General features: G+C 63.2%; 106 protein-coding genes and 2 pseudogenes (2 of these 108 only partly in view). 47 read left to right on the top strand and 61 right to left on the bottom strand.

Translation table 11 applies throughout. The features are described 5' to 3' along the window. Together ATC00_RS11180 and ATC00_RS11185 are read left to right on the top strand one after the other, a co-directional pair. Window positions 1-271, top strand: partial view of a response regulator gene (locus ATC00_RS11180; RefSeq protein WP_064252794.1) — the final stretch only. It extends 467 nt beyond the left edge of the window; the window shows 271 of its 738 coding nt (coding positions 468-738); its start codon lies beyond the left edge, outside the window; its stop codon occupies window positions 269-271. Next, complete coding sequence (locus ATC00_RS11185; RefSeq protein WP_082912238.1) at window positions 271-1590, top strand: sensor histidine kinase; 1320 nt, start codon at window positions 271-273, stop codon at window positions 1588-1590. The genes ATC00_RS11180 and ATC00_RS11185 overlap by 1 nt, the downstream gene beginning before the upstream one ends. A 77-nt stretch (window positions 1591-1667) precedes the next feature. Here the strand turns inward: ATC00_RS11185 and ATC00_RS11190 are convergent, their stop codons facing one another. The 9 genes from ATC00_RS11190 to ATC00_RS11225 all read right to left on the bottom strand — a co-directional run bounded on the left by ATC00_RS11190 (window position 1668) and on the right by ATC00_RS11225 (window position 10813). Beyond that, the gene (locus ATC00_RS11190; protein ID WP_064252796.1) at window positions 1668-2333 is read right to left on the bottom strand and encodes a VOC family protein; all 666 of its coding nucleotides are present in this window, start codon (window positions 2331-2333) and stop codon (window positions 1668-1670) included. A 139-nt stretch (window positions 2334-2472) separates the two neighbouring features. Continuing rightward, window positions 2473-2889 carry an organic hydroperoxide resistance protein gene (locus ATC00_RS11195; RefSeq protein WP_064252797.1) on the bottom strand — a complete coding sequence of 139 codons (417 nt, stop codon included), beginning with the start codon at window positions 2887-2889 and terminating at the stop codon, window positions 2473-2475. 357 nt (window positions 2890-3246) lie between these two features. After that, complete coding sequence (locus ATC00_RS11200) at window positions 3247-4293, bottom strand: alpha/beta fold hydrolase (RefSeq protein ID WP_064252798.1); 1047 nt, start codon at window positions 4291-4293, stop codon at window positions 3247-3249. A gap of 144 nt (window positions 4294-4437) precedes the next feature. Continuing rightward, a complete protein-coding gene (locus ATC00_RS11205) occupies window positions 4438-5382 on the bottom strand; it encodes a GlxA family transcriptional regulator (RefSeq protein ID WP_064252799.1) in 945 nt (314 codons plus the stop codon). A gap of 62 nt (window positions 5383-5444) precedes the next feature. Then, entirely contained in the window at window positions 5445-6989 is a 1545-nt protein-coding gene (locus tag ATC00_RS11210) for an MFS transporter (protein ID WP_064252800.1), read from the bottom strand. A gap of 67 nt (window positions 6990-7056) precedes the next feature. Then, on the bottom strand, window positions 7057-7860 hold the full coding sequence (locus tag ATC00_RS11215; protein WP_064252801.1) for an SDR family NAD(P)-dependent oxidoreductase: 804 nt from the start codon (window positions 7858-7860) through the stop codon (window positions 7057-7059). Window positions 7861-7988: 128 nt separating this feature from the next. Next, the gene (locus tag ATC00_RS32530) at window positions 7989-8162 is read right to left on the bottom strand and encodes a hypothetical protein (protein ID WP_156878008.1); all 174 of its coding nucleotides are present in this window, start codon (window positions 8160-8162) and stop codon (window positions 7989-7991) included. Window positions 8163-8204: 42 nt separating this feature from the next. Continuing rightward, complete coding sequence (locus ATC00_RS11220) at window positions 8205-9965, bottom strand: cytochrome c biogenesis protein DipZ (protein WP_064252802.1); 1761 nt, start codon at window positions 9963-9965, stop codon at window positions 8205-8207. Window positions 9966-10138: 173 nt separating this feature from the next. Beyond that, window positions 10139-10813 (bottom strand): type 1 glutamine amidotransferase domain-containing protein, encoded by a 675-nt coding sequence (locus ATC00_RS11225; RefSeq protein ID WP_064253055.1) that lies wholly within the window; start codon window positions 10811-10813, stop codon window positions 10139-10141. A 161-nt stretch (window positions 10814-10974) separates the two neighbouring features. Here ATC00_RS11225 and ATC00_RS11230 point away from each other — a divergent pair. Both ATC00_RS11230 and ATC00_RS11235 read left to right on the top strand, forming a co-directional pair. After that, window positions 10975-11905: pseudogene (locus ATC00_RS11230) on the top strand (LysR family transcriptional regulator). A gap of 177 nt (window positions 11906-12082) precedes the next feature. Beyond that, entirely contained in the window at window positions 12083-13084 is a 1002-nt protein-coding gene (locus ATC00_RS11235; RefSeq protein ID WP_064252803.1) for a DMT family transporter, read from the top strand. A 52-nt stretch (window positions 13085-13136) separates the two neighbouring features. On the opposite strand, the gene ATC00_RS11240 is transcribed toward ATC00_RS11235, so the two are convergent. The 11 genes from ATC00_RS11240 to ehuR form a co-directional block, all read right to left on the bottom strand. Next, window positions 13137-14120: a patatin-like phospholipase family protein gene (locus ATC00_RS11240; RefSeq protein WP_234782278.1), complete on the bottom strand. Its 984-nt coding sequence runs from the start codon at window positions 14118-14120 to the stop codon at window positions 13137-13139. Window positions 14121-14256: 136 nt separating this feature from the next. Further along, window positions 14257-15261, bottom strand: a complete 1005-nt coding sequence (gene doeB, locus ATC00_RS11245) for a N(2)-acetyl-L-2,4-diaminobutanoate deacetylase DoeB (RefSeq protein WP_064252805.1) — start codon at window positions 15259-15261, stop codon at window positions 14257-14259. 4 nt (window positions 15262-15265) lie between these two features. Next, the gene (gene doeA, locus ATC00_RS11250) at window positions 15266-16447 is read right to left on the bottom strand and encodes an ectoine hydrolase DoeA (RefSeq protein ID WP_064252806.1); all 1182 of its coding nucleotides are present in this window, start codon (window positions 16445-16447) and stop codon (window positions 15266-15268) included. 32 nt (window positions 16448-16479) lie between these two features. Continuing rightward, entirely contained in the window at window positions 16480-17469 is a 990-nt protein-coding gene (gene eutC, locus ATC00_RS11255) for an ectoine utilization protein EutC (RefSeq protein ID WP_064252807.1), read from the bottom strand. After that, window positions 17466-18473 (bottom strand): hydroxyectoine utilization dehydratase EutB, encoded by a 1008-nt coding sequence (gene eutB / locus ATC00_RS11260; protein ID WP_064253056.1) that lies wholly within the window; start codon window positions 18471-18473, stop codon window positions 17466-17468. Before eutB ends, eutC begins: the two co-directional genes overlap by 4 nt. Continuing rightward, window positions 18470-19255 (bottom strand): ectoine utilization protein EutA, encoded by a 786-nt coding sequence (gene eutA / locus ATC00_RS11265; protein WP_064252808.1) that lies wholly within the window; start codon window positions 19253-19255, stop codon window positions 18470-18472. The genes eutB and eutA overlap by 4 nt, the downstream gene beginning before the upstream one ends. Then, entirely contained in the window at window positions 19255-19917 is a 663-nt protein-coding gene (ehuD, locus tag ATC00_RS11270; protein ID WP_037382386.1) for an ectoine/hydroxyectoine ABC transporter permease subunit EhuD, read from the bottom strand. Before ehuD ends, eutA begins: the two co-directional genes overlap by 1 nt. Window positions 19918-19919: 2 nt before the next feature. Further along, window positions 19920-20579, bottom strand: a complete 660-nt coding sequence (gene ehuC, locus ATC00_RS11275; protein WP_064252809.1) for an ectoine/hydroxyectoine ABC transporter permease subunit EhuC — start codon at window positions 20577-20579, stop codon at window positions 19920-19922. A 108-nt stretch (window positions 20580-20687) separates the two neighbouring features. Continuing rightward, a complete protein-coding gene (gene ehuB, locus ATC00_RS11280) occupies window positions 20688-21539 on the bottom strand; it encodes an ectoine/hydroxyectoine ABC transporter substrate-binding protein EhuB (protein ID WP_064252810.1) in 852 nt (283 codons plus the stop codon). 62 nt (window positions 21540-21601) lie between these two features. Beyond that, on the bottom strand, window positions 21602-22387 hold the full coding sequence (gene ehuA / locus ATC00_RS11285; protein WP_064252811.1) for an ectoine/hydroxyectoine ABC transporter ATP-binding protein EhuA: 786 nt from the start codon (window positions 22385-22387) through the stop codon (window positions 21602-21604). Between the two features lie 174 nt (window positions 22388-22561). Further along, the gene (ehuR, locus tag ATC00_RS11290; RefSeq protein ID WP_052035452.1) at window positions 22562-23947 is read right to left on the bottom strand and encodes a MocR-like ectoine utilization transcription factor EhuR; all 1386 of its coding nucleotides are present in this window, start codon (window positions 23945-23947) and stop codon (window positions 22562-22564) included. Between the two features lie 95 nt (window positions 23948-24042). Between ehuR and ATC00_RS11295 the strand changes: the two genes are divergently transcribed. Beyond that, window positions 24043-24525 (top strand): Lrp/AsnC family transcriptional regulator, encoded by a 483-nt coding sequence (locus ATC00_RS11295; RefSeq protein WP_037382378.1) that lies wholly within the window; start codon window positions 24043-24045, stop codon window positions 24523-24525. Between the two features lie 27 nt (window positions 24526-24552). Here the strand turns inward: ATC00_RS11295 and ATC00_RS11300 are convergent, their stop codons facing one another. After that, on the bottom strand, window positions 24553-24774 hold the full coding sequence (locus ATC00_RS11300) for a hypothetical protein (protein WP_064252812.1): 222 nt from the start codon (window positions 24772-24774) through the stop codon (window positions 24553-24555). 281 nt (window positions 24775-25055) lie between these two features. Between ATC00_RS11300 and ATC00_RS11305 the strand changes: the two genes are divergently transcribed. The 10 genes from ATC00_RS11305 (at window position 25056) to ATC00_RS11350 (ending at window position 34176) form a co-directional block, all read left to right on the top strand. Further along, window positions 25056-26552: an NAD-dependent succinate-semialdehyde dehydrogenase gene (locus ATC00_RS11305; RefSeq protein WP_064252813.1), complete on the top strand. Its 1497-nt coding sequence runs from the start codon at window positions 25056-25058 to the stop codon at window positions 26550-26552. A 26-nt stretch (window positions 26553-26578) separates the two neighbouring features. Continuing rightward, the gene (locus ATC00_RS11310) at window positions 26579-27955 is read left to right on the top strand and encodes an aspartate aminotransferase family protein (protein WP_064252814.1); all 1377 of its coding nucleotides are present in this window, start codon (window positions 26579-26581) and stop codon (window positions 27953-27955) included. A 12-nt stretch (window positions 27956-27967) separates the two neighbouring features. Beyond that, complete coding sequence (locus ATC00_RS11315; RefSeq protein ID WP_064252815.1) at window positions 27968-29041, top strand: alcohol dehydrogenase family protein; 1074 nt, start codon at window positions 27968-27970, stop codon at window positions 29039-29041. 188 nt (window positions 29042-29229) lie between these two features. Next, the gene (locus ATC00_RS11320) at window positions 29230-30792 is read left to right on the top strand and encodes a S8 family peptidase (protein ID WP_064252816.1); all 1563 of its coding nucleotides are present in this window, start codon (window positions 29230-29232) and stop codon (window positions 30790-30792) included. Next, window positions 30785-31048: a hypothetical protein gene (locus ATC00_RS11325; protein WP_064252817.1), complete on the top strand. Its 264-nt coding sequence runs from the start codon at window positions 30785-30787 to the stop codon at window positions 31046-31048. The genes ATC00_RS11320 and ATC00_RS11325 overlap by 8 nt, the downstream gene beginning before the upstream one ends. A gap of 101 nt (window positions 31049-31149) precedes the next feature. Next, the gene (locus tag ATC00_RS11330; protein WP_064252818.1) at window positions 31150-32457 is read left to right on the top strand and encodes a hypothetical protein; all 1308 of its coding nucleotides are present in this window, start codon (window positions 31150-31152) and stop codon (window positions 32455-32457) included. Continuing rightward, complete coding sequence (locus ATC00_RS11335; RefSeq protein ID WP_064252819.1) at window positions 32444-33235, top strand: COG3904 family protein; 792 nt, start codon at window positions 32444-32446, stop codon at window positions 33233-33235. Before ATC00_RS11330 ends, ATC00_RS11335 begins: the two co-directional genes overlap by 14 nt. Window positions 33236-33314: 79 nt before the next feature. Beyond that, window positions 33315-33566 carry a type II toxin-antitoxin system ParD family antitoxin gene (locus tag ATC00_RS11340; RefSeq protein ID WP_064252820.1) on the top strand — a complete coding sequence of 84 codons (252 nt, stop codon included), beginning with the start codon at window positions 33315-33317 and terminating at the stop codon, window positions 33564-33566. Window positions 33567-33673: 107 nt separating this feature from the next. After that, entirely contained in the window at window positions 33674-33856 is a 183-nt protein-coding gene (locus ATC00_RS11345) for a hypothetical protein (RefSeq protein WP_037382362.1), read from the top strand. Between the two features lie 59 nt (window positions 33857-33915). Next, window positions 33916-34176, top strand: coding sequence for a hypothetical protein (locus ATC00_RS11350; protein ID WP_037382360.1), 261 nt, complete (start codon window positions 33916-33918; stop codon window positions 34174-34176). A gap of 240 nt (window positions 34177-34416) precedes the next feature. On the opposite strand, the gene ATC00_RS11355 is transcribed toward ATC00_RS11350, so the two are convergent. The 5 genes from ATC00_RS11355 to ATC00_RS11375 all read right to left on the bottom strand — a co-directional run bounded on the left by ATC00_RS11355 (window position 34417) and on the right by ATC00_RS11375 (window position 38937). After that, entirely contained in the window at window positions 34417-34836 is a 420-nt protein-coding gene (locus ATC00_RS11355; RefSeq protein WP_064252821.1) for a type II toxin-antitoxin system VapC family toxin, read from the bottom strand. Next, window positions 34833-35087 (bottom strand): FitA-like ribbon-helix-helix domain-containing protein, encoded by a 255-nt coding sequence (locus ATC00_RS11360; protein ID WP_037382358.1) that lies wholly within the window; start codon window positions 35085-35087, stop codon window positions 34833-34835. The genes ATC00_RS11355 and ATC00_RS11360 overlap by 4 nt, the downstream gene beginning before the upstream one ends. A 213-nt stretch (window positions 35088-35300) precedes the next feature. Further along, entirely contained in the window at window positions 35301-36782 is a 1482-nt protein-coding gene (locus tag ATC00_RS11365) for a trypsin-like peptidase domain-containing protein (RefSeq protein ID WP_064252822.1), read from the bottom strand. Between the two features lie 333 nt (window positions 36783-37115). After that, entirely contained in the window at window positions 37116-37550 is a 435-nt protein-coding gene (locus tag ATC00_RS11370; RefSeq protein WP_037382356.1) for an OsmC family protein, read from the bottom strand. Between the two features lie 163 nt (window positions 37551-37713). Next, on the bottom strand, window positions 37714-38937 hold the full coding sequence (locus tag ATC00_RS11375; protein ID WP_064252823.1) for an MFS transporter: 1224 nt from the start codon (window positions 38935-38937) through the stop codon (window positions 37714-37716). A gap of 117 nt (window positions 38938-39054) precedes the next feature. On the opposite strand from ATC00_RS11375, the gene ATC00_RS11380 reads away from it, so the two are divergent. After that, on the top strand, window positions 39055-39711 hold the full coding sequence (locus ATC00_RS11380) for a TetR/AcrR family transcriptional regulator (RefSeq protein ID WP_234782279.1): 657 nt from the start codon (window positions 39055-39057) through the stop codon (window positions 39709-39711). A 176-nt stretch (window positions 39712-39887) separates the two neighbouring features. Here the strand turns inward: ATC00_RS11380 and ATC00_RS11385 are convergent, their stop codons facing one another. The 4 genes from ATC00_RS11385 to ATC00_RS30945 form a co-directional block, all read right to left on the bottom strand. Continuing rightward, window positions 39888-40196, bottom strand: a complete 309-nt coding sequence (locus tag ATC00_RS11385) for a PilZ domain-containing protein (protein WP_064252824.1) — start codon at window positions 40194-40196, stop codon at window positions 39888-39890. A 274-nt stretch (window positions 40197-40470) separates the two neighbouring features. Next, the gene (locus tag ATC00_RS11390) at window positions 40471-41547 is read right to left on the bottom strand and encodes a diguanylate cyclase domain-containing protein (protein ID WP_064252825.1); all 1077 of its coding nucleotides are present in this window, start codon (window positions 41545-41547) and stop codon (window positions 40471-40473) included. A gap of 184 nt (window positions 41548-41731) precedes the next feature. Then, window positions 41732-42049, bottom strand: a complete 318-nt coding sequence (locus tag ATC00_RS11395) for a hypothetical protein (RefSeq protein ID WP_037382352.1) — start codon at window positions 42047-42049, stop codon at window positions 41732-41734. A 131-nt stretch (window positions 42050-42180) separates the two neighbouring features. Beyond that, window positions 42181-42537, bottom strand: a complete 357-nt coding sequence (locus ATC00_RS30945) for a hypothetical protein (protein ID WP_072642965.1) — start codon at window positions 42535-42537, stop codon at window positions 42181-42183. Window positions 42538-42830: 293 nt separating this feature from the next. Between ATC00_RS30945 and ATC00_RS11400 the strand changes: the two genes are divergently transcribed. Then, window positions 42831-43226 (top strand): Ohr family peroxiredoxin, encoded by a 396-nt coding sequence (locus ATC00_RS11400; RefSeq protein ID WP_037382351.1) that lies wholly within the window; start codon window positions 42831-42833, stop codon window positions 43224-43226. 438 nt (window positions 43227-43664) lie between these two features. On the opposite strand, the gene ATC00_RS11405 is transcribed toward ATC00_RS11400, so the two are convergent. Further along, window positions 43665-44153, bottom strand: a complete 489-nt coding sequence (locus ATC00_RS11405; protein WP_064252826.1) for a MarR family winged helix-turn-helix transcriptional regulator — start codon at window positions 44151-44153, stop codon at window positions 43665-43667. A gap of 158 nt (window positions 44154-44311) precedes the next feature. Next, the gene (locus tag ATC00_RS11410; RefSeq protein WP_064252827.1) at window positions 44312-46438 is read right to left on the bottom strand and encodes a hypothetical protein; all 2127 of its coding nucleotides are present in this window, start codon (window positions 46436-46438) and stop codon (window positions 44312-44314) included. Window positions 46439-46761: 323 nt separating this feature from the next. Between ATC00_RS11410 and kdgD the strand changes: the two genes are divergently transcribed. Further along, window positions 46762-47667, top strand: coding sequence for a 5-dehydro-4-deoxyglucarate dehydratase (gene kdgD, locus ATC00_RS11415; protein ID WP_064252828.1), 906 nt, complete (start codon window positions 46762-46764; stop codon window positions 47665-47667). 184 nt (window positions 47668-47851) lie between these two features. Here kdgD and aac(6') read toward each other — a convergent pair whose 3' ends face one another. The 6 genes from aac(6') to ATC00_RS11445 all read right to left on the bottom strand — a co-directional run bounded on the left by aac(6') (window position 47852) and on the right by ATC00_RS11445 (window position 55558). Then, a complete protein-coding gene (gene aac(6') / locus ATC00_RS11420; RefSeq protein ID WP_064252829.1) occupies window positions 47852-48304 on the bottom strand; it encodes an aminoglycoside 6'-N-acetyltransferase in 453 nt (150 codons plus the stop codon). 210 nt (window positions 48305-48514) lie between these two features. Further along, entirely contained in the window at window positions 48515-51157 is a 2643-nt protein-coding gene (gene acnA / locus ATC00_RS11425; protein ID WP_064252830.1) for an aconitate hydratase AcnA, read from the bottom strand. 412 nt (window positions 51158-51569) lie between these two features. Next, on the bottom strand, window positions 51570-52454 hold the full coding sequence (locus tag ATC00_RS11430; RefSeq protein WP_037382345.1) for a GntR family transcriptional regulator: 885 nt from the start codon (window positions 52452-52454) through the stop codon (window positions 51570-51572). Between the two features lie 98 nt (window positions 52455-52552). Beyond that, on the bottom strand, window positions 52553-54052 hold the full coding sequence (locus ATC00_RS11435; protein WP_064252831.1) for a tripartite tricarboxylate transporter permease: 1500 nt from the start codon (window positions 54050-54052) through the stop codon (window positions 52553-52555). 10 nt (window positions 54053-54062) lie between these two features. Beyond that, window positions 54063-54536 (bottom strand): tripartite tricarboxylate transporter TctB family protein, encoded by a 474-nt coding sequence (locus ATC00_RS11440; RefSeq protein ID WP_064253057.1) that lies wholly within the window; start codon window positions 54534-54536, stop codon window positions 54063-54065. A 53-nt stretch (window positions 54537-54589) separates the two neighbouring features. Then, window positions 54590-55558: a Bug family tripartite tricarboxylate transporter substrate binding protein gene (locus ATC00_RS11445; protein ID WP_064252832.1), complete on the bottom strand. Its 969-nt coding sequence runs from the start codon at window positions 55556-55558 to the stop codon at window positions 54590-54592. Window positions 55559-55955: 397 nt separating this feature from the next. Between ATC00_RS11445 and ATC00_RS11450 the strand changes: the two genes are divergently transcribed. Continuing rightward, on the top strand, window positions 55956-56678 hold the full coding sequence (locus ATC00_RS11450) for an FCD domain-containing protein (RefSeq protein WP_037382341.1): 723 nt from the start codon (window positions 55956-55958) through the stop codon (window positions 56676-56678). A gap of 11 nt (window positions 56679-56689) precedes the next feature. Here the strand turns inward: ATC00_RS11450 and ATC00_RS11455 are convergent, their stop codons facing one another. After that, window positions 56690-57625 carry a LysR family transcriptional regulator gene (locus ATC00_RS11455; protein ID WP_064252833.1) on the bottom strand — a complete coding sequence of 312 codons (936 nt, stop codon included), beginning with the start codon at window positions 57623-57625 and terminating at the stop codon, window positions 56690-56692. A 150-nt stretch (window positions 57626-57775) separates the two neighbouring features. Here ATC00_RS11455 and ATC00_RS11460 point away from each other — a divergent pair, with 150 nt between their 5' ends. Genes ATC00_RS11460 through ATC00_RS11470 form a run of 3 tightly spaced genes read left to right on the top strand, consistent with a single transcriptional unit; the run spans window position 57776 to window position 60532 of the window. Then, entirely contained in the window at window positions 57776-58957 is a 1182-nt protein-coding gene (locus ATC00_RS11460) for a cytochrome P450 (RefSeq protein WP_064252834.1), read from the top strand. 42 nt (window positions 58958-58999) lie between these two features. Beyond that, complete coding sequence (locus tag ATC00_RS11465; RefSeq protein ID WP_064252835.1) at window positions 59000-59320, top strand: 2Fe-2S iron-sulfur cluster-binding protein; 321 nt, start codon at window positions 59000-59002, stop codon at window positions 59318-59320. 21 nt (window positions 59321-59341) lie between these two features. After that, window positions 59342-60532 carry an NAD(P)/FAD-dependent oxidoreductase gene (locus tag ATC00_RS11470; RefSeq protein WP_064252836.1) on the top strand — a complete coding sequence of 397 codons (1191 nt, stop codon included), beginning with the start codon at window positions 59342-59344 and terminating at the stop codon, window positions 60530-60532. A 38-nt stretch (window positions 60533-60570) separates the two neighbouring features. On the opposite strand, the gene ATC00_RS11475 is transcribed toward ATC00_RS11470, so the two are convergent. The 3 genes from ATC00_RS11475 to ATC00_RS11485 all read right to left on the bottom strand — a co-directional run bounded on the left by ATC00_RS11475 (window position 60571) and on the right by ATC00_RS11485 (window position 62296). Continuing rightward, on the bottom strand, window positions 60571-61152 hold the full coding sequence (locus ATC00_RS11475) for an alpha-ketoglutarate-dependent dioxygenase AlkB (protein WP_064252837.1): 582 nt from the start codon (window positions 61150-61152) through the stop codon (window positions 60571-60573). 152 nt (window positions 61153-61304) lie between these two features. After that, on the bottom strand, window positions 61305-61793 hold the full coding sequence (locus tag ATC00_RS11480) for a metallophosphoesterase family protein (RefSeq protein ID WP_064252838.1): 489 nt from the start codon (window positions 61791-61793) through the stop codon (window positions 61305-61307). A gap of 29 nt (window positions 61794-61822) precedes the next feature. Next, window positions 61823-62296, bottom strand: a complete 474-nt coding sequence (locus ATC00_RS11485; RefSeq protein ID WP_037382330.1) for an Lrp/AsnC family transcriptional regulator — start codon at window positions 62294-62296, stop codon at window positions 61823-61825. 260 nt (window positions 62297-62556) lie between these two features. On the opposite strand from ATC00_RS11485, the gene ATC00_RS11490 reads away from it, so the two are divergent. From ATC00_RS11490 to ATC00_RS11515, 6 genes are all read left to right on the top strand, one after another. After that, entirely contained in the window at window positions 62557-63333 is a 777-nt protein-coding gene (locus ATC00_RS11490; RefSeq protein WP_037382327.1) for an ABC transporter ATP-binding protein, read from the top strand. A gap of 38 nt (window positions 63334-63371) precedes the next feature. Further along, complete coding sequence (locus tag ATC00_RS11495) at window positions 63372-64139, top strand: transporter substrate-binding domain-containing protein (RefSeq protein ID WP_037382325.1); 768 nt, start codon at window positions 63372-63374, stop codon at window positions 64137-64139. Window positions 64140-64209: 70 nt separating this feature from the next. Further along, on the top strand, window positions 64210-64932 hold the full coding sequence (locus tag ATC00_RS11500) for an ABC transporter permease (RefSeq protein WP_037382323.1): 723 nt from the start codon (window positions 64210-64212) through the stop codon (window positions 64930-64932). 9 nt (window positions 64933-64941) lie between these two features. Then, window positions 64942-65631 carry an ABC transporter permease gene (locus ATC00_RS11505; protein WP_064252839.1) on the top strand — a complete coding sequence of 230 codons (690 nt, stop codon included), beginning with the start codon at window positions 64942-64944 and terminating at the stop codon, window positions 65629-65631. Between the two features lie 138 nt (window positions 65632-65769). Beyond that, on the top strand, window positions 65770-67044 hold the full coding sequence (locus ATC00_RS11510) for a trans-sulfuration enzyme family protein (protein ID WP_082912242.1): 1275 nt from the start codon (window positions 65770-65772) through the stop codon (window positions 67042-67044). A 112-nt stretch (window positions 67045-67156) separates the two neighbouring features. Further along, window positions 67157-68065, top strand: coding sequence for a homocysteine S-methyltransferase family protein (locus tag ATC00_RS11515; RefSeq protein ID WP_037382317.1), 909 nt, complete (start codon window positions 67157-67159; stop codon window positions 68063-68065). A 34-nt stretch (window positions 68066-68099) separates the two neighbouring features. Here ATC00_RS11515 and ATC00_RS11520 read toward each other — a convergent pair whose 3' ends face one another. Then, window positions 68100-69530, bottom strand: coding sequence for an MFS transporter (locus ATC00_RS11520; RefSeq protein WP_064252840.1), 1431 nt, complete (start codon window positions 69528-69530; stop codon window positions 68100-68102). A gap of 123 nt (window positions 69531-69653) precedes the next feature. On the opposite strand from ATC00_RS11520, the gene ATC00_RS11525 reads away from it, so the two are divergent. After that, on the top strand, window positions 69654-70589 hold the full coding sequence (locus ATC00_RS11525) for a LysR family transcriptional regulator (RefSeq protein ID WP_064252841.1): 936 nt from the start codon (window positions 69654-69656) through the stop codon (window positions 70587-70589). 18 nt (window positions 70590-70607) lie between these two features. On the opposite strand, the gene ATC00_RS11530 is transcribed toward ATC00_RS11525, so the two are convergent. Both ATC00_RS11530 and ATC00_RS33915 read right to left on the bottom strand, forming a co-directional pair. Next, the gene (locus tag ATC00_RS11530; protein ID WP_064252842.1) at window positions 70608-71396 is read right to left on the bottom strand and encodes an EAL domain-containing protein; all 789 of its coding nucleotides are present in this window, start codon (window positions 71394-71396) and stop codon (window positions 70608-70610) included. A gap of 67 nt (window positions 71397-71463) precedes the next feature. Further along, window positions 71464-71778, bottom strand: a pseudogene (locus ATC00_RS33915) (hypothetical protein); the annotation flags it as partial. 1004 nt (window positions 71779-72782) lie between these two features. Here ATC00_RS33915 and ATC00_RS11540 point away from each other — a divergent pair. Both ATC00_RS11540 and ATC00_RS11545 read left to right on the top strand, forming a co-directional pair. Next, window positions 72783-74225 carry a sensor histidine kinase gene (locus tag ATC00_RS11540; protein ID WP_064252844.1) on the top strand — a complete coding sequence of 481 codons (1443 nt, stop codon included), beginning with the start codon at window positions 72783-72785 and terminating at the stop codon, window positions 74223-74225. Next, a complete protein-coding gene (locus tag ATC00_RS11545) occupies window positions 74222-74875 on the top strand; it encodes a response regulator (protein WP_064252845.1) in 654 nt (217 codons plus the stop codon). The genes ATC00_RS11540 and ATC00_RS11545 overlap by 4 nt, the downstream gene beginning before the upstream one ends. Here ATC00_RS11545 and ATC00_RS11550 read toward each other — a convergent pair. Continuing rightward, window positions 74865-75323, bottom strand: a complete 459-nt coding sequence (locus ATC00_RS11550; RefSeq protein ID WP_064252846.1) for a hypothetical protein — start codon at window positions 75321-75323, stop codon at window positions 74865-74867. The two genes, ATC00_RS11545 and ATC00_RS11550, sit on opposite strands and share 11 nt — an antisense overlap. Window positions 75324-75776: 453 nt before the next feature. Continuing rightward, window positions 75777-75971: a hypothetical protein gene (locus ATC00_RS11555; protein WP_064252847.1), complete on the bottom strand. Its 195-nt coding sequence runs from the start codon at window positions 75969-75971 to the stop codon at window positions 75777-75779. A gap of 454 nt (window positions 75972-76425) precedes the next feature. On the opposite strand from ATC00_RS11555, the gene ATC00_RS11560 reads away from it, so the two are divergent. Then, window positions 76426-77517: an extracellular catalytic domain type 1 short-chain-length polyhydroxyalkanoate depolymerase gene (locus tag ATC00_RS11560; RefSeq protein ID WP_064252848.1), complete on the top strand. Its 1092-nt coding sequence runs from the start codon at window positions 76426-76428 to the stop codon at window positions 77515-77517. A 33-nt stretch (window positions 77518-77550) separates the two neighbouring features. On the opposite strand, the gene ATC00_RS11565 is transcribed toward ATC00_RS11560, so the two are convergent. After that, window positions 77551-77997 (bottom strand): SRPBCC family protein, encoded by a 447-nt coding sequence (locus tag ATC00_RS11565; RefSeq protein ID WP_037382296.1) that lies wholly within the window; start codon window positions 77995-77997, stop codon window positions 77551-77553. Window positions 77998-78226: 229 nt separating this feature from the next. On the opposite strand from ATC00_RS11565, the gene ATC00_RS11570 reads away from it, so the two are divergent. Further along, window positions 78227-79285 carry an adenylate/guanylate cyclase domain-containing protein gene (locus ATC00_RS11570; protein WP_064253059.1) on the top strand — a complete coding sequence of 353 codons (1059 nt, stop codon included), beginning with the start codon at window positions 78227-78229 and terminating at the stop codon, window positions 79283-79285. Between the two features lie 355 nt (window positions 79286-79640). Here ATC00_RS11570 and ATC00_RS11575 read toward each other — a convergent pair whose 3' ends face one another. The 11 genes from ATC00_RS11575 to tssH form a co-directional block, all read right to left on the bottom strand. Beyond that, complete coding sequence (locus ATC00_RS11575) at window positions 79641-80240, bottom strand: SMI1/KNR4 family protein (RefSeq protein WP_083572147.1); 600 nt, start codon at window positions 80238-80240, stop codon at window positions 79641-79643. 53 nt (window positions 80241-80293) lie between these two features. Beyond that, window positions 80294-80500, bottom strand: coding sequence for a hypothetical protein (locus ATC00_RS11580; protein WP_064252850.1), 207 nt, complete (start codon window positions 80498-80500; stop codon window positions 80294-80296). After that, a complete protein-coding gene (locus ATC00_RS11585; protein ID WP_064252851.1) occupies window positions 80497-81525 on the bottom strand; it encodes a WD40/YVTN/BNR-like repeat-containing protein in 1029 nt (342 codons plus the stop codon). The genes ATC00_RS11580 and ATC00_RS11585 overlap by 4 nt, the downstream gene beginning before the upstream one ends. Before the next feature lie 8 nt (window positions 81526-81533). Continuing rightward, window positions 81534-82886 (bottom strand): DUF4150 domain-containing protein, encoded by a 1353-nt coding sequence (locus ATC00_RS11590; RefSeq protein WP_064252852.1) that lies wholly within the window; start codon window positions 82884-82886, stop codon window positions 81534-81536. Continuing rightward, window positions 82883-84001 (bottom strand): DUF2169 family type VI secretion system accessory protein, encoded by a 1119-nt coding sequence (locus ATC00_RS11595; RefSeq protein ID WP_064252853.1) that lies wholly within the window; start codon window positions 83999-84001, stop codon window positions 82883-82885. The genes ATC00_RS11590 and ATC00_RS11595 overlap by 4 nt, the downstream gene beginning before the upstream one ends. A gap of 12 nt (window positions 84002-84013) precedes the next feature. Next, complete coding sequence (tssI, locus tag ATC00_RS11600) at window positions 84014-86281, bottom strand: type VI secretion system tip protein TssI/VgrG (protein WP_037382449.1); 2268 nt, start codon at window positions 86279-86281, stop codon at window positions 84014-84016. 33 nt (window positions 86282-86314) lie between these two features. Then, entirely contained in the window at window positions 86315-87178 is an 864-nt protein-coding gene (locus tag ATC00_RS11605) for a hypothetical protein (RefSeq protein WP_234782280.1), read from the bottom strand. Window positions 87179-87235: 57 nt separating this feature from the next. Next, window positions 87236-88312, bottom strand: a complete 1077-nt coding sequence (locus ATC00_RS11610) for a hypothetical protein (RefSeq protein WP_234782281.1) — start codon at window positions 88310-88312, stop codon at window positions 87236-87238. Further along, complete coding sequence (locus ATC00_RS11615; protein WP_064252855.1) at window positions 88296-88757, bottom strand: Rap1a/Tai family immunity protein; 462 nt, start codon at window positions 88755-88757, stop codon at window positions 88296-88298. The genes ATC00_RS11610 and ATC00_RS11615 overlap by 17 nt, the downstream gene beginning before the upstream one ends. Window positions 88758-88849: 92 nt before the next feature. Continuing rightward, window positions 88850-89326, bottom strand: coding sequence for an Hcp family type VI secretion system effector (locus tag ATC00_RS11620; protein WP_018238724.1), 477 nt, complete (start codon window positions 89324-89326; stop codon window positions 88850-88852). 39 nt (window positions 89327-89365) lie between these two features. Further along, the gene (gene tssH, locus ATC00_RS11625; protein WP_064252856.1) at window positions 89366-92152 is read right to left on the bottom strand and encodes a type VI secretion system ATPase TssH; all 2787 of its coding nucleotides are present in this window, start codon (window positions 92150-92152) and stop codon (window positions 89366-89368) included. A 232-nt stretch (window positions 92153-92384) separates the two neighbouring features. On the opposite strand from tssH, the gene tssA reads away from it, so the two are divergent. The 14 genes from tssA (at window position 92385) to ATC00_RS11695 (ending at window position 111048) form a co-directional block, all read left to right on the top strand. Next, a complete protein-coding gene (gene tssA / locus ATC00_RS11630; protein ID WP_072642966.1) occupies window positions 92385-93422 on the top strand; it encodes a type VI secretion system protein TssA in 1038 nt (345 codons plus the stop codon). 79 nt (window positions 93423-93501) lie between these two features. Then, a complete protein-coding gene (gene tssB, locus ATC00_RS11635) occupies window positions 93502-94023 on the top strand; it encodes a type VI secretion system contractile sheath small subunit (protein WP_064252858.1) in 522 nt (173 codons plus the stop codon). A 101-nt stretch (window positions 94024-94124) separates the two neighbouring features. Next, complete coding sequence (gene tssC, locus ATC00_RS11640) at window positions 94125-95603, top strand: type VI secretion system contractile sheath large subunit (RefSeq protein WP_064253061.1); 1479 nt, start codon at window positions 94125-94127, stop codon at window positions 95601-95603. 61 nt (window positions 95604-95664) lie between these two features. Continuing rightward, the gene (tssC, locus tag ATC00_RS11645; protein ID WP_064252859.1) at window positions 95665-97056 is read left to right on the top strand and encodes a type VI secretion system contractile sheath large subunit; all 1392 of its coding nucleotides are present in this window, start codon (window positions 95665-95667) and stop codon (window positions 97054-97056) included. Further along, a complete protein-coding gene (locus ATC00_RS11650) occupies window positions 97053-97883 on the top strand; it encodes a type VI secretion system accessory protein TagJ (protein WP_064252860.1) in 831 nt (276 codons plus the stop codon). Before tssC (ATC00_RS11645) ends, ATC00_RS11650 begins: the two co-directional genes overlap by 4 nt. Beyond that, entirely contained in the window at window positions 97876-98388 is a 513-nt protein-coding gene (gene tssE, locus ATC00_RS11655) for a type VI secretion system baseplate subunit TssE (protein ID WP_037382271.1), read from the top strand. The genes ATC00_RS11650 and tssE overlap by 8 nt, the downstream gene beginning before the upstream one ends. After that, entirely contained in the window at window positions 98381-100162 is a 1782-nt protein-coding gene (gene tssF / locus ATC00_RS11660; protein ID WP_064252861.1) for a type VI secretion system baseplate subunit TssF, read from the top strand. Before tssE ends, tssF begins: the two co-directional genes overlap by 8 nt. Before the next feature lie 8 nt (window positions 100163-100170). After that, window positions 100171-101190: a type VI secretion system baseplate subunit TssG gene (tssG, locus tag ATC00_RS11665; RefSeq protein WP_064252862.1), complete on the top strand. Its 1020-nt coding sequence runs from the start codon at window positions 100171-100173 to the stop codon at window positions 101188-101190. Next, on the top strand, window positions 101180-102379 hold the full coding sequence (locus tag ATC00_RS11670; protein ID WP_064252863.1) for an FHA domain-containing protein: 1200 nt from the start codon (window positions 101180-101182) through the stop codon (window positions 102377-102379). The genes tssG and ATC00_RS11670 overlap by 11 nt, the downstream gene beginning before the upstream one ends. Continuing rightward, the gene (gene tssK, locus ATC00_RS11675; protein WP_037382263.1) at window positions 102376-103716 is read left to right on the top strand and encodes a type VI secretion system baseplate subunit TssK; all 1341 of its coding nucleotides are present in this window, start codon (window positions 102376-102378) and stop codon (window positions 103714-103716) included. The genes ATC00_RS11670 and tssK overlap by 4 nt, the downstream gene beginning before the upstream one ends. After that, window positions 103713-105248: a type VI secretion system protein TssL, long form gene (gene tssL / locus ATC00_RS11680; protein WP_064252864.1), complete on the top strand. Its 1536-nt coding sequence runs from the start codon at window positions 103713-103715 to the stop codon at window positions 105246-105248. Before tssK ends, tssL begins: the two co-directional genes overlap by 4 nt. Further along, window positions 105245-108724: a type VI secretion system membrane subunit TssM gene (gene tssM, locus ATC00_RS11685; RefSeq protein ID WP_064252865.1), complete on the top strand. Its 3480-nt coding sequence runs from the start codon at window positions 105245-105247 to the stop codon at window positions 108722-108724. The genes tssL and tssM overlap by 4 nt, the downstream gene beginning before the upstream one ends. A 12-nt stretch (window positions 108725-108736) precedes the next feature. After that, a complete protein-coding gene (gene tagF, locus ATC00_RS11690) occupies window positions 108737-110155 on the top strand; it encodes a type VI secretion system-associated protein TagF (RefSeq protein WP_064252866.1) in 1419 nt (472 codons plus the stop codon). Beyond that, window positions 110152-111048, top strand: coding sequence for a serine/threonine-protein kinase (locus ATC00_RS11695; protein WP_064252867.1), 897 nt, complete (start codon window positions 110152-110154; stop codon window positions 111046-111048). Before tagF ends, ATC00_RS11695 begins: the two co-directional genes overlap by 4 nt. Window positions 111049-111059: 11 nt before the next feature. Here the strand turns inward: ATC00_RS11695 and ATC00_RS11700 are convergent, their stop codons facing one another. Further along, window positions 111060-112193 (bottom strand): polysaccharide biosynthesis/export family protein, encoded by a 1134-nt coding sequence (locus ATC00_RS11700; RefSeq protein WP_064252868.1) that lies wholly within the window; start codon window positions 112191-112193, stop codon window positions 111060-111062. A gap of 281 nt (window positions 112194-112474) precedes the next feature. Next, window positions 112475-112936, bottom strand: the 3' portion of a protein-coding gene (locus ATC00_RS11705; RefSeq protein ID WP_064252869.1) for a hypothetical protein. 45 nt of this gene lie beyond the right edge of the window; 462 of the gene's 507 nt are visible here — the last part of the coding sequence; its start codon lies beyond the right edge, outside the window; its stop codon occupies window positions 112475-112477.

Genomic DNA, 112936 nt, shown 5'->3' on the forward strand with positions numbered 1-112936 from the left:
TGCGGACGGCACGGTGATTGCGCTCAGCGGAGCCGAATACCGGCTGCTGCGCGTCTTCGTCGACCATCCCCAGCGCGTCCTCAACCGAGACCAATTGCTCAATCTGACGCAGGGACGCGACGCCGAACTCTTTGACCGCTCCATCGATCTCCTGGTCAGCCGGGTTCGCCAGCGCCTCGGCGACGATGCCCGCGAGCCGACCTACATCAAGACGGTCCGCAGCGAAGGCTATGTTTTCTCGATGCCGGTCGAAATCGTGGAACCGCGCTGATGGCGACGGCCGCCCTCAAAGGAATTCGTCTATGGCCGCGCACACTCAGGGCGCGACTGTTCATTATCCTTCTTGCCGGTCTGGCGATCGCTCACGCCATGTCATTTGCGGTGCTGTTTTCAGAACGCTATGTCGCCGCCAGGTCGGTGATGTTCAATACGCTCGAAAACGACGTTGCGACCTCGATCGCCATCCTCGACCGGCTGCCTGCGGCCGAACGCGCCGCCTGGCTCGATCAACTTGCTCGCGGCTCCTACCGGTTCGTTCTGGGGCCGGGCATTTCCGGCGATACTGTACTTGAGCCCAACGACGCCGAGGTCGCCGCCAAGATCCAGGCTGCAATAGGCGCGAAATACCCGACCAAGGTCGAATCGATCCCCGGACCGACGCGCCATCTTCAGGCGCATCTTCGCTTGAGCGACGGCGAGCCACTGACGATAGACGTCACGCCAAGGGGCGTCATGCCCGTTGCCGACTGGCTGCCTTACGTGCTCGTTGCGCAGCTTTCGCTGTTGCTATTGTGCAGCTGGTTCGCGGTGCGACAGGCGATCCGTCCTCTCGCCAATCTGGCGAGAGCCGCCGACACGCTGGACCCGAACAGCAGCACGCCGCGCCTCGCCGAGACCGGACCGACGGAAGTGGCCTACGCGGCAACAGCCTTCAATGCGATGCGGGATCGCATCGCGCAGTATCTGGAGGAGCGCGTGCAGATCCTTGCTGCGATCTCACATGATCTGCAGACGCCGATCACCCGCATGAAGCTGCGCGCCGAAATGGCCGACGGATCCGCCGAGCGGGACAAGCTGCTCCAGGACCTTGGCGAAGTCGAGCGCCTCGTCAAGGAAGGGGTCGCCTATGCACGCAGCGCCCACGGCAAGGAGGAGAAAGCCTCACGCATCGATCTCGCCTCGTTCATCGAGAGCCTTGCCTATGACTATCAGGATACCGGCAAGGCGGTCACGATCGGGGAATTGGCAGGCGGCGCGATTGTGACCCGGCCTCACGCCTTGCGGCGGATCCTCACCAACCTGATCGACAATGCGCTCAAGTTCGCCGGCAGTGCGGAAATCGAGGCTCAGCGCCAGGACGGCACCGTCTTCATCAAAGTGCTCGATCGCGGTCCCGGCATTCCGGACGACCAGTTGGAAGCAGTCCTGAAACCCTTCTTCCGCCTGGAGCAGTCGCGTAACCGCGACACCGGGGGCACGGGACTTGGCCTTGCAATCGCCCATCAGCTCGCAACCGCGATTGGTGCCACGCTCACCTTGCGCAACCGCGACGGCGGCGGTCTGCTGGCCGAAATCAGTCTCCGACAATAGGCCCTCAGCCCCTCGATAATAATACATCAGGGCGGCCCCGGCCGCCCTGATGTGGCATCATTCATGCAGCAGCCCATTCAGGCGCGCTGCGGCTCGCCCGTCTGCTCCCGCACGATGTATTCGGCGTACCAGTTCGGCCAATCCTCGTCGCGGTGACCGAGCTGCTTCTCGTATTCGCCGTGGGCGGCCTCGGCGCGGCGGAACGCGCCCGCAAGATCGGTGGCCGAGGCGAATGTCGTGGTGCTCGCGTCGATCCGCCCGGGCAACCGCGTGGTGACCTCCTGGAAAAGCCAGCCGTTGCCATCCGGATCGCGGAACGAGGCATAAGAGCGGTAGCTGCGGCGATCGGGATCCGCACCGCCAACCCTATGCCGCCCAAACAGATAGGGCTCGTCGTTGCCCGCCTGCACGTCGCCGGCATGAAACACTTCGCTGATATCGATGCCGCGGCGACGCAAGTCCTCGCGGGCGGCCTCTATGTCGGAAACGACGAGGTACAGGCCTTGGGCGGAGCCCGGTCGCGCGTCAGTGACATTTTTTCCGAAGATGACCGAGGCGCCGGATCCCGGCGGTGTGAACTGGATCACCCGGTAGCCGTCATCCCCGGCAAAATCAGCATCGAGGCGCCAGCCGAGGCTCGCGTAGAATGCTTTGGCGCGCTCGACATCCGAGACGGGGACGACGATGACCTCGAGCTTCATGTCGATCGGCTGCGCTGTTTCGCTGTTGATTGCAGTGCTCATGATTTTCTCCTTGTGTTTGAGAGGCGCATCGCGCCGGTGCAAATTGGCGTGCCGCGATCTGAACGCTGCCGTGGGCTGGCGCGAAAATCGCCGGCTCTCCCCGACCGAAACGCGTCCGGTCGGGGCATCTCCTTCAGTGTCAGACGATGTTGATCGCGACGTCGATATTGCCGCGTGTCGCCTTGGAGTAGGGGCAGGTCTGATGCGCCCGCTCGACCAGCGCCTCTGCCGTGTCACGGTCGATGCCCGGCAGGCTCACATTGAGCCGGGCCTGCAACGAATAGGAGCCTGCGCCATGGCGAAGATCCACTTCCGCATCGACCGCCAGATCGGCCGGAAGCGTTACCTTCCGCTCGCTGGCCGCCTTTCCGATTGCTCCGATGAAGCAGGCCGACCAGCCGGCCGCAAAGAGCTGCTCCGGATTGGTCCCCTGCCCCGAACTGCCGGGTGAGGAAAGCTTGATGTCGAGGCGCCCGTCAGAACTGCGGGATGCGCCTTCACGGCCACCGGTGGTGTGCGTCTTGCCGGTGTAAAGTACCTTCTCGATCTCGGTCATGGTGTCCTTCCTTCGACGGAGTTGATGACGCCGAGCCAATTTGGATTGTCCGACTGTCGAGGCACACATGCCGCTCCGCACGTGTATGGAATGTTTCGTCGCCGGGCGGAAAAGTAAGCGAATGCCGGCAGAATGCGGAACGACACACTACGATACGAACGCGCTGTCAGAGGCGACGCGTAAGAGGGTGGAGCAATTCGCCCCTGTCGCGCGAAGGGTGCGCCACGGTTGAACGCGAGATGCATGAAGACAATACCCAAAGCGCGTCCGCATTCGTTGAATGCGGACGCGCTTTGGAAGTGTACAGCGATCTCGGAGAGCCCAAAAGGATGCGGCCGGGCTGCGGGGCAAAAGTGATCAGAAATGATCGACGTCGATGATGGCCTGCGCAAAGGCTTGAGGCGCTTCCTGCGGCAGGTTGTGACCAATGCCGCCGGTGATCAGCCGATGCTCGTACGTGCCGGAAAACTTCTTGGCGTAGGATGCGGGCTCCGGATGCGGTGCACCATTGGCATCGCCCTCCAGGGTGATGGTCGGCACGCCGATCAACGGGAATTGGGCGAGCCTTTCTTCGAGAGCATCGTATTTTTGCTCGCCGTCTGCCAGGCTGATCCGCCAACGGTAATTGTGGATCGTGATATCGACATGATCCGGGTTCTCGAAAGCGGCCGCGCTGCGGTTGAAGGTGGCGTCGTCGAATGTCCATTTCGGTGATGCGAGCTGCCAGATAAGCCTCGCGAATTCCGTTCGGTTTCGCTCGTAGCCGGCGCGCCCGCGGTCTGTGGCAAAGTAGAACTGGTACCACCAGGCATGCTCGGCGCCGGGCGGCAGTGGCATCTTGTTGGCTTCACGGCTTGCTATGAGGTAGCCGCTCACGGATACAAGGGCCTTGCACCGCTCCGGCCAGAGAGCGGCGATAATGTTGGCTGTGCGCGCGCCCCAATCGCATCCGCCGATGACCGCCCTTTCGATCCCAAGCGCGTCCATCAAGGCGATGATGTCGGCGGCGATTGCCGCCTGCTGGCCATTGCGAGGCGTCTCCGGCGCAAGAAAGCGCGTCGTCCCATAGCCGCGCAGATAGGGAATAATCACCCGGTAGCCGGCCTCCGCCAGCAAGGGCGCCACGTCGACATAGGTGTGGATGTCATAGGGCCAGCCGTGCAGAAGGATAACCACAGGCGCATCACCAGAGCCGAGTTCGGCGTAGCCGACATCAAGAACGCCCGCAACGATCTGCTTCAGCGAGGCGAAGGATGTGTTCGTCCCTGCCGTGATCGCCGGAATGCCGGCTTCAGAGGCTGATTTTGCCGCGGCAACGCCGCTGATGCCCAATTGCGCGGCGGCGAGCGTCAACGCCGCCGCTCCCATGAAGCGCCGCCTCTGCAGATTGATTTCCCCTGTCATAGATCGTCTCCGGACTGTGTGAACTACAGTCTCGGAATGCTGTTTGTATGTATCTCCGTTGTGACTTCGCGAGACCGCGATTGAAAGCTCGTGTAGTTCACCCGAGCCAAGATACAGTGGGTTACATTTCCACGGGCGGCTGCACTATGCGGACGCGCTTTCACGCGCATTCCGCCGGATCGTTTGCGGTGGCTGCCCAAGCGTGCGAAGAAAGGCGCGGCGCATGCGATCCGGATCGGCGAAACCGACCTCCACCGCGATCACGTCCATGGAGTGCCGGCCCTGCTCCATCATCAGCCGCGCCGCCTCGACGCGGAGATTCTCCACTGCCTTGGCGGGAGATTGTCCCGTCTCTGCCCGAAACGCCCGGCTGAACTGGCGCGGACTCAGCCCCGCCGCATCCGCCAACTCTTCCACCGACAACACGCCGCGGAGATTCGCCTTGGCGTAGTCAATCGATTTCTGGACCCGGTCGGACTTCGGCTCGAGCTCGAGCAAGGCCGAAAATTGCGATTGGCCCCCGGCGCGCCGGTGATAGACGACAAGCTTGCGGGCGACGTTGCGCGCAACGTCCTGGCCATGGTCCTCCTCGATCATCGCAAGCGCAAGATCGATGCTCGCCGTCATTCCTGCCGACGTCCACACGCTTCCGTCAACGATGAAGATGCGATCGTCCTCGACCTTGACCGCGGGGAAGCGCTCCTGGAGCTGGCGGGCGAAGGCCCAATGGGTGGTCGCGCGGCGTCCGTCGAGCAGACCAGCTTCGGCAAGAACGAAGGCGCCGGTGCAGGGCGCGGCCACCCGGCGCGACGTTTCAACCGCGCGGCGCGAAAATGCAATCAGCGCGGGCGTCATTGGCTCGATCGTCGTGCCGGCGCCAAACATGACGGTCTCATAAGGCGTTTCGTCGAAGGCTTTCGTGAGGACGCCGAAGCCGGCCGACGACTTTACCTCGCCGCCCGCTTCCGAGAGCAGCTCTATCTCATATGCCGGCTCCCCCAGCGCGGAGTTCGCCATCTCGAAGGCGGTTACCGCCGCGAAGCCCATGAGCTGGAATCTTGGAAAGACGACAAAGCCGATCCTATGCATGGGCAACATCCTTGCTGGAAATATGCGAGGGTACGATATTCCCGCTGGAGACAAACCGCCACTCAGTCTCGAGCGGCTTCTTCCTGAGAAATCCGGACCGGACGCGACAATGGCGGCGAACGGCCTATAGCCACAACCGCGACAAAGCCGAGCACCAACATGACGGCAATGGCGAGAAAGCCGTCGCCGAACGCGAGCGCCCAGGCCTGCCGCCGAGCCGCTGACCCAATCTGCACTGCCGCCCGCACCGTGGCGCCGGCGTCGCTCGCAACCCGGCCCGCAACAGCGCCGGCGAGGCTGTAAATCCGCTCGGCGTCGGCGAGTGCGTCCGAATGAACCTTCTGACGCTCGGTAACGATGCTGGAGAGAACCCCGACGCCGAACGTCGTTCCCGCCAGGTTGCTGATATTGAATGTCAGCGACGCTGTCGGAAGGTCCGCGGGCTTCAAACTGCCCGTGCCGACGACCATGGCGGGCGTCAACAGCACCAATTGACCGGCCGAATAAAGGGCGAGCCCATAGTGGAAAAGGTCCCCCGCGGACGTTCTGGCTTCGCTGCCCATGAGCACGGTGCCCAACACCAGGAGGACAAGGCCGGTTCCCATCGCGATGCGCAGATCGAATAGATGCAGAAACCGCCACACCAAGGGGAGAGCGAACAATTGCCCAGCCGCGGCCCAAAGCATGAGTGCGGAGACATCGAGCGGCCGATGACCCTCTACGGTGGCGAGGAATTGCGGCACAAGGTATGAGCTCACGGCGAGGCCGGCGCGGAGGAGGAAATTCAACCCAATCGGAAGGCCGAACTTCTGTGTGAGGAGGAGCCGCGGTGCCAAAAGCGGCAGAGCGGACGAGCGGGACACGAAAATGAAACCCGCCCACGCGGCAACGGACAGGGCCGTGCCCCAGACGATCAACTCGCTTGCGAACCAGAAGCGACGCGCTCCCTGGGCGAGAACCAGCATTAGGCTCGCAAGCGCGAGCGACAACAGGAGGATGGACGTCCAATGGCCCTTGAGCGCCGACCAGTTCAGGGTCTTGTGCGGAACCCAAAGACGGGCGGCAAGAGCCAGAGCCGCGCCGATCGCTGCCTGAACGGCGAAAAGCGCGCGCCAACCGAAACTGTCCGAGAGATAGCCGGCAATGGCAGCCCCTGCCGTCCCGGAAAAGAGAAGGGCAAATGCCAGTATCACCACCACATAGGCGAGACGCGGTCCGCCGGCGACCATGAAGACGGCGACGAATGCCGCCGGCCCGAACCCGCCGGCTGCAAAGCCTTGCAGCGATCGGAGTGCGACCATGGCGCCAAGGTCGCTCGTCAGGGCACCGGCGAGCGCCGCAGCCGCAAACAGGATGGAGCTCGCAACCAGGTAACGGCCGATGCTCAAGGCCCCGATCAGCAGGCCTGAGGTGACAATGCCGGCGCAACTTCCCATCGTATAGGCGGTCAGTATCCAGGAGCCCTCGTCGGCACTGGACAAGAGCCCGTCCTGGATGTCGGTGATGTTTGCCGAGGCAAATTGGGCCGACAGGTTCACCAGGAATGAGCCTGCCAGCCCGGTCGCGAGGAATAGCAGATTTTCACGTGTCAGGGTGGGCGTGCTCATTTGAACCCTCCTCGGCGGTCGAGTAAGTGCCGGTGTTCACGGCGTGGTTTGGGCGATCGTTCGCGCCTTACACGGCCGCAGTGCGGTAGCGAGCGGCCGGCGACCGGAGAGAAAGGTTCGGCATCAGTTTCTGCCGCGCCGCCTCATAGGTTTCCCAATCGGCAACGTCCGGCAGCGCCGGAATGGTCACTTGTTCGCCGAAATCGAAGCCGGCGAGCGCGGCGTCCACCATGTCTTCGGCGCCCATGACGATCTCGCTCGGGACATGCTCCAGAGGAGTTCCGGCAATGCCCCAGAAGTCGGTGGCCGTCGCCCCCGGGAGGACCGCCTGAATGCGGATGTTCTTTTCGGAGAGTTCCTTCTGAAGCGACTGGGTAAAGGCGAGCACATAGGCCTTGCTGCCGCCATAGACGCCGTTCAACAGCTCCGGCGCGATAGCGACGATCGAAGCAATGTTGATGATCGCACCGGTCCGACGGGCGACGAAGCCGGGAACCGCTGCATAGGTTAACCGCGTCAGCGCGTTGACGTTCAGCGTGATCATCTCTTCCATCTTGTCGACGTCGGAGGCGAGCAGCGGGCCGGTTGCACCGACGCCGGCATTGTTGACCAGCAAGGCAATGCTGGCATCGTTCCGAAGTATTTGCTCGACGCGGCCGAGATCGTCCCCGTTGCCGAGATCTGCCGCAACGGCCTCGATGGCGCGGCCGGTCTCGTCGGTCAGGCGCCTGGCGAGATCGTTGAGGCGGGCCTGGTTGCGTGCGACGAGGATCAGATCATATCCCCTGCGCGCCAGGCGATCAGCATAGATCGCCCCGATGCCGGAGGAAGCGCCGGTAATCAGCGCGGTACCTTTCGAATGCTGGGTCATGACGGGCTCCATTGGTTGGCTTGGAGCCTTGATAGTAGGGCGAGACCGCCATGTCTCAAATGTCGTATATCCGGCAATTTAGGACATGCTGCCCTCGTTCGGCCAGTACCCTCGTTCCATCACGCCCTTCAGCGCGACCGGAGTGACAGGCTCGGCGTCGCCTGCATCGGACCCTGATCAGGCGAAGACGTCGGCCCGCCCACGAGCGCCGCGATCGCCGATGTCTCTCGCGGATCGGTGTCCCATGCACAGGGCGCGACCGCGAGCGCCGTGATGGCCATTGCCACCGCAAAAATCCGCATTGGCACTCTCCTTTTCTGGGTCTGCCCTATGGATCGCGTTGCTCATCCAAACGTGAAAACGAAGGCCTCGACGCCCGGATCAAGGAAGCGGATCTCGAACGTCCGCTCCCGCACTTCTCCCGACTGGCGCACGAGCTGATAGAGGCGCGTCTCACTCACCGTTCCGTTTCCCTTGGGATTGATGTCTGAACCGTGATCCGGCCCCGGTACAGCGCCATCGACCATCACTTGGAAGCGCACTTTCCTGCCGCTCGCCCCTGGTCCGAGGACGAGGTGCAGGTCGCGCGCGCTGAACCTGTAGGAGATCGCGCCTCCGGCGCGATTGAGCGTTGCCTGCTCGGCACCGACGGTCCAGTTACCGGCGAGGCCCCACTGATTGAGGCGCGGCTTTCCGACCGTGTAGTCGCGCGCCTCGTCGGCAGCCACTGCCTCGGGGGACGCGAAATTGGCGGCACGCATATAGCCGACATAGTCCTCGCCGGACTGAAGATTGGCGAGATCGGCCGCGACTTCGGCGCCCTTTGTCTCGGGCTGCACAAGACCGCTGCCAGTTCGGCGGCTACCCGCCGCTTCCGCCAGCAGCTCCTGGATGACTCGTTCCGACTGCGCGTAATCACCCTCGCCGAAGTGATGATGCCTGATCCTTCCCTCGGCATCGATGAGATAGTGGGCCGGCCAGTAGCTGTTGCCGAAGGCGCGCCAGATCGCGAAGTCGTTGTCGACCGCAACCGGATAACCGATGTTGAAATCCGTGACCGCCTGCTTGACGTTGTCGATGCGCCGCTCGAAGGCGAATTCGGGTGCATGTACGCCGATAACCACCAGGCCCTGTTCCCGGTACTTCTCCGCCCAGGCGCGTATATAGGGGATCGTCCGGATGCAATTGATGCAGGAATAGGTCCAGAAGTCGACGAGCACCACCTTGCCGCGCAGCTCTTCCACCGTCAGCGGCTTGGAATTCAGCCACTCCACTGCGCCGTCGAGCGGTGGAAAGACACCCTCCACCGGCAGATTGCTTCGATAGCCCCGGACCTGACCGTTCACGGCTGGTGTGGCACGATGGTTCGCCGCCGTCTGGGCGGGTTCGCTATGCAGCCGATCGAGGAGCGACTGCTCGATGCTCGTGGTGCCCGCAAAGGAGAGGCGCGCCAGCAGCCCGGTATCGAGGCCGAGCGCAATTGCCGCGACACCCGCCAGCACGGCAATGCCGAGGCCCTGCCGGAGACGCTCGCCGAGACCGAGCGACCGCTTCATGGCCGCAAACACTCTTCCGCCGGCGAGCACAGCCAGCGCCAGCGAGGTCGCCGCGCCGGCCGCATAGGCCGTCAGCAGAAGCGTTGTACCCACATTGGCGCCATGGAGGGCGGCGCCGGTCAGAACCAGCCCGAGGACCGGGCCGGCGCAAGGGGCCCAGAGAAGCCCGGTTGCGACACCAAGGAGCAATGATGCTCCGACGCTCGCCTTCTGCCCGGCCGTTCGTTGTGAGAGGCGATTGCCCAGCCCGACTACCGGACGGGTGACCATGGCCGCAACTTGCGGCGACACCAGCATCACGCCGAGGACCGCGAGCACTGCGATTGCTGCAAATCGGCCGGCCTCGTTTGCATGCACCGCCCAGTCGCCGCCGACCGCGGCAAGCGTTGCTACGCCCGCGAATGTCGCGACCTTGCCGATGAGCATCGGAAGAATGCTCCTGGCAAATGGCTGACCGGCTCGTGAAAACACGAAGGGCAAGACAGGGAGAATGCAGGGGCTGACGATGGTCAGCACACCGGCGAGATAAGCTATCGTGAAAAGGATCATCGTCGTCCCTCTGCATTGGACCGGCGCACTTGCATCGGTCGCGCTGTTACGCGCTGCAGGGGATCAGCGTGACGTATCTCGGTTGTGTCCTCGCTCCAGGGGATCTGTATCAAAGTGCAAGAGGCCGCTTGGGCCTTCTGTTGTCCCCAAAAAGCCGGGAAGCAGCCGCTTCGTTACGGAAGTAGCTTGAGCAGTTCCTTCGCTGCCGAGGTGGACGAAGACGGGTTCTGTCCGGTGACCAAACGACCATCCACGACCGTGAAATCGGCCCAGTCGGCAGCCCTTTCAAAGCGGCCGCCGAGGCGCTTCAGCTCGTCTTCGACGAGGAACGGCACGACCTCGGTCAGTTGTACCGCCTTCTCCTCGGAATTGGTGAAGCCGGTGACGCGCTTTCCCTTGACGATGGGCTCGCCTTGATAGGTGACCTGTCGCAGGACAGCCGGGCCGTGGCAGACGGCCGCGACCGGCTTGCCGGCGTGGTAGAAATCCTCGATCAGGGCAATCGAGTTCGTGTCGCCGGCGAGGTCCCACAACGGCCCGTGACCGCCCGGATAGAATATCGCGTCGAACCCGTCCGCCGTCACGTCTGCAAGCTTCGAGGTATTCGCCAGTGCCCGCTGCGCCGCGGGGTCCGTCTTGAAACGCTCCATCGCTTCGGTCTGGTCGCCCGGCTCATCGCTCTTCGGGTCGATCGGCGGTTGACCACCTTTCGGAGACGCGAGCGTGACCTCCGCCCCGGCATCCTTGAATACGTAATAGGGCGCTGCGAACTCCTCGAGCCAGAAGCCCGTCGGCTTGCCGGTGTTCCCGAGCTGGTCATGCGAGGTCAGAACCATCAGAATTTTCATCGCCATGCTCCTTCTCTTTGAGCCGCGTCCCCAGGCGGGCCTGCCGAGGCCTGCCTTGCTCGATCATGCGCCGCTTCAGCCTGCCGCCATTCTTTACCTGACGCCGTTTTCGGGCGAATACTCGCATTCTGGCAGTCACTATACCGAAAGGCGGCAGAATATTGGATCGTATCGATGCAATGAGAGTGTTCGTGACAGCGATCGACGAAGGCAGTCTCGCCGGTGCCGCCCGGCGGCTGAAGCGCTCGCCGACGGCGGTCAGCCGGGCGCTGAGTTTACTGGAGGCGCATGTCGGCGTCGAGCTATTGCACCGGACGACCCGCACGCTGAAACTCAGCGAAGCCGGCGAGCGCTATGCCGCCGCCTGCCGGCGGGTGCTGCTCGACCTCGAGGAGGCCGACATGCTCGCCGGCGGCGAACGCTCGGCTCCGCGTGGAAGACTGACGATCTCGGCGCCGCCAATCCTTGGGGAGGAAGTGCTTCGTCCTATTCTCGACGATTTCCTCGATCTCCACCCCGCCGTTTCGACCCAGCTCCTGTTGCTCGATCGCTTCGCCAACCTGGTGGATGAAGGCATCGACATTGCCCTGCGCGTCGGGCAACTGGCGGATTCGTCACTCATCTCCACCCGGGTGGGTGGGGACGTCAGGCGCGTCGTGGTCGCTTCGCCCGGCTATCTTGCCAATCAGCCGCGCATCGAGGAGCCCGCCGACCTCGCGAAACACCAGATCGTCGCTTTCAGCAATTTTGGACTGGACTCCTGGAGCTTTACGCCGGCGAAGGGCGTCCATCCCCAGGACGGTTCAATTCTCGCCGCGGTGCATCGTCAACAGCGTGCGCGCTGCTGCCGCTTCTGCAGTCGCTGGCCATGGCATCACCAGGCTCTATTCCTACCATGTGGCTGCCCACGTAAGAGACGGTAGCCTGATGGTCCTACTCGCCGAAGCCGAGCATCCGCCCCTGTCGGCGCATCTGCTCTCACCATCAGGGCGCATGTCGGTCCCGAAGGTCCGCGCCTTCGTCGACTTCGCCGCCCCACGCCTGCGCTCTGAATTTTCGCGTTTGGCGGCAGAGGCCGGTACGCTCCGCTGATTATACCGGTTTGCGGCGGAGTGTCCGTCGCACGCCGGCAATTCTCCCGATTCTCAGATCACTGTAGTTTCGACTGCAGAAGCCGCCTCCGCACCGGGGTGAACGACTGAGCGGCAATCATTCGACCGGCCGGACCTCGTCCCGCCGTTAACGAAGCTATGCCTGGAAGGACAGGAAATGGACAAGAGATTCTCTATCGGCGTTTTCGCCGCATTGTTCGCGGCCTTTGCCTTTTCGCTCAATTTCGTCGTGCCATTCATCATCGGTGACTACTCCACCTTTGATTTTGCCCTTGTCCGCCACGTCATATCCGCTCTGGTCGGCCTTTGCATTCTGTTTTCGCGAACAGGAGTGTGGCAGCATCTCACGCTTCGAAATTGGCTTTCGACGATCTGGCTCGCCTTCATCGGCTATGTCGGCTACTTCCTGACGGTGACCGGGTCCGCCATATTTGCCGGTCCGGTGATCGCTCCCGCCTTTCTTGGGCTGGTGCCGATCGTTCTCGCAGTCATCGGCAACCAGCGGCAGGAATCGGTGCCGTGGCGATTCCTGATGATGCCGCTCATGCTGGTGCTGATCGGTCTTGTTCTCATCAACGGCGCGGCATTCACGGTCGAGGGATTGAGCTCTGTTCATTCCCTCTGGATCGGCATTCCGCTGGCACTCGCAGCCGTGGCCTTGTGGGTCTCGTTCGCCATTGCCAACGAGGCTGCAATGGCCGCCCGACCCGAAATGCCTTCGGCCGTGTGGTCGGCGCTCACGCTGGTCGGCGGAGGCGTCTTGATGCTCGCCTTCTACCCTGTCGGTGCAGCGATGGACCTCTTCCAGCTTCCGCAACTCGGTTTCGGGTGGGACGCCGCTGGCTCGCTCTATCTTTGGGGCTCATCCCTCGCATTGCTGGCGACGGTATGCGGTGTATGGGCGTGGAATGTCGCCTCACGAAACCTGCCCGTCGCCCTGACCGCGCAATTGATCGTCGCGGAAACCGCCTTCGGCGTCATTGGCGGACTCATCGTTCATGGGCGGTGGCCGACCGCAATGGAATGCGCTGGGGTTGCTATCCTGATCGCCGGAGTTGTTCTATCGATCCGGGTTTTCCACAAAAGCCGGACTCGATCGAGCAAGGCTTTGTCGCAAAAACTCAGCGGTTTACCGCGAGGCCTGACCGCCGCGTCCTGATCCAGAAACCGCTTGCGCGACGACTGTGGACCCAAACTGTGCGGTAGCCTCGTTATTTGCTGGCGGGCCACAAGGATCGGCTGTCGAAAAACCATTCTGCGCGCTCCTGGCCGGTTCGCAGCAGGGGCTCGATCGTCGCGCTGGAGCGGTCCAGTTTCGAGGCATAGTCTAAGTCAGCTTCGAGTTCGACGGCTCGGATGGTGATGGGTTTGTAGCGTGCGCCGAGTGAAGGGTATTCGACGAGAAGCTCATTTATTTTCGCAATAAAGTATAATTCCTGACTGAGCGCCAGATTGCCAGATAGCTCATTCCGGCGGTCGATAATCTCCGGCATCGCCCGCGGCTCGAGTTTACGCTGCTGCGGGTTGATCTGCACCACCCAGATTTCGTCTGGCCTCTCGGGCAACTCGGTGAATTCGCGGACAGGCGGATTGCGGCTGAAGAGCCCGTCCCAAAAGAGAGAGTCATGCGTGTGCACGGCGCGAAAGAGCGGGGGGACTGCCGCCGAGGCGACAAGCTCATCATAGATCAAGGTCTCGCCCTCAAACGCCACCCCGACGCCGCGAGTGATGTCCGTGGCCCCGATCAGAAGTTTCGGCTTGGCGCGACGATGCGGCTCGCTCGGCAGCGACGCAAGGTCGAGATGGCGACTGAGAAGGTCCCGCAACCGGGGCTCGGCCACAGGGCTATAGAGGTAAGGACTGATCTCGGCGCTGACTGGCAGCCGTGCTGACGACACCGCCCAGAAGTTTGCCACCGCATCGAGGGCGTCCTGCACCTCGACGTCGCGCCAAAAACCCATCAGGCGGCGTCCGGCCTCGTCCGCTCCACCGCGGATCAAGCCGGACCATACCAATGCCGCGCATACAGCGCCGCCCGACGTCCCACTCAAGGCAAGCAGCTGGTAGCGGTCGCGGAACTGCGGCGCCAGGAGGGCACGAAGCACACCGGCCGCGAACGCAGCATGGCTGCCTCCTCCTTGGCAGGCGATCGCAATTTTTGGCACCGGCCACATCAGAAATACAACTTCCGTCAAGTCCCTCAACGGACCTGACCGCGATAGTAGCGACCGTATGCGTCGAAGACTACTGCAAAGTGCCACAGCGACCTTTGCGCGTCTGCTAGGACGCGGCGCTGCAGGGGCACCGTGCAAGCACCAGCGATGATGTCGTCTAAACTGCCACGGCCAACACCGCGCAGCAGTCGCCGGCCTTGATCAGTCCGGGAAAGTGGCGGGCAACCAGCATCCCGGCCATGTTGGCCTGAACTTCGATCGGCTCGGCGCCGGTGCGCCCAATCGGATGGATCCGCGCGATAACGGAGCCGGATTCGACGGCCTCGCCGAGATCGACCAGGAACTCGACAAGCCCGCCATCTTCGGCAAAGGCGAAACAATCATCGCTCGGCATGTCCAGCCACTGCGTCGGTTGGGCGTCGATCGCGCCCTTGATGATCCCGGCGTGGCGCAGCACATTCATCGCGCCGCGTTTGGCAATCGCAGCGCTTTTCGCCGTCGCCGAACCGCCGCCCCCGAGTTCCGTAGTGATGAAGATCTTGCCCATCTCCTCGGCCGCCGTGTCGTACATGCCGACCGCATCGATCTCGAGCATCTTCATGGAAAACGGCGCTCCGAAGGCTCTGACAAAGTCGAAGGCGCTTGCTTCCTGCTCCTTGTCGTGAAGGATGTGGGCGGCGCAGAAGGGCAGGAAGTCGAGCGTCTTGCCCCCGGAATGGAAGTCGAGGACGATGTCTGCCAGCGGCAGAAGAACGCGCTGGAAATAATCGGCGATCTTCTCGGTCACCATACCGTCCGGCCGGCCCGGAAAGCTGCGGTTCATATTGCCCTTGTCGATCGGCGACGTCCGTGTCCCGCCGAGGAATGCCGGATAATTCATCGCCGGAACGATGATCACCCGCCCCTGAACCTCAGCGGCATCGAGCCTCCGGGCCAGATCGAAGAGCGCGATCGGCCCCTCATACTCGTCGCCGTGATTGCCGCCGGTGAAGAGGGCCGTCGGCCCTACCCCGTTCTTGACGACGGTGATCGGAATCATCACCGAACCCCAGGCGGAATCGTCGCGACTATAGGGCAGGCGCAGGAAGCCGTGCTGGACGCCGTCCGCCTCGAAGTCGACCGTGGCGCTGATCGGCGACGGCCGCAAATGCTGCTCCCTCATGTCCTCAGTCCTTGACCATCAGCTTGCGCGGCACGGAGGCGAGGCATTCGACGCCGCTCTCGGTGATCAGAATGCTCTCTGTCGTTTCGAAGCCCATGTCCTCGAGCCATAGCCCGGTCATGAAATGGAAGGTCATGCCCGGCTTCAGCTCGGTCCTGTCGCCGGGACGCAGGCTCATCGTGCGCTCGCCCCAATCCGGCGGATAGGAGAGACCGATCGGGTAGCCGGTGCGGTTGTCCTTGACGATCCCGTATTTCTTCAAGACCGCGAAGAAGGCGTTGGCGATGTCCTCGCAGGTATTGCCGGGCTTCGCCACGGCGAGGCCGGCCTCCATGCCCTCGAGCGTCGCCTTTTCGGCATCCAGAAAGGCCTGGGTCGGCTTGCCCAAAAAGACTGTACGCGACAGCGGCAGGTGATAGCGGTTGTAGCAGCCGGCGATCTCGAAGAAGGTCCCCTCGCCCCGCTTCATCGGCCGGTCGTCCCAGGTGAGATGCGGAGCGGAAGCTTCGACGCCCGAGGGAAGCAGCGGCACGATTGCCGGGTAGTCGCCGCCGATCCCGTCGACGCCGCGCGTGCCGGCATCGTAAATCTCTGCGACAAGATCGCATTTGCGCATGCCGACCTCGATCTTGTCGAAGATGCGCTGATGCATCGCCTCGACGATCCGGGCGGCGTTGCGCATGTATTTGATTTCCGTCTCGCTCTTGACGGCGCGCTGCCAGTTGACGAGCGCCGTCGCGTCGACGAAGCGGGCATTCGGCAGATGCTTCTGCAGCGAAGCGAAGGCTGCCGCCGAGAACCAGTAATTGTCCATCTCGACGCCGATCCGGAGCGACCCCCAGCCGCGATCGGCGAGGATGCCGGAGAGATGATCCATCGGGTGACGCTCGGTCGACTGAACATAGTGGTCGGGATAGCCTATGATATTCCCGTGATTGAGATAGGCGGTGAGCTTGGCGCCATTGGCGTCCTGACCGCGGCCGAACCAGATCGGCTCGCCGGCAGGCGGCACGATCACCGCCTGGTGCACATAGAAAGACCAGCCGTCATAGCCGGTAAGCCAGGCCATGTTGGACGGGTCGCTGACGATTAGGAGCTCGATGCCCTTGGCTTCCATCGCCTGACGGGTCTTATCGAGGCGCGCTTCATATTCCCCAAGGGAGAATTTGAGGTTGGGTTGGGTCATGGTTCTTCCCTCGTTTTCCGGACTTGCCGGCTTCAACTCTCGAAAGTGCTTCCGGCGTTTGCCGCGTTGGCGCGCGCGAAGGCGAGCGTAGCGATGGCGGTGTCCTGAATGCCGGTTCCGGTCAGGTCGGCGATGGTGATCTCGTTGGCGCTCGTGCGTCCCGCCCTCAGACCGGCGATCACCTGGCCGAGCTCCGCGAACTCGGCATCCGGCCCCACCACGCCGGCGGCAATCGCGTGATGCAGTTCGCCGAGACGGCGCGTCTGCTTCAGGCTGTCGGCGACATAGGTGGCGCGGGCGATCGCCCGCGGATCGAGCTCGTTCTTGTGCTCCGCATCCGAGCCCATGACGGTGACATGCTGGCCCGGCTCAAGCCAGGCGGCCTCGAGGATCGGCTTCTCCGCCGGCGTGGTCGTAACGACGATATCGGCGTCCGCGACAGCTGCCTGCGGATCGATAGATGCTTTGACCGGAAAGCCGAGCTTTACGGTCAGCGCGGTCGCCGCCGCTTCGGCCTTGGCGGCATCGCGGGCCCAGAGCCGCGCCTCGCGGATCGGGCGGACGAGGGTCAGCGCTTCGAGCTGCAGCCTTGCTTGCATGCCGGCGCCGAAGATCGCAGCGACGGAAGAATTCTCCCGTGAGAGGTGCTTTGCCGCGACTGCGCCGGCCGCGGCCGTGCGCACATCGGTGAGATAGCCATTGTCGAGCAACACGGCCTGCACGAGCCCGGTCTGGCTCGACAGCAGCACCATCATCCCATTGGTGCTCGGCAGGCCGATTTTTGGATTTTCGAAGAAGCCGGGGCTGATCTTGATGGCAAAACCGTCGAGACCGGGGACATAGGCCGTCTTGACGTCGACCTCGCCGCGATGCTCGGGAATGTCGAGCCTCAGGATCGGAGGCATCGCCACGGCCCGGGTGGCGAGCGAATGGAAGGCATTCTCGACGCAGGCGACCGCCTCGCGATCGAGCACCACGATACGGCGTAGCTCCGCCTCGGTGAGAATCGTCATCCTGGTCATGCGGCTGCCTCCTTGCGAAACGGATCCGTTTCACCGTTCATGACGCTGAGATGAAGACCCATGTGGACATTGCGGCCGGAGAGAATGACCGCGATTGGACCGTCGATGTCGTTGATCTTGCCGGCGAGAAGCGCCGCGATCCCGACGGCGCCGGCGCCCTCGACGATTTCGCGCTCCTCGGCATAGGCGTGGCGCATGCCGGCGGCGATTTCGCCCTCCGTCAGGAGGATGATGTCGTCGAGGAGCTCCCGGCACATGCGGAACGTCACGCGATTGTCGAGCCCGATGCCGCCGCCGAGCGAATCCGCAAGGCTTGGCTGTTCCTCGACGAGCACGGGCTTGCCGGCGGCAAGGCTCGCCTGCATGGCAGCGCCGCGCTCCATCGTAAGTCCGATCACCCGCGTCGCCGGCCTGCGCGCCTTGACCGCCGCCGCCACCCCGGCCGCCAGGCCGCCGCCCGAAACCGGCACGAGCACGAGGGCGACGTCCGGCATCTGCTCGACGATTTCGAGGCCAAGGGTCCCCTGCCCTGCGACGACCGCCGGATGGTCGAAGGGCGGCACCATCACGAGACCTTTTTCCGCGACCAGCCGTTCGACCTCTTCCTGCGCCTCGTCCTGCGAGCTGCCGACAATCCGCACATCCGCGCCAAGACGCCGGATTTCGGAGACCTTGTTTTCCGGCACGAGGTGCGACATGCAGATTGTCGCCAGCGAGCCTTCCGCCCTTGCCGCATGGGCGAGCGCCCGGCCATGATTGCCGGTCGAGGCCGCAACGACACCGCGCGCCCGCTCCTCGTTGGAGAGTGAAAGCACCGCATTGGTGGCGCCGCGCAGTTTGAAGCTGCCGGTCGTCTGGTGATGCTCGAGCTTGAGGCCGACAGGCACGCCGCAGCGTTTACTGAGCGATGGCGAAGCAACCAGCGGCGTCGTCAGCACGCGTCCGGAAAAACGCCGCGCGGCCGCTTCGATATCCTCGATCGTCACGGGGAGAGACGCTTTCACGGCCATTCCCCCTTAAGTGGCAGCGCCATCAGTCGTCCGAGCCGCGGACGTGCCTCCTGATCGCCGCAGAGGCGCAGGCAGGCCCAGGCGGTAGCGTAATTGCTGCTGACCACGGGCTTGCCGATCGCCGTCTCGATTTCCCCGATCACGCCGGCCGCGCGAACGGCCGTGCAGGAGATGAACAGTGCATCCGATTCCGGCGCCATGGCTTCCTTCGCAAAGGCGACGATCTCCTCGGGCGCGATCCGCGCCATCTCCCGGTCGTCGGAAAGCCCCAGGCAGGTGAAGCGGTCGATCTCGAAACCGAGTGCCGCAAAATAGTCCGCCATCGGCTGGCTGGTCTCGATCGTATAGGGAGTGAGGACGGAAATGCGCCTGGCGCCGAGCGTCCGCAGGCCTTCGACCGCCGCCGCGGTCGGCGTCACCACGGCAGCCCCGGGCTTGGCGGCCTCGATCGCTGCAGCGATCTCCTTGTCACCGATGATGACGGATGCCGAAGTGCAGGAATACATCACGACGTCGAGCGTTTCGTCGGGCAGGATCAGGCCTGCCGCGGCCGTTAGCGACGGCTGCATCGCCCGCAGGTTCTCCGGCGTCACCGGATTGGCATAGGGAATGCGCGCGACATAGACGCCAATCCGATCCGAGGCCACCAGTCGGCGAAAGTCGACTTCCGTGGTGTGGTCGGTGGCAAGGATGACGAGACCGATGCGCTTTTCCAGCGGCCGGTCGTCGAGGCGCGGTGTGCGCGCTGCCAAAGAAAGAGCGACAGGCGTTTCCATCAGCGTTCATCCACCCGTGCGTAGCGCTCTTCCAGCCAGCGCAGGAAGAAGACCGAAATCAGGCTCATGATCAGGAAGAACACGCCGACCAGCGTCATCGGCTCGATATAGCGATAATTGCTGTTGGCGATGCTTTTCGCCTGGTTCATCAATTCCAACACCGTGATTGCCGAAAGCAGCGGCGTCTCCTTGAACATGGCGATCAGGTAGTTGGCGAGCGCCGGGATCATCGGCGGGATCGCCTGCGGCAGGATCACGTGGACCCAGGTCTGCCGGGCCGTGAGGTTGGTCGCCTTGGCGGCTTCCCACTGGCCGCGCGCCACGTTCTCGATGCCGGCCCGGTAGACCTCGGCGGCGTAGGTGCCGTAATGGATGCCGAGGCCGATGACGCCGGCGAGCAGTGCCGGCAGACGGATGCCGATATCCGGCAGCACGTAGAAAATGAAATAGAGCTGCACGAGCAGTGGCGTTCCGCGGATGAACTCGACCGCGAAGCTCGTGGTGCGCGCGATCGGCGCCGGCGCCACCATGCGCAGGATCGCGAAGACGAGGCCGACGACGGCGGCGACCGCCGCGCCGAGGATGGTGGCGAGAATGGTGATCTGCAGCCCCTCGATGAGCGTCGGCATAATCTGGCGGACGAATTCCCAATCCCATTCCATGATCAAGCCCTCACGCCGTCAAGGCCGCGGGTGACGCGTCGCTCCAACCAGCGCATGCCGAGCGATATCAGCCAGGCCATGACGAAATAGAGCACCAGGATCGTGGCGAAGGGGATCAGCGTGCTGCCGGTTTGCGCCCGCACCACCTGGGCCTGGAAGGTCATGTCGGTGAGCGATATCAGCGAGACGACCGCCGTCCCCTTGAGGAGTTCGATCGCATTGTTGCCGAAGGTCGGCAGCATCAGCGGCAGCGCCTGCGGCAGGATGATGTGACGCATCGCCTGGTAGCGCGAAAGATTGAGCGCGATGCATGCCTCTCGCTGCTCGCGGCCGATCGCCTTCACCGCACCGCGCACCACTTCCGCGCCATAGGCGCCGACATTCAAGCCCAGTGCCAGTACGCCGACCTGCAGCGGCGTCAGGGTGATGCCGGCAAAGGGCAGCACGAAATAGACCCAGAAGAGCTGGACGAAGATCGAGGTGCCGCGGAAGAACTCGATATAGGTCGTGGCAAGCGCGCGCACCGCCATGAACCGGCTGATGCGCCCGAGCCCCGCCGCAAAGGCGACCACGACGGCAAGCGCCGAGCCCATCAGGGTGAGCTGGACGGTCACCCAGGCGCCCTCAAAGATCAATCCGATATAGCCGGACCAGTCGATCATCGTTCAATTGTTCCAGTCAGATTGCGGGCTTGGTTCGACGCGGCCTTGCGTGCCGCCCTCCCCCCGGTGTCGCTCCGATGGAAAGGCGGCGGGAAGCCCAGCTCAGGCTTACTTGGCGGCGCAGAGTTTTTCGCGTGTCGTCGACATCGCAGCCTTGGCCGAGAAGCCATAAGGTTCGATGATCTTGGCGAACTCGCCGGATTCCTTCATCTTGGCGAGCTCGACGTCGAAGGCATCGCGCAGCGCCTCGTCGCCCTTCCTGAAGGCGGCACCGTCGCAATAGACCGGTGCCCCTTCGACCGGAGCGACCACTTCGATATTCGGGTCGCTGGCCTTCGAGACGAGGTCGTTGATCGAAAGCACCGGCAGCGAATAGACGTCGATGCGCCCGTCCTGCAGCATCTTCATGCCGCTCTGGCCGTCCGGCACGACGATGACGCGGTCGCGCGGCACGCCGGCTTCGAGCGCCAGCTTCTCCTCGGTGCCGCCGCCCGGCGCGCCGATCTTCGCATCCGGATTGTCGGCGATGTCCTTGTAGCTCTTCAACTTCAGCGGATTGCCCTTTTTCAGCGCAAACGCCTCGGCGTCGCAGAGGATCGGCTGCGAATAGGCGACCGCGGCACAGCGCTCCGGCTTCATGAAAAGCCCGGCGGTGATCGCGTCATGGCGGCCGGCCTGCAGGCCGGGGATCATGGCGCCATATTCGGAGATCGAGGCAACGATTTCCGGCACGCCAAGGCGCTTGAAGATCTCGCGGGCGACGTCCGGCGCAGCACCGGAAACCTTGCCATCGGCGCCAACGGCGGTAAAGGGCGGCTCGTTGGCGATGGCGACGCGCGCAAAGCCCTGCTCCTTCAGTTCCTCGAGCTTGTTTTCATCCGCCGCGACGGGCGTCGTCACGGCAATTGCGATCAAGGCTGTCGCGCCTGCCGCCATTGCCATCAAAGCATTGAGTTTCATCGTTCCCAACTCCTCTGTTGTTCTCTTCCCGTCGTTCCTTGAGGCAATGTCGGCCCGAGAGCTCAGACGCGGTGCCCTGCCGCTATGATCTTGCGCAGGAAGGTCTGCGTGCGTTCCTGTTTCGGGTGCCGGAAGATGTCTTCGGGCCTTCCCGCCTCGACGATCTTGCCGCGGTCGAAGAAAAGCACCCGATCGGCGAAGTCATGGGCGAAGCCCATTTCGTGGGTGACGAGCAGCATCGTCATGTCCGTCTCGGCCGCCAGCTTGCGCATGACGTTCAGGACTTCCTCGACGAGCTCCGGGTCGAGCGCGGAGGTCACCTCGTCGAAGAGCATGATCTTCGGTGACAGCGCCAACGCCCGGGCGATTGCGACACGCTGCTTCTGGCCGCCGGAAAGCTGTGCCGGCATGCTCTTCGCCTTGTCGGCGAGCCCGACCATGTCGAGAAGCTCCATCGCCCGCTTTTCCGCCGCGGCGCGCGGAACGCCCTTCGTCAGCATCGGCGCCAAAGTGACGTTGTCGAGCACGCATTTGTGGGGAAACAGGTTGAAGTGCTGAAAGACCATGCCGATCTTCTCGCGCATCTTGTGGAGATGCCGCTCGTCGGCCGGAACGAGGCTCCCCGCCTTCTTCATGTGATAGAGCTGATCGCCGTCGACCTGGACAAAGCCATCACTGATCGTCTCCAGCGTCATCAGGATGCGCAGAATTGTCGTCTTGCCAGAGCCGGACGGACCGATGAGGGCAAGCTTCTCGCCCGGCATCACCTCCATCGACAAACCGTCGAGCACGGTCAGCGGACCGTATCTCTTGACGATGTTGTCGATGCGGATGATCGGCTCGGGCATTCGCGTCTCTCCCTGTGAGACTACGGAAGCGCATGGCATCTGCCCAAAACCGCTCAACACGTTTGGACGCCATGCGTTAATGTCCTAACGATGATCCGGTTCCAAAATCATGTCAATGTGAATAATAATATCATGACAATTATTCCGGCAGTACCCAACACTCGGGCATCCGGATCAGATTGCAAGAAGCAATGCCTCCGGGTCGCCAAGGGCCAGCGAGGCGACGATACCGAGCCCGGTTTTGAGTTCCTGTTCGCTGGTCGAGCCGAGCGAGATGCGCACGGCCGGACGCCAGCCGCTGTCGGCGGTGCGGAACGACGCGCCCGGCGCGATCGCCACACCGCGCAGGCGCGCCTGGGAGACGAAAGCCTCCTCCGCGTGACCCTCGGGAAGCGGCAGCCAGACATGCAGGCTCTGTGGATGGCTGCGGTGGGGAAGTCTGCCGAATGTCTCCGTGGCGATCGCCTGGCGGGCGGCGAGAGCCCGGCGCTGCCAATTGACGAGGTCTATCGCCGTGCCGTCGCTCACCCAACGGGTGGCGATCTCGGCGATCGAGGGCGTCGCCATCCAGTTCGAGACGAGATGCCGGTTGGCGACCGCCGCCACATAGCGGTCCGGCGCCACGAGATAGCCGATCCTGAGGCCCGGCACGGTGATCTTGGTGAAGCTCGTCACGTAAAGGGTGCGTTCCGGCGCCAGCGCCGCGAGCGGCGGCAAGCGCTCCTCTACCAGCGGACCCAGGATATCGTTTTCGATGATGGCGATGTCGTGCCGGCGCGCCATCTCCGCAAGGGCGGCCCGGCGCCCGGGGCTCATCAGGGTCGCTGTCGGATTGATCACCGAGGGCTGCAGGAAGATTGCGCGTATGACGCCCTTGCGGCAGGCCTCATCCAGTGCTTCCGGAACCATCCCGTCGTCATCGATCGCGATGCCATGGAGATGAATGCCGAGATAGGTCGACAGCGGCACCAGCGTATGATGGCTGATCGCCTCCGTCGCGATTGTCGAGCCGGGCGGAGCGACGCTCATCAGGGCGACGGTCATGGCCGAGGTCGCGCCGTTGGTGAGGCTGATATTGAGCGGCGAGACGTCCAGCCCGCAGCGCGAAAGCCATTCCGCCGCTATGGTTCGGTGGCGCGGAAACACCATGTTCGGCCGGAAGGAAAGCGCCGAGCTTGCCGGCAGATTCTCGGCAAGCCAAGCGAAGGCCTGCCGCATCTTTTCGAGATGGATCTGCTCGCAGACCGGCTTCAGGATCGAAAGGTCGATCAATTCGCCGAGCCGCTCCGGCAGATACGGCGGATCCGGCTCGCGCGGCCGCGTCTGCACGAAGCTGCCGCGCCCGACCTCGCCCGAGATCAGCCCGCGACGGATGAGCTCGTCATAGGCGCGGCTCACCGTTTGCACCGAAAGCTGCAAATCGTCGGCGAGCTTGCGATGCGTCGGCAGCCGCGTACCGTTCTGCAGCCGGCCCTCCTCGATCGCACGGGCGATTTGATCCGCCAGCGAGAGATAGGCCGGGCGGCGCAGAAGCGTTGTGTCTGGCATCCAATTTGTCATGATTTGAACAGTGATCAAAATCAGCTCAATTGACAATGCAAAAGTGAGAATCCAATGTCTTTTCCCGGATTTCGACTTCAGGAAGGGCGCCCCGCATGAAACTCGACGCGATCGACCTGCGCATTCTCGAGGCGATCCAGGCCGATGGACGCATCACCAAGCTGGCGCTTGCCGAGAAGGCCGGCCTGTCGCCGACGCCGTGCTGGATGCGGCTGAGAAAACTGGAAAAGGCCGGCATCGTCGCCGGCTACCATGCCCGCGTGGCGCTGCGTCGCGTCGCTCCTGTCGCAAGTGTCATGATGGAGGTGACCCTTGCCAACCACCGGCAGGCCGATTTCGACCGCTTCGAACGCGCCATAGCGGCTATTCCCGAGATCGTCGCCTGCTGGTCGGTCGGCGGCGGCGTCGACTATATCCTCAAGGTGGTGGCGGCTGACATCGACGCCTATCAGCGTCTGGTCGACGAGCTTCTCGGCCGCGAACTCGGCATCGATCGCTATTTCACCTATATCGTCACCAAGACGGTCAAGGAGGAGACCGTATTGCCGCTTGGCGCGTTGTTGCCGGTGACAAGTTAAGCGATTGAGCGGAAAATGGGAGGCGCCTCAGCTTTCGGGTTCGCCCGTCTCAAGAACTTCGTGCCGCTTCAACTCATCGATCGCCTCAAGCGCTTCGTCAGCGGACCAGCCTGCCGAAACCGCTGCCTGCACCAACCTGGTTTCCACCTCCTGCTCAAGCTCCATATACAAGGGCTCTAACGCTTCCTGCACGGTCAGGACGTGTTCCCCGGCTGTAATGACAGGGCGTTTGGGCGATGCGGCAGTCATGGCACAGTTCTCCCTCCTTCACACGGGCGTGTCTTTCGACAACGTGTGCATTGATCTTCTGTTCCACGCGCGTACGTAGATATTGAGAAAAGGAGATGAAGCTTGCGCGTGCACACGTATAACTGCACGCACCTTTTCTCACCCGATCCAGAACCATGACCAGACAATCTCTCTCGCGCGGGACGCTCCTTTAGTCAAAGTCTCTGCCGTGAAGCAGCCGAATGGACAATCTCTCGCGCTAACGGTGTCAATCTCTTCGCAACGGACGAGGAGACTTGGACATGACCGCTATTTTTGCGCGCACCGCCTTCCACGAAGCCTTGAAACATCTCACCGACCGGCAATTGCTGCGGGAGCTCGCCTATGTCGGCGGCCGCTGGATTGCCGGGCGCAACGGCAAGTGCCTGGAAGTGAGCGATCCCGCGAGCGGTGCGGCTCTTGCCTTCGTCGCTTCGCTGGATGCGGCGCAAACCTCCGAGGCGGTCGATGCGGCGGAAAAGGCGTTCAAGTCGTGGCGCGAAACTCTGCCGCAAACACGTGCCGCGATTCTGCGCAAATGGCACGACCTGATGCTCGCGGCCCGCGAGGACCTCGCTCTCTTAATGACTTTGGAGCAAGGAAAGCCGCTTGCCGAGTCGCGTGGAGAGATCGACTACGCCGCTTCCTTCATCGAGTGGTATGCCGAGGAGGGCAAGCGCCTCAATGCCGAAGGCGTGACGAGCCATCTCGCCGGCGCCGAGATGATCGTGCGCCGCGAAGCACTCGGCGTCGTCGGCATCGTCACACCCTGGAACTTTCCCTCCGCCATGATCACCCGCAAGGCGGCCGCCGCACTCGCCGCCGGCTGCACCGTGGTGGCGCACCCCTCCTCCGAGACACCGCTTTCCGCTCTCGCCCTTGCCGAACTCGGCGAACGCGCCGGCCTGCCCTCCGGGGTCTTCAACGTCGTCACTGGCAATGCGGCGACGATTGTCGGGCGCATGTGCGAAGACGCGCGCGTCCGTGCCGTGAGCTTCACCGGCTCGACCGAGATCGGCCGACTGATCGCGGGCCAATGCGCGCCGACGATGAAGCGGCTGGTGATGGAGCTCGGCGGTCATGCGCCGCTGATCGTCTTTGCCGATGCAAATGTGGAGAAGGCGGCGGATACCGCCGTTGCCGCGAAGTTCGCGACCTCCGGCCAAGACTGCCTTGCTGCCAACCGCATCTATGTCGAACGGCCGCTCCTCCGAGCCTTCCAGGAGGCTTTTGCCGCCCGCATTGAGCGCCTGGAGGTCGGAGCCGGGCTCGAGCCGGGCACCGACATCGGTCCGCTGATGCACGAACGCGCCGTCGCCAAGGTCGAGGAGCAGGTCGCGGACGCGTTGAAACGGGGCGCGAAGCTCGCCGTCGGCGGCAAGCGCCACCCGGCCGGACCGCTGTTCTTCGAGCCGACGCTTTTGACCGAAGTCCCCGACGACGCACTGATCATGCGCGAGGAAACTTTCGGCCCGGTAGCTGCCGTCTCCGCCTTCGATAGCGAGGAGGAAGTCATCGCCCGGGCGAACGACACGGAATACGGCCTCGTCGCCTATGTCGTCACCGAAAACGGCGCCCGCCAGCTGCGGCTTGCGCGCGCCCTCGAATACGGGATGGTGGCCATCAACCGGGTGAAGATCACCGGTGGGCCGATCCCCTTCGGCGGCTGGAAGCAATCTGGCCTCGGCCGGGAGGGTTCGCGTCACGGCATGGAGGCCTTCACCGAGCTCAAATATCTCTGCATCGACACCGCCGCCTGACCACGAATTCGACGAAAGGAAAGACAATGCTCGACAGAAGCAACGAACTCACCGCCTGGGATCGCGACCACTTCTTCCATCCCTCGACCCACATGGGAGCGCATGCGCGCGGCGAGAGCCCGACGCGCGTCATCGGCGGAGGCGAAGGCGTCTACATCACCGATACTAGCGGCAAGCGAAGCCTCGATGCATTCGCCGGACTTTATTGCGTTAATGTTGGCTATGGCCGGCAGAAGATCGCCGATGCGATCGCCGAACAGGCAAAAAGCCTCGCCTATTACCACGCCTATGTCGGGCATGGCACGGAAGCCTCGATCCGGCTTTCGAAGATGATCATCGACCGGGCCCCGGAAGGGATGAGCCGCGTCTATTTCGGCCTCTCCGGTTCCGATGCCAACGAAACCAACATCAAGCTGATCTGGTACTACAACAATATTCTCGGGCGGTCGGAGAAGAAGAAGATCATCTCGCGCTGGCGCGGCTATCACGGGTCGGGCGTGATGACCGGCTCTCTGACCGGCCTGCACCTCTTCCACAATGCCTTCGACCTGCCGCGTGCACCGATCCTGCACACGGAAGCGCCCTATTACTTCCGCCGTCCCGACCGCTCGATGAGCGAGGAGCAGTTCTCGAACCATTGCGCCGAGAAGCTCGAGGAGATGATCCTTGCCGAAGGACCCGACACCGTTGCCGCCTTCATCGGCGAACCGATTCTCGGCACCGGCGGCATCGTGCCGCCGCCCAAGGGCTACTGGCAGAAAATCCAGGCGGTGCTTGAGAAATACGACGTCCTGCTCGTCGCCGACGAGGTCGTGACCGGTTTCGGCCGTCTCGGCAGCATGTTCGGTTCCGACCACTACGGCATCAAGCCGGACCTGATCACCATCGCCAAGGGCCTGACCTCGGCCTATGCGCCGCTTTCGGGCACGATCGTTTCGGACAAGGTCTGGCAGGTGCTGGTGAAGGGTTCGGACGAGCTTGGCGCCATCGGCCACGGCTGGACCTATTCGGCGCACCCGATTTGTGCTGCCGCCGGCATCGCCAATCTCGAGCTGATCGACGAGCTCGGCATCGTCGAGAATGCCGGTTCGACGGGCGCCTATTTCCGAGCCGAGCTCAAGAAGGCGGTCGGCGATCATCGCCATGTCGGCGAGGTGCGCGGCGACGGGCTGATGGCGGCGATCGAATTCGTCGAGGACCGGGACGACCGCAAGTTCTTCGATCCGGCCCGCAAGATCGGCCCGCAGGTGGCGGCAGCACTCCTCGAGCGCGGCGTCATCGGCCGCGCCATGCCGCAGGGCGATATTCTTGGCTTCGCCCCGCCGCTCTGCCTGACGCGCGAGGAAGCGGACGTCGTCGTCAAGGCGGCGGCCGACGCGATCGAGTCCGTACTCGGCCGCTGAAGGAGAACGCCCATGATGCATTCGGTTCCGAAGACCATGGCGGCCGTGCTGCTCACCGGCCACGGCGGCTTGGACAAGCTCGTCCATAGCCGGGACGTCCCGGTCCCGGCTCCAGCTCCTGGCGAGGTGCTGATCAAGGTCAGCGCCTGCGGCATGAACAATACCGATGTCTGGGTGCGCGAAGGCGCCTATGGCACCGAGGATGATCCCGCCGCTGTCTCCACCTGGCGGCGTCACGGCAACACACTCACCTTCCCACGCATCCAGGGCACCGACACCGTCGGGCTTGTCGTCGCCGTCGGCGAGAGCGTCGACAAGACCCGCATCGGCGAACGCGTCATGGTCGATTTCTCGATCTACAACCGCGACGACGACAGCCTCGCCGACATCGACTATATGGGCCACGGCCGCGATGGCGGCTATGCCGAATACATGGCACTGCCCGCCGAGAATGCCCATGTGGTTGCGACCGATCTCACCGACGTCGAACTCGCGACCTTCTGCTGCGCCTATCTGACCGGCGAACGCATGCTGGGACGGGCGCGACTTGCGGCCGGCGAACGCGTGCTGGTCACCGGCGCCTCCGGCGGCGTTGGATCGGCAATCATCCAGCTCGCCCGCGCCCGCGGCGCCATTCCGATCGCGGTTGCCGGTCCGGGCAAGGAAGCCGCCATGCTCGACATCGGCGCCGAGGCGGTCGTCACCCGCGGCCGCGGCGATCTCTTCGAAGCCGTCAATGAAGCCGTGCACGGCGCGCCGATCGACGTCGTCGCGGATCTCGTCGGCGGTCCCCTCTTCAACGATCTCTTGAAGATCCTGCGTCCGGAGGGCCGCTACACGACGGCGGGCGCGATCGCCGGACCGGTCGTTAAGCTCGATCTGAGAACCATGTATCTGAAACAACTGGAGCTGCACGGATCGAGCCAGGGCAGCCGTGCCGATTTCCGCCGGCTGGTCCGCTACATAGAAGAGAAGAAGATCCGCCCTCTCGTCGGGGGCGTTTATCCGCTGTCGGAATTCCATCGGGCACAGACGGAATTCATGGCCAAGAACTTTGTCGGCAAGCTGGTGATCGTTCCGGATTGACGGGGCCACATCTGGCACGAGCCGCGCGCATATTGCCTATCAGGTCCCGCGCCACACCTCCGGCTCGTTGAAATCCACCCTGCATTGAGTCAAGAATAGGTGGCGCCATCCTAAGTAAGGATTCCAAAGCTGTGCCACGAAGCACACGAACGCATTCCCGCTGACCAACACTGAGTGCGAGGCAACCGATGGGACCATTGTTCAGGAACGCCGGGCTCCCGGCCTACCATGAAGCAATGTTGTTCGTCCGCATGAAGCCTCAGCCGCTCCAGCCAAGCTTCGAAGCCACCTTCGAGGCGGCACGCGCGTCGTTCGGCAGCGGGCTTCAGGCCCTGTCCTTTTTCGAGCGGGCTGGGCTGGTGAAACGCGTTACGCCCATATCACGGGAGTCTCCCCATTACGCCAGCCGGATGCTGGTGCGGCCAAGCCGTGACGGCAGCGCCAAGCCGGAACTGCTCGGGGTGCCCGAAAATGAGGGGGACGGGTGGTCGGCACCCGCCCTGAACTTGAACGCTGCCATCGATCTGCGAACACCGGGCGGAGCTGCGAGCCTGGTCGAGTTGGTGAGCGACGTCGACTTGCGGCAGCTTCAGCTGGCTCTCGCGGGAGATCCGACCGTTGCATCCGTATCGCGGGTGCCGCTGCGCTACCTGGTGGCAAAATCGCCGCGAAAACCCGCACGGCGCGCCTCCAAGTCAGCGACACCCGGGGCTCGCGGGCGCATTGCCACGGAACCGCCGCCGACCCATACGATGTGGAACCTCCGCAAGATCCGGTGGGACGAAGCCCGCAATCTGAGCGGCTTCGACGACGCCGGCAGGATCAAGGTCGCAGTGCTCGATACAGGTATCGACGCGGATCACCCGGACCTTAAAGACCAGATTGGTGGATATGTATACGAGCACCCCGATCTTCCGGCGGCGAGCTCGGTCCAGGATCTGGTCGGCCATGGCACGCATGTGGCAGGGACGATCGCGGCGACCATCAACAACGATCTCGGGATCAATGGAATATCGCGAGCCCAGATCCACGCCTTCAAGATTTTCGATGATCGCCCCGACCTGCTGGCCTATCCTGACGGAACGGCGGAGTTCGCCTATTTCGTCGATCCGGTGATGTATCTGCGGGCGCTGCTCGACTGCGCCGATGCGGGCATTGACGTCGTCAACCTCTCGATCGGCGGCGGCGGCGCGCCCGACCCGACGGAGAGTGCAGCCTTCGAGGCGTTGCTTGCCAATGGAACGACCATCGTTGCGGCGATGGGGAACGAGCGGCGCGACGGCAGTCCGATCTCCTACCCTGCGGCGATACCGGGGGTCATCGCCGTGGGCGCAACAAATCTACAGGACCGGATCACCAGCTTTTCAAACCGCGGCAACCACATAACGATCACCGCGCCCGGTGACGCGATCTGGTCTACCCTGCCGACCTATCGCGGTCAGATGCGTTGGAGAGCGGAGCGAGGGCCCGACGGGCGCTGGAGGCAGGGAAAGCCGGATATACGCGAGACGGACTATGATGCATGGCCCGGAACATCGATGGCTTCTCCGCATGTCGCTGCCGCCGCGGCGCTCTATATCGCAAATGGTGGCGCGAGGGATCCCGCGGTCATCCGCGGCGCATTGGCTTCGAGCGCCGACAAGGTGCCGGCCATGAGCGGCCAAGACTTCACGCCCGATTTCGGCTATGGTCGTCTGAACTTGGAGCAGCTCATTGGCGGCATAGGCACCAGGGGCTCGGGCAATGACTGACATCATGTTCACGATCCGCGCCGACGTCAGCGTCGAAGAGCGCGAACGCCTGTTGATCAGGATCCAAGCCATTCCGGGTGTCGAGCTGGCGGCCCCGGTCAAACGCGACAGTGGCAGCCAGACCTTGCGGCGGATTCATTTCGCTCGTTTGAGAAGACATTCCGAAGCGACCGATTGCCTGTCGGTAATCAGAGGGATGCCGGAGGTGGAGGACGCAAACATACCGGCCCGACGAGGTGGCGCCAACGGAACGTAGCGTCCCCGAACCGTTACGCCATTGGTGGTAGACGGCAGCCATTATTCCGCCTGCTTCTTAATTCCTTGTTAAGGAATACATTCCTTCGCGGAGATTTGGCCATGGCAGTCGGCGCATCCCAACGTTTGCACGACGGCGTCGCGGCTGTCGAAACCATGACGCGCTTTGCGCTTGCGGTGCTGGCGCTCGCCTCCGGCGTCTATACCTATCTCGGCGTGCGCAGCATTCTCGACGGCTCGGCGACCGCGGTCTTCTTCGCAGCGATGATCTATTCGGCTTCGGTGTCCGTCGGAATCTACGCCTTCTGGACCTATATGGCCCGCTTCTACCCGCATGTGACCACCCATACGGGCCGGGCCGCGATGCTGGGCGTCATGGCTTTGGGCGCGGCCATGATCATCGCCATGTCGAGCTGGCTCAATGCGGCGGCGCTGGCCGGTTCGGCCGCGCTCGAACAGCATCTGGCGCAAACGGTGGAGGACTATACGGCCGATCTCGACCAGGCGCACCAGAACGCCCTTGCCGCCCAGAGCCTGCTGCCGGACATCCAGCGTGCCTCCGAACGCTTCGCCCAGCTTGCCGCCTCCGAACGGCAGACTGGCGCGCTCACCGGGACGACGGGCTCGGGAAGCGTGGTACAGCTCTTGTCGCAAATGTCGGCGCAGATGAAGGAGCTCGAAAACGGCATCAACGCCTCGCGCGAACAGGTGACGACGCTCTTCAACGAGGGGCAAAAACGGCTTGAAACGATGCGCACACTGGTCTCCGCGCCAGGAGCGATCGAACCGCGCGCCGACCAGTTCTCCTCGGAAGTGGTGGCGCTCACGGGCGTCATCGCTTCGCTCGGCCAGACCTCGATCGCGCCTTCGATCCGGCGCGCCGCGGACGACCTGTCGCTCGGCTTCATCGCCCCGGTGGCCGACGGCGGCGATGCCGATCTCGTCAACCGCCAGGACCAGGTGATGGAGACGGTGCGGGCCTCGGTGGCGGCGCAGTCCAAGGTGCTCTCAGAAGCGGCCGACGAAATCCTCGCCCGGGCGTTGGTGGCCGAGCGGCGCTTCGTCCCGCTCTCCTCCGCCGAGGCGGTGTTGCGCTATGCGGCTGATTTCATTCCGGCCTGGGCCGGGGCGATTTCCATCGACCTTTTGCCGGGCGTGCTGGTGTTCATTCTCGCTGCCGTGCACGGGGCAATCCGCAAACAGGAGGAGAAGCTGCCCTTTGCCGAGCGCATCACGGCGGCCGAACTTCTGCAGGCGCTGGACGTGCAGCGAGCGGTAACGAAGAACGGCACCAATCTCGGGGAAATGGTCAGGCAAGCGGAGGCCGAAAGCAAAGCGGAGGAAACGAACAACATCACCAATCTCGACCCGAGAACGCGTACAAAGGAGCGCGCGCATGAGGATCGATGACCCTTTCAAGGCGCTGATGCGCCTCGACGACGGCGTGCTGATGCGCGGCGCGTTCTACGCACTGCTATCGGCTGCTGCGGTCTTCCTGCTGATCGACATGCGCGACCTGACGGCCATGAACGCCGAGCTGCCGGCGTTCGATCCGTTCCATGAGAACCGGCCCATCCTGCCGCCGGCCCTGACCGAAGGCGGGGCGACTCCGCGCGTGAAACCCGCAAGCCCGGATGAAGTGCTGCGACGATCGATGACATTCGAACTCGCTTCCGGCGGCGTCTTGCTCGCCGAGGGCACGATGGATCCCGGCGCCAGCGGGCGTTTCGCCGAGGAGATCGCGGCGCGCGGCGAATATGTAAAGACGGTGGCGCTCAATTCTCCCGGCGGTTCGGTAGACGACGCCTTGGCGATTTCGAGCCTGATCCGCGAAAGAAAGCTTGCGACCAAGGTGGCATCGCGAGCGCTCTGCGCCTCCTCCTGCCCGATCGTCTTTGCGGGCGGCGTCAGCCGTATCGCCGAGAAGGACGCGATCGTCGGTGTGCACCAGGTCTTCAATGGCGGCAGCGGCCGGCAAACGGCAGATGAAGCGATGTCTGCGGCACAATCCACCACGGCCCGGGTGACCCGCCATCTCGACACGATGGGGATCGGCGCCGGCCTTTGGATCAACGCGCTCGAAACACCGCCGGACCGGCTCTATTATCTGACATCGGCGGAAATGGCCAAGTTCAAGCTAACAACGCAGCCGCTCGCCACCGCCAGGAAGAAGGCCGGGGCAGGATAACCTGCCTTTTCCCGAGGGAATTCGGATTTGACAAAGTTTTGCCAAAGAGCGTCATCCTGGCCGAAGTATGGAGGCTGACATGGCCACGATGAACGTATCTTTGCCCGATCCTCTGAAGGACTGGGTGGAAGCACAAACGCGGACAGGCCGCTATGCGAAAGCCAGTGCCTATGTGCGGGATCTCATCCGCAGGGATCAAGAGCGCAATGACAAGATTGCCATCATGCAGCGCTTTGTCGATGACGGGCTGAAAAGCGGCGATGGAAACCGCTCAAAGGACGAGCTTTTCTCGGCGGACGTAGCGCGGGAAATGCGGCGCGACCCCAAGTAATGGGATTTCGCCTTGTTGCGGCCAACGGTTTCCCGTTTCTTTCGACGAAAGCACCGGTCAGGAACCATCATCTCCCATGGTCGTTGTCTCTTCGAAAGGAGACCGCCATGCCGAAGCAAGATCCTATTCCCGCACCTGCCGAAACACCGAGAGAGCCGCAAGGAATCCCCGGCCGACCGGATCGCGGCTTTGAGAAGTCCCCCGATCCGCCGATCAAGAAGCCGGAGGACACCAAAGACCCGACCGATCCGGCGCTTCTGCCGATCGGCGATCCGGCCGGAATGGCTTAGCTCATGCCTCCGATTCGGTTGGGAGTCATATCGATGCCTCCCTGAGAGGAGAGATGCACATGCTGATCCAACGGTTGCCCGAGAGGCCGGTGCCGGGCGCAATCATCGTCAAGCTCTACCGCTACGGCGACGACATCCGGGGGTATGTACGGCAGGCCGTCGACCCGTCGGAGGACGACGTCATCTTCCCCGGCGAGGAAATGGAACCGGAAGCCGCCTTCCGGCTTGCGAGGGCCCATAGCGAGGGTGAGGCGCCGATCTATGTGGAACTGGTCGAGGACGTTCAATGGGATCCCCGCTGGGGCACCTTGATAAGCTAGCCTCACGATTGGCTCAGCGAAGCTCGGCTCGAACGCATCAAGCCGCATTTCCCGAGGTTCAGCTCAGCGACAGACACTGTTCGCTTCAAATAGGCCGGGGCTCAACGCTTTAATTGAAAGCAGGTGAGCGAATGGCTCGATTGAAGTATCTACGAGAAGCCTCGGTCCATCACGGAGCGAGCTTAGACGCTGGCGGTGACCGTTCATCCTCGCGTAAAACGCGAAACCCGTGGGAGGCTTTCATTGATAGGCCCATGGATTCACGACGGGAAGTCCCGCCGCTTCGAAGGGACTGACATCGCGCGTCGCGACGAGGAATCCACGCGAGGCGGCAATGGCGGCAATATATCCGGCGGGCGTAGGAAATCCCTTCCCCGCCGCTCGCGCTCTCACGGCCAGTTCTGCGTAATGCCGGGCAGCTCCGATGTCGAACGGCAATACACGATCACCAAACAGTTCGACGACGCCGTGAAGCGTTTCGGTCAGAGCCTTCTTGCGCCGACCATCGGGCAACGCACCGACCCCAAATAGCAGTTCGGCCATTGTCACACTGGACAGGTACAAGCTTTCAGCGACCTGTTCGTTCAACCAGGAGCGCACGGCCGGATCGGGAGATGGTTTCATCGCTTCGGAGACGACATTCGTATCCAAGACGATCATTCAAACCTCACTGGCTCTGCCGGCGTCTTGTCACGTACCTGCTCAAACACGACGAAATCGTCGTTCGTCAGGCCCAGTCGCCGGCCGAGTTCGGCCAAGGCATCCCCCATGCGAACGCGCTGCGCGGGCTTCACCACACTTTCCAGAATATCGCGGACTTCCGCCTCGGTGCTGCGACCGTGCGTCGCCGCCCGCACGCGCAAAGCGCGATGCACTTCCTCGGGTACATTCCGAACTGTCAAGATGGCCATAGTCAAACCCCGAACCCGCTTTCAATGACAGCAATATGGCTAGTGCGCAGTCATGCCGCAAGTCTACTAATTGGACTTCGCAATCAAACCGTGGAAAAGCAGTGGCGGGAAGGCTCATGCCTCAGCCAATAGCGCCAACGCGAGCAATGTGAGACGATCGGCGTTCGTCTCACACTCCGATCTTATCCGACAAAGCCTCTGCCATCTGCCTCGTCATGCATGGCCGAGCGGCAGGGCGACGAACCGCGTCGCACCGCTCGACTGGATGCGGAGCAGCGCGGCCAATTTGCCTTCTTTTCGAAGCGACACGAGATCGCGGCGGAAGTCTCTGGCGTTCGAAACCGCCTTGCCGCCGACGTCGAGAATGATGTCGCCCGCCTCAAGCCCATGTTGCGCCGCCGCTCCCTTCGGATCGATGGCGACGACGACCATGCCTTTTTCGGCGGCGCCGGCCACCTTGCTTGCCGGCGCAAGCAGCAGCCCGAAGTCTTGCCCGCCGCTAGGAGCAGCGCCGCCGTCGCTTGCAGCCTCGATCGGGGCCGCTCGCTCTTCCGGCATCGTTGCCAGATCCAAGGTGATCTCCATTGGCGCGCCATTGCGGACGATGCTCACCGTGACGGAGGTGCCTGGAGCCTTCGCGCCGACCTTCTGGGCCAGTTCACGCGGATCATCGATCGTCGCTCCGTCGACCGCGGTAATGAGATCGCCGGATCGCATACCGGCTTTGCCGGCCGGGCCGGCCGGATCCGCCTCGTCGACGAGCGCGCCCTTGGCTTCTTTCAGTCCTAGGCCCTCGGCGATGTCGGGAGTGACCTGCTGTTCCTTGATGCCGAGCCAGCCGCGCGTCACATGGCCCTTGGCCTTCAACTCGGCGATAACGGCTTTTGCCGTGTCGGCCGGAATGTCGAAGCCGATGCCGACCGAACCGCCGGAGGGCGAGAAGATCGCCGTGTTGACGCCGATCACATCGCCGTTGACGTCGAAGGCCGGCCCGCCCGAATTGCCGCGATTGATCGGCGCATCGATCTGGATGAAATCGTCATAGGGACCGGCGCCGATGTCGCGGCCTTCGGCCGAAACGATTCCCGCCGTTACCGTGCCGCCGAGGCCATAGGGATTGCCGATCGCGATCACCCAATTGCCGACGCGCGGCCGCTGATCGGCAAAGCGCACATGCGGGAAATCCCGGCCGTCGACCTTGATCAGGGCGAGGTCGGTCTTCGGGTCGGTACCGACGACTGTCGCCTCGTAGCTCCGGCCGTCGCTGGTCATCACCTCGAGCGAATGGGCATGATCGACGACGTGATTGTTGGTCACGGCATAGCCGTCGGCGGAGATGAAGAAGCCTGAACCCTCGCCCACAAGCGGACCCTGCCCGTCATCGGGATCGGGAGCGCCGCCGTCATCCTGGGCTGCGGCCTGTTGCTGCGCAGCATCAATCTCGACGCGCACCGAGATGACCGCCGGCTTCACCCGGGCGACGATGTCGGCAAAGTCGCCGGGCTCCGCCGCCGATGGCGGCTGTACGGCATTCGGCGCCGCCCGCACGGTCGAGCCCGCACCATTCGTTGCGTGCATGGCGACAGGTTCCGCGACGAGAGCTGCAAGGCTGAGTGCGGAAACGGAGGACAGGGCTGCTAGGACGGCGGTCAGGCGGCCCGCACGCGAGCCTTTTTGGGCTGAAGAACTGGCCATGGCATGTCTCCTTCTTTGAACTCGGAGGTTTATTACCTGGCGACGGTGGATTGACATCAGTTTTCCAGAACAAATTCTGGTCTTCTGGTCGAAACCACCGCGTCGTCATGACCAGATAACGCCACGACAAAAGTCAAAATGTGATATTCGCCTCATTCTTCAGATTAAATTTCGTTCATGAATTTACGTTCATCTGCATGCGACCGGCAGCCGTCATTTCGTAGCTCAGATGAGCAGAATTTCTTGAAGAATATCACCGGCGATTTTTGGAAACGGACTTAAGGTCTCCGGGTCCGGGCTGCGGCGCTCGGACCCCGCCCACCGGCCTGCAGATCAGTCCGGCGAAGCGACAGAGGTATCGACGACCTCGAAGTCGTGAGTGATCGTGGCTGTCCTGGCGAGCATCGCCGATGCCGAGCAGTATTTCTCGATCGACAGTGCAATGGCGCGTTCGACCTTGCTCTCTGCAAGCCCCCGCCCCTTGACCACGAAATGCATGTGAATGCGGGTAAACACGCGCGGATCCTGGTCCGCACGCTCGGCGCTGAGCTCGACGATACAATCTTCGACCGGCTGGCGGCCCTTTTCGAGGATATGGACGACGTCGAAGGCCGAGCAACCGCCGGTGCCGATCAGCACCAGTTCCATCGGGCTCGGCCCGGGAGTGCTCCCTTCCGGCCCGAAAGCCGTGCCGAGCACGACATTGTGACCGCTACCGGACTGGCCGACGAAGGTCCTCCCTTCGACCCATTTGATACGCGCCTTCATGATCGCCTCCTGTCGCAATATGTCGCTCTTTGTCCGACGTTGATAACCTGAATGGTCGCGCAAGAACATGCCGCGCGGAGGGGAGCGCGGCATGTTCCTACCAAATTCGCCAATCCGACGACGCGGCCCTTTCGATATGGCGTGCGTACGCCCTCCACCTCCGCTATTCGGCTGGTTGGGCAAGCGGGTCCACGGGGCATTCCGCCGTGGTTCCGGCGAGGCTCCGCTGGCCCAGACCGATGATCGCCACGGTCGCCGCGCTTGCGACAACGGACACCCAGAAGCCGTTCTCAGCCCCGAAACTGTCGACGACCCAGCCTGCGACGAAGGCACCGAGCGCCATACCGATGCCGATGCCGGTCGTCACCCACGTGACGCCTTCCGTCAGCATCGAGGCGGGCACACGGCGCTCGATCAGGCCGAAGGCCGTGATGAAGGTCGGCGAGATGGCGATGCCGCTGACAAAGACAGTGAGTGCCAGAAGCGGTACGGTGGCGGCCATCAGCAGCGGCCAGGACGTGATGGCAAGCGCACTCACGGCGATGAACATTTGCCGATGCAAAGGCATCGTCGGGTTGAAGGCGCCGAGGATGAGGCCAAGCACAAAGGAGCCTATTGCATAGACGCCGATGACGATGGTTGCCGCGTTCGGCTGGCCGAGTTCCTTGGTGATTGCAACGGCACTGACTTCGGCGGTCGCGAAGGTGGAGCCCACGAATACAAGGGCGAGCGTGATGATCTGGACGGCACGCAGGCGGATCGCCGAGCCTTGCGACACTTCGACATCCGTATGGCGCAGCCGCGGCTCGGTCGAGCGCTGCACGATGAATGCCAGCGTTCCGAGAGCGAGGAAAATCGTGCTCGCGAGCATGCCGGCCTCCGGGAAGAGTGCGACCCCCAAGCCCACCGAGAGCGAGGCCCCCGCGATATAGACCAGCTCGTCAGCCGATGATTCAAAGGCAAAAGCGGTGTTGAGTTCGGGCCGGTCGCGGAATATCTCGGTCCAACGGGCGCGCAGCAATGCCGGCATGCTGGGCATGGCGGCAGCCAGGAAGGCCGTGACGAAGAGCGTCCAGTCGGGCCAATTCTGATTGGCCGCCGCAATGAGCGCGAAAAAGGCAAAGACCGAAACCGTGGTGGTCGGGACGACGACGGCCGTTTGCCCGAGGCGATCCACCATCCGGGAAACATGGGGAGAAATCAGCGCATTGGTCAGCGCGAAGGTCGCCGACACCGCGCCCGCCAACCAGTATTCCCCATGCGTCTGCGACAACATTGCGACGATACCGATCGGAGCCATGGCGATCGGCAGGCGGGCGAGAAAGCCGGCGGCAGAAAAGCCTTTGGCTCCCGGCGCTCTGAAAATCTCTGCGTAAGGATTGGACATGAGACGTTCCTTGTAAGGACCCGGTTCACCACTTACATACGCGGCGTATGTCCTAGTTAGTTGCATACGCGCCGTATGTCAAATAAAATACGCGTCGTATGTAAATTAGGAGAGCGCATGCGCAGACAGCGGCACGACATGATTGCCGAAACACGGGCGAAGCTGATTGCGGCCGCGCGGCAGGCCTTCGGAACGGTCGGATATGCCGAGGCTTCGATGGACGATTTCACCGCCGGGGCGGGGCTGACGAGAGGCGCGCTCTACCACCATTTCGGCGACAAGAAGGGCCTACTGCAGGCCGTGATCGAGGAGATCGATGCGGAGATGACCGCCCGGCTCAACCGCGTTTCGGCCGCCGCGCCGAGCCGCTGGGAGGGGTTTGTGGAGGAGTGTGTCGCCTATATCCAGATGGCGCTCGAGCCGGAAATCCAGCGCATCATGTTCCGCGACGGACCGGCGGTCCTCGGAGACATATCGCAATGGCCGAGCAACAACGGCTGCATCGCTGCTCTCAGCGAGAGCCTGCGCCAACTCAGGACAGAGGGCGCCATCGTCGACATCGACGAGGAGGTGGCGGCACGCCTGATCAATGGCGCCAGCAGCCACGCTGCCCTGTGGATCGCCAATTCCGACAAACCCGAGGAAACTTCGCAAAGAGCCGTAGACGGCTTCCGGGCGCTGCTTGAAGGATTGCGCGTCGACAATTCGAGGGGACCGGTTGACGTTATGGGCGGTCGAGAGCAGTCCGCGCAACAGGAGCACGAAACCCCATAGCCCGTAGCAAGACAGGTCCCTTTGCAGATCGGCGCAACTGGTGAAACGTCGATCCGGAAGCACGGGCCCACCGCATGTGTCCTTGGATCGGTAGCGATGCAAGGACAAAAGCATGCAGCAGCTCACAGTGCTACAGCGACCTTTGCGCCTCTGCTGAGACGCGGCGCTGCAGGCGATCAGCTCTGGAAGAACTTGTAGTACGAGGCGATCTGGGCGGCCGTGTTGGATGAGAGCTTGAGCTTGATTCCGATACGGTCGCCCCTGTTCCACCGGACAATGCCGCTCAAGAGGCCCAGCTCTTGGCTGCGGATCGTGACCTCCTGTCCGGTGCGCGCGCCGATGTCGAAAAAGAGCTGAAAGCAGATACCCTCTTCAGAAAGATCCTTGACGACCCCGTTGCTCGATCCGGTCTTGCAGCTGACGTTTCCGGTTATCTGGGTCTGCGTTCTCGCAGAAACACGCTGAACACTGTCCTTGTAAGGCATAGCTTCCTCGCGACGTTATTTTGACTCTTTATAGCAGTAACTGAAAATCGTGAATTAACTTATAATGCGTCATCGTATTCTATACTTGAGCACAGCGACATCACGAAATAGACCACGATAGAGCGTGATATACTTCTGTTCACGCCTACTCCCAGCTCTATCTTCTCGCCCTACTCTCAACAATGCTTTTGCCCTTGCCGCTTTTGCAAGAGACGTGGCCGCGCCACTGACGCATCGATGAGGCGCTGCCTTGAAGCTGCGCGCTCCGCACCGGTCAGCGGCGATAGAGCATCCAATCCTTGCGGGCGCCACCGGCGCCACCCGCAGAGAAGAACACAACCTTGTCGCATGCCGTCTCTGTGGCGGTCTGCAGCGCCTTTTCCGCCTGCCCCACCAGTTCCGAGGCCGTGCCGCCGTCATAGGTGGTGCTGCAGCCGAACCGCGCAATGATGGCAGGCATCTTCCCCTGGCGGCTGTCAAAGGCCGCAAGGCAGCTTTTTCGAAGTTGGTCCGCCATCTTCTGGATCTCCGCCTCCGCCGTCGTCCAGACGAGGATGCCGATTTGTGGCCGTTCCAGCCAGGCAGAAAAATCGGTGGCCTGGACGGCCCGCGTCACGGCGAAGCCGAGGCGTTCCAGGATGGCTTCCTTGACCTTGATGAGTTCCTTGGCTTCGAACGCGTCGAGGGCCAGCAGATTGCAGAGAAGAAGTGACACGCCGTCGGGGTAGGTTTCGCCGCCATAGAGCTCCGCCAGCTTCTTGTTGAAGCCGCGCCGGTTGGCAAGATTGGTAAGGAGGTGCGTGAACTTTGTCCGCTCGAAAGCCTCCACGTCACTGACGATCGCCGCGACGGCCGACATCTGGTCCGATACACGCTCAAGGATCTGCGTGCTCGCCGAGTGCTGAACTTCCGTCATCTGGCGGATCGCCTGAAGCTGCGACTGGATCGTATTCATGTCGCGCGGGTCGGCGGAGGATATCTTGCCCGTCGCCTGGCCAAGCATGCTGGTGTAGTTGGACAGCGAGTTTTGACCCGACATCAACGACTCCTTCAGCGTCGTCAATTCGCTCTGCAGGCGATTTGCCGACTGGTCATGAATCGATTTGCCAAAGTGATGCGGTAGATAGACACGCGCCAGCGCATCGAGCTCCTCTTCGCAGATCGGCTTGCTCAACCGCGAAAATTTCTCGCGAAGTTCCGGATTGTTGCCGCTGACGATCTCGTACATGAGTTCGTAGTTGACCGGAGAGGCGTCGATCTCCAGCCGGTTCAGGGTCGCAAATACATTATAGAAAAGTTCCTTGCGGTTCTGTAGCGCAAGCTGTTTGGAAGAATTCACAATTGCCATCATGCAGCGCCTTTCAAGAAACGTCGCAGGCGATTGCGCGCGTGACGACGTCGAATAGGTAGGCGAGAGGTCAGGACCTCGCATAGAATTTGCGGCGGTAGGAATTATCGTGTCCGACCCCGCGTTCATGCGGTTGTATTTGGCGCTAGCACACCCGATCAGACAACTCAGAGTAAAATTAGCCGAGTTAAGAATCGGTGAAAGAAACCCCCTCTCGTCTCCTGTCGAGCGTGTTATGAGCGGCCTGCATGATGTCCAGGTCATAGATGTAACCGATGGCCGCCAGTTCGCCCATCAGATCGCCGATAACCAAATCGATACGCCGAGGCGTTTCCGGCTCATCGCGCATGAGGATCGCCTCGAGCTGATCAAACGACCCGCCGAGGGCACGGTAAAGTTCGAAGGACGTAAACAGGAGTTTCCTCTGGCGCTCTATAAGATCACTCAGGGAGTCTTCTCCGTGGCCGGCCATCAGCCGAACAGCTTTGTTCTGAAATTCGCTCATCAAAATCAACTCGGATGGAAATCAACAATACAGGCACCAATAACGCCGAAAGTTGAACGCTGGTTTAATTTCAACCAGGTCGGCCGGCTCGCGGACCTTTCGTTCTTCGATGCAGCTGGTGCAGGACCTCGTCAAATAGTGTCTGGTGGCGCGAAGAAGCAGTTTACGTTGTCTTCGGTCGGATGAAGACAGATGTGATAATCGCCGTCTCCTGACGGGATCTCATTTCCATAGGGGATGAAGAACCAGTGGTTTCTCGTGGCGAGGGGGTGGTCCCCAGGTCGGAGCGTCACGGAGAATCCGCGTGTGCCCTTGCGTACACCGGCGGCCGGTATTGCGTCGCAGTCTCCTCCGAGATCCTTGCCCTTGCAACAGGCCGGAGGATAGGTCCAACCGCTGCCGGCCTGGTGGGCGTCGCTCGGCACGACAAGGACCATCGATAAAAGCACAATGGCGATGACCGGCACTGATAACGATGTGGAAGTCATCGACGCCGCCCCTTCGACGAAGCTGCTGTCACCGCCAGACAAGACGACCTGGCAAGCATAAACATCCATCAGCGACTTCTAATTTACCATTCATCGGGACTTTTGGGCAGCCACGCAGCTCCGAGCACGGCCCTCCAAGCCCAAGCGGCTCGCCGCGCGTCCATTCATGCGACTTTCGCATTAAGGTGTCGCGATTAAATCGGATGCGCTTGACTTTGCCGTTCGCTTGGGCTATTTCGCTCGCATCCGCTTAAATCGGATGCGCCTATTAACTTACCAGAAAGGATTTCACCATGACCGAGAAGCTTCTTTTCACCGGCAAGACTCATAATACTGGCGGCCGCAATGGCGGCACCCGCAGCAGCGACGGTCAGCTCGACCTGAGGCTGCCGCAGCCGCACCCAGCCGCGGAAAATCTCTTCGGCGCCGCCTGGTCGGCCTGCTTCATCGCAGCAGTCGGGGTCGCCGCCGCGCAGCGAAAGATCAAGCTACCCGCCGACGCGGAGATCGATGCCGAGATCGACCTGAACGTCGACGACGGCTCCTACTTCCTGCGGGCGCGTCTGAATGTCAGCGTGCCCGGCGTCGATCGCGAACTCGCGCGCGAACTCGTCGATGCGGCGCACGACATCTGCCCCTACTCCAAGGCGACGCGCGGCAACATCGACGTCGAGGTCAACCTCGTCTGAACCGGCTCGGTCGGGTCTGCCTACGAACCGAGTTCCGCAACAACATGTGCAACGTTTTCCGTCCGGAACTTTAGGGTTTCCAAGAGTGAGGGCGACCCGACCACCTTCCCCAGGCTGCGCAGGCTGCGGGAACGCGGCAACCGGGAGAACAAGAAGTGCTCACGAGCCACCCACAGTCCCGAACCGCCTATATCGAGTTTTCGCACGTGCTCGAACCGACCATCTACGAGCCCCGTGATCTCACATTGCGCACCGGCTTGCTGCCCGTCAGTGCCAAGGCGCCTAGATGATGGAGGCGAGCGAGCAGGCTCCGGCGTCCTAGCGCTACCGCGAAGAGATCGAGGTGCTGTCGCTGCGATTTTAGAGACGCGCCTGCGCACTTTGAGCGGCGGCCGGCGACTGGCAGACGCCGCCGCGCCTCCGCCGGGCCGCCTACCCCTACGGTTTCTCCGCTCCGGCAGTGCTACGCAACAGATTGTCGCGCAGCCTCGTCACGTTCTGCTGGACTTCCTCAAAATCGTCGCCGAGCCCGGTCGCGTCGGCCAGCGATGCGGCCGGATCGGACTCGAGCAGGGTGCGGCCGGCGGGGGTCAGCCTCACCCGAACCTGCCGCTCGTCCGCGGGGTCGCGGCGGCGGTTGATGAAGCCGATCTGCTCGAGCCTCTTAAGGATGGGCGTCAGCGTGTTGGATTCGAGGAACATCTTCTCGCCGAGTTCCCCGACGGTCTGATCGTCCTCTTCGGAAAGGGCGACCAGGGCGATGTACTGGGTGTAGGTCAGGCCGAGCTCGTCGAGAATCGGCTTATAGGCCCGGCCGAAGGCGAGGTTTGCCGAGTAGATCGCGAAGCACAGAAAATTCGAAAGCTTCCGTCCTTCGCTGCCTTGCGACACGGACGGGGCCTTCGAGGCCTTTCGGGACGTGGTCATGGGCAAATCCAATGCAGTTCCAGCTGCAGCTTATAAAGCGGATGCGATTAAATCGCAAGTTCATCGAGTTGGCACTACAGAAGCGGCCCGTTTCAACGGGAACGGCGAGTGCATGATCTCCAGGCCTTGCGCGGCTGCACAAGGCCCGGAGAAGAGGCTTATTGTGCGGTCGCCTCGAGCTCGATCTTGTCGAGAAGAAGCAACGGGTTCTTTGAAGCCGCAACGAGATCAAATGCGCCGATGCCGTTTTCGGCCTTCGACCTCACCGTCAGGCTGAAGGTTCCTGGCTTGGCGATGAACCGCGACGCCGCGTCAACGGCGCCCTTGAGCTTCGGCTGGTCGACAGCGAACTGCTGTAACATCGCTGCTGCCATCATCGTGAACATGCCGCGCGCCTGGTCCTCGGTCATGCCGTTTTGCCCGGCATAGAACTTGAGACCTTTGGCCATGCCGCCCCAATCCTTGAGCTTGAGTTTAACATTCCGCGCCGTCAGGCCGAAAAGCGCCACCTGAGTCATGGCCGGGTCGCCGGAGAAGAAATCCTTGGTGAAGCCCCCCATCAAGCCGGAAAGGGAGAGGCTGCCCACATCCTTGCCGCTGACCGAAATGTCTTCGATCACCAGCGCCTGATTGGGCTCATCCCAGGCCGCTTGTATGTTCGAGGAGAGGACCAGTTCTTCGAAACCCAATTTGCGGAGTTCCGCTAAGGCCTCGTCCTGCGCGTCCGCCGGGAGCGGCACGCTCAGATCCTCGTAGCTGACGCGGACATTGGTCGGAATGCCGTTATAGGGCTTGGTGAGCGCTAGCTCATAATTCTTCAGCGTGAAGCGGATGCGTTCGAGAACGGCGGCGGCAGGCTCATTCGTCTGCTGATCCGCCCCGTCGGCCTGCTCCGTATCAGGCACGAGGCCCTCTTCGGCAAGCGCGTCCGGGTCATCGGTTTCGGCGTAGCCTTCCGCACCGGCGTTGTCCGTGCCCGTCTCGGGGTTAGGCAGGTCGACGTCAATTCCTGCGACGCGAAATGTGCCGAACTCCGGCAACAGCGTGGTGAAGGGGAAGGTTTCGAGCTGTTGCTCGTCGAGCGCAGCCATCTCCTGCAGCGCCTTGAGCGTCGAATCCCACGAAAAGCCGGTAATGCTCGCTTCGGAGAACTTGACGTAGTCGCCGCCCTCGCCCATCGACAGGCCGTTAAGCGCCGCATCGAACGTCCGGCCGTCGAGCCGGACTGCCATGCGATCGATTGCAAGCTTGATCCTCTCGCCCTCGGTTTCGGCGTTCTTGTCCGGCACGTCGATCTTCAGTCCAAGCATCTCCATGTCGCCCTTGCCGACCACGTCGGCCAGCGACAGGAGCCGGGCGAAGAAGGCTCGCCGCTCCTCCGGAGCAAGCTCTTCGGGGTTTGAGACCGATGACAACTTCTCCAGCAATTCGAAAAGCGGCTCGGCCGGCATGCGCATGCTGAACCCGTTGCTGCGCATTTCGTCATAGGCGAAACGCGTCTGGCTGTTCGAGAAGGCGATGGCCTTGACCGAAAGGGGACCGTAGAGCGGCTTCGCCTCCTTGTCCTGCGGCCCGGCCTTTTCCGTATAGAGGCGCGCCATGTAGGCCGCGTCGAAATCCTGTCCCGCCATTGCACCGATCGAACCGGTCATGCGCTCCTGCTTCGTATCTCCGAGACCGTCGGGGATCTCCATGGCGAATTCGAAGCTGGCGCCGTCGGCGGAGTAGCGCGCGACGCGGCCATTTGCGATGTCGGCGAGGGCCACGTTCCTGTATACCGTCTTCTGCTCGCTGCCGGCAATCGCCTGGCTGACGGTGACCTCGGGCGCCGACACGTGTTTTACTGCCAGGCCTTCGATACGCTTGGACAGTGACGCACTGCTTTTCCTGCTGACGAGTTCGGCCAGCACTCCAGGATCGAGATTGGCGTCCTTGACGCTTGCGTGCGGCACGGAGATCTTGCCCGTTGACGACTCGACGCTGAGGCCGCTTACCTCGAGCATCCCGCCCAGGAAGAAAATCTTGGGTCGTCCGTCGATCGCCGTGACACGGATATTCACGCGGTTGGTGAGCGGCAGCGTCACGTCGCGCAGATGCATGCGTCCCAGGAGATCCACATCGACGGAGGCCGCCGTGCCGCCGCGCGCGGCGACCAGTTCGTTGACTTTCCTTTCGAGCACGATCTTGCCGCCGATTGCACTCGCCGCAACGATCGCGACAATCGCAACCGCCGCCCAAAGCGCCCTGCGGCCGCCCTTGCCGCTTTCCTTCCCTGCCTGCTCCACGGTCCTTCGTCCTTTCGCGCGCAAACTGATCGACTGCGCTGAGTAGACAGCCGGCGATGGCCTCGCAAGTTTTGCGGTAGTTCTATTCACCGGTTTCTTCTATCGGCTGCAGCATTTCGCGACCAGGAATACATATTATGACTTTGATAATAGGTCCCTTCAGCGACCGATTTGAAGGGCCGCCGCTCCCGGGTTCGACACTATCCTGCGCCGTCATGTACGGACGTTGCTGCGAGGGACGCCGGCAAGTTCGGCGATTGACTCCTCTGTGCGGTCATCATATGACTGGCGGTGACATCATATCAATTCATGGAGAAGGTCCTTTGTCGCCAGATGAGATCAAGTCTCGCATCGCTTCGGGGCTATTGTCGTTTCCCGTCACCCACTTCCATGAAGACCTCAGCCTCAATCTCGAAAGCTATCGCGGCCATGTCGAGTGGCTTGCCGGCTTCGGCGCGGCAGCCCTCTTCGCCGCCGGCGGCACTGGCGAATTCTTTTCCCTCTCGCCGGAAGAGGTCGGCGATGTGACACGCGCGGCGAAGGAAGCCTCGGGGAACGTGCCGATCATTGCCGGCTGCGGCTACGGCACGGCGCTTGCCAGGGAGACGGCCCGCCGGGCCGAAGCGGCGGGTGCCGACGCCCTTCTGCTTCTGCCGCACTATCTCATGGAAGCACCGCAGGAGGGTATCTACCGGCATGTGAAAACCGTCTGCGACTCCACCGGCCTCGGGGTGATCATCTACAACCGTGCGAACTCGATCGCCAATACCGAAACGGTCGCCCGCCTGGCAGAAGCCTGCCCCAATCTGATCGGCTTCAAGGACGGCACCGGCAAGGTCGATCTCGTCCGCCACGTCACTGCCAAGCTCGGCCATCGGCTCTGCTACATCGGTGGCATGCCGACGCACGAGCTCTTTGCCGAAGGCTTCAACGGCGTCGGGGTGACGACCTACTCGTCGGCCGTTTTCAACTTCGTGCCCAAGCTGGCGCAGCGCTTCTACAAGGCGATGCGGGCCGGTGACCGCGCGACGATGGAAGAGATCCTGCACGCATTCTTCTTCCCCTTCGCGGCTTTGCGCGACCGCGAGCAGGGCTATCCAGTCTCGATCATCAAGGCGGGCGTCGAACTGATCGGTCGGACACCGGGCCCCGTGCGTCCGCCGCTGACCGACCTGAAGCCGAAGGAAAAGGAACTGCTCTGGACGATGATCGAAAGGACCGCGGCATAGGAGCCGAGGTCCTCAAACGGGAACATGAGTCCGGCAATGCACCAGCCCGAAGCCGACCGGTGTGACCCCAGTCCCCTAGCTAACTAAAATGTGAATACTTTCTGTAGCACGTATCTGTCGCGAAACTCCAACTTTTGCGCGTGAGTTTCGCGACAAGCCATCCTCGTGGAACGGCAGCGCCGGCCTACAGTGGCTTTCGGAAGAATACGACGCGCTGCGTCTCCTCAAATCCTAAAGCGGTGTGGAGCGCATGGCTGGCTGAATTCTCAAGCAGCGCATCAGAGCCAAACTCAACGCACCCAAGCGACTTCCCCCAATCGGCGACCGCCTTGCAAAGCAATCGCGCAATACCCTTTCGCCTGTCGACGGGCCGAACATAAATCCCTTCGAGGAATAGAACGGGCGAGCTGCTGCATCCATTCACATAATCATGTCGCAAAGTGGCCTCAGCAAACGCGACAGCTTCATTTGCAGCATTTCGAGCGATGAACGCGACGGCTTCTCCACTTTCTGAAAGAAATGCCCGGCCCAACTCAGCTCGATGATCTTCAATAGAGTGATGCGGCCACAGCGCAGCGCGAAGCTGCGCCCATGGCTCAACGTCTTTTATAGTCCCAATCTCAATAAACGGTTCCATATCACGGTCCCTCTTGTCGCAAAAACCTCAAAGCGACAGTAGGTGAGTGCGCAGACTGCTTCACGAAGAGACTTCCAGCAAGATAGACCGCCCAAACAACCAGGCCACAAGGGGATTCGGCACCAGCATCTGCTTGGATTCCACATTTCGGTTAGGGGCTGGGGCGTGACCCACCCTTCGCCGCTCGACACAGGAGAAGGGTGGCAAACCTCATGGAAGGGAAGTTTCCGCGGACCTTGGCTTGCCGCCAGACCTCAGCACTTCATCGAGGATGAAGGGCAGAAGACCGCCGGCTTTGAGCGTGCGGATTTCGACATTGGTCTCCACCGCCGCGCCTGCCTCGAAGGAAAAACTGCTGCCGTCTTTCCTCAGGATCGTCACCGGCACCGGGCAACGCGGAGAAATCGCCGCCGGATCCGCCGAGACAAGGACGATGTCTCCCGGCTGCAGCTTCAGCCGGTCGGGCCCGAACTTAGCCGGCAATCGCAACGGCAGAATGCCCATGCCGATCAGGTTGGAGCGGTGAATGCGTTCGAAGCTCAAGGCGAGCACGGCGCGGACCCCGAGCAGCGACACGCCTTTCGCTGCCCAGTCGCGCGACGAGCCCATGCCGTAACGCTCACCGGCAACGACGACGACCGACTGGCCGTCGGCGCGATAGCGGCGTGCCGCGTCCAGGAGCGGCAGGACCTCGCCCGACCCCGCGTGAATGGTCGAGCCCGGCGGAACGTCGCCGAGCATGTTGCGCACCGTCTTGTTGGTGAACAGCCCGCGCACCATCACCTCCCAATTGCCGCGCCGCGAGGCGAAGACATTGAGGTCCGCCGGATTCTCGCCGCGCTCGACGAGATATCGGCCGGCCGTGCCGCTCGCGGGGATGGCGCCCGCCGGCGAGATGTGGTCGGTGGTGATGTCGTCGCCAAGCACAAGGAGCGGATGCGCCTCGTAGCGGCCGAGCACGGTGCCGTCGCCGAAACCGGCGAAGGGGGGCCTGCGGATATAGGTGGAGGCTTCGTCCCACGGGAAGAGCGTCGTAATCGGGCAATCGAGCTTGCCCCAGACCAGGCTTGCCTCCGCCTCGTCATAGGCCGGCTTGAAGTCGCGCGCGCTCGATGCCTGCGCCAGGACTTCGTCGATCTCGGCGCCGGTCGGCCAAAGCATGGAGAGGGTGACCTTTCTGCCGTCGGCGGTCGTCCCGATCGGATCGGTCAGGACATCGAGCTTCACCGTACCGGCGAGCGCAAAGGCGACGACCAGCGGCGGCGAGGCCAGGAAGCCGGCTTCGAGCTGCGGATGAACCCGGCCCGGAAAGTTGCGATTTCCCGACAGCACCGCGACCGGCACGATGCCGCGTTCTTCAATAGCAGCGGCAATCGGTGCCGTCAGCGGACCGGAATTGCCGATGCAGGTGGTGCAGCCATAGCCAACGATGCCGAAGCCGACGGCCTCCAGGTCTTTGAGCAGACCGGCGCGCCTGAGATAACGCTCCGCCGTCGGCGAGCCGGGTGCGAGCGAGGTCTTCACCCAATGGGGCGGCTTCAGCCCGAAACTCCTCGCCTTGCGCGCAAGAAGTCCGGCCGCGACGACGAGCCGCGGATCGGAGGTGTTCGTACAGCTGGTGATCGCTGCAATCGCCACCGCGCCGTCCTGTGGTCTGTCCGTCTTCTCCCCCGCGTCGCGTTCCGCGAGCATTGGCGCGATCGCCCGGAGGGTGGCCCCGGCGGCGATGCGGTCCTGCGGCCGCGTCGGTCCGGCAACGCTCACCTCGACCGTGGAGAGATCGAGTTCCACGGTGGCCGTGTAGCGCGGGTCTGTATGCGGATCGAACCACAGACCGGTACGCTTCGCATAGGCCTTGACGAAGGCGACCTGGTCGCGCGAGCGTCCCGTCATCTCGAGGTATTTGAGCGTCTGCTGATCGATCGGGAAGTAACCGCTGTTGCCGCCAAATTCCGGCGTCATATTGGCAACGACGGCCCGGTCTCCGGCAGTCAACGTCGAGACACCGGGGCCGAAGAATTCGACATAGCGGTCCTGCAGGTCGATTTTGCGCAGCATTTCGGTGACGGTGAGCGCCAGATCGGTCGCCAGCACGCCGCTCTGCAACGCTCCGGTGAGTTTCACCCCGACGACGTCCGGGACCCGGAGCGTCACCGGCATGCCGAAGAACACGCTCTCCGCCTCGAGCCCGCCAACGCCCCAGGCAAGGACGCCGATGCCGTTGATCATCGGCGTGTGGCTGTCGGTGCCGATCAGCGTATCGGGCATCGCCCAAAGAACGCCGTCGACGAGCTTGCTCGTCGCGACGGTCGCGAGCCTTTCGAGATTGAGCGTATGCATGATCCCGGTACCGGGCGGGTGCACGGTAAAGCCGCTCAGCGTGTTCGTCGCCCATTTCATGAAGCGATAGCGCTCGGCGTTGCGCTCGAACTCGCGCGCCATGTTCCTTTCGAGCGAACCCGCCTGCCCGAAGAAATCGACACCCACAGAATGGTCCGTCGAGACGTCCACCGGCACGACGGGATTGAGAAGAGCGGGATCGCCGCCGGCCTCCGCCATCGCCGAGCGCATGCCGGCAATGTCGACCAGTGCCGGACCACAGGTCGTGTCGTGCATGAGAACGCGGTTGGGGAGAAAGGGGATTTCCTGCTCGCTCGTTCCGGTATGGAGCCAGGCCAGGACCGCCTCCTTCGCCCTCGCCACATCCTGGCCGCCAGTACGCAGCACGTTTTCAAGCAGGATGCGATGAACGTAGGGAAGGCACTTCAGCGCCTCGCCTGCTTCCGCGGGAAGATCCACTATCGCATAATCAACGCCGTTGACGCCGAGATGTGCCAGCTTTGTCTCCGGCATTGATAGCCTCCCGTTTCGAGAATGAGCGGCCCTTAAGGCGCGAGCGTACAAATTACATATTGTAATTATAAAATGCAATATCGATCTCGTCAGGAAAGATGCGCGCACCTCCTTTCGCGGGCGCCGCCGATGACCGGTCGGAACATACCCGCGAAGAAGTCCGTTTGATTGCTCATGAAAGGAGTGAGCGATGAATCAGATAATCTACCTGGTTGGACTGGTTGTGGTCGTGCTCGCCATATTGGCGTTCTTCGGGTTGGGCTAATCGGCAAGGCCAAACGCCAATAGGCCAACGCCGGGTGTTGAACGCCAACGCAGCGTCACTCAAATAGAGGCTAAGTAGAGGCCGATCCGGGAACCGCGGCCAGATAAGCCTTCGAGAAAATAAAGGACCTACCGGGTCCCTGCGGTCCTACACCCGCGGCGTCTTGATTCGGCTCGCACCCATGATGTGGGTGTAGAGAAAAGCCGCCGCTTCCGTTCGGCGCCCCGCCTCGACGAGGTCGAGAATATGCAGGTGCTCGCTGGTCTGCCGGGGCAGCCGGCTTCGGTCGATGGTGATGTGATACTCGATCAGACGGCGCAGCCGGTTGATGCGCTTGATCGCGTCGAGGAAGAAGTCGTTCTGCGAGCAGGCAACGAGCATTTCGTGAAACTCGTTGTTCGCTTTGAAGATCTCGGCGCGCGACCACGTCTCGTAGCCGCCCTCTCCCAAGGCGGTCTGCACGGCGCGCGCCTTCCTGAATTCTTCCTCGTTCGGGCGGAACGTCGGCAGGAGCATCGCCTGCTGCTCGATGACCGCGCGGAAGACGTAGCCCTCCTCGTAACTCCTGCGCGACGTCAGCGTCTCGCGGAAGGCCCAGCCATTGCCGGGCAGACGTTCGATCCAGCCCTCTTCGGCGATCCGGTGGAGCGACTTCAACAGGCGGCTGCGGGCGACGTCATAGAGGCGCATCAGCTCGTTCTCGCTGACGCGCTCCTCAAGCTTGCCGGCAAGACGGTCCTCGGCGATGCGGAAATAGAGCGGGTCCTCCTCCTCGCGCTGCGGCTCGCCTGCGGGCGTTTCCGTCTCGACCTTGGCCGCGTCCATGGTCAGGAAATAGCCGCGGTTCGGTTCCGCCCGCACGACCCCCATCGTCTCGAGCTTCTTCAGGGCGGCATTGACCGGCGCGCGCGAGACGCGGAACGCGTCGGCGAGCATTTGACAGGGCAGATGCTCGCCGGCGCGCATCTCGTTCGTCTTCACGAATTCCAGGATGCTTGCCGTGATCTGCGGGGATACGCTTTGTCTTGCCATGGGTCGTCGTATGGTTTCGGGTTCGGAAGCGAGCGCGCTCAACGTTCGATTTATGCATTCGCCATCGCGTTTGCAAAAGGCGTTTTTCTGTCCAGGCGTCAATCCTCGTCCTGCTGGAAGCGCGACAATCCCTTGAAGACGAAGGGGGCGATCAGCGCGATGGTGGCGACCGCGATCATGATGGCCGAACTCGGATGCTGCAGGAAGATCATCGGGTCGCCGAGGCTCATCTGCAGCGAGCGCCTGAGGGCGTTGTCCGCCAGGGGGCCGAGGATCAATCCGACCACGGCCGGTGCCACAGGATAATCGTAGCGCCGCATCAGGAAGCCGATCACGCCGAAGGCGCTGAGCAGCAGCAGTTCGACGACCGACGGATTGGCGGCGATCGTTCCCATCGAGGCAAAGACCAGGATGCCGCCATAGAGCCAAGGGAGCGGAATGCGCAGGAGCTTCACCCACAGGCCGACGAGCGGCAGATTCAGCACCAAGAGCATCACATTGGCGATGAATAGGCTGGCGACGAGGCCCCAGACGAGATCGGCATGCTGGGTGAAGAGCAACGGCCCCGGCTGGATATTGTACTGCTGGAAACCCGCCAGCATGACGGCGGCGGTCGCCGAAGTCGGCAGGCCGAGGGTCAGCAGCGGCACCAGCGTGCCGGCGGCCGAAGCGTTGTTCGCCGCCTCAGGACCGGCCACCCCCTCGATCGCACCCGAACCGAATTCCTCGGGCTTGCGGCTCAGCTTCTTCTCCATCGTGTAGCTCAGGAAGGTCGGGATTTCGGCGCCGCCGGCCGGCAGGGCACCGATCGGAAAGCCGATCACCGTGCCGCGCAGCCAGGCCTTCCAGGAGCGTCCCCAGTCTTCCCTGGTCATCCAGATCGAACCTTTGACGGGAATGGGCTTTTCCGGCTTGTAGAGGTGGCGCGAGGCCACATGAAGGGCTTCGCCGATCGCAAACAGTCCCACCGCGAGCGTCGTCACCTCGACGCCGTCGAGCAGTTGCGCCACGCCGAAGGTCAGGCGGGCTTGCCCGGTCAGTTGGTCGAGCCCCATCAGGCCGAGCCACAGGCCGAAGGCGAGGCTGGTGAGTCCGCGGAGCGGCGACGAGCCGAACGTCGCTGAGACGGTGACGAAGGCGATCAGCATCAGGCCGAAATAGTCCCAAGGGGCGAACTTGACCGCGACCTTGACGAGCGGCGGCGCCAGGAACGCCAAGGCAAAGGTAGCGACCAGGGCGGCCACGAAGGAACCGATCGCCGCCGTCGCGAGCGCCGGACCGCCGCGCCCGGAGCGGGCCATCTTGTTTCCCTCGAGCGCGGTGACGACGGCGGCACTTTCGCCCGGCGTGTTCAACAGGATGGCGGTGGTCGAGCCGCCATACATGCCGCCGTAATAGATGCCGGCGAACATGATGATCGAACCGCCCGGATCGAGCTTGAAGGTCACCGGCAGCAGTAGCGCGACGGTGAGCGCAGGACCAATGCCCGGGAGCACGCCGACGGCCGTTCCGATGAACACGCCGATCGCCGCGAATATCAGGTTGGCCGGCTGGACCGCCAGCGAGAAACCCTCGATGAGCAGATTGATTGCGTCCATGACCCGGCCCCTAGAGCAGCCGCTCGAACGGGCCCTGCGGCAAGGCGAGGCTCAGGAGCTTGTTGAACACGAGAAAGATGATAACGCCCATGACGAGGCCGATCACCCCGTCGACGACCAGCGACTTGCGGCCGAAGGCGCGAGCGGTGAAGGCGAACAGCAAGGCCGACCCGAGGACGAAGCCGGCGCCGAGCCAGATCGAGCCGATCAGCCCCGACAGGGCGACTGCGATCCAGCCGATCGCCTTCCAGTCGGCGTCTTCAGCCTTGTCGGCGGAGGTCTGGAAAGCGGCGAACAAATGCCCGACGCTGAGCACGACCAGGAAGAGACAGATGAAATAGGAGGCGGCATTGGCGCCCATGCCATAGGTGGCGCGGGCGGTCATCCGGCTCGCATCCCAGTAGGTCACCGCCGCCACGGTGAACAGCACCATGGCAACAACCACCGCCGGGCGGTTTGCCGGTTTCAAGCTTCTCTCGGTCATAAGTTCCTCAATCGCGCAGTCGGGGGAGGCGATCGCCTCCCCCATGCCGGTCATTACTGGGCAAGGCCGATCGACGTCAGGATCGCCCGGACCCGTTCGGTTTCGGAGGCGATGAAGCCCTTGAACTCGTCGGACGGAGCATAGTAGTCGGTCCAGCCGCGCGCCTTGACGATGTCCTTCCACTGTTGCGACTTGACGGTGTTGTCGACGGCCGCTTGGAGCGTCTCGAGATCCTCGCCTTCGACGCCGGGAGGAGCGAAGATGCCGCGCCAGTTGACGAGCTCGATGTCGAGCCCCTGCGCCTTGAGCGGCTTGGCTTCGATGCCGTCAATCGGCTCCGGATAGGAGATGGCGAGCGCCCTGAGGTCGCCCGACTTGATCTGCCCTTCCCATTCGCCGTAGCCGGAGACGCCGGCGGTCGCTTGGCCGCCGAGCATGGCGGCCAGCGCCTCGCCGCCGCCGGAATAGGCGACATAGTTGATCTTGCTCGGATCGGCACCGGCCGACTTGGTGATCAGCGCCGCCAGGATATGGTCGGCACCGCCGGCCGATCCACCCACCCAGATGGTGGTCGCCACGTCCTTCTTGATCGTCGCGAGCAGATCGTCGATCGACTTGATCGGCGAGTCCTTCGGCACAACGACGACGAGGGGATCACCCGTCAGGCGGGCCAGCGGCGTGACCTGGGTGAGGTCGACCGGCGAATTGTTGGAGATGCTCGCACCGACGAGGGTGATGCCGGCGACAAGCAACTGATCGGCCGCACCCTTGGCGCTGCCGACGAACTGGGCGAGACCCACGGTGCCACCGGCACCGGGCACGTTGACGACCTGAACGCTCTTGGCCTCGCCCGTCGCCATCATCGCCTCCTGCAGCGAGCGCGCCGCCGAATCCCAGCCGCCGCCCGCGCCGGCCGGCGCCGTGATGGTCAATTCGAGGTCACTGGCCGCCGAGACGGCAGGATAAACGGCAGTGCCGGCCAAGACAGCCAGGCAAAGGGCAGTTTTCAGAAATTGTCGCATGCGATTGCTCCTCCCAATGGAAAACGAACGGCAAGCCTCCTGGCCGTTGTCGGGCAATCTGCATTAAATAATTATAAAATGCAATAGTGAAGTAGCCCACGCTGCCCAGGGGAATGTATCAGCCACGTCCTTTGTAAATGTGACCTGGTGAGTGGCGGCCTGACGGCCAGCTGCGATCCCGTATCCGCTGGTTCATTTTCGAAATTATCGAGATCGCCGCACCGTCACCGCAAATCCTCTGTTTCGGGGCCGTGTTTTGCGCATTACCGGCCGATGAAGAGGGAGGCGCACCGCGCGACTGGCAAAGGCCTGTTTGATCTTTTCGAAATTATCGGTATCTTGTGAGCCTATTAGAATCTCCTGCCTGTATCGACCTTCGAAGAGGATTGCTTAAGACATGACCGACGGCCGGAAACCATCGGGAGAAACGCGCGCCGGCGACGTGCTGCAGCGCATGCGCCTCGACATAATCTCCTGCGTGCTGAAGCCAGGCTCCAAGCTGCGCTTCGAACCGCTCAAGGACATGTATGCGGTCAGTTTTTCGACCCTGCGCGAGGCGCTTTCACGCCTTGTTGCCGAGGGCCTGGTTATCGCCGAAGGCCAGCGCGGCTTCATCGTAGCCCCCCTCTCGCTTGCCGATCTCATCGACCTGACCGACGTGCGGGTTCTGATCGAGCGCGAGGCGCTTCGCCTTGCCATCGAAAAGGGCGACGACCGCTGGGAGGCCGAGATCATCGGCACCTATCACCGCATGGACAGGCTGCAGAGCCGGCTCGGTCACGAATATTACCTGTCCGAGGACTGGTCCAAGGTTCACGGCGAATTCCACTATGCCCTCGTTTCCGCTTGCGGATCGCCAAATCTCTTGGAGATCCGCCAGAAGCTTTTCGAGCGGGCGCATCGATATCGGCGCATGTCCTCGCAGTTCCGGCCGAAATGGCGCGAGAAGGACGTCGAGCACCGCACGATCATGGAAGCGGTCCTGGCCCGCGACCCGAAACGGTCGAGCGACCTGATCGAGCGGCACATTCGCGAGACCACCGAGAATGTCGTGGAGCATGCCGGCCACCTGTTCAGCGGCGGGATCCCGAGAGCCGGGGCGGACGTCGCTGCCGAGTAACTTCACCTCTATTATTGGGATGCCGCGGCGGAACCAGCTCCGTCCGGCCGCGACCGGGCGACCTCGGCGAGCAACTGTCTTGCCCAGCGATGCAGGCCGGACTGCGCGGTGCGTGCCGTCCAGTACATGTCGATATGAATCGGCACCTCGAGCGGAAATTCCGCCACGCTCAACCGGTCGCCCAATGCCTGCGCAAGCCGGGCGGGAATCGTCGCGATGAGATCGCTTCCGGCGATGATGCGTTCGAGATTGTCGTGGCTCGGAAGGACGACGCTCGACTCGAACGGAACACCCTTTGCCTCCAGCGCCGCGATATAGAGCCCCTGCCATTCGCCATTGTGATTCACCTGGATGTGCCGCGCCGACCGATAGGCCCCGAGATCAAGCGGCGCCCGCGTCAAAGGGTTCTCCGGATCCATCACGCAGACATAACGGTCGGTGAAGAGGTGCGTGCGGAAATAGGCCTCGCCGAAGATCTCGATCGGCCCGAGCACGATGTCGCATTCGTTCCGCTTCAGCTGCCGCTTGCCGTGCACCGCGGACTCGAGCACCACGAGACGGACATTCGGCGCCGCCCGCCTGAGGCGCGCGCAGAATTCCGGCACGACGATCTGCCGTTCGTGGAAGTTGCAGGACACCGTGACCGATCCGGTCGCCGAGACCGGATCGAAGGCCTGCTCGGCCGTGAAGGCGGCGAGCTGATCGAGCATGCGGCGGGCGGTTTCGGTCAGCTCCGAGCACTTTTCCGTCGGCAGCATACGATTGCCCTGCCTGAGAAACAAAGGGTCGCGGAACACCGCCCTCAGCCGCTCCACCGTATAGCTGACAGTCGACTGGTTGACGTCGAGGCGGTTCGCCGCCGCCGAGAAGGAGCCGAGATCCGACACCAGCACGAGAACCTTGAGGCTCCCGAGATCGATCCCGTCCAGCTGCTGCTTCTGACCCATTCGTCCCTCCGCGCCTCGTGAAGGATATGTTCAGCACGCAGGTTATGCAATTGGTACATATCCTCAATCGAAGTCATCGAATTGTAGGGTGATCTCGCTCCGCGCTAACGTCCTCCCATCGAGTGCAACGGATTGTCAGGGAGGGACAAGATGGCGCACGCCGTTCTCGTGGTGTCGGACATTGCCTTTTCGGATCTGCTGAGCGATCCCTATCCCATCTACAAGCGCCTGCGCGACATGGCTCCGGCCGTCTATGTGGAGGCCGCCCGGCTGGCGCTCGTGACGCGTTTCGACGACATCATGACGATCGAGCGCGACTGCGAGACCTTCGCCTCGAGCAATCCGGGCTCGCTCGTCAACAAGGTGATGGGCCACACCATGATGCGCAAGGACGGCGAAGCGCATGCCATGGAACGCCGGGCGATTGAGGTGAGCTTCCGGCCCGGCACCATCAAGAACCACTGGGCGGCACGATTCGAGGCGATCAGCGACCGGCTGATCTCTCAGATCGAAAGTGACGGCGAGGCGGATCTGTTCGACGCGCTGGCAGCACCCATGGCATCGCTTGCCCTCATCGAGCTCCTCGGCCTCAAGGACGTTTCCTGGCAGACGCTGGCGCGCTGGTCGCAGGCGCTGATGGATGGCGCCGGCAACTACTCCGGCGACCCGGAGATTTCCGCTCGGGCGACGGAAGCGGCCGCCGGCGTCGATGCGGCGATCGATGCGGTCCTCGCCTGGCATCGCGAGAACCCCAATCCGGCGGTGCTGTCGTCGATGGTCAATGCCGAGCACCCGATGAACCTCGAGCAGATCCGCGCCAATATCAAGGTGATCATCGGCGGCGGCCTCAACGAGCCGCGCGATTCCATTCTTTCGCTAACGCTCGGGCTTCTGTCCAACCCGCTCCAGCGGGCCGAGGTCATGGCCAATCCGGATCTCTGGCCGCTCGCCTTCGAGGAGGCTGTGCGCTGGATCTCGCCGATCGGCATGTATCCGCGCCGCGTCACCCGCGATGTCGAGCTCTCCGGCGTAAAATTGCGCGCCGGCGACCAGATCGGCCTTTGCGTCGCCGCCGCCAATCGCGACGACCGGCGTTTCGCAAACCCCGACAACTTCGACGTCTTCCGCCCGAAGCAGCCGCATCTCGCCTTCGGTGCCGGCCCGCATTTCTGCGCCGGCGCCTGGGTCGCCCGCCAGTTGGTCGGCCGGATCGTCGTGCCGATGCTCTTTTCGCGCCTCAAGAACCTGCGGCTCAGACCCGACGCACCGGCACGGATCCACGGGTGGGTGTTCCGCGGGCCAGTTTCCCTGCCGGTCGCCTGGGACCTTTAAACCAACCGGCACCACCATTTTCATCCAACAGGAGGACCGTCGATGCCGACCATCACCTTCATCACCGCCGAAGGCAAGCAACATGCCGTAACCGCCGAGATCGGCCGATCGGTCATGGAGATCGCGTTGGAGAAGAACATTCCCGGCGTCGTCGCCGAGTGCAACGGATCGGCCGCCTGCGCCACCTGCCATTGCTATTTCGATCCGGCCTTTGCTGCGGCGATCGGCCCGATCGGCGAGCACGAGAGCGACATGCTCGACTTCACCGCCTCGCCGCGCCGGCCGGAAAGCCGGCTGAGCTGTCAGGTCCGCGTCGCCGACGCGCTCGACGGCATGACTGTGCACATTCCGGCCGTGCAGTAGGCCAGAAGCGAGGAAGGCGTCATGCGTCACGTGGCGATCATCGGGGCGGGCCAGGCCGGCAGCAATCTCGCAGCGAAGCTCAGGGAGCTCGGCTTCGATGGCCGCATCACTTTGATCGGCGACGAATCCCATCCGCCCTATCAGCGGCCGCCGCTTTCGAAGGCCTATCTCACAGGCAAGCTCGCCGCCGACCGGCTTGCACTTCGCGGCCCGTCCTTCTACGCCGAACGCTGCATCGATCTCAGGCTCGCAACGAAGGTCACGAGGATCTTGCCGGCTGACAAGCGCATCGAACTCGGTCCGGAGAGCCTCGCCTATGATGGTCTCGTGCTTGCGACGGGTGCGGCGCCCATCCCTCTGCCGGAGGCGATCGGCGGAAGCCTTGCCAATGTCTTCACTCTGCGCACGATCGGCGACGTCGAAGCGATCACGCCGCATATCGCCGCCGGCAAGCGCGCCTTGATCGTCGGCGGCGGCTATATCGGGCTGGAAGTCGCTGCGGCCCTCAACCAGGCGGCTGTCGATGTCACGCTCGTCGAGCTTCAGGAGCGCATCCTCGGGCGCGTCGCCGCCGCCGAGACCGCCGCCTATTTCCGGACGCTGCACGCCGAACGCGGCGTCAAACTCCTCGAAGGCGTCGGACTTGTTGCCCTGGAAGGCCAGGGCAGCGTCGGTAAGGCACAGCTCTCAGATGGCTCATTCGTCGACGTTGACTTCGCAATCGTCGGCATCGGCGTCCGCCCGAACGTGGCTCTTGCCGAGGCGGCCGGACTGGCGGTCGAGAACGGCGTTTCGGTCGATGCCCAGGGCAGGACGTCTGAAGCCGGGATCTGGGCGGCCGGCGATTGCGCCTCGTTCCTGTGGAATGGCCGACGCATTCGCATCGAAAGCGTGCCGCATGCGATTGACCAGGCCGAAACAGTCGCCGCCAACGTGCTCGGCGCGAAACGCGATTACCGCCCGCGGCCGTGGTTCTGGTCGGATCAGTTCGACGTCAAGCTGCAGATCGCCGGCCTCAACGGCGGCTACGACCGGATCGTCGAGAGAAAGGGCGCCAAGCCGGGCTCCTGCTCCTATTGGTATTTCGCCGGCGAGACATTGCTGGCCTGCGACGCGATCAACGATGCGCGCGCCTATATGACGGCCAAGAAACTGATCGACGCGGGTCGATCGCCCTCGCCCGCCGATGTCGCCGACGGCGTGCTCGCCTGAACGACTGGGCAGGCGCGATGCTCCGGTTCGTGACGCGCTCAACGCCGGCCGTATTTCAGAAGCAACTGCCGGAACGTGATCGAATATCGCAGCCGGCTAACCGGCGGTATGGAATGTTCCCATTCCGTCCTTGAGGAACCGGAAAGCAGATATGCGGAGCCGGGCTCGAGAACGATCGAAGCCCGCTCCCACTTCCCACCGGCTCTGCGGCGCAGCCTGAATGTACAGGCGGACCGGAGCGAGATCCCGACGACGTTTCCGAAAACCCCCTTGTCTTTGTGCCACCCGATCGGCGCCCCGGCATCGTACTCCGTGACCAATGCCTGTTCCAATCCCTGTGCGGGCAATCCTGCGAAATCCGCGGCCAACTGGCGCACCGGCAGGAGCATCGCCGGGATAGGATCGATTTTGCGAAGCGATTCCGTGCTGAAATCGTATTTCCAGCCGAAGGAGATTACCCGTCTCTTGCCCTCAAAACCGTGAAAATCGAAGGGCCGGAGAGAAAGTTGAGGTATTGCCTCGAGGAGGCGGTCCTGAAGTGCTTGCGGAATGATATCCGCTTCGTAACGAAAGCCATCCGGCAGCTTGCTGGTCGGATTTCCGAACAGATCTTCTTGCATGAGCCCCTCGTCACGGAAATGCGCTCCTCGCAGCGATAAGGCAGGCTGCGGCTACCGGCATGGACCATCGGCTCTGCATATCGGCCGCGCGGGTCATGGGAAAACGATCTGACGCGGCAGTCGTTCCGAGTTGGAATGCCGGGCACTCCGGTTCAGGCTCGCCGGAGAAGATTAGCGAGGCTGACCGGCCGCAGGCCCCTGGCATCGACGCCCACGTCGAACTGGCGCGGCAGCGGCTTCAAGCGGCCATGGGAGTGGCCGTGCAGGTTGACCGAGCGCTTTCCCATCTGGTTCCAGGTCCGAAAAGGATAGTGGCAGAGAATGAGGCATTGGCCGTCGACTGTGAGTTCCGCATAGTGCTGTATGCTCTGCCAGCCGCTCGCTTCGACCGTGGCGGGCGGATCGTTGTTGCCGACGATCAGGTGTTTGCTGCCGTTCAGCTGAGAGAGCAAATCTTCCGCAAAGCCTTTTTTCTTCGATGCGAAATCGCCGAGGTGCCAGATTTCGTCCTCCGGCGAGACCGTGTCGTTCCAGTTGGCAATCAGCGCCGCGTCGTGCTCCGCCAGACTGGAGAAGGGCCGGCGATCAATGTTGAGCACCCGCTGTTCGCCGAAATGCGTGTCGCTCGTAAAGTATATCATCCTGGCAACCGCTGCTTTCCGGATGCGAGTTAGTCGGAAGTCACCGGAACGAACATCCCGAGCTTCACGTCCTTGAGCACGACATTCGTGTGAATTCGCTTGATCTGAGGATTCTGCGACATGATCCGCGCAGTGATCTCGTCGTATTGTGCGACATCCTGGGCGGTGATGATCGCCACGAGATCGACGGACCCGGTCACGTAATAGACCTGCTGGATATGATCCTGCTTGTCGACCCAGGTGCGGAATTTCGCCAGGGCATCGTAGTTCTCACGCTCGATCTCCATGCCGGCGATGAAGGTCATCGGATTTCCGGCGACCTTGCGGTCGACAAGGGCGATCTCGGCGGAAATGATGCCGTCCTCGCGCATCCTCTTGAGGCGGCGTTGAACAGCAGACGCCGACAGGCCGATGATGTCGCCGATCGCCTCGGCCTTGAGCTGACAGTCGCGCTGCACGATCTCGAGGATCTTCCGATCGAATTGATCCACTGGCTCCGTCATGGTTTCCTCGTGTTGGTGATTTGCCGTAGCTAATATCTCAGGCAGCTTTGTCGTGAGCACGCTTTCCGCTTCCGAAGCTTTCACCTGCGCACGAACGCACTATCTCTCAAAAATCAAGGACAGAAAGCGCAGTAAGTCCGCATCTTTTAGCGTGTTCTGCGCAAAATCCGCGTCACTGCGGCAAATGTGCGGCAAAACCGCAAGGCGTGTCCATATTATCGCGGACCAAATAACCATAAAAACCGCCAGGAACGACAGGAATGATGCGAAGCGCCGCCGCCTTGCTGGTGGAAGACGTCCATAAGAGCTATGGGCAGCACGAGGTGCTGAAGGGCGTATCGGTATCGGCGCAAAACGGCGACGTCATTTCGCTGATCGGATCGTCGGGCTCGGGGAAGAGCACCTTTCTCCGCTGCATCAACTTTCTCGAGATCCCCGACCGCGGCCGTTTCGTCTTCGGCGGCGAAGAGGTTCTGATGAAGCCGGGCCGCGAAGGGCGCGCCCATCCCGCCAATTGGCGGCAAATCGAACGGATCCGCACCGGCCTCGGCATGGTGTTCCAGAGCTTCAACCTTTGGGCCCACAGGACCGTGCTCGAAAATGTCATCGAGGCCCCAATTCATGTGCTGCGGCAGAACCGCAGGGAAGCGACCGAACGGGCCGAGGCTCTTCTGTCCAAGGTGGGGCTCTACGACAAACGGCACGCCTATCCGGCGTTCCTGTCGGGCGGCCAGCAGCAGCGCGCCGCGATCGCCCGCGCGCTCTGCGTCGACCCGGCGGTGATGCTGTTCGACGAGCCCACCTCGGCGCTCGATCCCGAGCTTGTCGGCGAGGTGCTGAAGGTCATCCGCGGGTTGGCGGAAGAAGGGCGCACGATGCTCCTCGTCACGCACGAGATGAAATTCGCCCGGGACGTCTCCACTCACGTGATGTTCCTTGATCAGGGGCGCGTCGAGGAAGAGGGGCCGCCCGCCCAGGTCTTCGGTGCGCCGCTTAGTGCGCGCTGCCGCGAATTCACCGGCAGTCTCAGCCATTGATCCGTTTCCATTCCGACGAAAACAGAAGGGGTAGTCGAATGAAGTTGATGTCCATCCTGATGGCCGGCGTGGCCTTCTCACTTGCAGGTGCGGCCAATGCGGAGGTGCGCTTCGGCATCATGAACGAGGCCTACCCGCCCTTCTTCACGAAGGACCCGTCCGGCAAATGGATCGGTTGGGAAATCGAGCTGATGGACGCGGTCTGCGCCGAGATGAAGGAGACCTGCTCGATTGTCGACATGTCCTGGGACGGCCTGATCCCGGGTCTCGAGGCGAAGAAGTTCGACGTCATCTGGTCGTCGATGTCGATCACCGACGAGCGCAAGAAGACCATCGACTTCACCGATAAATATTACAACACCCCGAGCAAGCTGATCGGCGCCAAAGACGGCAAGTTGGGAGCAGCGGCCGATGACGTTGCCGACAAGACCATCGGCATCCAGGTCTCGACGATCCAGTCCGAATATTACAAGAAGTATTTCGCCGACAAGGCATCGGAACAGACCTATGCGACGCTCGACGAAGCCTTCCAGGACCTCGCGGCCGGCCGGATCGACTATGTCTTCGGCGATGCCATTCCGCTGGCGGAGTTCCTGAAATCGGACTTCGGCAAGGATTGCTGCGAAGACAAGGGCAACGTCAAGGACGACCCGGCGATCCTCGGAACCGGCATCGGCGGCGGGCTGCGCAAGGACGACACGGCGCTGCGCGACAAGCTCAACGCGGCAATCGCCGCCGTCAGGGCCAGCGGCAAATATGCCGAAATCTCCAAGAAGTACTTCGACTTCGATCCCTATGGCGAATGACCGGAGGAGCGATCGGCGCCTGACGGCGCCGATCGCCCTTTGCCTATGAACTCGATCAAATAGGCCTCGGATGTCGTCCAGCCAATCGCTCCTGGAACTGCTCTCCCCTTATCCCCCCGGCTGGGGAGGCGTGCTTCTTGCCGGCGCGCTCTCGACCGTGCTGATTTCGCTTGGCGCCTATCTCGTCGGCATCGCCATCGGCCTGGTCGGCGCAATCGGCAAGCTGAAAGGCAATCGCCCGGTTCGCTTCGTCCTCGACCTCTATACGACCGCCGTTCGCGCCATTCCGGAACTGATCCTGATCATCGGCCTCTATTATGCGGGAACCGACGGGCTGAACCGCATCCTCTCCGCCCTCGGGCTTCCGGCGGTCGAGATCAACGGCTTCGTTGCCGCCGTCGCGGTGCTCGGCATTGTCCAGGGCGCCTATATGACCGAAGTGTTTCGCGGCGCGATCCTCGCCATTCCGGTCGGACAGATCGAAGCGGCGGCCGCCTTCGGCATGCGGCCGCGGCTGCGCTTCCGCCGCATCGTGCTGCCAGCCCTGTTGCCGAATGCGCTGCCGGGCCTTGCCAATCTCTGGATGTCGGTTACCAAGGACAGCGCACTGATCGCCGTCGTCGGCTATCAGGAACTGGCGCTCGCGACCCGCATCGCCGCCGGCAACACCAAGCACTACTTCCTGTTTTTTCTCGCCTCCGCCGCCCTCTACCTCGCCATAACGCTGATTTCCAACGTCGTGTTCGCGGCGCTCGAAAGCCGCTTCCGGCGCGGCCAGCCGACGACAGCATAGGAGGGGCGCGTGGATTTTTCGTGGATCTTTTCCTATTGGCCGCTGCTTGCCGCCGGCGCGGTCCAGACCGTGCTGCTGCTGGTGATTTCGGTCGTCTTCGGCTTCATTCTGGCGATCGGTCTCGCGCTCGCGCAGGTGATCGGCCCGCGCTGGCTCAAACTCTTCGCGCGCGGGTACTGCACCTGCCTGCGCGGCACGCCGCTGCTGATCCAGCTGTGGCTGCTCTATTACGGCGTCGGCTCGCTGCTGCCGATGATCCCCGGCCTGCGCGCGAGCTTTCTCTGGCCGATCCTGCGCGAAGGTTTCTTCTTCGCAGCCGTGAGCTTCACCCTGAACTATGCCGCTTACGAGGCCGAGGTGCTGCGCGGCGCGCTTCTCGCCGTGCCCAAGGGCGAGCTCGAGGCCGGCCGGTCCTTCGGCATGTCTTCCTCAACCCTACTCAGGCGTATCTGGCTGCCGCGCGCCGTTCGCATCGCCTTGCCGACGATCGCCGGCGAAGTCGTGCTGCAATTGAAGGCAACGCCTCTCGCCTTCACCGTGACCGTGATGGACCTCTATGCGGTGGCCTACAAGGTGCGGCAGGACACGCTGCTGGTCTACGAGCCCCTGATGGTGGTGACCGTCTTCTATGTCTGCCTGACGCTTATCATCACCCGCGCCTTCAAGGTCGTCGAAGCGCAAGTGCCGGTACGGCGCTAGCGCGATGACTGCTTCGTCGATTTGGCGGCGCCCGAGGTCCTCATCGCGCCTTTTCTCGGCGGATTGGCAGCCGCTGAGCGGCCAAAAACATTCGGAGAACACTAGAGTCGCGGTCGAACGCATCTCGAAAGGTCTCCCATGTCCCTGAATCGATCGAACAGCACGGCCTTAGCGGATCGCCTCAGCCAGGCGAAGGTCCGGCCGCATTCTGACGACCGCCCGTTGCATTGGGAGACCCTGGCGCTCGACGGCGGCTTGGTCATCGATCCGACGACGAAGGCGATCGCCCCCAATATCTCGATGTCGGTCAACAATCTGCTTGCCCCGGGCGATGGCGCCTTTTCGGCCGACGGCGTCGAGGATCTGACGGCGCTGCCATATCTCTATGCGCGCTGGACCAATCCCACCGTGCGGCAGCTCGAGCAGCGCATGGCAGCACTCGAAGGCGCCGACGACGCGCTCGCGACCGCGACCGGTCTCGCAGCGATCGCCGCCATGTTCCTGACCTGTCTCAAGGCCGGCGATCACCTGATCATCAGCGATGTCTGCTACGCAGGCGCCAGCGAGCTGGCCCGCCGGATCCTGCCCGACTACGGCATCGAGGTGACCGCCGTGAACATGTCGCGGCTGGATGCGGTTGCCGCGGCCTTCCGGCCCAACACACGGCTTGTGCATTGCGAAAGCCCCTGCAACCCAATCCTGCGATTGACCGATCTTTCCGCCGTGGCGGCACTCGCCCACCAGCGCGATGCACTCGTTTCGGTCGATTCCACGCTGGCCACGCCGGTCGCGACAAGGCCGCTCTCCCTTGGCGTCGACCTCGTGATCCACTCGCTCACGAAGTTCATCAACGGCCATGGCGACGCGCTCGGCGGGATCGTCTGCGGCCGCAAGCAGATTGTCGAGAAAATCCGCTCGCGCGCCGGCGTCTATCTCGGCGCTTCGCTCTCGGCCCACAGTGCCTGGCTCATTATGCGCGGCATCGACACGCTCTTTCCGAGGATGCGGGCAGTATCGGATTCGGCGCTGCGGCTTGCCCGCTTTCTTGACGGCCATCCGGGCGTCAAATCGGTCACCTATCCCGGATTGGACACGCATCCCCAGCACGCGCTGGCGCGGCGCCAGATGAATGCCTTCGGCGGCATCCTCACATTCCAGACGGACGCCCCGCAGAAGATGGCAATCCAACTCGCCGACCGGCTACGCGTCGTGCACTACGCCTTCTCGCTCGGCCACCAGCGCAGCATCGTCGTGCTTCTCGATACGAACGAGATGATGACGTCGACCTATGGGCTCAAAGGAGCGTCGCTCGACGATTACCGCGCCTTTGCCGGCGATGGCGTCTTCCGCCTGTCGGTCGGCCTGGAGTCCGTCGAGGACATCATCGACGACCTCGATCAGGCGCTCCGATGAAGACCCGCAACAAAATCCCGACCGAACACCCGAGCGCCCGGGACCGGCTGACGGCATTTGCGCCGTCGGCGGCCCTCCGGCGCTGAACCAGCAAAGTTGGAGTCGATCATCAATGAACCACATACGTATTCTCGACGGCGGCATGAGCCGGGAGCTGATCCGGCTCGGCGCCGAACTCAGGCAGCCGGAATGGTCCGCGCTGGCCTTGATGGAAACGCCGGAGATCGTCGGGCGTGTCCATAGGGAATTCATCGACGCCGGCGCCGATGTGATCACCACCAACAGCTATGCGCTGGTGCCGTTCCACATCGGCGAGGAGCGTTTCCGCTCCGAAGGACGCTCGCTGATCGAATTGGCCGGAAGACTCGCCCGGGAGGCCGCCGATGACATGACCGATCGTAAGATCCTAGTCGCTGGCTCATTGCCGCCGATCTTCGGCTCCTACGAGCCCGAGCGCTTCGACCCCTCGCGCGTGCAGGACTATCTGAAGGTCCTCGTCGAGGGATTGGCGCCCTATGTCGATGTCTGGCTCGGCGAAACGCTGAGCTTGATCGCCGAAGGCGATGCGGTGCGCGCCGCAGTTGCGGCGACCGGCAAGCCGTTCTGGATCTCGTTCACCCTGGCCGATGATGCAGGAGCTCCGGAGGGCGACGAGCCGAGGCTCCGATCCGGGGAAACCGTGGCCGCGGCCGCCGCCTGGGCGGCCGGCTCTGGTGCCGAGGCGCTCCTGTTCAACTGCAGCCATCCGGAAGTCATGGCGCGCGCCGTCACTGTCGCGGCTCACACGTTTAGGGAAAGGCAGGCGGTTATCGGCATTGGCGTCTATGCCAACGCCTTCGAGGCGGAAGAGACGGAGGGCGCTGCCAATGAGACGCTTCACCACACCCGCACCGACCTGACCGCCGACCGCTATTCACGCTTTGCCTGTGATTGGGTCGAGGCCGGCGCCTCCATCGTCGGCGGCTGCTGCGGCATCGGCGCTCGCCACATTCACAACCTGGCACGCTGCTTGAGGGGCTAAGCGGCAAGGGCCGGGACGGCTACCCGCCCCCGGCTCACTGCGCCTCTTGGGATTTTGACCTCACCACAACAGCGTGGCTTGCCACTGCGACGGCGATCGCCATGACCACCAGAACCGTGGCGACGGCGAAAGTGACGCGCATGCCGGCGGCGGCGGCTGCCTCGGACTCACTCGCCGCGGCGAAGGAGAAGACCGCACCCATCATCGATGCGCCGGTGATCAGCCCGAGATTGCGCGAGAGGTTCAAGAGCCCGGAGACGGTGCCCCGCTGCTCCGGCTTCGCGTTCTTCATCACAGCGGTATTGTTGGCCGCCTGGAAGAGCGCATAGCCGCCGGTGAGGATGACGAGCGGCATGATATAGCCGGCGACTCCGAGCGCTTTTTGAACGAGCGAGAGTGCGAGACAACCGGCCACCATGGCGCCGAGGCCGGTGGCCGCCATGCACCACACGCCGAAGCGATCGACGAGCCGACCCGCCGGGACTCCGGTCAGCGCCGAGACGACCGGTCCGGCCGACATCACCAGGCCGACAAGTGCCGCATCAAGCCGCAGACCGAGCGACAGGTAAAACGGCCCCACAACCAAGGTCGCCATCATCACCGTCGCGACCAACATGCTCGTGGCAAGTCCCGAGCGCAACGACGACTGACGCAGCATCGCGAAATCGACCAAGGGTGACCCAGTCCGAGACTCCACCAATAGGAAGAGATACATGCCGAAGACGGCCGCCAGCAGCAGAACCAGGTTGGTCGCACCGAAGCTGCCGCGCCCGATGGTCATGGCGAGCGCGTAGGCGCCCAGGGTGAAGACGAGGGCCAGCGTCCCGATGACGTCGAAGCCAGGTCGGCCGGCTCGAGTCGCCGGACGATCCACCGGCAGCGTGTGATAAGCGAGAAGCAAAGCCAGCAGACCGATCGGCACCATCACCAGGAAGATCGCTCGCCAGCCGGACCCGGCGATCAACGCGCCCCCAAGCGATGGGCCGAGCGCCGTCCCGATCGCCGAGAATGTGCCGAGCAGCCCCATGAGGCTGCCGGTCTTTTCCTTCGGGACGACCTCGCCGACGAGGGCCAGGGCAAGCGCCATCATGACTGCAGCGCCCAACCCCTGCAGGGCTCTCGCCGCGACCAGCCACGAAAGATGCGGCGCAGCGCCGCACAGGCCCGATGCGATCGTGAAGAGCGCGATACCGGCGAGCAGCAGTTTGCGGCGGCCGACGATGTCGCCGAGCTTTCCGACGCTGATGATCAGCGTCGTGATGGCCAGGAGATAGGCGAGAACGACCCACTGCACCTCTTGAAACGACGCGGAGAAGGCCTGGGTCAGGGTGGGCAAGCCGACATTGGCGATGCTCACTCCCAATGAGGCCAACAGTGTCGAAAGTGAAAGGCTGGCCAGTGTCCAACGAACCGAGACCGGCTGCTCCATGTGAGCGGCAACCGTCTCCTGCGGGTATGATGTCATCGTCGCTCCTCTCATAGGCGTCGCTCAAGAGGTAGACCGTTGCCGGACATGGCGGAAGACGCATCATATGCACTCCATTCGTGCGCCTGACGCTAGAGTTGAATTCATGCTATCGTCGCCCGTATGTCGCACCCGGACCTCAACCTTCTCGTCACTCTCGATGTGCTGCTTGCCGAAGGAAGCGTCGCCGGCGCGGCTCGAAGGCTGCGGCTGAGCCCCTCCGCCATGAGCCGGCAACTGGCGCGATTGCGTGATACGACCGGCGATCCGCTGTTGGTGCGGGCGGGGCGCGGCCTCGTCCTCACACCCCGCGCGCTCGAACTGCGTGAGCGGGTCGGGCATCTGGTCGAGGAGGCGGAGGCAGCGCTGAGGCCTGCCGACCGGCTGGATCTCAGCCGGCTCGCGCGGACCTTCACGCTCCGCACGAGCGACGGCTTCGTCGAGAATTTCGGGCCGGCCCTGATCGCCAAGGCAGTCGCCGAGGCGCCGGGCGTGCGGCTGCGCTTCGTCCCGAAGCTCGACAAGGACAGCACGCCGCTACGCGATGGCAGCGTCGATCTGGAGACCGGCGTCGTAGGCGGGAGCCAGGGACCGGAGGTTCGCACGCAGGCTTTGTTCAGGGACCGCTTCGTCGGCGTGGTGCGTGTTGGGCACGCGCTCTGCCGGGCCGAGATCACGCCCGCCCGCTATGCCGCCGGGCAGCACGTCCTCGTCGCCCGCCACCGTAGAGATAGCGGGCCGATCGACGACGCGCTGGAGGCGCTCGGTCTCGAACGGGAGATCACCGCAACCGTCGGCGGTTTTTCGCCCGCGTTGGCTCTGGCGCGAAACTCGGACATGATCGCCACCGTTCCCGAGCGCCACACCGGCAATCTTCGCGATGGCCTGTTCAGCTTTTCCATCCCGATCCGCATTCCGGAAATGACGGTGTCGATGCTCTGGCATCCTCGGCTCGATGCCGACCCGGCGCATCGTTGGCTGCGGGAGTGCGTCCGGGCAATCTGCGTGAAGTCGCCGACGGACTCGCGGTCGGAAAAGAAGGCAGGTACCGCCCGCTGATCGAATGTGCTCCGATCGCTACCGGTGCCACGAACACTGCGGCGGCAGAGAAGCGGGGCGATATCTTCGCTTGAATGCTCTTGCGCTGCGCGAATAGACGGGCGGCAGAGTTGGCTCCGAAAGGAGAAACCCCTGCACATGTGTCGCTCCGGCGCACCTGGCGGTCTCAAGCTGATCGTATGTTTCGATGCCTTCGACAACCACAATCGATGCCGCAAAGGAGGCCAGAGCGACCAGGTCACGCAGGATCGGCGCTGCATTGCCCAGGCGGTGCTGCGCGAAACATGCGTCGATTTTCACGAGATCGACCGGGATCGTCGACAGCGCATTGCCGGTCCCGAACCGGTCCATCGCAACTCTATAGCCGATCGCGCGAGCGCTGCCGAGCAAGTCCGCGGCGAATGGCGTTTTCAGAGGCTGCGCGACCTCGAGAACCATGCGGGTCGCCAAGGTGCTGTGCCGCGAGAGGAGGTCGTGCAACACCATGCAGCTTCGCTCGTTTGCCATGATCTCGTCCGAGAGGTCGCAGCCGAGCACGTCCGACGGATGGCAAGCGAGCCATTCAAATGCCAGGTCGAGGAGATCGAGACCGAAAGCCAGAGCGACCTGCGACGCTCCGGGGAAAGTGGCGAACTCTCCGCGGGTTCTCACCGTACCGTCCGGCTCCACGAATCTCGCGAGGCACTTCGAATAGAGGACCTCGCCCGGATCAGCGACGGCGTTTATCTGTTGCAGGGAGAATCCGATCCGTCCGTGCTGCATCGCCCGCACGGCACCGCAGGTCGCGTCGCGTGTCTGCAAATTCATGGATCAAGCCGCCCCATACGGATTGCGGACGGATGCCGGCTGCTGCCGGCACCGTCCGAACTCAGGTTTACTCCGCAACACCCAGGTCGTCAGTGGTTTCCGGCAGCGTCTCGCGTATTTCGTCGATCTTGCCGAACTCCGGTCCAACGCCGAGTATCTCTTTGGCCTCGGCGAGATCGTCGTCGGTCACGACGCCATCCTTGCTAAAGCTCTCAAGTGCCTCGCGAAGCGCTTCGTCGCTCAAGGCAGGATCGGTCGCTATCACGTCGGAGCCGTTCTCGGCCTCGAACTCCGCATAGGCGATCGCATAGTCGGAAATCGCGGCCATCCGCGGGTCGTTGGAGTTGAGATAGGCGTGATAGTTCCGGTTCAGCGAACTGAATCCCGAACGGCGCCCGGCGCTCTCAAGTTCCTCGTCCGGATCCAACGGATCCGTCTCCAAGAGGTCGGAAGAGGCGTCCGAAGTGTCCAATGTATCTGACGTGTCAGGCAGCGTTTCGCGTATCTGGTCGATCTTGCCGACTGCTGGGCCGACGCCGAGTATCTCCTTGACCTCGAGAAGCTCGTCGTCTGTCACGACGCCGTCCTTATCGAAGCTTTCGAGTGCCTCGGCGAGCGATTCGTCGCTCAGGGCAGGATCGGTGGGGATGACGTCGATGCCGTTCTCGGATTCGAACTCGGCATAGGCGATCGCATAGGCCGAGATCGCCGCCATGCGTGGATCGTTGGAGTTGAGATAGGCGTGATAGTTCCGCTTCAGAGAACTGAACCCGGAGCCAAGCTTCACTTTTTCTGGTTCGACCGTTTTCGGCTTGCCCGCCGCGACGTTTCCGGATTTCACCGGCTTGGCCGCCTTGATCGTCTTCTTCGACTTGGTCCCGCGCGAAAAGAGCGACTTCAGGGTCTTATCGCTGTTGCTCTTGCCGGATCGCGCCTTGTCCTGCTTGCCACTGCCGGAATGCGACTTGCTCTGGCCTCCGCCATTGCCGCCACCGTTTCCGCCACCGTTTCCGCCGCCATTGCCACCGCCGTTACCGCCTCCATTGCCACCCTTGGCAAAAGCGATCCCCGAGGCGCCGAAGGTCACGGTTGCAAGAGGAGCGACCGCGATCGCCAGGGCAAGGACGCTCCTTCCGATTGTCTTGGAAATAGCCATAGCCGGCCTCCTTGGTTTCACTTGCCTCATGGTTGGAGGCGTCAGATTTCTTACCAAGGCGACGGTAGCTTGAGCGAGGTCGCGCCACCATGGCTGTCGGACTATTGCGCTGACTTCTCGGACCTAGGTCTGACAGAACGGGCCACAAAAGGTCCGAGCCACCAGCGCAAACGTGGCGTGCCATTGACCCGCCTATAGGAGACGGTAGTTATATCGGCATCAATCGAACGATGTGCCGCCAACGAATCGAGCGGACAAGCCCGAGATTTGTCGTGCGCGCCAATGACCTGATCACAAGATGGAACGCCCAGCCCTTGGCGAAGCAGTTCCTGATGGCCGGCGGCATCGTCGCCGCCACGGCAATGATCGTGGTCGGCGCCTTCGTCACGAGCCTTATCGAGGACGCCGTCACCCGAAACTCGGCGGCGACGACAGCGCTCTATGTCGACAGCGTGATTGCGCCTCTTTTGCCGGACATGCAAACGACCGAAGTTCTCGACGATACCGTTTCGCGGGCGCTCGACGAGACACTTGGTCAGGGCGCGCTCGGCGGCCGTTTGCTGGCGTTTCGACTTTGGCGCGCGGACGGCACCATCCTCTATGCGAATGAAGAGAGCATGGTCGGAAAACGGTTCGAGCTAAGTCCGGAACTGAAGGCGGCATTCGACGGCGAGGTCGTGGCTCAGTTCACGCCGGTCGACGATCTCGACGGCGAGACCGAGCGCGCAGCAAACAAGCCGCTTCTCGAAATCTACAATCCCGTGCTTCAGCCATGGTCGGGACAGGTCGTCGCGGTTTCAGAGTTTCATGAGATAGCCAATGATTTCGAGCTCAGCCTGGGCCGGGCCAGAATCCAGACGTGGCTGGCCGTTGCCGGCTTTACGCTTGCATTCTTCATCATGCTTTCGGCAATCGTCATGCGCGGCAGCAGGACGATCGACAAGCAGCGCCTCGCGCTCAAGCAGCGCGTCGAAGAACTTTCCGCGCTGCTTGAGCAGAATGAGATGCTGCGCGGGCGCTTGCAGCAGGCGTCGCAGCGGGCCACCGCTCTCAACGAACAGATGCTGCGTCGGATCGGTGCGGACCTGCATGATGGCCCCGCACAGCTGCTGGCCTATGCGTCGCTGAGGGTAGATAGCGAGGCGTTGATGAACACGTCGACCCCGACAGACAAGCGCGAACGCGAGGTCGCCGCGATCAAGGCAAGTCTCGACGAGGCGATGCGTGAGATCCGAACCATATGCAACGGGCTGGTCCTGCCGCAGATCGAAACCGCGAGCCTGCGAGAGATACTCGAGCGCTGTGTCCACGCCCACCGGCAGCGAACCGGCTCGGCTGTGGATTTGTCGCTGTCCCGTCCGCCGGATCACCTTTCCCCCTCGGCAAAGATATGCATATACCGTTTTGTGCAGGAGGCGTTGAACAATGCCTACCGACACGGCGGAGGCGTTGGGCAGCGTGTCGTGCAGAGCATGGACGGCAACAGGGTGCGGATCGAGGTAGCCGATGGCGGGCCTGGTTTCGATCCGGACAAGATAAGGCCGACGAGCCTCGGGCTTGCCGGTCTGAGGGAGCGGATAGAAAGTCTCGGCGGAACATTTGAACTGAACGGCGCCGCTCCGGGCACGGTTGTCCGGATGTCGCTCGGCATCGAGGAGGTGGGGCAGCTATGACGACTGCGATTCGCGTTGCGGTAATCGACGATCACCCTCTGTTCAGGGAGGGGGTGACGAGGAGTCTATCGGAGCTCGAAGACTTCGAAATCGTAGCCGAAGGCGGCTCGCGCGACGATGCGCTGAGAATCACCGAGAACCTGGCGCCCGACGTGATGCTGCTCGATATTTCGATGCCCGGGAGCGGGCTCGAGGCGGTCCCGCTTATTCTTCAGATCGCTCCGGCGCAGAAGATCGTCATGCTCACCGTTTCGGAGGCAGGCGACGACGTCAAGACCGCCCTGCAGGGCGGCGCCAAGGGCTATGTCCTCAAGGGGATCGGATCGAGAGCGTTGGCGGATGTCATCCGCGCCGTCGCCTCCGGCGAAAGCTACGTGGCTCCGACACTCTCGGCCAAGCTCCTGTCCAACAGCGCGCCCGCCCCGGCAAGCAAGTTCGACCTGATCCATGACCTGACCACTCGGGAGCGGGAGGTTCTCAATCTCGTAGCATCGGGAATGAGCAACAAGCAGGTCGCTCGCAAGCTCAATCTGCACGAGAAGACGATCAAGCACCACATGACGCAGATCATGGCAAAGCTCGACGTCGCCAACCGGACCGAGGCGGCGATGGTGCTGCGCGACGCCCTCGACCGCCCGCTCAGTCAATAAGGGATAGCAGCCGCTTCTGGTCAGCCGACGTCGCGCGCCGGTTCACAATGGTGCGCCCGCGGCCGTCTTTCATGATGTAGCGGCCGTTTTTGATTTCTTCGCTTATTCCTTCGACATGGCGAATTTTCAAGATCGAGCCGAAGGTTCCGACCGCCGCACCTTTTGCCCTCGCTCCGCTGGAACTGCTGCTCGAACTGCTGCTGTTCGAACCGCCCTTTCCATTGCCGTTACCGCCGCCATTGCCGCCGCCATTGCCATTGCCGCCGCCACTACCGCCGCCATTGCCACCATTCTTGGCGAGGGCGGATTGAAGCGAGAGTTCGAGCGCGGAGTCGGACAGGGTTGCCTTGTAAGGCAGGCCTGCGAAGACGAAGCCGATCGTCACGGTGCACAGGACCGCCACGAACTTTCGTCCGCTGGTCTTGGCATTGCTGCTAAGAAAAATCATTGGCGCACCATTCGCCTGGCAGTGGCTATCAGCATGACGAGCAAAGGCCGGCTTATTGGAGTCGAGCCGATCCGGCGATCTTCGTGCTCGCCTTTCTCGCAATACCTTGCCCACGGCGCAAATCAATCGTCAACCCGCGGCTTGCCTTATCGAGTGTTCTTGGACCTTTCTCACGTCGCGTCTGGACATTCGCCCATCCCACTTCGGACCAAGGTCTGAAAGAGATCGGCTTGGCCATCGGGGCGCAGCGACAAAGAGAGCCCGCCGGATGGAACCGGCGAGCTCGACCCCCGCGCAGGAAGGGACGGCGCTGCGCGAAGATTTGCGTCAAGAACAGCACTTTCGCCTATAAGTTCCTTTTCTCCTCAGCACTCAGACCTATGCGCGTGCCGATCAGACCAAGGGCCAATGCGCCGTGCGGCGGAAGTCCAGGTCAAGACAGGGCCCCGCTCGTTACGGCGCCTTGTCCGCGCTTTCGACCATTGTGACGGCATCAGGTGGATAGACACGGGTTTGCTGGCGGGGCTCCGTGAGCAAATCCCCGACGAACAGATAGGCGCTCAACACAGCGATCATCGCAAGCATCAATGCGACGGGTATTCCGCTGCGGGCTTCTCGTTCCGGATAGGCCGATATTCTGTATCGCATCGCGCATCTCCATTCCGTGTGGGACGCGAGGTAAAATCCCCCCGCATCAGACCGGCTCGGCGCCGCCGCTAGCCTTACCGTCGTGCCAGCCGAGTCGGTCCCTCAACGGCAGCTATGCGGTTCCATGGTCTTTCGTTCCCCTGAAACGTCCTCCTTAGACCTTTGTCATTGGAGACTGGTCCGAAAGACGGGGGGAAATATCCGACCAAGGTCTGGTCAGGAACTGACATCGTCGTTCGTCCGATTACTTCGAGAGCACTGACCAGCGGCTCAGAGCCACAAGCCAACTCGTCGTTCCTCCGAAAAGGAGCCGCCGCCGATCGGTGCCCTTGCCGCTCCGGAGACCTTGAAGGACCTATCACGGATATTTCATTGTGCAGTGCAGCAACTAATTCCGCTGGGCGACGTTATGGCTTGGTGGCGCCCCGGCTGCTGACGCAGGAGATATCCATTCATGAGAACAGTACCCGACACGGTTGCAAGGATCACGCGGCTCAAGTCAGGCAAAGCCGAGCCTGCTCAACCCCGCAACAGGCTTTTCGCGCTTACGAATTTCGGTTCTAACCCCGGAGCACTGAAGGCCAAGTGCTATCTGCCGAAAAGCCTCGCGAAGAAGCCGGCGCTTGTCGTCGTCCTGCACGGCTGCACGCAGATTCCGGCCGACTACGACGCCGGCTCGGGCTGGTCGAAAATGGCCGACGAGCATGGCTTCGCGCTTCTCTACCCGCAGCAAGTGCGCGACAACAACGGCAATCTCTGTTTCAACTGGTTCCTCTCCGACGACATCGGCCGCGATAAGGGCGAGGCACTCTCCATCCGCCAAATGATCGGAACGATGGTCTCGAGGCACAAGCTTGCCAGCGAAAGGGTATACGTCACCGGGCTTTCCGCCGGGGGCGCAATGGCGAATGTTCTGCTCGCAACCTATCCGGACGTCTTTGCCGGCGGGGCGATTATTGCCGGCCTTCCCTATGGAACCGCGTCGACGGTCTCGGGGGCATTCGAGCGGATGCGCGGGCACGGCATTCCGAAGAGCCGGGAGCTGCGCGCCGGCCTTCGCGCCGCCTCGCCCCACACCGGACCCTGGCCGACACTTTCCGTCTGGTACGGGACGGGCGACAGCACCGTTGCCGAAGCGAACGCGCGGGCGATCGTCGAACAATGGCGCGGGGTGCACGACGTAGCTTCGGCTCCGGCCGTCACCGATACCGTCGACGGCCAGACGCGGAAGGTCTGGAGGGACGCCGACGGACGGGACCGCATCGCGCTCTACAGCATCCACGATATGGGGCATGGATTGCCGCTCAACGTGGCGAGCGGCTACGGAAAAAGCGGTCCCTACATGCTTGATGTCGGCATCTCCTCCACCGTGCACATCGCCCAATCCTGGGGGCTGACGCGAAAACCCGCGAGCGGCCGGCGGCGTAAAGCGGCGGCAAAACCAATCTCCGCGCGCGTCATGCCCGCCGATCGCTCGTCGCCACGGGACGACAAGATCCGGAAAGCCATCGATTATGCGCTTCGCGCGACCGGCTTGAAGCGATAGCCGGCATCCGGCGCATGCGGCAGCGGCAAAACTCTAAGTGCGGCCGTGCCAGGGATCCGGGCCCGGATTGCGTCCGGCCGCGGCCTCGGCCAGCCGGTCGAGATAGTGGGCCCAGCCTTCCGCATGGCCGGCACATTGCTCGGCACTGGGCAGGCCCGAATGGGTCAGGCGCAGCAGCGTTCCGTCCGGCTGTTCGATCAGGTCGATCTCAACGAGGCTCGATCCCGGCGGCACGACCTCGCTGCCCTCCCAGCCGAAGCTGTAGGCGAGCCGGTGGACCGGCACCACTTCGCGGAATGATCCGCGGGCGAAGCGGGCCCCGGTGACGTTGACCAGATAAAGTCCCTCGGGCTGCGGCTCGATCTCCGCCTCGGTGCCCATCCAGCGCAGGATCTTCTCCGGATCGGTCAGCAGCGCAAAGACGGCGGCGGGCGGCGCGGCAATGTGCGTCTCACGGCGGACGACGAGGGACTCTTGCATCGGTCTCCCCCATGGTTGCCCACCTGCAGCCATGGATCGGCAGGCGGGATCGGGACCGTGCCAATGATAGCTCCGCGGCGCCGGATGCGCCACCATCAACGCGCCCCGCGCGGGCTGGCCGCCCGCGATGAGCGTAAGGGATGGACCTGCAATTGACTACCAATTCGCTCCAGGCGACAATTTGGAGACGCGGATGACAGGCCGCATCCCCTGGCGCTATGCTTTCGGCATGGATCTGCCCGCACCCCTCGCCTGGCTCTTGGACGAGGCCGGCGCCTCGCCCGGCCCGGACCGGTTTCTCGCCGAGCTCGGCAGCCGATTGTTGGCCGATCGTCTCCCCTTGGCCGGCGGTGCCCTGACGCTCGCGGTGCCGCATCCGATCATCGCCCGCCGCACGTGGCTGTGGCGCGCGGAGACCGGGGCGGTGATCGAGTCTCTCGGTTTCGCCGGCGGGCCGCCGAGCCAGGCCGAGCGCGATTGGCTGGCCGGGCTCGGTCCGGTGCTGGCGGACACGGTCGGCGCGGCGGCTGACAAACCCCTGCTCGCCTGGGCCGGGACGCGCGGCTTCAACCCGGCCGAGGTCTTGAGGCTGCGCCAGGCGGCCCGCTTTGCCGCAGCACCCCTGGCCGTGCTTGCCGAGCGGGCAGCGCTGTCGGCGCTGCTCGAGGCCTATCTCGGCCGCCGCAGCGCCGCTCGGGTCCGGGCCGGCGCACTGACCCGGGGGACCGGCGAGACCATCCGCGCCGCGCTGCTCTATGCCGATCTCCGCAACTTCACCGCGCTCTCCGAGGCGACCGAGCCTGCCGAGATGATCGCGTCGCTCGACGCCTGGTTCGACCGCGTCGCCGGGGCGATCCACGCCTTCGGGGGCGAGGTTTTGAAGTTCATCGGCGACGGCCTGCTGGCGATCTTCCCGGTGACCGGTTCGGCGGCCGAGGCCTGCGAAGCGGCCCTGCGCGCCGTCGTCGCCGCCCGCGCCGGCATGGCGCATTTCGACGCCGCACGCCAGGCCCAGGGCCTGCCGCCGCTCCCCTTCGGCACGGCCCTGCATCTCGGCGACGTCCTCTGGGGCAATATCGGCGCCGTCGACCGGCTCGACTTCACCGCCATCGGCCCCGCCGTCAACCTCGTCAGCCGCCTCGAGGGCCTGTGCCGCCCGCTCGGCCGCTCGGTCCTGATCTCCGGCGCCGTCGCCGCGGAAACCTCAAGCCCGCTGCTGCCGCTCGGCGAACACAAGCTCCGCGGCATTGCTGCGCCCTGCGCGGTGTTCACGCTGGCGGATGGGTGAGTGGGGGGCGGTGAGAGTAGGGTGGGTGGGCTTTCGCGACCCCTCCGGTCAAAAAACTTTGGAAAGACGCCATCTTTGAGAGGACCGAATGACATCTTCACTGACGGCAGTGGCAGAGGCTGCGCCTTGTTAAGAAACCGACGATAACTGACGTTCTGGGATAATATAGCCAGGACATCGGCGGCTGAGATTGACGAGGACTCCAACGGCTCCGCCAGAGCATGGGCGCGAAGCGCCTCCGGCCAGTTTTCAAAAGATGAGGCGACGATATCGTCGGCCCAACGTTCGATCTGCGAAAAATTCATTATCGCATTCGGGTGCATCGCTTAGCAACTTCGTCGAACCGATTATCGCCTTACTCCACGGGTAAACTGTACTTAGCGACAAGATTTTTCTCCGTGTCGAGGGCTCCCAAAAACGCCGTGAAGCTATCGGCGACATAACCGATATTGTCCCACCCGTATCCGGACGTGCCAAATGTCTGCCGTTTGATTTGGGGGATGTAGAGAATCTGCCCAACGGTGGCAGGTCGCAAGTCAATGAGTATTGTGCACTCATTATCGCGACTCAGAGGAAGGAGTTCTCGGGGTATGCGAGCTCCAATACCTTCGAGATGCCGGTGGGGGTAATGAAGTGCTCGTATCGCTGTGAGCGTTAGCTTTGCCCATGGGACGAGGGTATGATTGAAAGTTATGACGGGGCCGCTTTTGTAAGCACATTTGAAGTAGTAGGCCCCGATTTTTGGTACGCCGCCGACAGTTGAATATTCGATCAGGAATTCTTGATAGTCATCCGGGATATCGGCGCCAAGCTCAGATTTGATTGCCGCTATGTCTTCCTGAGTACTCGGCTGGAAGTAGTCAGGCCCGAGCTCTTCGCGGATCTTCCACATGTCATAAACTTTTGAATTTAGGCCTTTTAGGTCCATATCGAGTTTTCCGTAGAAGAGATCCATTTTCTGCACCGATCGAAAGCCGGAATGCGATACGTTGTCGTGAAAGTCGCTATTCACAAAGCCGACTGAACCGTCTTCGAAATGATGAAGCGTCGTATTCGGCGGCTGACCAGCTGGAACGCGTCGGGATACTCGCGAAACAGCGTCTCGGCGTCTTTTGAAACGCTGCTGTTGTGAGACCGATGATCGAGTTGAAATTTACCGCCGACCGTATGCGCGTCGAAATCGGGATAGCCATCCTTTGACCCCCATTTCGTCATCGGATGGGCGGGTTGTCCGGATGATCTACCCTCGTCCAAGTCGAGCCGTCAAAATAAGCCAGGTCCTTGAAACCGAACGACCATAGAACGCCGTCTGCGACATCGAGTTGGTGCGGATCAAGGAAGTCCGGGGTTAAATCGGTCTGGTAGGGTGCGGCTAAACCTGTCGTGAGATCATAAGTGTATAGACCGCGCTCTGAAGCCAGGAACAACTTGCCGCCAAACGCTGCGATCCCCGTAAACGATGCGGCATCCTCGAGCGGCCAAACCGATTGGAACCCGACTCTTTCGTTCCCGCGCAACAATGTGCCATAGGCGCCAGCAACGAAGACCGTTTCCGCATCCAAAACGCAGAGCTTGTGCAAATGGTTTTTGGTTCCCGTCGGCACCTTCTTCCAGTTAGTTCCGTTATAATGATAGACCTCACCCTCGAGGCCAGTCGCATAAATGTCATCTTCTGCTAGGCCGGCGATACTATGGAAATGCCTTATCCCGCTCATGGGTGATTGAAGTTTCTGACGCTCCAAAGGGTCTATCAAAATATCACCTGAGATCAACTGCCAACGTCCGTTGGCAGTGCGGCGATATACCTGGTTGGCTCCGCCACACACATACAGGGCACTTCCAATGGCTCGAATTTCATTGACGTAACCGAGATGTTTGGACCACGGCTTGTTCAATCCCGCGCCTTCGATGTGCTCCTCGATGTGAGGATTACCGCCAGGGCCCATGAGTTCGATCTCCCCCTCGGATGACAACGCGACATAAATGCGCCTTGCTTGGGGATATGAACGCCAAACGCAGAGAGAGACGACCTGCCATGGCTGATCATGCGCCATCCACGGTTGCTTGTATCTTCCGGAAAGATTTACTCCTGAAAGCCGGGAATAATATACTTCATCGAAATACTCCCTGTATTTATCGAGGTACTGAGCGATGTACACATAATCCTTCTCAATTGCCACCCCGGCAACCATCGTCAGCTCGGTGTTTCCATTGTCAAATTCGCGTTCTGTCTCAGCCATACTATTCCTCACTCTGGCAAACTTGTGCGATTCTGGTTGCCAATATTCTCGACTTGATCCGGCATCAATGGGCTTTTTTGACCCCTAACAAGCGTGTCCGGCTCCATATCAAACACTTGCTGGTGGTAATTTCGAAGATAGCTGCGAATGTATTCCTTGTTACAGCGTCCGTTCGTGCCTTTCTCCAAAGCCTCGGAACCTAAGTCCTCGGCGCGCGACAACCGAATAAATCCACTAGGATTACCGTTTGCGGCTTCCAGGGCTGCTTGTGGATCGTAATAATCGAAGTGGATCCTTGAATGCTCGGAATCCCGTCCCATCCTATTGCTATCTACGCAGACAGCCGCACCAGAGGCTTTGCTGGGCGCGTTACTATACAGCCGCGAGCTTGTTGGCCCCCCGCTGCGGAAGGTTCGATCCGGCACAACGTGATGAGCCTGCCGCCCTGACGCGGCGCAAATCGGCTGCATGATGTCATATGGCCCAATGGGGCAGCCACCCTCACGTTCCGTCACTCGCACGTTTTGCGTTACTGAGAGCGGAATATCCATGGGAAGCCGGAGAATTGGCGTGCGCAATCTTGGCTGCAGGCCGACCTGCGCCCGAAGCGCGTCCTCGGCTGCGGCTTGCGCACGCGAGATGCCGACATAGCCGACTGCCGGTGGCAGAAGCGCGACAGCGGCTGCAGCTCCGGCTACCCCGGCAGCAACGGGATTTGCCGCAACTGCGCGCACGCCATGAGCAAATATGCCCCGGCGAGCCGCTTTTGTCGCTTCACGCTTCATGATGTCCCGAAGCAGTTGCTGGGCTTCCGGACTTGTACTGTCGAATGCCAGCTGGACGGGCTCGAATTCCGACGTTAAGCTTCCATATACCGGATCGTCGTCCAGGGCCGCCGCGTAAACTTGGCTATTCCGCACATAAATTGCCTCGCCCTGCGTATTCTTGTTGTTCATCCAAAAGCGATCGAGATGACGGATGACGTTGGAGCCCTCCGCGCGGACTTCAGCCGCATGACCGATAGGCTCACAGATGTTCTCAACTGCACCCGACTTGATGCCTTTTTTCGTCCCGGGCGCGTCGCCATGGACGTGCGTCGTATTGGAGCGCAGCACCATCGCCTTTTGGCCAGTGAAGCGAACCGAGGGCGTATAGTTTTGGTCGTGGCCGCAATAGTCGACGATTTGATAGGGGATCGGGACCGCGTCCTTGCCGATCGGGGTCAGGCAAACATCAGGTGCAAGGCAGATGATTTTCGCAGCGTCGGTGTCTCGAAGGCCTTCAAGCGGCCGCTTTGTCGTCCATGGGCCCGGGTATTCTGGCTCGCCAACATAGTTGTCGGCGGAAGGCGGAAGGCTCATTCGGCGGCCTCCCGCGCAACACTGCTATCGTTGGCAAGTCGGATGCGCTTCAATGTGAGGACTGCTCGCTCTGCCTGGTTGAGCGGAAACCTCGTTCGCCAGGTAAGCATCGCCAAGTCCCGCCCATCGCGAAAATCGAAATGCACGCCGTCGAGTGTCAGCATGTGCCAGCCGGCGCTTCCTTCATCGGCACCTTCACAGTGAGCGCCCAACCTGATGCCCGGCAGCCTGCCGCGCGCCGCCTTGTGCTCACGATGCAGGTTAACTAGTTCGTACTCCTCATCGCCCTGCAAATGCGGTGTGGCGATCAGATCAGGATGGGCGCACTGCCAGAAGCGCGGATCAAAATCCTCCGGCAGCAGCGGGTGGCGCTCTTCCAGCCACGTGTCATCATAAGTGCCGGCAAACTGCTGACGCTGGCGCCACCAGGGTGAGATGGGGCCAAACCCTTGTGGTGAACGGTCATGCTGTTCCCAGTCGCGAACCGGATTGTCGGGGTTATCGATCTGATGAGCGGCAAGCGCTGCTTCGGGGTCACCGTACGAGAAGTCGAGCAGTCCCGGGCCAAGCGGATTTTCCCGATGCACATCTGCCGGCGAATCTTCCGCCTCCGTGCCCATGACTGGCCCGCCGAAAGCCTTCGCCCATGTCAGTTCCACCTGGCCCACGGGTTCCGGTTCGCTGAGAGTCCAGCCTGTCAACAGCCGCTTCGGATCTCGCGCGAACAGCCCCGACCAGGTCAGTTTCGTTTGCGGGAGCCATTGTCGTGGGCCGGTCACTAGGAGGCGCTTGCGCAGCCGGTCGCCGACACGAATTTCCGCTGGCCATTCCCGCGCCGGGGCGCCGTTTGGAGCAAAGCTCGAGCCGAGGAACGTTACATCCGTGCCAGGCTTCTCCGGCACGAGATCGCTCTGCCGCAAAAGCACCGACGCGTGAGGGTCGCCTTCGTAGACATCCTCGTATTGAAAAGGCGCGGGATTGGGTGCAGGTTTGAGCACGCCATCCTGCCGATGCTCGAAGCTCGCCCGCACAGCGACGACGCAATCTAAGCCGCCATCACGGGCAAACTGACGAAACGCGATCGCCTGCGCTGGAGTCTGATTGTCGAGCCGCAAGAGTCCCCTCGCCTAGTTCAGGTCAATCGGCTTGCCGCGCATCTGGAAATGCTCGGTGGCGACGAAGTTGAAGGTCTTGCCGAGGATGATCACCTCGCCATTCGCTTTCATGATGAATTTCGAATCGCCGCACTCGATGACGAACTCTTCGCCCACGGCGATCTTCTTGAATTTCCCCACACTCTCCAGCGACGTCTGGCCGACATTCGTCACCTTGCTGACGCCGATCTGCTCCGCCCGCGCCACGCCGATCGTGTCCGATTTGAACGATCCGACGATCGTGTTCATGATCCCCGGCAGCGGAAACAATCCCGAGGCCGCATCGCCGACGCCGGTGCCGGAGCCGGCGAGCGCGGTGCCGGCATCGGCGCGGGGGCTTGAACCGGCGACCACGCCCTCGCGGCTGCCGAGGCCGCCGGCGTTTAGGAAGCCGAGCGCCGAGGAGGCGAGCGTGCCGGCGAAGGCGGCAAGCGCCGGACCGCCGCCACCGGCGATTTGGCCGGCCTGGGCGAGCAGCCCGGCGGTGTGGCCGGAGAGCCCCTGAACGGCGCCCATCAGCGCCATCGCCATCGGGCCGGTACCGCCCACCACCGTGTTCATCGAGCCGCCGATCTCGTGTTTCTGGTTGCCGCCGACCTCGACGGCGCGGTTGGCGCCGATCGAGGCGACCTCGTGCCGGTCGATGCGCTTGGTGCGGTCGTTCAAGACCCGCGTCGTCTGGTCCTTCTGGGCGTGGAAGAACTGGTTCTCCTTCCCCGCTTCGTCCTCGAAGGTGATCTCGTTGAAGCCGCTGCCCTTGTGGCTGTTCGAGCGCAGCACCATCCGGGTCTTGTTGGCCGGCAAATCATAGGGCACCGGATTGGCCGGGTTCGGCACGACGCCGGTCACCAGCGGCCGATCCGGGTCGCCGTCGACGAAGGCGACCATCACCTCCATGCCGATGCGCGGGATCACCTGCGCCCCCCAGGTGCCGCCGCCCCAGCTTTGCGCCACCCGCACCCAGCACGTATCGGAGCCGTCCTTCTTCGCCTTACGGTCCCAGGGGAACCACAGCTTGATGCGGCCGTATTTGTCCGGGTGGATCTCCTCGCCCGGCGGGCCGGCGACGAGCGCCACCTGGGTGCCTTCGATGCGCGGCCGCTTCGTCTGCCGGTGCGGCGTCATCGGCACGCGCGCCGGCACCGCCTCGAATGTGTTCGTATATTCCGGATCGTTGGAGTTGGTCTCGTAGGAGCGGTCGACCACCGTCTGGCGCATCGAGACGACCACATGCTCCTCGTAGGCATGCTCGGGATGGGCGACCTCGTAAGGGGTGAAGCGGCGGCCGACCTCGATGACGCGCGAGGTGGAGCGGCCGGAGACACGGTCGTGGTCGGCCTCGCTTGCCTGCGCGCGCAGCTTCTGGGCCCGCTCGGCCTCGGCGACGGTCGATATCCGCGAGGGGTATTCGTAGAGCTCGCGCTTCATCGCGTCGGGCATCTGCACCAGCGACGGTGTCGCGTTGCCCGGCACCATGCGCGGCGTCTCGAAGTTCCAGTCGGCGCCGGCGCGCTGGCCGGGCACGTAGGAAAAACGCCGCGACCAGTCGTTGATGTGGTTGCGGTCCGACGAGCCCTGCGCCAGCCGCACCCGGCTTTCTCCTTGCGCCGAGGCGGACGGCTTGGCCCAAGAAATGGCGCTGTCGGCGACACAGAGCCGGTGGCTGCCCTTCTCGTGAATGAACCAGAAGAACAGCCCGTCCTCCTCGAAGCGGCGCAGCAGGAAGTCGAGATCGGTTTCGTTCCACTGCACCGAATAATGCTGCGGCGGCGGCCGCGAGACGATGCCGGAGACGTCCGGGGCGGGAATGCCATGCTCGGAAAACAGCGTCTCGACGATGTCGACCGCAGTCTTGTCCATCCAGATGCGGCAGTCGGAGCGGCGCGACAAGAGCCACATCTGCGGACGCAGCACCAGCGAATAGGCACGCAAGCCGCGGCTGACGGGCGGGCCTTCGTTGAGCTCGGTGACCAGGCCGTTGAACGGACGGCGGACACCGCCGTCGTCTTCCTCGCCCTGCTGAACCTCGATCGACAGGTCGACCAGCCGGCCGATCAATTCCTCGGGCTTCACCGTCTCGCGCTTGGCACGCACCGACAGGCGGATCTCGAAGAGTTTCGACACCGCCTCTTCGATCTCGACCCGCTCCGGCAGCAGCTGGTCCTCGCCGAGCGGCGAGGAGACCTTCAGGATGCGGCTTGCCTGGATGAAATCAGCGGCAAAGGATTGAAGATCGTCCATATCGTCAAGTCCCGTCATGATGGAAGCGCTCGGTCACTGTTGTTGTGGCCGAGGATGCGTTTGGAGATAGCCCGCCAGCCCAGAGAAATACGCGTGCAGCATTCTGGTATTCGCCTGGTCGGACACTTGCACGTAACTGTCGACAAGCGCCTTGCGCTTGGCTTTTCCACCGGAACTTCGATAGAAATCCAACAGGACCGACAGATCTTCGGAAGATAAAGTCGCCAGGATAAAGCTTAGCCGCCCTTGTTCTTCCAGGCGCGCCACATCCTTGGGAACCGGCTTTTCGTTCTCGTTTCTGGAACGCAGCGATGCAATGACATGCGGCGTTTCGGAAGAGGACGCCAATTCCGCCGCACTCGGGTCGGAGAACGCCTCCATCGCGGCATATATTAGTTGCGACGTGAAGGCGGTCTCGACAGCAAGCTCCGGGGCCGCCATCAGATCGGTCAGTTGGCGGATACGCGCGCCGGTCTCCGGGTCGGCAAGACGCGCTTCGATTTCCTTTGCCGCAGTCTGGTCCTGCGCTTCGTAAATCCGTGCGATCTTTCCACGGCCCGCTTCGAAGGCCGCGGCCGCCCTGGCGAACGCCTCGGGATCGATGGACCCGCCATCCACCTCGCCGATATTCTTCAAGATCGCGGCGCCCATGCTTTCCGAGTCGAATGAAGAGTGGACCGCAGTCTCGAGCAAAGCCTCCGCCGCCGGAACCTCCGCATTCCCGTTTTCGGCAAGCGCCTTCGAGACAGTCTTGACCGCCGACGGCGCACCGGAAAGGCGGAGATTTACCTGTTCAATCTGAACAAGCGATTGATCGATCGGGTTGGATGTGCCGGCGATCACAGGGGCACATCCGGCCACGATACAGGCCAGCACAGGCAAGACCAGCCGGCGCATGCGGCCGTTCAATCCGGGAGGCTTTGGAAGACGAGGAGTCAACACCATCCCCCTGCCCTAGATCATCCGGACGTCGACGAGCTGCTTGGGGCGCGCATCGGCAGAAAGCCGGTTGATGATCTGCTCGGCCCTGATCATTTGGGCGCGGCCGGTCGGATCGATCAGGATTTTCTCGGCGAAGTTCTGCTGCGGGTAGAACGGCGAGCCGCCGTACTGACGGCTGAGCGTGTCGATGCGCTCCCTGACGGCAGAGCCGATATTGGAATATTCGATGCGCGTGCCCGGTTCGAATGGCTGCAGCAGCTTGCCGGTCAGCCGCGGTGCGGTTTCTCGCGGATAGTCCGCCGCCGAGGGCATTTGCGGAATAGGCTTCCGGGCGAGCACGAGTTCCCGGGTGGTGCCCGGAACACTGCCGCCGGTCGGCGGCACGAATGTCACGAGCCGATCCGAATCCATGACGGCGCTCATGTAGAAAAGCAGTTCCATTTTCTGGGACAGCCTGTTTTCGTCCACCCGTCTGCCAGCGGGCGGGTTGCAGAAGGGCGTCTTGCCGACGAGATCGGCGACCTTCAGCTTGTCCGTTTCGGAAATCGCCCTGTCGTCCCGCACGCCCGCGATGAATTCATGAACACAGATGTGATTGACGTTTATGAAATCCTCGATCCGCGTCAGGAAATTGATGGCCGTCGGCGAAGACGCGATGGGCGCGCTGCTGGTCAGCTTTTCCGCGGCACTGGTGATCTGCTTGCCCGCAAACTTCTTGGCCTCATCCAAAATTCCGCCGAGCGCAAACATCACCACCTTGTTGCTGGCGGCCGCATGCATCAGGTCAAAGGTGCGATTGAGATTGTTGTTGCAGACCACGCGAAGCGCCGCGCGACCTGCCAGCACCCGCAACGAGGCGGTCGCGAAGGCAGCCATCAGGACGCTGCCGCTCAACACGGAAGCAGCAAATACGAAAAGCTCCGCCGTCATCTTGTCGCGCGCTTCCTGGGCCTTCAGCGTCCGCTGGAAATTTTCCACGGCGAGGTCATAGGCGCGCACGTAAGGATTGGCGACGTTCGACTGCCATTGGGACTTGTATTTCGGCAGTTCCACGAGAATGTCAGTCAAACGATCAGTTGCGGACGACACGATCATCTCCATTGTCCAGACTGTGCATAGTGTTCCGCGATCCCGTGACGACGGCTTGCGAACCGCACGGAAACGACTGTGCCAGCGCCTCGCCGACCAGCGTCGCGGCGTTCTCGTTGAGCCGTTCGGTCGGGAGATCGCCGAGATGGGTGTGGACCCGGTCGGCCAGTTCGTGAGGAACGACCGTGCCTGCTCCGCACCATCGCGTCCCGCTAGTGGCATCGGCAATGCCGGCGATGTAGGCGTTGCCGCCGGCACTCGACAACATCCGGCGGGTCTCCTCGTTCGACGCCTCGGGCACGAGCTTGCCCTCCAGGGCCTCGACCAGTTCCGACCCGCTGAAAATCCACGTGCGCGCCGGTTCGTCGGCCAATGCCGGCGTGTAGAGCAGCGCGGCGGCGATAACACAGCCGACCGCCAGCAGATTGCCTGCAAGACGACGCATTGCGGGGTCGTGAATTGAAGACATGAACGCCTCGATCGGTACGATACGGGAAGCCGTCGGCGCGAATGTCGCGCCGACGGCCGATGAAGCGATCAGGCCGCCTTGGTGGTCGCCAGATCGTAGGAAGCGATCATCGGCGACTGCGGCGAGTGGTTGTCGTCATACGGCGTGTACTTCACTTCGAGCTTGGTGAAGTTGAGCTTGATCGTCTCGACCGGGCGGTCGCCGTTGGAATCGATCGAGTAGCTGGCGATCAACGTGTTGGTCAGCGAGTATTCGATATAGGTGTCGCCCGGATTGCCCGTCGTCACCAGGTGAATGACGGCGCGCTTGCCGGTGCGGCCCGAGCAAGCCTCCTGGAACAGCTTCGTTGAGGAGGAATCGCTGACCTTCGTCAGGATCACTTCCGAAACCGTCGGCTCCGAAGCCTCGCGGTTGGCGGCAGAGCCGGCGGAGGTGTTCATGTTGCGCGAAACGTTCCAGTGGATCGCTTCGATGTCCATCCACTTGCGGTGCTGCTCGTGGGTGGCATCACCCTGAATACCGTCGATCTGCAGGTAAATCGGCATGCTTGACTCTCCTGTTGGGATTGCGTTTGCCCTGTCGCTTCAGGGCGCGATTGCCTTTCGGGTTTTCGCCGCTGCCGGGCGATCAACGTCCGAGGCTGCTTCATTCGCCCGTCCTCTCCCGGACGGGGCGAATTCTGGTCGTTCCGCCTGGCCCGCATCGGGGGCGGAGACGGTAAAATGCGCGCCATCGAAGCCGATCTCGACATGCGCCACCTTGCGCTTGTCGGCGATCAGATCGAGGAAGAAGGTCGAAAGGACCGGAAGCAGGTCGCGGGCGATCATCACCTCGATGGCACGCGCCCCCATGTCGGAGGACCTGGCGCGCGAGACGAGCGCGTCACGCGCTTCTAAGGTCAGCGACGCCGTCGTGCCATAGGCTACCGCCAGCCGGTCGCGAATGCGGCCGATCTGGATATCGACGATGCCCGAGAGCGCCTCGCCGCCAAGCGGCATGAAGGGAAGAATGGTCGTGCGGCCGAGGAAGGCCGGCTTGAACTGCTTCCTAAGTTCCGGCAGCAGTAGGGTTTCGAGCGCCTCGCCCTCCGGCATCGTGTCGGGATCGGCCGAGAGCGCCGTCAGCAGTTCCGAACCGGTATTGGCGGTCATGAAGATCGTCGTGTTCTTGAAGTCGATGTCGCGGCCCTCGCCGTCGCGCAGCGTTCCCTTGTCGAACACCTGGTAGAAGATCTCCTGGACGCCCGGATGCGCCTTGTCGATCTCGTCGAGCAGCAGCACGCCATAAGGCCGCCGCCGGACCGCCTCGGTCAGGACCCCGCCCTCGCCGTAGCCGACATAGCCGGGCGGCGAGCCGAGCAGCATGGAAACCTTATGCTCCTCCTTGAACTCCGACATGTTGAGCGTCGTCAGGTGCTGGCCGCCGCCATAGAGGACGTCGGCGAGCGACAGCGCCGTCTCGGTCTTGCCGGTGCCCGACATACCGACCAGCAGGAACACGGCCGGCGGCTTGCGCGGGTCGGATAGCCCTGCCCGCGCCGCCCGCATGGTCGAAGCGATGCGCCCGACGGCGACGTCCTGGCCGATCACCCGTTCCTTGAGCCGGTCCTCGAGCGTCTTGACCGTCTCGACCTGATCCGACAGCAGCTTGCCGACCGGGATGCCGGTCCAGCGGGAGACGACGCTCGCCACCACGTCACGGTCGACAATCCGCGGCACGAGCGGCTTCTCGCCGGTCAGCGCCGCGAGCCTCGCCTCCGCCTGGGCAAAGGCCTTGCGGGCGCTCTCGGGCGATTGCTCCACAGGCAGTTGCGCGACATTGGAGCGCGGGGAGCCGCCCGGCTCCTCGTTCACCGTCTTCCCGGCCGGCACTGGCTCGCCGGCAAAGGCGGCCTCGAGCCGGTCGACCTCGCCGAGCAGCCGCAATTCCTCGGAGTATCGCGCCTCCTGCGCGGCGATCTCCTCGCCGATGCGACGCCGCTCTTCAGCGATGCGATGGAGCCGCGCGGCGATATCCGGGGTCTGCGGTTCCTTTTCGAGCCAGGCTGCTTCATCGCCGATCAGCCCCTGCTCGTTCTTCAGCGCCTTCAACGCTTCGGGCGTCGTCTGGCGGGCAAGCGAAACGGCGGCGGCGGCCGTGTCGATCAGGCTGATTGCCTTGTCCGGCAGCTGCCTGGATGGAAGAAAGCGCGCCGACAGGCGGACCGCCGCGGCAAGCGCTTCGTCGCGGATGCGAACCTTGTGATGGGCGGCGAAGGTGCCGGCCACGCCGCGCAGCATCCGGATGGCGGTTTCCTCGTCCGGTTCATGCACCTGGACGGTCTGGAACCGCCGGGTGAGTGCCGTGTCCTTTTCGACGTAGCGTTTGTATTCGCTCCATGTCGTCGCGGCGATGGTGCGCAGTTCGCCGCGCGCCAAAGCGGGCTTCAGGATATTGGCGGCATCACCCTGGCCGGCCGCTCCGCCCGCCCCGATCAGCCCATGCGCCTCGTCGATGAACAGGATGATCGGCTGCGGCGATCTTTTCACCGCGTCGACGACACCGTGCAGGCGCCGTTCGAACTCCCCCTTCACTCCGGCCCCGGCCTGCAGCAAAGTAAGATCGAGCACGAGCAGGTGGACGTCGCGCAGCTTCTCCGGCACGTTGCCGGCGGCAATCTCCAGCGCCAGCGCCTCGGCGATTGCCGTCTTTCCGACGCCGGCTTCGCCAACGAGGATCGGATTGTTCTGGCGCCGCCGCATCAGGATGTCGACCACCTGCCGCAGCTCACCGTCCCGGCCGATCACCGGATCGATCCGGCCGTTCGCCGCATCCGCCGTCATGTCGTGCGTGTAGAGGCGCAGGAATTCGTTCTCTCCAGCCGAGCCGCCCGCCTGGGCAACCGGCGAACCGGCCGGGATGTCGTCCGGCACCACCTCTTCAGCGGTCAGCAGCGCATCGAGGGCTTTGATGTCGAGGTCCCGCAGCGACGGCACAATGGCGCGTACAACGATTCGCAGCGACTGCTCGCCGTTAAGCGCCGCGAGAAGATCGCCGATGCCGACGCGAGGGCGGCCGTATTGCAACGAAGCGACGAGCCAGGCTTCGCGGGCAAGCGTCAGCAGGTTCGGCGAGAGCGACAACGCCGCCGAGACATCGCGACGGATGTCGTCGATCGCTGCGTCCAGCTCCTGGCGCAATGCCCCGGCGGACAGCCCCACTTTCCCGCAGACGGCGACAGCGTCCCCAAGGTCCAGCAAAGACCGCAGCCAGTGGGATATATCAACGGTTGCGTTCTGCCGGCGCGCCGCCAGGGAGGCAGCTGCCTCGAGGCCAATGCGCAAGCTCGGCTCGAGCGTCCTGATCAGACGGTTGAGATCGATGTGCGACATCCAGACGTCCTGCGTTCCCGTCAAGTATCAGAGCAACCATGAGATGCGGTCAGGACAACTACGGCGATTGCCTGGAGTTGTCCAGATGGCATGTAAAAAAAACAGCAAAACCCCTAAAATCTGCGGGCCTTTCATAAATTCGTCATATACTGGACACGGTTGACAAGACATATTGCCGTCATCAATGTGCAATTCTATATTTCCTCATTCAAATTCGAGAGGGTTGGTATCGGTGTCAAACCGAAACATTGCCGCAGCGCTAGAAGAAAACGCCCCATGCGGAGAAAATCTCCGAGTTAGTGCTGCAGGAAAGGAAATATACTTTAGAATTAAGGATGCTCGGAACGCAGCGCGAGCCGCTGAAAGAGGTATTGTGCCGGGGGAAAAGCTTGGGCTATCGCCAGCTTGGGTTGATGTCAGCAACCTCGGGATGCAGATCCTTTCTTCGATGAGCAAGGATCTCGAAGTATTGGCATGGCTGGCAGAGTCGCAATTACGCCTGCACGGCTTCCATGGCCTTGGCGAAATCTATGCGGCGACGGCCGCGCTCATGCGCAACCATTGGGAGCGGCTGCATTCGATCGGCGCTGAGCCGGAAGAGCGCTTTGCGCCGCTGGCCGGCCTCAATGGCATCGGCAGCGAAGGCACGATCATCCAGGCGCTACGGCTCGTCCCGCTCGTGCCGGGCGGCAAGTTCGGGCAGTTTTCGCTGTGGGATTTCCAGCTCAGCCTGCGCAGCGGCGAAGGCGAGCGGCGCGAGGAATTGCAGGAAGCCGTCGACCGTGCCGGCCGCGAAGCCATGGCCGCCTATCTTGCCGATCTCGAGCAATGCATCGCCGCTTTCGATCAGCTGACCGCGCTGCTCGACGAGCGTTTGGGCGACGCGGCGCCGCCGAGTTCCAACACCCGAAACGTGCTTCTGGAAGCAGCCGCGGCGATCCGCACCCTGGCAGCAATAGAAGCGGCCGCTGTGCATCCCGCCGTGGAGGAGGCCGCCGTGCCGGCTGTCGGACAGCAACCGATCGACGTCGGCGCCGCCCGCCGCAACGGAATAACATCGCGCGAGGAGGCATTCGAACTGCTCCTCACGGTCGCGCGCTACTTCCGCAAGAGCGAGCCGCATTCGCCGATTTCGCTTGCCATCGAAACGCTGGTCAGGCGCGGGCGCATGGATTTTTCCGAGTTACTCGCCGAGTTGCTGCCCGAGAGGAACACCCGAAACGCCGTGCTGACCGCCGCCGGCATTCAGCCACGGGCAGAGGGAAGCTGACTGCGTCCGACCCGAGATAGCGGCCCGTCAGTAGCGGCCGCACAACACAGCTTTTGAGATCGTATGAAGGAGAATTCCAATGGCAAGCGTGCATGAAAAACTGGAGCGGGTTCGCAAGCCGCGGGTCCATATCAAATACGAGGTGGAGACCGAGGGGGCGATGGTGGTCAAGGAACTGCCGTTCGTCGTCGGGGTGCTCGGCGATTTTTCCGGCGATCCGACCGAGCCGCTGAAGCCCTTCGGCGAGCGCAAGTTCGTGCAGATCGACCGCGACAATTTCGACGACGTCATGCGCCGCATGACGCCAGGGCTCAACATCACCGTCGAGAACACGCTTGAAGGCGACGGCTCGCAGCTGCCCGTCTCGCTGAAGTTCGAAAGCATGAAGGACTTCGAACCCGGCTCGATCGTCCACCAGGTCCCGGCGCTCAAAGCGCTCCTCGATGCACGCAACGAATTGCGCGACCTGATGAGCAAGGCCGACCGCTCGGAAGAGCTCGAGCGCCTGCTGGAAGGCATCCTGCAGAACCGGGACGATCTTTCGAAGGTGGTTTCCGAGCTTACCGGCAAGGACACCGGCAGCAAGGATCCCGCGAACTGAGGCCCTGACGGCATGCCCGGAGACGGGCCGCAATTACCCATCAAGGATCGGGCCTCGACCATCGCCCTGGTCCTGATGCGCTTTTCGAAAGGATCGACATGATGAACGCCGAAACGCAGCTCAAGGCCAAGGGAGAGGCCGTCTATGCCGAGGACAATCTGTTGTCCAAGGTGGTGGCGGCAACCCGCCAGACGGAGCCCGACCGGGCACAGGACCTGTTGCGCACGCTGACCGACCAGGCCCTCAAGGGCACCGTCAAATATGACCGCAATCTCACCATTACGCTCAACAACGCGATCGCCGAGCTCGACCGCACCATCTCTCGCCAGCTGGCGGCGATCATGCAGTCGCCGGAATTCACCAAGCTCGAGGGCACCTGGCGGGGGCTCCAGTATCTGGTCAAGAACAGCGAGACCAGCGCCAACCTGAAGATCCGCGTTTTGAATGCCTCCAAGCGCGAATTGTCCAAGGATCTGGCGAAGTCGGTGGAATTCGACCAGTCGCGCCTGTTCAAGTCCATCTACGAGGACGAGTTCGGCACGCCCGGTGGCGAGCCGATGGGCGCTATCGTCGGCGACTACGAATTCGACAACTCCTTCGAGGACATCGAATTGCTGCAGGGCGTCTCCTCGATCGCCGCGGCCGCCTTCGCGCCGTTCATCTCGGCCGCAAGCCCGCGCATGTTCGGTTTCGAGGACTATCGGGAACTGTCGAAGCCGCGCGACCTGGAGAAGATTTTCGAAACGGTCGAATACGCCAAGTGGCGGAGCCTGCGCGAAAGCGACGATTCGCGCTTCGTCACGCTCGGCCTGCCGCGCGTGCTGGCGCGCATGCCCTATGGTGCGAAGACCAATGTCATCGACGAGTTCGACTACGACGAGACCGGCGGTTCGCGGACCGGCGAACTGGCGCATGACGCCTATTGCTGGATGAATGCGGCCTATGTCATGGGCACGCGCCTCACGGAAGCTTTTGCGAAGAGCGGCTGGTGCACGTCGATCCGCGGCGCCGAAAACGGCGGCAAGGTGGAAAACCTGCCGATGCATGTTTTCTCCAGCGACGACGGCGACCTGGATCTCAAATGCCCTACAGAAGTCGGCATCACCGACCGGCGCGACGCGGAACTCGGCAAGCTCGGCTTCCTGCCCTTGTGCCACTACAAGAACACCGACTATGCCGTGTTCTTCGGCGCGCAGACGACCCACAAGCCGAAGATCTACGACAAGCCGGAAGCAACCGCCAATGCCGCGGTCTCGGCGCGCCTGCCCTACATGATGGCGACGTCGCGCTTTGCCCACTATCTGAAGGTCATGGGCCGCGACAAGATCGGTTCCTTCATGGAAGCCGAAGATTGCGAAGCCTGGCTCAACCGCTGGATCTCCAACTACGTCAACGCCAATGACGACGCCGGCGAGGAGTCGCGCGCCAAGTATCCGCTGCGCGATGCCAAGGTGACGGTGCAGGAAATCCCGGGCAAGCCCGGCTCCTACAATGCGGTCGCCTGGATGCGCCCCTGGCTGCAGATGGAGGAATTGACCACCTCGCTGCGCATGGTCGCGCGCATTCCCTCGAAGAACTGATCGGCATGCGCTCGTGCCGCCTCGTGCGGGCGGGCGCAGTCTACTTCAGCACGTGGCAGTCATGACCGATGCATCGAGCATTTGGCGGCGGCGCGCCGATCAGTTGATCACCCTGATCGATGACGCGCTGAACCGCCAAGTCAACGCGATCCTGCACCATCCGAGCTTCATGGAGATGGAGGCGAGATGGCGCGGCCTCGCCATGCTGGTGCGCGAATCCAGCAGGGCCGCGGACGTCAAGATCAAGCTCCTGAGCGTCAACTGGCACAGTCTGGCGCGCAGCATGGAACGGGCCGCGGATGTCGACCAGAGCCATCTTTTCGAGCTGGTCTACAGCCGCGAATTCGGCATGCCCGGCGGCGAGCCCTTGGGCCTCCTCATTGGCGACTTTCATTTCTCGCCGAGCGATCCCTCCGGCGGCGATGCGGTCGGAACGCTCGGACAGATCGGCATGGTCGCCGCCGCCGCCTTCTGCCCTTTCGTGGCCGGCGCCTCGCCCCGGGCGGTGGGGCTCGAGCGCTTCGACGAGCTCGACCGGGTGCATGATTTCTCCTGGCTCGAGCACGAACCGCAGCGTCTGCGGTGGAACAGCCTGCGCCGGCGCGACGATTCGCGTTTCATCGGCCTCGTCGCGCCGCGCATCCTCATGCGCCCGCCGCTTCAGCCCCTGTCGCGGCGGCGCAGGGACGGGTTTCCGTTCCGGGAGCATGTCGCCGCTGACGGCTCGACCCTTCTGTGGGGGAACGGCGCCTTCGCCTTCGCGATGATCGTCATCCGCAACTTCATGGCTTCGGGGTGGTTTGCGGATATCCGCGGCGTCAGCCAGGACGCGCTCGACGGCGGCATGCTGGCGAGCGGCCAATTGCCGCCCTATGATTTCGCAACCGAAAGCGAGGGCCTGTCCGCCCAGCCGCCCGTCGAGATTCGGCTGACCAGCAGCCAGGAACAGCAGTTCTGCGACCTCGGGCTCATCCCGCTAGCAACCACCTATCTGTCGGCGGCGGCGATCTTCAATTCCAACCAGTCGCTGCACGCGCCACAGAACTTTGCCGACGAGCACGCCCGCCAGAATGCGAAGATCGCGGCGATGCTTCAGTATGTGCTCTGCGCGTCGCGCTTCTCGCACTATCTCAAGGTCATCATGCGCGACGATATCGGCCGGGTGACCGACGCCCTGTCGATCCAGCGGCGGCTCGAGGATTGGCTGTCGGGCTATACGCTCGGCAATGACGACGCCGATCTCGATCTTAGGACCCGCCGGCCGCTGCGCTCGGCCGGCGTCACCGTCGACGAAGTCCCCGGCAAGCCGGGAACCTATTCCTGCACGATCCGGCTGCAGCCGCATTTCCAGCTCGACGACGTTTCGACGAGCTTCCACCTGATTGCCGAGACCTCCAACGCAGGCCAGCCCGCGCCGCGTTCCTCGGCCCCTATGCAAAGGATGTTTGCATGACCCTTGCCGCCAGCGTCCCGCAGCTGATCGCCGACAACGCCCTGTTCGAGGCGATCGAACGGCTGAAATCGCACCTCAAGACAGCGCCCGCGGACAAGCCTGCCCGGCATCTCTACATCGACCTTCTGATCCTTGCAGGCGAATACGGTCGTGCCGACGCCCAGTGCAATCTGGCGTCGAGCCTCGCCCCGGAGGACATGATGGGCTTCGGGGTCCTGCGTAACCAGCTGCGCGCCATGGCGGCACGCGAGGCGTGGTTCGCCGATGCCGAGGTTCCCGAATTTCCGCAAGGTCCGAGCGATCTCGACAAGCTCGCGATCCGGCTCGGGCTTGCCCACAGGGCCGGAACCGCCGCGGAAGCCAAGGCCGTGCTAGAGGAGCTTGAGGCGCTGCGCGGCGAACGGGCCTTTTCCTGGAACGGCAGGCCAATCGCGGACGTCCGCGATCTCGACGACCGAATTCCGCATGCGCTCGAAGCGATCATGAGCGGCGGCGCATATCTCTGGGTCGACCTCGCGAAGATCGCCTCGGTGAAGATCGAGCCGATCGCCCGGCCACGCGACCTTGCCTTCCGCCGGGCCGAGCTGACGCTCACCGACGGAGCCAGCGCACCTGTCCTGCTGCCGGCCATCTATCACGGCACGACTGGCAACGAGACCCTGCTTCTCGGCCGGCAAACCGAATGGGTCGCGGAGAGAACCGGCATCACGACCGGTCGCGGGCAGCGCTGCCTGCTCGCCGGCGACGACGTCGTGTCGTTCCATGATGCAGTCACCCTTGCCGCCGCCGAAAACGGCGATGCAGTCAGGGGCGTCGTTCATGGTTGATCCTCTGGAAAGGTACCGCGCGGGCGAACGCGTCCTTGCCCGGTCCGTCCTCGATCGTCTCGTTGACAATAGCCCGGACCTCAAGAGCGATCCGCCGGTCAGCCTGGCAGAACAGGTGCGCGAAATGCGCGAGGCGATCCGTCGCGACATCGAGGCCCTGCTGAATACCAGGCGCCGTCCGACCTCGCCGCCAGCGGCACTCTCCGACCTCGGCGACGCGCTCGTCAATTACGGCGTCGACGGGATGGTGTCGGCGAACCTCTTCACCGACGAGGCAAAGGCGCGCTTGGCGCGGATCATCGAAAGACGCATCGCGACGTTCGAGACCCGTCTTGCGCATGTCCGCGTCACGATCCTCAAGAACCGGACGATCACCGACCGTGCCTTGCGGCTGCGCATCGAAGCCAGCTTCCGGCTGATCGACGGCATGCCGCCGATCAGTTTCGAGTCGGTCATCGACCCGTCGACGCAGCACTTCCTGGTGGAGGGAGCCGCCAATGGTTGACGGCTTCCTTGAGCGCTACAGCAATGAGCTTTCGGCGCTGCGTCGACGCGCGGCGCGCTTTGCCGATGCTTTTCCCAAGATCGCCGGGCGGCTGCGCATGACCGAAGACGTCGCTGACGATCCGCATGTCGAGCGGCTTATTCAAAGCTTCGCCTATTCGGCCGCGCGCGTCAGACAGAAGCTCGACGACGAGTTCCCGGAGCTGACCGAGGGACTCCTGGAAACGCTCTACCCGCACTACCTCGCGCCATTACCATCGATGTGTATCGTCAGGTTCGAACCGGGGGAATCGCTGGCGTCGCTGCAGACCTTGCCGCGCCACACGGAAATCATCGCCGAGCCGGTGCGCGGCGAGTCCTGCCGGTTCCGCACCACCCAGGATGTCGAGGTGGCGCCGATCGAGATCGTCGCCGCGTCGCTGATAGGGCAACCGATCAGCGCGCCCGTAGCGCCCTTTGCGGGTACGGCAAGCTGCCTCCGGCTCTCCATCCGCACGCGCGACATGCGCCTCTCGCTGAGCGAGATCGGCCTCACGACGCTGCGGCTCCATATCGCTTCTCCCTGGCAGCAGGCCGTCTCGCTCTACGAATTGCTGGTCAACCACACGCTCGGGATCGCGCTTGCCCGTCACGCGGACGACACCGCACCGCTGTTCCTGCCGAAGTCGAAGTTGAAACCCGTGGGATTCGAGGCCGATCAGGCGATGCTGCCCTATCCAAGCTCGAGCTTCAGCGGCTATCGCCTGCTGACCGAGTTCTTCGCGATGCCGCGCAAGTTCCTGTTCCTCGATATCGACGGGCTCGACGCGTGGCGCGGCCACATCCTCGACGTCTTCATCTATCTCGAGGCCGGCGACAACAAGCTCGAACGGACCGTCACGGCGAGGGATTTCGCCCTCAATGCCACCCCCGTCGTCAATCTGTTCGGGCAGACCTGCGAGCCGGTTCCGCTCGATGGCGCGCGCACCGAATATCCGCTTCTGCCCGATGCGCGCCGCCAGACGACGCGCGAGATCTATGCGATCGAAAAGGTGCTGGTCACCGGATCGCAGGGACAGGAGGAGGTCTGCCAACCCTTTTTCGGCCGCAGCCAGCGCGGCGGGCCCGCCTCGGTCTACTGGCAGGCATGCCGCCGCTTCGACGAGGACGACGGCACCTCGGACATGGAGATCGCTTTTGTCGATCGGGCGCGTGATGCGGCCGGCATCGTCGATGCAGTCGCCAGCGTCGATGCGATCTGCCTGAACCGCAACATCCCCGAGCAACTACCTTTTGGCGGCGGCCACCCTTACCTGCAGCTGGCCGTCGGCAGCGAAGCGGTGTCCTCGGTTCACGCGCTTCTGCCGCCGACCGCCTCGGTGAGGATGAGTCAGGAACAGGGCCGCCAATGGCGGCTGATGTCGCATCTGCTCCTGAACCACCTTTCGCTCTTCGACAACGAGGGCGCTGCGCTCAAGGACATTCTATCGCTTTACGCCTTTCGTGACAGTGCCGAAACGCGGCAGCTCGTCGACGCGATCGCCAAAATAAAGGCGCACGGCTCGGTCGCGCGGGTGAAGGGCGGCGGCATGGTGCCGGGCACCGAGATCGCTCTCGAGTTCGACCCTGCCGCGATCGACCGGGCATCCGCCTATCTTTTCGGCGCCGTGCTTGATCGGTTCTTCGCGCTTTACACCTCGCTCAACAGCTTCACACGTCTCACCGTCTCGCTGAAGGGCCAGTCGGCACCGATCGCCCGCTGGCCGGCCCGTGCCGCCGAGCGACCGCTGCTCTAGGGGTCACCATGGACACGCCTTCGCCGAAGACAGAAGCGCTTGCCGCACTGCTCGAGACCGATCCCGGCCGGTTCGAGCCGACAACGGCCTACCGGGTTGCCGAGCAGGCGGCCGACGGCGGCCTCGATGTCCGGGCGCATGCCGGCGTCTCGGTCGCGCCGCTGGCGGTCAGCCGTTTTCGCCGCAGGGAAGGCAAGGCTTCCGTCCAGAGCGGCCTGGCGGTGGTGACCGGGCCGGTCGGCTCGATGCCGCCCTTCTACAACGAACTGGTGATGCGCGAGGAGCGCAACCGGTCGCGCGCACTCGCAGCCTTCTTCGATCTCTTCAGCGCGCGCATCAGCGAACTCTTCGCGGCCGCCGGCGAGAAATACCGGATGGCTCGTCGCCTGCGCTGGAGCCGAGGCCGCGACGGCAACGCGTTCCTCACCAGCCTGTTCGCGCTGACCGGGTTCGGTACGGCCCGTCTGAAGGAAAGGAGCGGGTTCGATGACGATCTCATCCTGCGCTTCAGCGGCTTCTTCGCCGCCCGCACCCGCAACGCCGCCAATCTGCAGGCGATGCTTGCCGAATTCACCGGACTGCCGATCGAAATCGACCAGTTCCGCGGCCGCTGGCTGCCGATCCCGCTCGAGGAACGCAGCCGGGTGCAGCCGGGGAACGGCCTGCAGCTCGGCGTCAACGCCTCGGCCGGCGCCTTCACACGCAATTTCAGCGGTAGCTTCCGCGTGGTGATCGGACCCGTCGACTATCCGGACTATCTGGCGCTGACGCCCGGAAGCCGAAGCCTGGCGGAGATCTTCTCGCTGACGCGGCTCTACCTGGGAACGGGCCTCGATTTCGACATCCAGATCATCCTGAAGAAGGAGCAGATCCCTCAGTGCCGGCTCGGCGACCGCGACGAACCCGCCAGGCTCGGCTGGAACAGCTGGGCCCGGATTGCGCCCGCCGCGCGCGACAGCGGCGACGCGGTCATTCCCGAGCCGCGGCCGGTTAGCGGCAGCGGAAGGATGGTCGGCGATGCGGCTTGAACTCAGGCAGATCGGCGGAGAACCGGTCCGCGCCGGTGCCGAGGGCTGGAGCTTCGAGCGAGGCCGCAGAACGCTCGGCCGCGGTGCGGATTGCGACTGGCAGACGACCGACCCCGGGCGGCTCGTTTCCAAGCTGCATTGTACCATCGAGCGCGACCGCGACGGCTTCATCCTGCGCGATCAAAGCGCCAATGGTTCGAGCGTCGACGGGATTACATTGCGCGAGGGCGATACGGCCCGCCTGCGCGACCAGTCGCGGATCGAGTTCGCTGGATGCGCCTTCACCGTCAGGATCAGCGGCGAAGCCGATCTCGAGCTCGACGATCCGGATGCGCGATTGGCGCTCAGCGACGAGCCGCTGACAATATCGTCCATCCTCGCCGACATTGCGCCCGGCGGGCGCACGGGCAACGGAATTCTCGGCCGGCGCGACGCCGACGCATGGACGGATGTCGTCGGGTCGGGAAGGCTCGCGGCAGGCAAGCCGTCGCGCAATGTCGAGATCGGCTGGGACGGCCCGCCAGCGATCGAAACCGCCACAAGGCCGATCCTGCCCGACGACTGGAACGACGATTTCGACAACAGCAACCGCTATGAGCACCAGGCCGCAACCCACGTGCCGGTACCGCTCTCGCGCCCGCGCCGGAAGCCGATGCTCGGGGCGGAAATCGGCGAGACGGCCCCAGTGCCGGAAGAGACAGGGGCGGCGGCGTCCGTCCCCGTTGCGGCGGCATCTGTACCGCCCGCGCCCTCAGACATGCTGCGCCAGTTCGAACAATTGCTTGACCGGATGGGCGAGGCGATCGATGGCGCCTATTCAGCCTTCGATCTCGATCCGCCGGCGCCGGGCGAGGAAAGCGATTTCCTTGTCCACGATCGAGAGGATGCGCTGATCCGGCGCTTCAACGGTCTCATAGACTGCCAGGTCGAATTAAACGAACGGCTACAGCGGCTGGTGCGCGAAACAAGCCGGATGCTGGAGCCACGCACGCTCGAAGCCCGGGTCGACGCCGAACCGCGCAGGCTGCCCTGGCTGAGTGACCGCAGCTACTGGCAGGCCTACCGCGCTCACTTCGAAAAGGAGAACCGGCAGCTCTCGCTGCTCGAGCTCTTCCGCGACGCGATGCTCGAACATGGCGAGAGCCATCCGAACGCTGATACCACAGGAAGGACAGGTCCCAAGACATGAGAAACGAAAACCGGGTGGCCTGGAGCGAAGGAATGTTCCTTCGCGTGCAGCATTTCCAGCAATCAGATCGCTGGACGGAGCGGCTTGTGCGCACGGCGAGCCGCCACCTCAGCCCCTATCCCTGGGGAATTGCGGAAATCGGCGTCGATCGCAGCGCGCTGGCGATCGGCCAGTTCGCGTTGTCGAACTTGCGCGGCATCATGCCCGACGGCACCCCTTTCGAGGCGCCCGTCGATACCGACCTTCCGGCGCCGCTCGCCCTCGACGAGTCGACCCGCAACGCGATCGTCTATCTGGCGCTTCCCGCCCGCCAGCCCGGAAAGCCGGACATTGCGCTGAACGGCAGTGCCGGCCCCAATCACGTTCGCGTCGTTGCCAGCCATTACGAGGCGCCGGATGCCAATATCGACGCCGATTTCCTGGCGGAAATCGATGTCGGCCGCCTCAACCTGCGCTACCTCAAGACGGGTGACGACCTTTCCGGATACGATCTCATCGGCCTTGCCCGCATCATCGAGGTGCGCTCCGACAAGGCGGTGGTGCTCGACCCGGACTATATCGCGCCGAGCCTCACCTGCGCGGCCGTGTCGCGCCTCGGCGAACTGATCACCGAACTTCTCGGCATCGTGCGTCATCGGGCCGAGGCGATCGCCGAGCGGATCGGCGATCCGACCGTGCGCGGAACGGCCGAAGTCGGCGACTACTTCCTGCTGCAGATCCTTAACCGCGCCGACCCGATGCTCAAGCATATCTCCGTCAACGCGACCCGGCTGCATCCGATGGTCTTTTACGAAGAGTGCATCCGGCTTGCCGGCGAGCTGGCGACGTTTACGACGGACAGCAAGCGCGCCTCCGATTTTCCGCCCTACCGGCACGATGATTTGAAAGCGACCTTTGCCGCGGTGTTCGACGACCTGCGCCGTTCGCTGTCGTCGGTGCTGGAGCAGGCGGCGGTGCTGATCGACCTTGTCGAGCGTCGCCACGGGGTGCGCGTCGGCACGATCAACGACCGTTCGCTGCTCGCCGATACCGGCTTCGTGCTCGCCGTGCGCGCCGACATGCCGGCGGAGGAGATCCGCCGGAAGCTGCCCGCGCAGATCAAGATCGGCCCGGTCGAGCGCATCGCCGACCTCGTCAATGTCGCCCTGGCCGGCATTCCGGTGCGGCCGCTGCCGGTGCTGCCGCGCCAGCTGCCCTACCGCTCGGGCACCGTCTATTTCGAACTCGACACCAGCAACCCGCTCTGGAAGCAGCTCGACACGTCGGGCGCCATCGCCCTGCATCTGGCCGGCGAATTTCCGGGCCTTGAAATGGAACTGTGGGCCCTAAGAGAATGACCAAGGAACGCTCTTCCTCCTGGCAGGACCTGCCCACCGTGGTCGAGATCACCGAGGCAGGCACCCGCAAGGCGAGATCCGCCCGCAAGATGGCGGAAATGCTCGACGACATCGTCGAATTCGACAGCGCCGGCGACATCGCCAGCCCGCCCTCGCCGCGCGGCTCTCCCGTGGCGTCACTGGTGGAAGCGTTTGATTTCGGCGGCGACGGCATTCCGACGCTGGTCAAGTCGGGCGCACCGCTCATCAATCTCGCCCATGCTCTGCGCCACGCCGACGTCCCACCGGACATCGACGAGCTCCGGCGGGCCGCCATCGGCGCGATCAATCGCTACGAGCGCGACCTTGCCGCCGCCCGCATCAGCCCCGAGCGGGCCCGCGCCGCCCACTACATCGTCTGCGCCACCGTCGATGACGTCATTCTCAGCAAGCCCTGGGGCGTGCGCGCCGGCTGGGCCCGATCCGGTCTCGTCTCCACCTTCCACATGGACGTGACCGGTGGCGACCGCGTCTTCGACCTGCTCGACCACTTCCACCAGAGCCCCGGCACCAACAAGGACCTGCTGCTCCTGATCTATCTCTGCCTGTCGCTGGCATTCGAGGGACGGACGCGCGTGTCGGACCGCGGCACGCTGGAACTCGGGCGCATCCGCGATAGCCTCTACAAGACCTTGCTCGGCCAGTACGGCGTGTTCGAACGGGAGTTGTCGCCGCACTGGCAAGGGGTCCAGGCGCGTCACAAGCCGTTGCGTACCTCGGTCGCCATGTGGACGCTGCTGGCGGCGCTGGTCCTTGCCCTGGCGCTCGGCTACATCCTCGTCACGTTTTCGCTGAATGGCCGCTCCGATGCCACCTTCGAGCGGCTCGCCAATCTGCCCCCGCATGAAACGCCGAGCCTGACGATCCAGGCACCGCCGGCGAAGGTCGAAGCACCCCGGGTCGTCGCGGCGCCGCCGAAGCCGCCGGAACCGGAACCGCCGGAGCCGCCACCGGCGCGGCCGCGAAGCCGCCTCGACAACCTTCTGGCCTTCCTGCAGCCTGAGGTGGATCGCAAGCTGGTGACGCTGTCGGATGCCGACGGCCGCCTGCTCGTCCGCATCAACAATTCGGGCCTGTTCGATGTCGGAAGCGCCGAGGTCAGCGGCGAGTTTCGCGGCCTGCTCGAGCGGATCGGCGGGGCGCTTGCCGCCGAGAGGTTCCGCGCAATCGTGATCGGCTACACGGACAATGTGCCGATCCGAACGGTGCAATTCCCCTCGAACTGGCATCTTTCAGAAGCGCGCGCCAAGGCCGTCGGCGACATTCTCGCCGCCTATACGGGAACGGATGCGATCATCACCGACGGACGCGCCGACAGCGATCCGATCGCCGGCAACGACACGCCGGAAGGCCGCGAGATGAACCGCCGCACCGAGATCCTGGTCCTGACCGATCCGGGCGAGCGGCTCGACGCGGCCCGCATCCCGTCGACGCATGCCACAAATGCGCCCGCCCAGGAAAACGGCACGCTCCCGGAAAATAGAACGCCATGAACCCCCTCAGCTATTTTTATACCCTCAGATCCTATGTCGATTCCTATGCGGGACTGCTGGGCCGAAGGTTTCTATCGATCATCTGGGTGGCGGCGATCTCAGTCGTCATCTGGTTCTATGGCTACCTTCTCGCCATCGGCGACTTCAAGCCGTTGGCAAGCGTTAATGCCCGGCTCGTCGCCGTCGGCCTCGTGCTTGTCGCCTGGGCCGCCTATCTCGCCTATTCCTTCTACCAATCCCGCAAGCGCGATGCGGAACTCGTCGACGATCTCGCCAAGGATGCCGGTGCAGACGCCGCCGCCAGCCAGCAGGCAGAGGTCGCCGAGATCCACGGCCGCCTCAAGGAGGCGCTGGCACTGCTGAGGCGCGTCACTCGCAAGCGCTTCGGCTATATCTACGAACTACCCTGGTACGTGATCTTCGGCGCCGCCGGCTCCGGCAAGACGACGGCGCTTACCAATTCCGGACTGAAGTTCCCGCTCGGCGACGCCCTGGGCAGCAATTCGATCCAGGGCGTCGGCGGCACCCGGAACTGCAATTGGTGGTTCGCCGACGAGGCTATCATCATCGATACGGCTGGCCGCTATACGACCCAGGACGATCTCAACGGTGCGTCGAAGGCCGGCTGGGAGGGCTTCCTGAACCTGATGCGCAAGTACCGGCGGGCACAACCGGTCAACGGCGTGCTGGTGACGCTCTCGATCGCCGATCTCAAGATCCGCGACCACGAGGCCCAGATGGAGGAAATCCGCGCCGTCCGCCAGCGACTGTCGGAACTCGACGGGCTCCTCGGGGCGCGCGTGCCGGTCTATGTCGTGCTCACCAAGGTGGACCTGCTCACGGGCTTCGTCGACTTCTTCGACGGCTTCAGCAAGACCGACCGCGAGCAGGTATGGGGCATGACATTCGGCCTAGAGGAGAGCTACCAGGCCGCCAGCCTGCCCGACCGCTTTCTGGAGGAATTCGCCCTTCTGCAGGAGCGCGTCGACGCGATGCTCATCGAACGCCTCCAGCAGGAGCCGGACGCCGAGTCGCGCGGCCGCATCTTCCGCTTTCCCGCCGAACTCGCAGCTCTCAAGGACCGGCTGCACGAGGTGCTCCAGGAACTGTGCTCCGGCTCTAAGCTGGTCGAGCCGCCCTTGTTGCGCGGGCTCTACCTCGCTTCCGGTACACAAACGTACGAAAAACCGGTCGCTTCACGCTTGAAGCGCAGCTATTTCCTCTCGCGCCTCTTCCGGGAGGTCATCTTCGCGGAAGCGTCGCTGGTGATGCGCGACCGGCGGCTTTCGCGCCGGCAGCTCCTGCTGCGCCGTGCCGCCTATGGAGCGGCGGCGGCAGTGCTTGTCGTCGTCCTCGGCAGTTGGGCGGCGACCTACTGGCGGAATCTCGACGCGCTCTCCGACGCGGAACGGCGGCTGAACGCCTATGAGGAACTGGCGCGCGGCGTGTCCGTGCGCGACGTGTCGGATGCCGACTTCCTGCGCATCCTGCCGGCGCTCGATGAGCTCCGCAATGTGCCATCCGGTTTCGCCCAGGCCGGCTTCTGGCCGGTGAGCTTCGGCCTCGACCAGGAAAGCAAGCTCTCCGGGCGGCATCGTGACGCTTACCAGCGTGCGCTCACCGCACTGCTGCTGCCGCGCATGCTCGTGCAACTGCAAAAGGAGATAAAGGCCGGCGGCACCACGCTCCGGACCTTCAATGCCCTGAAGCTCTACGGCATGCTGGGAGGGCTAGGCCCGCTGGACCCAGAATTCGTCTCGCGCCAAAGCGAGGACATGTTCGCGGCGGCCTATCCGGGCGAGGGTCGCGCGCCGGCGCGACAGGCGCTGCTCGAACATGTGGCGGTCATGGCCGCGGGAACCCTGCCACCGATCGATCTCGACGAGCGTCTGATCGCGGAGGCCCGCGAGAAGATCGGCGCGCAGGGGCTGGCGAACCGGGCCTACGACATCCTCACCGATTACCGGCAGGCGCGCGCCTTGGACGGCTGGAACGCCGCCGACGCGCTCGGACCGTTGGGGGAACAGGTCTTCACGCGAAGCTCCAGGGCGCCGCTCCGCCAGGGGATTTCGGGCCTGTTCACCGCAAACGGCTATCGCACGGTCGTGCTGCCGCGCGTGACGGATGCGGCACGCGAGGCGCTCGACGAGCAATGGGTCCGCGGCGGAGCGGTCAGTCCGGCACCGCAGACCGTCGACGGCGTTGCCGAGGCAGCGCTGCAGCTTTATTTCGACGCCTTCCGGAAGCAGTGGGCAAGCCTGCTTTCCGACATCCGCGTCCGTCCATCGCAAACGCCGGCCGAGGCGACCGAGACGGCACGCATTCTCGCCAGCGACGCCAATCCGGTCGAGGCGGCGGCGAGGTCGATCGCTGCGGCGACGGACTTGCGGATGCCGACGGGCGCCGAGTTGGCCTCGGCAGCCGCCGGGTCGAATGGCGCGGTGACCGCGGCCTTAGCCAGCACCGCCAATGCGCCGGATCCCTATGTGGGTCTCCGGGCTGCACTCGCACCGCCCCAGAACGCCGGTGCTGCGTCAGGCGAAAAGGAGCCGCCCCGCTCCCAGGTCCAGTCTCTGCGGCCGCTCCTGCAAATCCTTCACGGTCAGCTCTCGCGCGCCTCCACCGCTTCGGCGGAAATCGCACAGGTGTTCGACGCCGGCAGCCAATTGACGAGTGCCAACCAGGACCTGCTGCAGGCGGCCCGCGGCCTGCCGGCGCCGCTCGACGCCTGGATGGCCGGCGTCGCGGTCGACGTCGCCTCGCTCGCCGTGAAGACGGCACGCGCCCGCACCGACGATCTCTGGGCCGCCGAAGGCGCCAGCCTCTGCTCGGGCATCGTCTCTGGCCGCTATCCCTTCGACCGGAATTCCGCGCGCGACGTGCCGATGGGAGACTTCGTTCGCCTGTTCGGCCCGGAAGGCCTCTTCAAAACGTTCTTCAAGGAACGCCTCGAGGCTTTCGTCGACACCAGCTCAAGCCCCTGGGGATGGCGCGGCACCTTCGGCGCCGAGACCATTCCCAGCCCCGGCATCGCCGAATTTGAGAAGGCGGACAAGATTCGCCAGGCCTTCTTCCCGGCTTCCGCCACCGAAGCGTCGATTTCCATCCAAATCAAGCCGCTTTCGCTGTCGCAGTCCTCCAACGCCGTGATGATGGAGATCGGCGGCGAGCGGGTGGTCTATTACCACGGGCCGATCCAGGCAAAGTCGATTTCCTGGCCATCGAGCCACGGCAGCAATGTCTCGCGCGTCGCTTTCCAGCCCGGCAGCTGGCAGCAGGCCACGACCGAAAGCGGTGACTGGTCGGCTTTCCGTCTCTTCGACCGGGCCGAACTGACGCAGGAGGGCGGCGATCTGTTCCGCGCACGCTTCGAAAACCATGGGCAGGTGGCGGAATTCGAGGTGCAGTTCGGTTCCGTGCTGAACCCCTTCCGGCTCCCGGCGCTGGCGGATTTCTCCTGCCCCGTGCAGTTCTGAGGGGACAGCCCAATGCGGCAGACGAGCGACATCAAGGCAGCGGAAGCCGATCGTATCGGCTTCTTCGGTAAGCTCCCCACGCACGGTGACTTCGTCTCGACGGGCATCGACCACACGCTTCAACGCGAACTCGACGATTGGCTGCAAGCAGGCCTGCGCGCCTGCCAGGATCGTCTAGGCAGCCGCTGGCGCGATGCCTTCCATGCCATGCCTGCCTGGCGTTTCATCGTCGAACGCGGCCGTTGGGGACCGGCAACCATCGCCGGCGTACTCCTGCCGAGTGCGGACCGGGTCGGCCGCAGCTTTCCGCTGGTGATCGCCGCACAGCTTCATTCCTTCGACGACCATCCGCGACAACTCTATCTCGACGCGCCGTGGTTCACGGCTGCCGAGGCCCTGGCCGAGACGTCGCTTGCCCGCGACTTCGATATCGAAACCTTCATGGCGAACCTCAAAAGGCTGCGCATGCCGCACGCCCCGGAGTCGGCGATCGCCGGACGGTTCGCGTCACTTGGGCGCGACAGCAGCAGCCTTTGGTGGAAGACCGACGCGGCTGGCCGCGATGCGAAGGGTTTCCGCACGGCCTCGCCCCCCGCTCCCGCCGACTTCTTCCGGTTGGTTGAAAGCGCGGCCGGGCCGGCGGAAACCGCAGGTCAGGAGGCACCAGGGGCCGAGATGCGCTCGATCGAGGCTGCGCCCGGTCATGCTGCCGAAAGCGAGGTCGCCGCGCCTATTCCCGAAACAGCACCCCCGCCGGCAACGCTCCTTGGGATCGCACACAGTCATGCGACGCATCCCGGCACGCGGCTGGCGCTCAATGCGGATGCCCTGATCGCCTCGGATCCGGACCGCCTGTTTGCGGTCGCGGACGGCATCGGTGACGAGCCGGCGGCGGCAGAGGCCTCCCGCATCACCATCGCCGTGCTTGCCGACGGCTGCGGCCACGATACGCTCGACGAGGCGATAAAGAACATCAAGGGCAAGCTCGGCCGCGCCCACGGGCTGCTGCAGTCCATCGCCTCTTCGGCGAGCCGCCAGGTACCGGCCGCGAGCGTCGCCGTTCTGTGCATCCGGGGCGATCGCTATGCCGTGATCTGGGCAGGCGACGTACGGTGCTATCTCCTGCGCGACGGCATGATGCGCTCACTGACGCGCGACCATGTCGAGATCGGCATGAAGCGCCGCCTGACGCGCTATCTCGGCGCCGATCGGCAACTCGTCCCCGAGACGCTGATCGATCGCGTCGAGGCCGGCGACCGCTTCCTGCTGTGCAGCGGCAGCCTCATCCGGGTGCTCGGTGAGCGCGCCGTCGCCGAAGCCCTTCTCGACACCGACCTCGAGCGTGCGGCCGAGGCCCTGGTGCAGGACGCCTTGATCGGCAATGCGCGCGACAATCTGAGTGCCATCGTCATCGATGCGGTGCAGCGATGAGTGGCGACCCCGAGGATGATCTTGCGCTCGTTTCGGCAAGGTTTTCCGCCCTCTGGGCCGTTCTTGCGCCCGAGGGCGAGGCAAGACCGCTGATGGTCGACCGGGTACGCGATGCGCTGGACCGCGGCCGCTCCAGACTTGCGCCCGATCCGCCCGACCTCATTGCTAACAGCTTCTGCGTGGACGAAACGGTCTATTGGAGCGATCGGACCCTGGTGCTGAAGCTGCGCCATCGGGATCTGGGCACGCCGCACGCCCTCAAGACCTTGCCGCCGGCCCGGCGCGACGATGTAGTGCTGAGGCAATGGCTGCTGCATGAGGCGCGCCTTGCCGGCGCCCTGGCCCACCCGAATATTCTTCCGCTGCGCGCCACACTGCGGCTCGTCGATGGCCGCCCGGCGCTCCTTTACGATTGGATGCCGGCGACGCTGTCGCACCACCTCGCTGCGCGTTCCCTCGCCTTGCCGGAGGTCGTCGCGATCATGAAGGCGCTTATGTCGGCGCTTGGCTATCTGCATGCGCAGGGCATCGTCCATAGCGATATTTCGCCGGCGAACCTGTTCTTCGCCGATGGCGATAGCCGCTCTCCGAAGCTCGGCGATTTCGGACTGGCGCTCGCAAGCGGCGAGCGGCTCGAAGACCTCCACATGGCGCGCGGCGCTCACCCGGATTTCGCCGCCCCCGAGCAGCGAGCCGGTGCGCGGCCGGATGCCAGGTCCGATCTCTATTCCTGCGGGCGCATTCTCGAAATGCTCGTCGACCGGTGCGACGCCGGGAAGGACGAGACATCGGCATTGTCAACACTCGCTTTCCGCCTCATGCAACCGGAGCCGGCCAATCGACCGCGCGACGCGATCATGGCCGCGGCATTGCTCGACGAGGCAAGCCGTTAGGCCTTCCGTCCTTAGCTGGAGCCCGGCAGCGGTGCCGCAGCGGTCGGCGCGCTCTTCTGGAACACCGTGATCAGCTTGGCGGCATCGACGAGGCCTGCATTGCTGGCGTAGAGCATGTCGCCGTTCTGCATCTTGAACTGCTGCATCAACGCGAAATTGGCGACGTCGCGCAGGTTGACGCGGTAGATCACCGGTTTCGAGCTGACGACCGGCAGGGCAGCCGTTTTCAGATCCGCACCGCCCGGCTGAATGAAGACCTGCTCGTTGCGGAAGACATAGAAATTGCGGGCGTCGGCGCGGTCGTCGAGAAGGCCGCCGGCCCGGGCGAGCGCCTGCGCCAGCGTCAGCTTGCCCTGCTCGAACTCGAACTCGCCGACGCTTCTGAAGGCGCCGATCGCCGTGAAGCTCGGCGCGTCGTTCTCGACGAAGACCTGATCGTCCGGCAACAGATAGACATTCTGGCTGCTGTCTTCCAGCAGTCGGGCGAGCGGCACGCTTGAGCGTTGCTTGCCGCGCATCAACGTGACAGTCGCCGAACCCGGCGCCGAGGATGCGCCCCCGGCAAGCGCAATCGCGTCGAGCACGCGCTCCTTGCGCGCCGTGAGAGGGAAACGCCCTGCCGCCCGCACATCGCCATTGACGACGATGCCGGTCGTCGGCTTTTCGACCACGGTGACGATCGCCTGCGGATTGACCGCGGTACCGCGCAGGCCGCTGACGATCTGCGCCTGAAGGCCTTCCGGGGTCGATTCAAGGACGCGCTGGCGGCCGACGAAGGGGAGCGTCACGAAGCCGCTCGAATCGACCGTGAACCGGCCGAGATTGAGGGTCTTGCTGTTGGCGGAGGAAAACAGCGCCTCCTCGCCGGAATCGATGATCGTCACCTCTATGACATCGCCGCGGCGCAGCCGCTGGTCCATGTAACCGGCGGAGCGCATGGGACTCAAGCCCTTGTCGGTCGGAAGATAGGACAAGGGCGCCGACGATGTGACGCCCATCGGCGCCTTTGCGAGGTCGACGACCTGGATCCGTTCATTGGTGCCGGCGATCCTGGCATTGTAGATGTCGCTTGGGTTCGGCCCGTCGGCGGGGCGCGCGCAGGCGCTCAACGCGACACATAGGGCGACCGGCAGCAACTCCCGCATGGCATATCCTCTTGGTAGATTCGTGCGCTGCAGAGATACCAGCCATGCGTGCGATGGCAATACGCGGGGTTGCAGAATTTAGAAGTGTGACAACTTTACGGCACATAAATGTGGCACATCGGCAACCGGTGCCCCCTTCAAGGCGCCGAGGCATGGGAGCGCGGGTTTTGAACGCCCGGTTCGCGCGCTGTTGTGGGCGGCCGGAAGCGCAAGTTCAACGAGGAATGTGCAGTGATTCGCGGTGCCGGTGGACTTTCGGAAACGCCGCTCGCACGCGTGACCTACACCTTTTTCCAAATGCGCTTCAGCGGCCCGTCGACCCCACGGAGCGGGTCGGTTGCGGGGAGCGGCAGGTTGGCGATCACTTGCAGGTCGGTCGTGCTGGCGGCCTTCGCCTGGATATCGGCCGTCTGCCCGGGCGGATAGCCGCCGATGACGAGAAAGCCATCGCTCGCTCCGAGATTTTTGTGACCGGTCCCCGCCGGCAGGACGAGACAGTCGCCTGCGCTCACCTCCAGCACGGCGCCGTCCGGACCGCCGATCAACAGCCTGGCATGACCCCCGGCGACGCCGAGGACCTCATGCGCGCCGATATGGTAATGCTGATAGGAAAAGACGCCGTTGCGCCATAGCCCTTGCCAGCCGGCCCCGGCAAAGCGCCGCTCGAACTCGGCCGCAATATCGCTCTCGGCGGCGGACAGAGCCTGACGATAAAGAAGCACCGGCAGGCTCGGATGGTTCGG

Origin of the sequence: Sinorhizobium americanum (genome assembly GCF_001651855.1) — a bacterium.
Classification (GTDB): domain Bacteria; phylum Pseudomonadota; class Alphaproteobacteria; order Rhizobiales; family Rhizobiaceae; genus Sinorhizobium; species Sinorhizobium americanum.

Excerpts from the sequence above, each read along its gene's own strand:
- ATC00_RS11495 (WP_037382325.1), top strand. The coding sequence starts at position 63,372 with ATGAAGTTGATGTCCATCCTGATGGCCGGCGTGGCCTTCTCACTTGCA.
- ATC00_RS11460 (WP_064252834.1), top strand. The coding sequence starts at position 57,776 with ATGGCGCACGCCGTTCTCGTGGTGTCGGACATTGCCTTTTCGGATCTG.
- ATC00_RS11430 (WP_037382345.1), bottom strand. The coding sequence starts at position 52,454 with ATGGCAAGACAAAGCGTATCCCCGCAGATCACGGCAAGCATCCTGGAA.
- ATC00_RS11330 (WP_064252818.1), top strand. The coding sequence starts at position 31,150 with ATGGCAGTCGGCGCATCCCAACGTTTGCACGACGGCGTCGCGGCTGTC.
- ATC00_RS11345 (WP_037382362.1), top strand. The coding sequence starts at position 33,674 with ATGCCGAAGCAAGATCCTATTCCCGCACCTGCCGAAACACCGAGAGAG.
- ATC00_RS11325 (WP_064252817.1), top strand. The coding sequence starts at position 30,785 with ATGACTGACATCATGTTCACGATCCGCGCCGACGTCAGCGTCGAAGAG.
- eutC (WP_064252807.1), bottom strand. The coding sequence starts at position 17,469 with ATGACCAGGATGACGATTCTCACCGAGGCGGAGCTACGCCGTATCGTG.
- ATC00_RS11400 (WP_037382351.1), top strand. The coding sequence starts at position 42,831 with ATGACCGAGAAGCTTCTTTTCACCGGCAAGACTCATAATACTGGCGGC.
- ATC00_RS11380 (WP_234782279.1), top strand. The coding sequence starts at position 39,055 with ATGCGCAGACAGCGGCACGACATGATTGCCGAAACACGGGCGAAGCTG.
- ehuR (WP_052035452.1), bottom strand. The coding sequence starts at position 23,947 with ATGACAAATTGGATGCCAGACACAACGCTTCTGCGCCGCCCGGCCTAT.
- ATC00_RS11570 (WP_064253059.1), top strand. The coding sequence starts at position 78,227 with ATGGATCTGCCCGCACCCCTCGCCTGGCTCTTGGACGAGGCCGGCGCC.
- tssK (WP_037382263.1), top strand. The coding sequence starts at position 102,376 with ATGAGAAACGAAAACCGGGTGGCCTGGAGCGAAGGAATGTTCCTTCGC.
- ATC00_RS11575 (WP_083572147.1), bottom strand. The coding sequence starts at position 80,240 with ATGGATCTCTTCTACGGAAAACTCGATATGGACCTAAAAGGCCTAAAT.
- ATC00_RS11385 (WP_064252824.1), bottom strand. The coding sequence starts at position 40,196 with ATGCCTTACAAGGACAGTGTTCAGCGTGTTTCTGCGAGAACGCAGACC.
- ATC00_RS11190 (WP_064252796.1), bottom strand. The coding sequence starts at position 2,333 with ATGAGCACTGCAATCAACAGCGAAACAGCGCAGCCGATCGACATGAAG.
- ATC00_RS11520 (WP_064252840.1), bottom strand. The coding sequence starts at position 69,530 with ATGACATCATACCCGCAGGAGACGGTTGCCGCTCACATGGAGCAGCCG.
- tssH (WP_064252856.1), bottom strand. The coding sequence starts at position 92,152 with ATGTCGCACATCGATCTCAACCGTCTGATCAGGACGCTCGAGCCGAGC.
- ATC00_RS11515 (WP_037382317.1), top strand. The coding sequence starts at position 67,157 with ATGAACCACATACGTATTCTCGACGGCGGCATGAGCCGGGAGCTGATC.
- tagF (WP_064252866.1), top strand. The coding sequence starts at position 108,737 with ATGCGGCAGACGAGCGACATCAAGGCAGCGGAAGCCGATCGTATCGGC.
- ATC00_RS11510 (WP_082912242.1), top strand. The coding sequence starts at position 65,770 with ATGTCCCTGAATCGATCGAACAGCACGGCCTTAGCGGATCGCCTCAGC.
- ATC00_RS11465 (WP_064252835.1), top strand. The coding sequence starts at position 59,000 with ATGCCGACCATCACCTTCATCACCGCCGAAGGCAAGCAACATGCCGTA.
- ATC00_RS11555 (WP_064252847.1), bottom strand. The coding sequence starts at position 75,971 with ATGCGATACAGAATATCGGCCTATCCGGAACGAGAAGCCCGCAGCGGA.
- ATC00_RS11485 (WP_037382330.1), bottom strand. The coding sequence starts at position 62,296 with ATGACGGAGCCAGTGGATCAATTCGATCGGAAGATCCTCGAGATCGTG.
- ATC00_RS11580 (WP_064252850.1), bottom strand. The coding sequence starts at position 80,500 with ATGACGAAATGGGGGTCAAAGGATGGCTATCCCGATTTCGACGCGCAT.
- tssI (WP_037382449.1), bottom strand. The coding sequence starts at position 86,281 with ATGGACGATCTTCAATCCTTTGCCGCTGATTTCATCCAGGCAAGCCGC.
- ATC00_RS11550 (WP_064252846.1), bottom strand. The coding sequence starts at position 75,323 with ATGATTTTTCTTAGCAGCAATGCCAAGACCAGCGGACGAAAGTTCGTG.
- tssC (WP_064252859.1), top strand. The coding sequence starts at position 95,665 with ATGACCGATGCATCGAGCATTTGGCGGCGGCGCGCCGATCAGTTGATC.
- ATC00_RS11615 (WP_064252855.1), bottom strand. The coding sequence starts at position 88,757 with ATGCGTCGTCTTGCAGGCAATCTGCTGGCGGTCGGCTGTGTTATCGCC.
- ATC00_RS11390 (WP_064252825.1), bottom strand. The coding sequence starts at position 41,547 with ATGATGGCAATTGTGAATTCTTCCAAACAGCTTGCGCTACAGAACCGC.
- ATC00_RS11475 (WP_064252837.1), bottom strand. The coding sequence starts at position 61,152 with ATGCAAGAAGATCTGTTCGGAAATCCGACCAGCAAGCTGCCGGATGGC.
- ATC00_RS11700 (WP_064252868.1), bottom strand. The coding sequence starts at position 112,193 with ATGCGGGAGTTGCTGCCGGTCGCCCTATGTGTCGCGTTGAGCGCCTGC.
- ATC00_RS11360 (WP_037382358.1), bottom strand. The coding sequence starts at position 35,087 with ATGGCCATCTTGACAGTTCGGAATGTACCCGAGGAAGTGCATCGCGCT.
- ATC00_RS11490 (WP_037382327.1), top strand. The coding sequence starts at position 62,557 with ATGATGCGAAGCGCCGCCGCCTTGCTGGTGGAAGACGTCCATAAGAGC.
- ATC00_RS11335 (WP_064252819.1), top strand. The coding sequence starts at position 32,444 with ATGAGGATCGATGACCCTTTCAAGGCGCTGATGCGCCTCGACGACGGC.
- doeB (WP_064252805.1), bottom strand. The coding sequence starts at position 15,261 with ATGAGGGAGCAGCATTTGCGGCCGTCGCCGATCAGCGCCACGGTCGAC.
- ATC00_RS11315 (WP_064252815.1), top strand. The coding sequence starts at position 27,968 with ATGATGCATTCGGTTCCGAAGACCATGGCGGCCGTGCTGCTCACCGGC.
- tssB (WP_064252858.1), top strand. The coding sequence starts at position 93,502 with ATGGCAAGCGTGCATGAAAAACTGGAGCGGGTTCGCAAGCCGCGGGTC.
- ATC00_RS11670 (WP_064252863.1), top strand. The coding sequence starts at position 101,180 with ATGCGGCTTGAACTCAGGCAGATCGGCGGAGAACCGGTCCGCGCCGGT.
- ATC00_RS11305 (WP_064252813.1), top strand. The coding sequence starts at position 25,056 with ATGACCGCTATTTTTGCGCGCACCGCCTTCCACGAAGCCTTGAAACAT.
- ATC00_RS11435 (WP_064252831.1), bottom strand. The coding sequence starts at position 54,052 with ATGGACGCAATCAATCTGCTCATCGAGGGTTTCTCGCTGGCGGTCCAG.
- ATC00_RS11355 (WP_064252821.1), bottom strand. The coding sequence starts at position 34,836 with ATGATCGTCTTGGATACGAATGTCGTCTCCGAAGCGATGAAACCATCT.
- ATC00_RS11235 (WP_064252803.1), top strand. The coding sequence starts at position 12,083 with ATGGACAAGAGATTCTCTATCGGCGTTTTCGCCGCATTGTTCGCGGCC.
- ATC00_RS11195 (WP_064252797.1), bottom strand. The coding sequence starts at position 2,889 with ATGACCGAGATCGAGAAGGTACTTTACACCGGCAAGACGCACACCACC.
- ATC00_RS11470 (WP_064252836.1), top strand. The coding sequence starts at position 59,342 with ATGCGTCACGTGGCGATCATCGGGGCGGGCCAGGCCGGCAGCAATCTC.
- acnA (WP_064252830.1), bottom strand. The coding sequence starts at position 51,157 with ATGCCGGAGACAAAGCTGGCACATCTCGGCGTCAACGGCGTTGATTAT.
- ATC00_RS11620 (WP_018238724.1), bottom strand. The coding sequence starts at position 89,326 with ATGCCGATTTACCTGCAGATCGACGGTATTCAGGGTGATGCCACCCAC.
- tssG (WP_064252862.1), top strand. The coding sequence starts at position 100,171 with ATGGACACGCCTTCGCCGAAGACAGAAGCGCTTGCCGCACTGCTCGAG.
- tssL (WP_064252864.1), top strand. The coding sequence starts at position 103,713 with ATGACCAAGGAACGCTCTTCCTCCTGGCAGGACCTGCCCACCGTGGTC.
- ATC00_RS11500 (WP_037382323.1), top strand. The coding sequence starts at position 64,210 with ATGTCGTCCAGCCAATCGCTCCTGGAACTGCTCTCCCCTTATCCCCCC.
- ATC00_RS11225 (WP_064253055.1), bottom strand. The coding sequence starts at position 10,813 with ATGAAAATTCTGATGGTTCTGACCTCGCATGACCAGCTCGGGAACACC.
- ehuB (WP_064252810.1), bottom strand. The coding sequence starts at position 21,539 with ATGAAACTCAATGCTTTGATGGCAATGGCGGCAGGCGCGACAGCCTTG.
- ehuD (WP_037382386.1), bottom strand. The coding sequence starts at position 19,917 with ATGGAATGGGATTGGGAATTCGTCCGCCAGATTATGCCGACGCTCATC.
- ATC00_RS11565 (WP_037382296.1), bottom strand. The coding sequence starts at position 77,997 with ATGCAAGAGTCCCTCGTCGTCCGCCGTGAGACGCACATTGCCGCGCCG.
- ATC00_RS11310 (WP_064252814.1), top strand. The coding sequence starts at position 26,579 with ATGCTCGACAGAAGCAACGAACTCACCGCCTGGGATCGCGACCACTTC.
- ATC00_RS11695 (WP_064252867.1), top strand. The coding sequence starts at position 110,152 with ATGAGTGGCGACCCCGAGGATGATCTTGCGCTCGTTTCGGCAAGGTTT.
- doeA (WP_064252806.1), bottom strand. The coding sequence starts at position 16,447 with ATGACCCAACCCAACCTCAAATTCTCCCTTGGGGAATATGAAGCGCGC.
- ATC00_RS11210 (WP_064252800.1), bottom strand. The coding sequence starts at position 6,989 with ATGAGCACGCCCACCCTGACACGTGAAAATCTGCTATTCCTCGCGACC.
- ATC00_RS11450 (WP_037382341.1), top strand. The coding sequence starts at position 55,956 with ATGACCGACGGCCGGAAACCATCGGGAGAAACGCGCGCCGGCGACGTG.
- ehuC (WP_064252809.1), bottom strand. The coding sequence starts at position 20,579 with ATGATCGACTGGTCCGGCTATATCGGATTGATCTTTGAGGGCGCCTGG.
- ATC00_RS11340 (WP_064252820.1), top strand. The coding sequence starts at position 33,315 with ATGGCCACGATGAACGTATCTTTGCCCGATCCTCTGAAGGACTGGGTG.
- ATC00_RS11540 (WP_064252844.1), top strand. The coding sequence starts at position 72,783 with ATGTGCCGCCAACGAATCGAGCGGACAAGCCCGAGATTTGTCGTGCGC.
- ATC00_RS11370 (WP_037382356.1), bottom strand. The coding sequence starts at position 37,550 with ATGAAGGCGCGTATCAAATGGGTCGAAGGGAGGACCTTCGTCGGCCAG.
- ATC00_RS11445 (WP_064252832.1), bottom strand. The coding sequence starts at position 55,558 with ATGCGACAATTTCTGAAAACTGCCCTTTGCCTGGCTGTCTTGGCCGGC.
- ATC00_RS11215 (WP_064252801.1), bottom strand. The coding sequence starts at position 7,860 with ATGACCCAGCATTCGAAAGGTACCGCGCTGATTACCGGCGCTTCCTCC.
- ATC00_RS11590 (WP_064252852.1), bottom strand. The coding sequence starts at position 82,886 with ATGAGCCTTCCGCCTTCCGCCGACAACTATGTTGGCGAGCCAGAATAC.
- tssE (WP_037382271.1), top strand. The coding sequence starts at position 97,876 with ATGGTTGATCCTCTGGAAAGGTACCGCGCGGGCGAACGCGTCCTTGCC.
- ATC00_RS32530 (WP_156878008.1), bottom strand. The coding sequence starts at position 8,162 with ATGCGGATTTTTGCGGTGGCAATGGCCATCACGGCGCTCGCGGTCGCG.
- ATC00_RS11395 (WP_037382352.1), bottom strand. The coding sequence starts at position 42,049 with ATGAGCGAATTTCAGAACAAAGCTGTTCGGCTGATGGCCGGCCACGGA.
- ATC00_RS11365 (WP_064252822.1), bottom strand. The coding sequence starts at position 36,782 with ATGGCCAGTTCTTCAGCCCAAAAAGGCTCGCGTGCGGGCCGCCTGACC.
- ATC00_RS11455 (WP_064252833.1), bottom strand. The coding sequence starts at position 57,625 with ATGGGTCAGAAGCAGCAGCTGGACGGGATCGATCTCGGGAGCCTCAAG.
- ATC00_RS30945 (WP_072642965.1), bottom strand. The coding sequence starts at position 42,537 with ATGACTTCCACATCGTTATCAGTGCCGGTCATCGCCATTGTGCTTTTA.
- ATC00_RS11200 (WP_064252798.1), bottom strand. The coding sequence starts at position 4,293 with ATGACAGGGGAAATCAATCTGCAGAGGCGGCGCTTCATGGGAGCGGCG.
- tssC (WP_064253061.1), top strand. The coding sequence starts at position 94,125 with ATGAACGCCGAAACGCAGCTCAAGGCCAAGGGAGAGGCCGTCTATGCC.
- ATC00_RS11560 (WP_064252848.1), top strand. The coding sequence starts at position 76,426 with ATGAGAACAGTACCCGACACGGTTGCAAGGATCACGCGGCTCAAGTCA.
- ATC00_RS11405 (WP_064252826.1), bottom strand. The coding sequence starts at position 44,153 with ATGACCACGTCCCGAAAGGCCTCGAAGGCCCCGTCCGTGTCGCAAGGC.
- ATC00_RS11320 (WP_064252816.1), top strand. The coding sequence starts at position 29,230 with ATGGGACCATTGTTCAGGAACGCCGGGCTCCCGGCCTACCATGAAGCA.
- ATC00_RS11185 (WP_082912238.1), top strand. The coding sequence starts at position 271 with ATGGCGACGGCCGCCCTCAAAGGAATTCGTCTATGGCCGCGCACACTC.
- ATC00_RS11605 (WP_234782280.1), bottom strand. The coding sequence starts at position 87,178 with ATGCGCCGGCTGGTCTTGCCTGTGCTGGCCTGTATCGTGGCCGGATGT.
- ATC00_RS11300 (WP_064252812.1), bottom strand. The coding sequence starts at position 24,774 with ATGACTGCCGCATCGCCCAAACGCCCTGTCATTACAGCCGGGGAACAC.
- ATC00_RS11525 (WP_064252841.1), top strand. The coding sequence starts at position 69,654 with ATGTCGCACCCGGACCTCAACCTTCTCGTCACTCTCGATGTGCTGCTT.
- ATC00_RS11295 (WP_037382378.1), top strand. The coding sequence starts at position 24,043 with ATGAAACTCGACGCGATCGACCTGCGCATTCTCGAGGCGATCCAGGCC.
- tssF (WP_064252861.1), top strand. The coding sequence starts at position 98,381 with ATGGTTGACGGCTTCCTTGAGCGCTACAGCAATGAGCTTTCGGCGCTG.
- ATC00_RS11220 (WP_064252802.1), bottom strand. The coding sequence starts at position 9,965 with ATGATCCTTTTCACGATAGCTTATCTCGCCGGTGTGCTGACCATCGTC.
- ehuA (WP_064252811.1), bottom strand. The coding sequence starts at position 22,387 with ATGCCCGAGCCGATCATCCGCATCGACAACATCGTCAAGAGATACGGT.
- ATC00_RS11585 (WP_064252851.1), bottom strand. The coding sequence starts at position 81,525 with ATGGCTGAGACAGAACGCGAATTTGACAATGGAAACACCGAGCTGACG.
- tssM (WP_064252865.1), top strand. The coding sequence starts at position 105,245 with ATGAACCCCCTCAGCTATTTTTATACCCTCAGATCCTATGTCGATTCC.
- ATC00_RS11350 (WP_037382360.1), top strand. The coding sequence starts at position 33,916 with ATGCTGATCCAACGGTTGCCCGAGAGGCCGGTGCCGGGCGCAATCATC.
- ATC00_RS11530 (WP_064252842.1), bottom strand. The coding sequence starts at position 71,396 with ATGAATTTGCAGACACGCGACGCGACCTGCGGTGCCGTGCGGGCGATG.
- ATC00_RS11440 (WP_064253057.1), bottom strand. The coding sequence starts at position 54,536 with ATGACCGAGAGAAGCTTGAAACCGGCAAACCGCCCGGCGGTGGTTGTT.
- eutA (WP_064252808.1), bottom strand. The coding sequence starts at position 19,255 with ATGGAAACGCCTGTCGCTCTTTCTTTGGCAGCGCGCACACCGCGCCTC.
- ATC00_RS11545 (WP_064252845.1), top strand. The coding sequence starts at position 74,222 with ATGACGACTGCGATTCGCGTTGCGGTAATCGACGATCACCCTCTGTTC.
- ATC00_RS11205 (WP_064252799.1), bottom strand. The coding sequence starts at position 5,382 with ATGCATAGGATCGGCTTTGTCGTCTTTCCAAGATTCCAGCTCATGGGC.
- ATC00_RS11375 (WP_064252823.1), bottom strand. The coding sequence starts at position 38,937 with ATGTCCAATCCTTACGCAGAGATTTTCAGAGCGCCGGGAGCCAAAGGC.
- ATC00_RS11480 (WP_064252838.1), bottom strand. The coding sequence starts at position 61,793 with ATGATATACTTTACGAGCGACACGCATTTCGGCGAACAGCGGGTGCTC.
- ATC00_RS11650 (WP_064252860.1), top strand. The coding sequence starts at position 97,053 with ATGACCCTTGCCGCCAGCGTCCCGCAGCTGATCGCCGACAACGCCCTG.